Consider the following 115343-nt stretch of genomic DNA (forward strand, 5'->3'; position numbering starts at 1 on the left):
GTACTCCACTATATTTCACATACCCACAGGTGGTTACTTAATAGTTTGGAGTTGATTTACCGTTGTTCGTGGATTGTGATAGGTGCTGTCGGTTTCCTCCCCGACCTACTCGCTTACTGTGTTCGCTCCTTGAGGACGGGGCATCCACCTTGGTATTCTGGTGAAACCGCTTCTCGAGACAGTGCTGCCACTCGCGAACTGGGCGAACAGTGCGTTACAGACCGATACTATCCGATTGCGGTCTCTTTTCGGAGCAGGATAGAAGAACTGGAGCACGAAGTCCTTCGACATCGGCATCACAACAGAATTTGTCACTCACCGTCTTCGTCGGGGTGGCTCTCGCCAAGGACATTCACACCCTCTGGTGATACATTGAGGCTGATCCCCCGACGGTGAACTGGGCGGCGATGTCCCCATCTGCTGAGGCCAGCAACTTCTTGAGCGCCTCGACGTCGATGTAATCTTGATTCAGAGACACAGAGATGGTATTCGGTCGGCTGTGAGTGTAGCTTCAGGTTCCGATTGTGTCTCCCTTTCCTCTGCCTGGTCCTTCTTCACACCTACTGAGCAGGTGGTTTACTGGCAAACCAGAGAGGTGAATGATGTGTATCAAATCAATTCCCGAAGACCCTGAGTAGTTGTAACGGTGCAATCAGCCAGCCTGCTATTTCGATTTAGCATCAAAAACACCAATAGCGGCCTCCTGCGGTGCCTCGACGGACAAACCGTTGTGGGCCCGTGAACACTCCTGTCCCACCTGCGGGTTTGAGGTGGATAGGGACGCGAACGCAGCGTAGAATATCCTTTCTCGCGGTCTCGAAGACGTAGGAGTGGGACAACTCCGAATCAACGCCTGTGGAGACTGCACTCCCTGTGGATACGCCTGTATCTGCAAAGCGCGTCGTCGAAACAGGAAGCGTACCCTCGAGGAGCGAACGGCGTCAGCCGTGAGCGAGTAGGGGAGGGTAGTTCATATGGCTGAAAAATCGGTGACGTGCATAATTTAAACACCAATTATTGGAATCATTTAAGATCGGCTCCTAAATGAGAGTTGGCTACGAATGTCCGGGCCCAGCCCGTACACCGTTAGAACATCCCAGTGGGATTGCGAGCCGAGGCCGAAAATACTGGTCACCCTCGCATCTGACATCTTCGATGTTGGTCACGGCCCCACCACGAAGACCCGATTTGCTGATTCGCCTGTCGGGAGTACGGTGTAGACCAGTGCTCGACTTTTCCCGTGATCTCAACGTCTTCACAAGAGCGGTCTCCACCTAGAAGCGCAATAGTTCACACTCTCATAAGATCTTCGCCGGTGTAGAAACCAGGGGTGATTCTCGTCACACGCCATCAAAATGAGCAGATCATTTCATTTTCTCATTAACCAACACACCCCACCTCTTATCGGACCCGTGTTGGTTAATCTACGACCGGTGAAAGTTCACGGTCGTCCCAAACTCCGGAGGGAAAATCGCGATGGAACGCTCAAATCTTATGTAACAATCGTTCTATCGGGAAGGTCAATTGTTACATAAGGGTCAGTTTTGACCGCTGGGGGAGTCGCCCCGGCGTCTTGACTGCGTACGAGCGACAGGTGGGACTCTTGCCAGTCGTTGTGAGACAGATGTACCCCAGTACATCCCCGTGAAAAGCGATTTTCGCGGCGAATTCTGCACTTGCAGCCATTCGGTCGCGTCAAAAAAGACAGTACAACATCGCTGCTCCCGCAATATTGTATGCATGAGTATGTGTACATCGGAGCGATGGTGTGGGGTATCTTGAGATCGGGATGGCTCGAGACAGGAGATGGACTATTCAGATAGTATAGACGGTGATGGAAGCTATTTGCATATCTAATTGAAACAACTCAAAGTCGTGTCCGGAACCAGAGATGCAAATATGACCGTACAAGCGGTGATTCTCGGGCGGATTCAACAGAATCGTCTGGAAGTACTGGAAGGACAAGAGTAGACGGGTCTGGATGGAATTATTGGCAAATTTGGTCTCTCGAAGGTGTATTCGGGATAATTGTGGCTATGACTGAGTAGCGGTATACTCCAAGAGAAAATTGCAGATTGAAGTGATCGGACATAGCGGGGAGTACACAGGCGATCTGACCGGCGAGCAGCGTACTGAGTTACTCAGAAGGCATCCTATTATCGTCCGCAGACCCGCTCAAGTGAGCAATATCGTCGCTCCTCTGAAACCGTCTAGCCTCCCCGGTACTTTTCGTCGAATCAGACGGTTTCTGAATCAGTAGATCTCTACAGAGAGCCCGTTTTGCAGGGTGATTCTGGGCTGTACCTCGAATAGATAGCCAAACCACAGGAGTTCAGACGTAGAGAACGATCTGAGGTTCGAATGAGGCGGGCTCACTCAAGGCGGTATCTGAGATGTTTGTCTCATTTTCGGTATTGGCCCTTTAGGAGCTGGGGACTCTACGAGAACTCCGAACCGGGACAGATCCACCAGTTCAACTAGAGTCCCACAATACTGTTCCAGTAAGCTACCACGCTCTGAAGGGCGTGGCATTCAGCGTGGACTCCCGTTCTAACCTGTCAAAGGGGTAGGCGAATACTCGCCGTTCACGTTCATCATCCCGCTGTTCAAGCGCACGCCTACGGGTGCGCCTCCACGCCCAGACTTTTGCTGGTCGCGGAGATACTTTAGGCCGATATTCTTCGCGGCGTTGTAATCCGCGTGAACATCGTATCCACACTTCAGACAATCGAACTCGTCCTGACCGTTGTTGTGTGGACGATTCTCCTCGTGAGTGAATCCACACTTCGAGCACCGTTGGCTCGTGTACGCCGGATTAATCTGCTTCACCTCGAGCCCTTCAGACTCGGCCTTGTACGTGACGTACTCGACCAAGCGGTGGAATGCCCACTTGTGAACTGCTTTTGCGTGCGGCAAGCGTTCACGGATCCCGTTGAGTTGCTCGAACACGATATGTGTACAGTCGTTTTCCAACGCTTCCTCTACGAGTTCGTTCGAGATGATGTGGAGCATCTGCTCGAAGCGCCCGGTTTGCTTGCGACCGACTCGCTGGACGTTCTCGTGTGCCCACCGAGTCCCAGTCTGTTGCAGCGAGCCACGTCGCTTCTCGTATTCTCGATGCCAGTGATTGAGTTCGCCACCGCTCCAGAATCGTCCGGTTGAGGTGGTTGCGATGTTTGTGATCCCGAGGTCAACACCAAGGACGGAGACGTGCTTGGCATCGCCTGTGTCGGTCTCATCGTTCTCCACGGTGGGCTTTGTCCGCACGTGAAGGTAGAAGCAGCCCTCAACTTCGTCATAGTGGAGCGTAGCCCCTTTCACGTCATAGTTGTCGTTGAACAGGTACGCCGAATGTGGCGTATCATGCTGTTCGTCGGGAATAACGAACTCTGCGGTGACTCGACCGTCGATGGTGGCGAGTGTGGCGTGGTCGTCGTTGACAGTGACGGTTCGGGCGTCGTAGCTGGCAAATCGTGACGTAAAGTGTGGTTTCGAGGCAGTCTTGCCTTCTTTCCAGCGTTCGATGACGCCTTTGACGGCTTCTGCGGCTCGGTTTCGTGCGGCTTGCACGAGATTAGCCGGGAGTGGTGAGTCGTCTCGAACGTCGTAGTACGTGAGGTCGTGGAGTTTCTGTTTGCTGGTAATTTTCCAGTCTGGTTTCCACGCTACGTTTACGACGTAGTTGGCGGCGTCAAGGAAGTAGTCGGTTGTCTGGTGGAGAAGGTCACCAGCACTCTTGTCCACATCGAGTTTGATGGGCACGGTTCGAGTGCTTGAGTCTTCCACCATCTGTACTTCATATGTAATGGCTTGTATTTATAACAATTGGATTAGTGTCGGGGAGTCGGCCTGCCGATGCACGTAGCTTGTGTAGCAGGGTTCGGCTTCCTCCCGCGCCTAAAGACGCGGGTTTCCGCCTCGCACTCATTATGATCTTGTTCTCTGTGGCGTTCATCTAATGGCACTGTGTCAGCGAGCAACACCTCTGTCGACCCGCATCTAACTGATTTTTTACACAAACGTATAACTAAGAATACCGTCACTTTTGCTAGGCGCGTTTTAGCCTTGATTTTGGATATATTGGATGTTTCAAGCCCTAACAGTAGATTCCATAATCGGGATCCTCGCCGCTAGTATAGAGGGGGTGTTCCGATTATGGACGGACATGGGGCATCTCCATTCTAAGGAATTTTACAATTACGACGGACAGCGCAGTCACCTGTGGTTCTTACGACCATCGCGAGCGTTGCGAAGTCCAGTACATCTGGCCGAAAGTCCATCCGGTCGAGGGTCGTCTTCACGTGCGGCTCACTAGCCCTGAGAAAGCCGTCGCTCCGGACAATGACGAACCAGTGACGTCCGTGACCAGCACCTCGAGTGCCTTGCCGGTCAACAGCTCAGGAAAGTTAATATGGGAGTGCTGCCGGACAAGATCTTGGTAGATCGCGACGGTTCGGGCATCCGATGCGACGATCCGCTTTCGGCGGCCGTCGCGTTCTGTGTAGACGGGCCCCTTCTCGACGAGGTCTCCGACGGCACGAGAGAGGTAGTCTCGCTGTGGTCAAGTTTCGTCGCGAACTCGGGGATCGTATCGCCGCGTTCGGCGGTGGTGAGGACTTCGGTTCGATGCGCCGGAGCACGATGCAACATACTACGAAACTTGTACATAAAGAAGGTTCGAGTAGTGTTACAGTCAACTGATGTGGGAACCGGCGCCACCGTCTTAACCAACAAAACTATCGATTGGCGGTCCGTGTTGGTTAACACGAGAGCAGCCGATGTCCTCTGAGCCACCGACTCCACCGGCGAACCTTCCAACGGAGACCGTCAACAAGCTCAACGAGTCGACTCCGGAATGTCTCCGAGACGTTGCGATGTACGCCAAAGAGCTAGCCGAACACAAGGAACGTGAGGCTCGTCTCGAGGAGGAACCAGACCAAGACGAGGTGGAAAAGCGATCAGACGACCTTCCGGACGGCGCCCCCGCAAAAGCGACGATCACCATCAATAAAATCAACGACAATTGCTACAATTGGCAGTGGCGGGGCGGTGATCAGGTTCACTCGCAGTATAAGGGACCAGTGGAGTCCGACAACAAAAGCTGATCACGAACATTCTGCTTCGGCGCCCATCTTCAGTCCGGGAGTCGTGAGCTGCGATATCGTAGAATGAGATAGGATAGGATACCGATTGGACAGTCCCACCCCCGGGTATGTCCGCAATTGACGGAAGGCCCGCCGACTGTTTCTGTCGCCTATACTGGAAATCTGGAGAGATATACACAGACATTACGCGATTCACGCCGCCGTAAACGGCGGAGACTCTTTCACTGTGGAGGGCAGCATCTCCACACTCATTGGGTGGCTCGGTCGACGGAAATCCGAGGTGGGCGTAAGCAAACGACGGAAACGTGGGGTTCGATAGGTCCGACGAAGACGTCGGAAACGTGGAGTGGTGGATCAGTCCGCTATGACGGGTCGCTGGTGAGTCCGAATGAACTCAACGTGGTGTCTTTCAGCGTTGCGAATTCCCGCTGTATCTCCATTCGGTCCAACCCAAGCGGTGACAACACACTCGACAGCTCTGAGGAACTGGGTCTCGTAGTACGAGGCATCGCGGGTCTCGATCCCTTCATGGACGAGGGCGACCCAGTCCCGCGAGGATTTTCGTCGTCGACCACGTACTCGATATCCTGTCCAAGGCGGATAGCGACTTCCTGGTCACGAGACTGTACGGGTACCGCTACGTCCTGTGTACTTTGTATGTAGTCCTCGAGTAACTTGGAACCGCGATTCCGTTCGACAAACTGCTCCACAGCAACGTCACCAGGATGAAGTGCTGAGATATCTCTCTCAAGGAGACCGAGCACCGGTTCTGGTGACTACGTTGCATCGAGACGCTCGAGACAGTCCCGCTGGACGCCCTCAATGAACGCTGGGGTCGCCGCTGGCGAGCCTCGATTCCGCAGATCAAGGGAGTGGAGAAATGCCGCAGTGAGGTCAGTCCCGCGGCGGCAGTAGACATTACCCTCTAACAGCAGGTGTAAATGGTATGACCCCATTGCCCACTTGTATTTTGCTCACTTCTGGTGATGTTTGTCCGTTGAGTAAGGTACTGTCGTCAACCTATAGTGGGCATTAAAAATAGTGACTCACTGTCGGATGCAGTAGTTGGCGAAGAGCGGTATCGGTCGCTGCTGTTAGTTCGCCGAGCGAGTCAAAATACCGGCTGCTGAGGGCGTCTTGAAGTTGTCGCCAGCATTCTTCGATAGGGTTGAGCCCCGGCGAATACGCTGGTAACGTCATGAAGGCGAGGTCGTCACGGACCTGACGGCCCGTGACGGCCGACGCCTGGAAATGCGGCGCACCGTCTAGTACGGCGATCAAGTCTGCTCAGAATTCTTTCTATAATTTAGAAATAAAATTTTTGCGTGATCGGTGGTGACATACCTGTCGAATTGTGAGAGAAAGCACTCACCGTTTTCGGTGACCGCGCCGAACAGACACGTCCAGTTGCGTTGGCCACGGAGTTCAACGCTTTGCTGCGTGCCGCGGAGAAACCACGTAAAGACGGCTCAACTGGGCGAATTTCTTGATTTGGTCGATGCAAACTACTGCGGCGTCCATCTCCCGCCGCTTTTTGTGCGTTCGTCGTGGAACTCCTCTTGATCGGCTTCGTCGACTGTGTAGCGTGGTTTTTCACAGCTCAATCCAGCTTCTTTCAACAACCGTCGACAACTCGGGATTGAGTATTCGATGCCGTAGGCGTCTTCAAGAAATTCCTGGACGAGTGCCGGCGTCCACGGCGGCGCGTCGATCCCGACTTCCGCGGGGCGGTTCGTGAACGGTTTGTTCGATTTCATAGTGTGATTCTGATAGTTTCCGTTTTATTCCGGAACGATGAGCATCGGTCACAGCTTGCTCGAGTGGTTCGTCTGTATCGAGTCGCATACGCCAACTATAGATCGTTCTTCGACCGGTGTCGTGTCTCTCTGCAAGTTCGGTCTGCGTGATGCCGTTCTTGTATGCAATCGCCGCTAACAACCGTTGTATCGGCTTGTTTCCTCAACGTTGTCGAGGGCGTCTTGGAGTTCTTCGACAGAGATCTCGTTGAGATGGTCTATTACCGACAGCAACAAAATATGGGCAGAAAATTCTAACTGGTACTATCGATTTCAGTCACTCGTTGATAGTTATCGTTGAGCGCTTGGGCGTCCTCTTCGAGAAGAGCAATGATCAAATACTGGGCGTGCTGGTCGAAATACTCAACGAGGTCTGCAATGCGTGGCGCGTCAATCGCTTCGACAGAGTCGAGCATCATGAAGGGGATCTCCTCTTGAACGTCGTGGACCAGATAACCCGCAAGGGCGAACACGAGACCAGTCACTTCGCGCTCACTCTCGGAGAGATGATCGACGCTGTCCTCGTAGACCGACTCTGATTCGGTACTGCGGACGACGTGGAGGTCGAACCGGCCTTCCGTGATCGTCTGGCGACCCTTGCGTACCTGTTCTTCGGTCCGTTCGATCCAGATGCGTTCGAGGTTCTCATAATCGAGGATATCCAGCACCGACTCCATGTGGTCGTTGAACTGGCTAACAGCGTTCTCCTCTAGTCGTTCGACGCGAGTCCGGAGGTCCTCAATTTCGGCCTGTACGTTTTCACGGCGGGCCTCGAGATCGTCGCGGTCGCCAACACGGGCTTCCATCTGCTCGATTTCGTCGTCGAGCGATTCGAGGTCCGATTCGAGGCGGTCGATCTCGACTTCGAGGCGATTCGCTTCCTTGTGCAAGTCCAGGAGTTCGTCCTGTTCGTCGTCGGTCTGAAGGTTTTCGACGTCTTTTTCGAGTTTCTCTACCTCGTTGGTCAACTCGCCTCGTCGAGCGGTGAGGTCGTCGATCCGCGCTTCTCGGTCATCAATCTCTTCTTTGATCGTTTCGAGACGAGAGTCCATCTGTGAGCGCTGGCGCTGTTTTTCTTCGAGGGAATGACGTTCCTGGGTGAGTTCGTTTATGTCGTCCTCGAGGTCGCCGCGCTTGTCCATGTATTGATTGCGTAACTCGCGGAGGTCCTCGAGCATCGACTCGATCTGCGAGGTGTCAGTCTCGCTTCCACAGGTCCAGCAGACGAGGTCGTTGCCGTCCTCGACCAACTGGTCGGTCACGTCTCCATCATTATCGTCGTCATGGAGTTCGTTGAAGATGTCGAGATTGCCATCCAAGAGATCTTGATTGAACTGGGTAACGGTTTGGAGTTCGTCCACCGTGCTGTCGAGATCGGATTTCACGTCCCGAAGTCGCTGGATTTCGGCTTTGATCCCGTCGACACGGCCATCCGGTACTTCGTCGTAATCTTCGCGTTCAGATTCGAGCTGGTTGCGTTCGTCACGAAGCGCTTCGAGACTCTCTCGCTGACTGTCTATCTGACGGCGAACCGATTCAAGTTCGCTTCTGACGTCGTTGAGTTCGTCGATCTTTCGCTCGAACTCCTCTTTTTCTTCTCTTTTGTCGTCGACGTCCTTGTCTATCTCGTCTAGCTGATCTTCTACATCGTCGAGTTCCTCTTTTTTATCCGCTATTTTTTCCGTTAACTCAGCACGGTTGCTCTCGAGTTCGGGAAGTTGCTGACTGAGACGGCTGATTTCGTCTAACTGTGAATCGATGTCGTCTCTCTGTGATTTGAGCCGGTCTATCTGGCCCTCGATCTCGCTTGTATCGACGGGTCGCATGATGATATTCCGGAGGTCTTCGTTGCGCGAGACAGCCTGCCTGGCGTCGTTACCCTCCAGTAAAAACGCGAAGAGGTCGGCGAGCGTGGCATCTTCGAGGTACGGCTCACCGCCGGTCACAACACTCCCATTTGTGCGCTCTAAGGACCGAGTGTAGGTTGTGTCACCGACCGTAAGTTCAACGCGACCCTCGGCAGCGTCACCCTTAAGAGAAACCTGATCGCTGCCGAGGGCTGCCATGAGAGCCTGGATGAGCGATGTCCGGTTCGTGGCGTTTCGCCCGGTGAGGATGGTAACGCCGGGAGTGAATTTAACCGTCGTTTCGGTGATCCCGCCAATGTTTTCGACATCCAATTGGACTGACGAATTTACTGGGTTTTGTTGTGCCATTACAAATAGTCATTCTGTACAGGTATTAAATCATTCCATCTCAAGCACCGCCTAACACCAATATGGTTGTTACGGCGTGTCGCGTCGAGATGTCATGCCTCGCATGCACAACCCCCGTTAGTCAGTAGGTCGGTCACTGGCTGTTGCGTATCGCAATCAGAACAATGGACGCGGACAGTGACGATGACGGAGAAATCCCCGATCGTTATGCGTGAGGTGTTCGCGAGTTCACTCAAGGATTGTTCAGTAACCCTGACGAGCCGGTTTGCGAGCCGCTGGATCGTCGCCCGTTTCTGTTCGATGCGGTCCTCTTCGGAACTTTGATCATTCGGCGGTTTTACCTCCCGGTACTGTTTGAGATAGGTTCGAATCGACTGGTAAGACACGAAGTCCGCCATCAACGCGTCGACGTTGATCCCGCGATCTTCGAGCTGATTCCGGACCTGTTGTTTCACTCCACTCGTAGCTTCGTCGTCCGTGAGCAACCGGTAGTAGTTTTCGACTTCGCCATTGAGCGGCGTTGCTCCCTCGGATTCGAGTACAGTCCTGAGGAGTTCTCTGTTGAAATAGTCGGCGAGGTCGCGTAGACTTGAGCGGTTTTCAGCGCGTGTCCAACGGCGTTCGAGTTCGTTACCCATCCCTTCCAGTTCGTGTTCCTGAATTAATCGAGCGACTTTCAATTCTGGCATGTTCGAACTCATACGATTGTGGTCACTGGGACAATAAATAGTTGTTTAGATCAGTTGCTGATGGCTGATCGACATATATTACCTCCCACTCGGGATCAATGTCGGTGGATCCCTCTCCCGCTACCATTCGGTCGACGGATGTCCAGTACCGCTTCGGACGCAGTCACGCTCTCCAAAGGGCTCTGATCGTTCACAAACTGACCGAATTATCGTCGTGTTCATCCTAATTACGTAGGTAGTTTTACTATCTCTATGCGATCCGGTATCAACTAGGAGGTTTTCCTCATATCTGCTGCACGTTACTAGATACACAAATTATTCGGCGAATCTATCTAATGTCTGGTCCCCCTGGGGCAATATTATTTTAACTCAACGAAGTTCAGAATAACTAAATATTGTGCATCTTTATTTTATATCTTTTCAATAACAGTGCAATCAGCTGTAGCAATAATTCACTATTCAGTGTTACTGAATTCACCCTGAGTATTGTAGATGCGGGATATTGGATCCCAATCCAGTTGATCTAGATCTTCGTGATCATGTGTATGTAATATTTAATTCAATAACGTTAGCAGTGTCTTTCAATTTCTGGGGCAGTTCGTTTCGAAATCGTTCGCCTTGGAATCGACTCGCTGGTCCAGACAGACTAATTGCGCCCTCCACGGCCTGATCATTGTTGATGATAGGGACAGCGACACAGCGAAGACCTTTCACTCTCGCTTCGTCGTCGAATGCGACTTCCTGTTTCCGCACTTGTTCCAACCGGTCAAATAGCTCTCCGCGGTCGGTGATCGTGTTTTCAGTGGTTGCCGGGAGTCCGTGTTGGTCTACGATTTCGTTGACTCGTTCGGACGGGAGCTGTGAGAGTATCGCTAACCCGAGTGCCGTGTTGTGGAGGTGTACTCGCTGTCCGATATACGTGTCAGTTTTGACTGCGTTCTCTCCGTGGGCCGTGTAAACGTAAATTCCACGTCCGTGTTCCTCCACGAGGAGATTAGCCATTTCGCCCGTCTCCTCGGCGAGTGTTCGAACTTCGTCTCTTGCGATCTTGTACAGCGATTCTTGATGCCGAGCGTGACCAGCGAGGTCGAGAAAGCGAAGTCCAAGCCGGTATTCGTCTCCCTCACGAATAACGTACCCGTCTTCTTCGAGCGTGCATAGGTAATTGTGGATACTGGACTTTGAGAGTGAGAACTCTTTAGTCAGTTCCGTCAAGTTCGCGCTGTTCTTGTTCTTGATCGTCTCCAGTATCTCGAAAGTCGTTTTTGCTGTCTTGACCGTGTTGTTCCCTCTGGAGTTGGACATGAAAAATGAACTGTTTTCCGGTATATTAAAAGTTTCTCTGGTAATAGTGGACCGGCGTTTTGATAATCTGGACGAAACTCGTCAATGACGGCCCAAGAGAGATGAGGGGACTCTGTCTCCGAGAAGTCCTGAAACGGTAGCAAAAATGAAATACTCGATGCTATCAGTTCGACCCCCTCACAGGACCGGGGTAGGGGGAGGCGTTGCAGTTTCAGCTATATCCTCACTGCAGGTTTCCACCGCCACTTACCCGCAAGATATCACCGATCACATAGTCGGCCTTATCGCTGGCGAGATAGAGGACGGCGTGAGCGATATCCTCAGGTTGTCCGAGTCGGCCCGCGGGTCGTTCGTCCCCCCATTCGTCGAGTATGCCCTCGACGGTAGCCTCGTCCTGGTGCTCAGCTTCTTGTTTGGCTTCCCACCGGGACTGGTACGATTCGGTGAGATCAGTCGAAACCGCGTTCATCCGAATACCGTGGGGTGCTAGATCGTGAGCCATCCGCCAGGTCAAACCGTTGACGGACGTGTTGGAAATTCCATAGAGACCACGGGGCCCACTACGACGGTCGCCTGTCTGGCTTGAGTGATTGACGATGCTTCCTTCGATCCCGTTTTCGATCATGTGTTCGGCCACCAGTTTGGCTGCGTAGAATTGCGAGCGAACGTTTACGTCCATGGTGTAGTCCCAGTCCTCGAGCGACGCTGTGACCATCGACTCCTCGCGGGGCCATACTGCAGCGTTGTTCACGAGCAGGTCTATCTCGTTGAAGGCGTCGACGGATTCAGAGACCAGACGCTCGACACCCTCGGGATCCGCGATGTCGGCGGAGACGCCAATTACTCTTCCACTAGCTGTTTCGTCTAGTTCGTTAACAGCTTGCTTGACATCTTCCTCCGTCCGGGCGTTGATGGTTACGTTTGCTCCCGCATCGACCAGTCGTTCGGCGATACCGCGGCCGATCCCTTTCGTTGAACCTGTCACGATCGCGGACTCGCCAGTGAAATCGAAACGCGTCTTACCGACCATACTGGGAGCCCTCATCTCGGATACAAAAAGACATCGATCATCACTATACGCGACGTCTTCCCGGGCATTTCGGTGTAGCTATCTGTCTCTTGATCTGCGAACCGAAGTCAGGCAGGACGGGCAAATCAAGAACTAGCTGAGGCCGCCGAGCGTCTCGATACCGTCGAGTCGCGAGCGGTCGGGAGCGGTTAAGTTCAATTCGAGAGCTGCCAAGTTTTCTTCGAGCTGGTCCACGGTGCTGCAGCCAATGACGGGGATAGTGGGCGCGTCTCGCTGGACCATCCACGCGAGAGCGACCTGGTTACCGGTCGCATCCTTGCGGTCGGCGATATCCTGAACAGCCTCCATTTTCAGTCGATTCTCGGTCGTAACGTAACCGTCCGGGATCGGTCGGTCCTCGCGGCCGTAACACCCCCCGAGCAACGGCGAGTACGGGAGCATCGTCAGATCGTGTTCGTCACAGTAGGACACGAGTTCGTCGGTGGCCGGGCGCTGGGGGTCGAAATCCGCGTCCCGGTGTGGTGTGAGATATGAGTACCGCGGTTGCACGCAACTGAACGGAGTGAATCCCCGTTCGGTGGCTAGCGTGTTGGCACGGGCGAGTCGCCAGCCGTAGTAGTTGCTGGCACCGATATGACGGACTTTGCCGCTCTCGATGAGGCGGTCGAACGCGGTCAGCGTCTCCTCCAACGGCGTCTCTCGGTCATCTACGTGGGCGTACACGAGGTCGATGTAGTCGGTGTCGAGTCGATTGAGGCTCTTTTCGACCTCTCGCTTCACGAGATCGGGATCCAAAGACCGAGGAACGTCGTCGTATTCGAATCCGATCTTCGTCGCGACGAAGAGGTCGTCCCGATTCCCGCGATCTGACATCCATTCACCGAGGATCAATTCGCTCTCGGACTCGCCGGGATCACCGACCCCAGTCCCATAGATGTTGGCGGTATCGAGAAACCGGCCGCCTGCGTCGTAATATCGGTCCAGTATCGCACGGGACACTTCCAGGTTCGTACTACTCCCGAAGCGCATCGTTCCAAGACAGAGCGGACTTACCGTCTCACCAGTGGTTCCGAGTTCAATCTCGTCCATGGACAAGGTGCTGGCCCCGAACAGTTAACTTCTCTGGAGGCGGCAGCTGCCAACCCACATTGTACTGCACCGAGAATGGAGTCATCAGGCCTCGGCGGACTGGCAAACGAGCGAAGGACGGTTTCCGCCATTCAGTTCTAACGATTACCCGGAACTCAACACCTGGCGCTGCCAAGTCGATCGAGACAGTCCCGTGAGTGGGATTTCGCGTTTGAACTCGGCTATAGATGGCGATACCATTTTATACAGTGACCAAGATGCATCTGATGATGCAAGCAGCCCGATTTCACGAAGCAGCTGATACGCTGTCACTCGAAGAAATAGATCGACCAGCTGTCGGACCAACTGACGTTCTCGTTGACCTCAAAGCTGCTAGTTTCTGTGGAAGCGATCTCAATTACCTGATGGGAAAGACTGAGCCCGGTAACGTTCCGATCACCCTCGGCCACGAAGGTGCCGGAATCGTCGAAGAAACCGGCGATGCTGTCACACACGTCGAGGAAGGCGATCGGGTGGTCATCCACTACGTTCAATCGTGTGGACACTGCGACCCCTGTCTCGACGGGAACGACAATCAGTGTCGGAATCGCCAGTCTATCGGCCACCACGTCGATGGAACTTTCGCGGAGTACATCGCAATCCCCGAACGTTGTGCGTTGAAATTGCCGGAGCCGGTCTCTTTCGAGGACGGTGCGATCGCGGGTTGTGCTGTCTCGACCGCGTACCACGCGGTCGACCGTGGCGCGGTATCACCCTCCGACGATGTCGTCGTGTTCGGTATCGGAGGGGTCGGCCTCCACGCCGTGCTCTGGGCTGAATTCAACGGAGCAAATACGGTGATCGCCGTCGATCTGAGTGACCCGCAACTTGAAGCAGCGCGGGACTACGGTGCCGATGTAACCCTCAATCCTGAGCGTGACGATGTTCTAGAGCGGATCGATACCATCACTGACGGCTGGGGGGCTGACGTGGCGCTCGAGTGTTCTGGGTCAAGTACTGCCATGGAACAGGCGATCGATTCTGTCGGCGCGAAACACGGATACGAGACTGGAAACGTCGTTAGCGTCGGCATACAAACGGAGGACATCGAGGTCGGATTCGGCGACGTTCGTGAGGGCATGCTCTGTGTCTCTGGCGACCACACGCGGTCGGAACTCGGCGATGTATCCGATCTGCTGGAATCGGGCCGTGTCGACCTGTCGACGAGCATCACTCACACGCTCCAGTTGGAGAACATCAATGATGCGATCCCCCTGATGACCGATAGCGAAGAGCGGGTCGGTCGGATCATCATCGACACTTCCTGATTTGTTCTCACTGCGGCACGGAACTGTCTGTCTTCCTCGAAAGTTATTTACGAACTCTCACTGTCGGTGCCGACGATGCCCGAGCAGAACTATCCTCATCCGGAGCGACCTGTCACTGACCACCCTGAAGCTCAATGGTACCCAGATGCCGGATTCGGATTGTTCGTCCATTGGAGTATTTCCAGCGTCGCATCAGCAGATCTCTCCTGGTCGATGCTGGGCGATCCTGAGGAAAACGAGGACGTCATCCCGCCCCACGAGTATTGGGGACTGGCCGAAGAGTTCGATCCGGTGAACTACGACCCTGACGAGTGGCTCGCCGCAGCCAGCGAGGCGGGTATCGAGTACGCCGTCTTGACCACGAAACACCACGATGGGTTCGCGATGTGGCCTTCGAATCACGGCGGCTTCTCAACGGCCGAGTACCTCGATGGTCGGGATCTCGTCGGCGAGTTCGTTGACGCCTGTCGCCGACACGATATCAAAGTCGGCTTCTATTACTCGCTGGCCGACTGGCACCACCCACTCTACCCCGGCACCGACGTGCTCTGGGAGGACGGCGAACTGACCGGCGAACCGCTTCTGAGCGAGGACCTGTTCGACGCAGTCGGTCTCGCCGAGGACGCAACTGGGTTCACCCTAGGTTTCGATGTCGAGCACGTGCGTCGGTTCGAGGAGTACTATCGATTCGTCAAAGGACAGATACAGGAACTAATCACCCGCTACGGCAAAGTCGACCTCTTTCATTTCGACTGGCACCTCTGGAGCAAGAACATAGACAACCGGATGGGGGACCTCTACGGATTCATCCGATCGGAACAGCCACATATCGTCCTCTCGGGGCGCAATAACAACACGTTCCCCGAATGGGGTGACTACCGGACGGTTGAGGTCCACCCTGGCAGCGACGGCGGGCTCGACATGCCCGACCGGGGGTTAGCCGGCTGGTGGGAGGCGAACCTTATCTGGGACCCGCCGGGATGGGGATACACCGAGGAAGGCGAGTTCTACGACACGAAGTGGGTGCTGGACAAGATCGCACAGACAAACAGCAAAGGCGGCAACCTCTTATTGAATGTCGGACCGACTGCGACTGGCGAATTCCCTGACGGGGCCTACGAGGGGCTTGAAGAAATTGGTGACTGGATGGACCACAGCGAGCCCGCGATCAAGGACGCAAAACCAGACTCTCGTCCGCCCCACTGCGAGGCGCCGGTCACTCGCCGGACGGGGGTCTGGTACGTCCACGTGATGCCCGAACACGAAGGAGAGATCGAGGTAATCGACGTCCCAGAACCCAACGCTGTCCAACTCCTCCGCACGAATGAACCAGTATCCTACGAGCACGAGGGCGATAGACTCGTCTTCGAGGTCCCCGAGGAACGACGGGCCTCCGGTGACGAAGTCGTCGCCGTAACGTGGCCGCGCGCCCTCGACGAAGATTACGTCTTCAGTGAGGACGACGTTGACGACCTATTCTCGTGGGTGTAAACCAGAGGAGTAAGCTCGAAAACCTCGTAGCTCACCGTCTGAACTAGTTGATGCAATCCCTCCTACTATCGGATTATCGTAGCTGATCCGAGGTCCGAAGATCCTTGACGGCCACGGCGTCAGACCCGCATGAGCGCGAAGCCATGAATTACGAAGATACCCCACATATGCCGGTCTTGTACTGGCCAAAGACAACGAAGTGGTCTCGGTGACGCCTCTGGACGTTGGCACCCAGAGAAACGAGTCCAAGCTTGCTGGGCGGCAATTTGTCGTCCTGTCCCGAAGTCGTTCGCATCGCCGCGACCCACACATTTATTCGTCTGTCTGTGCGACTCCGATCCGTCCACGATGAAGAAAGTCGAGATCACTGGTGAGCGAGAAGCTGCGATTGTAGACGTTCCGGAACCCGAGCCTGTCGAAGACTGGGTGAAAGTCCGAGTCGAGGCGGCACCAATGTGTACGGAATACCACACCTGGGAAGCCGGTCATAGCGGGTTGATGGGTCACGAGGCCGCTGGCGAGGTAGCCGCAGTCGACCAGCCCAGCGACGTCGAAGTCGGCGATCGCGTCGTCGTCATGCCACAGACTCCGTGTGGCACCTGTGAACTCTGCCGGTCTGGAGACTACATCTACTGCGAGAACAATCACGATTACGAGGAGTTCACCGGCCAGGAGACTGGGAACGAGACGATGAGTCAGTACGTCCTCAAACAGGACTGGCTGCTCGTCCCGATTCCGGACGGCGTCTCCTACACACACGCGGGGATGGCCTGTTGTGGACTGGGGCCCACATACGGAGCGAACGAACGCATGAACGTCAGTGGCGTCGATACGGTGCTCATCTCGGGCGCCGGGCCAGTCGGATTAGGTGGCGTCATCAACACGACTCATCGCGGCGCCCAGGTCATTGTATCCGAGCCGAACGAGTTCCGTGCGGACCTGGCGCGCGAACTCGGTGCAGATGCAGTCGTCAATCCCCTTGAGGACGGCAAAGAGGAGATCAAGGCGCTGACCGACGGAGCTGGCGTCGACAAGGCCATCGAGTGCACGGGACTGGCGCCGGCCCAGCGCTTTGCAATCGACGCCCTCGGGCGGCGCGGCGAACTCACGTTCGTCGGCGAGGGTGGCGAACTCGAGATCAACGTCAGTAACGACATGCTCCGTAACGGCCTTGACCTGCACGGACAGTGGCACTACAATCGCGGACTCGCTCCGGGAGTCATGTCGGTCATTCAGGCCAACGAGGACAAACTCGAGACGTTCATTACGCACGAGTTTCCGATGGGAGACGTCAACGAGGCCTTCGAACTGCAGAGCGAGCAGGAAACCGGTAAAGTCGTCCTCCACCCCTGGGAGTAAGGCAAAATCGTCTTCCCCAGTAGGATCGGCCGCGAGCTAGAACTCACTCCGATTCAGCAACTATTATTACTCGGTCTGGCGACAGTCGATACGATTCAACACAGATGGCCGAGTACACTGCAGCGTTTATTGGGACCGGCGGCAGGGGAAGAGACCACGTTCTCGCATACGACCAGATCGAAGGCGCCAAACCGGTCGCCTGTATGGCCAGGACCGACACGCGCCGAGACGAGCTTGCCGAGGAATTCGATCTGGCGGCTTACGACGACGCCGAGGAGATGCTCGCGGAGACCGAACCTGACATTGTCCACATCAGTACGCCACCGCAAGTGCGGGTAAGCATCATGGAGTCTGTCTCTGAGGCGGGCGTGCCGCTCTGTACGGTCGAGAAACCGGTCGCCGTTGGTGTCGAAGACTGGCGTGAGCTCCGCGATCTCGAGGCGCGGTCGGACACGAAGTTTGCCGTCTGTCATCAGTTTCGCTGGCAACCACATCTCGTGCAGTGTCGGGAGGCGATTGAGTCGGGAGAACTGGGCGAAGTAGAGTTCATCGACTGTTCTGCCCGTCTCGTGCTCACAGACCAAGGAACTCACTGTCTCCACTACGGGAACTCGCTCAACGGTGACGCTCGTATCGAGGAAGTATTCGGCAACATCAGTGGGGAATACCACGACGAGCAGGCTCACCCTGGCCCTGACGCAACGGAAGCGATCGTCACCTTCGAGAACGGCGTCCGGGCCGCGTGGACAACTGGTGACGCCGGCGCGTATTCGACGGGCGCCGACCACCAGTACCAGCATGTCCGGTGTGTAGCCTATACTGACGATGGCCACGCTAAGTGGGAGGAGTTCGGTAACTGGGAAATTGTCTCACCGAGTCGTGAGGAGCGAAGTGACTTCGGGGGTGAGGAGACCTGGCGAGAGAACAACCTACGAGCGCAGGCCGAATTCCATCGAGAAATGTTCGAGTGGCTTGAGGGCGGGGACGCACCAGGAACCAACCTCGAACACTCGCTGCACGAGTGGAAGGCAGTTCTGGCGCTGTACGAGAGTGCGCTCTCGAACGAGTCAGTAACTCTCGACGAGTTCGACCCCGACGCGGACCTTATTGATCGCGTCGCCTCCGAGTTCTAAGAAGGGGCCGGGACTGACTACTCACTCGGTGTCTCTTTACAGTGTCACTCTCTCCGAGGAAGCGATGTTGAATACGGTTCACTGTAGTCCCTACTCGTAGACCCGTCGGCCAGTGGCGTTAGACTCGATGAATTCCCAGTCGTAGTTGACTCCGAGTCCGGGGGCCCTCGGGGACAGGAACGGTCCCATCGTCGATCGCGGCGTGGTTGTCAGCGTCTTCGTAGTCGTCTCGGTAGACGGGCGGTTCCGTGTTTTGACAGTCCGGGTGGACCAGCGCCATTTCGTAGTAGTTGGCGTTGCGACAGGCAGCGATGCAGTGCCGTTGGGCGGGGCTAGGTGCGTAGAATTCGACGTCAAAGCCATGGCCTCGGCGACGCGAGCAATTTTCATCGCACCAGGAATATTGGCGTCGCATTCTGGATCCGTCCGGACGAAGTCGCTCCCTTCGGCGTCGGTGAAGTCAGTGTGTGGTTCGAGTTCCCTGACGTGCTCGGTCTGCAACAGCGGCCTATCTATGAGATCACGTAGCTTCCGATGGAAGTGTTGCGAGATTCCCGCGTCACGGGAGTCCCCCGTACCAGAAGTAATTATGCTCGTCGCAGGCGCGCCCCTTTTGCGCATCCCCGAAGGTTTGATACTCACACGCGGGGCCATCATCAGGTCCATCACGGGACCGACGCGTTCATCAGCTGCGTGGACCGCTTCGACCTCTCGGATCACGTGAGGTATCGCTCCCACCCCAGCCGTGGATTTTGACTCCTGGATATCCAATCTCCAAGTACTCCTCGGCGAAGTCGGCAAACGCTTTGGAGAGTCGAGATCGCCGTTTTCGTCCCCGTGGTACGCCGAATCGTAGGTGAAGAGGTGCTCGCGGTAGATCCCCCAGTAGTTCGTGAATCGGTGCGCCGTAGTGTCTTCCGACAAGGTTCTAGAGCGCGAACTCGATGCTTTCGATCGAGGTGATTTCGGGTGTCGCGGTCGGTACTCATCGGAGCGATACACTCTATCTCGGATTTGAATTTCGAGGTCCTGTTCGCCACGAGTGGTGCGGCGAGCGAAATCGTGGTTCCGAACAGATGAAACCAGTCGAGCGGATTGTGCTCGATGCGCATCTGCCGATTGTCGGAAAGATTTTATTGGAGGGTTCTGACGGTACGGATATGTCGGAGTACGAACCGACGTGGCAGTCCCTTGAATCGTATCCGATCCCACAGTGGTTCAAAAACGCCAAATTCGGCATCTACTTCCACTGGGGACCGTACTCGGTACCTGCGTACGGGAACGAGTGGTATCCGCGAGAGATGTACCGGGAGGAGTCTGACATCCACGATCACCACGTCGAAACGTATGGCGACCCGTCTGAGCACGGCTACAAGGAGTTCATCCCCGAGTTCCACGGTGAAGAGTTCGACGCTGAAGAGTGGGTTGACCTCTGTGAGGAGGCGGGCGCCGAGTACGTCGGTGTGACCGCGATGCACCACGACGGGTTCGCGCTCTGGGATTCCGATATCACGGAGTGGAACGCAGCCGAGATGGGGCCCGAACGGGACATCCTCGGTGAACTTGCCGAGGCGGTTCGGGGCCGAGACATGAAGCTCGTCGCCGCGTTCCACCACGCATTCCGGTGGTGGTACTTCCCCCGGAAGGAGGGATACGACACCATGGACCCCGAATATGCTGGTCTATATGGCCAGCCCCATGAGGAAGACGAGAATCCGCCCGAAGAATACTACGAGGAGTGGCGCGACCTAACCAACGAGGTCGTCGACGAGTACCGGCCGGACCTCATCTGGTTCGACTTCGCGTGGGGGTTCCAGCCGTTCATCGAGCACGACGAGTACCGCCGACAGGTGGTCTCACACTACTACAATAAGGCAGAAGAGTGGGGTAAAGAGGTCGGCGTAGCGCACAAGCGCCAGCTCCCACCGGGCGTCGGTATCGTCGACTACGAGCGTTCCCGTCGGGAAGACCTCTCTATCCAGGCGTGGCTGACTGACACATCGGTCGACCGAGCGTCGTGGGGCTACGTCGAAGACTCCGATTTCAAGTCGGCGAAGACGATGGTCGACGGGTTCGTCGACCGCGTCAGTAAAAACGGGAACACGTTGATGAACGTCGGCCCGCGCCCCGATGGGACCATTCCCGACGAACCGGCGAATCTCCTTCGGGAGGTCGGCGATTGGCTCGACACGAACTCGGAGGCGGTCTACGGATCCCGACCCGGTTGGGAGTCCGGCGAGGGCCCGACCGAGGTCGTCTCGACCGAGTTCGAGGAGGCATCCAGCATCTCGTTTACCGCCGAGGACAAGCGCTTCCTGCGGAACGGCGACGAGTACTACGTCGTGCTCATGGACTGGCCGTCGAACAGAGTGGCGACTATCGAAACGCCGCTTCACAGGATCGTCGCCGAGAAGAGCCAGCGGCAACCCGAGATCGACCAGATCGACCTCTTGGGCGGTCCGAAAGACCTCGATTGGTGGCTCTCCGAGGAGGAAGACGATGGTGTGCCTCACCACGATACGCCGGAAGCGCTTCACGTCGCGCTTCCGTCCGAAGCTGACAACCTTGACCACGCATACACGCTCCGACTCTCGTTCGACGCCGGGTAGAGTGGACCCCCCTCCTGCTCGGTCGGAAGGTAATGCGGAGTGACGACGGCGACGTCAATGCCGGCGTTCGCCGCGTCCACGATCAGATCGGGAGTCTGGCGGGCACACGGTTCTCCACATTCAGCCAGAATCGGCTGGTCATCGACAGTGTCCACGGTGGTTTCGATGACGGATCAGCGTTCTGACCGCGTGAGGCTCGAAACTTCCCGGTTCGCGCCACACGGAAACAGTCCGTGGACACCGCCGTCCACGAAGGCGGCCACGAATTTACGGGTCGCCTCGATGTCGACGCCACCGTATCGCGATTCGGCGGGAACGAGCATCGGTGGGACCACTCCGCAAATGTTCATGCACTGTTGTCGGTGCGCTCGCTGAAGTCTCTTCGCGTTACGGTGCGGCTGACGGTCGCTGCTGTCCTCAGGTGGCTGCCGCTATTGGACGAGGATTCGTGCCGGACTCGTGTGCGGGGCTACACGTCGTCGGTTTCTGTTCGGATCGGACTGTGCGAGCACGAGCCGCCGAACGAGAAGAGAGGGATCGAGACTCGTCAGCAGGGCCCGGTCAAGGCTTACGCCTCGCGTTCAAAGGCGGCGACCTGTTCGTTGATCTCGCGGGACCGATCGGAGCCGAACACCGGTTCGCGGTCGCAGATGTACAGGCCGTTGGTCTCCTGATCGAGGTCGTAGAGCTTTGTGTAACTACTCGTATCCATCGTGACCTTCGTCGTACATGTACCGCGGGCACCAGCACGGCTACGCGTCCCCGCTCTCGTCAATGTGCGCGGGAACCGAGTACGACCTCCAGCAAAACCAGATGCCGAGCTTGGCATCCCTGAATTACTGCGGAATCGGATGCGCTCCAGTGATTCCCAGATTTCGTCGTAATTGTACATCTACCCGGGTATCTCCGAACTGTCTGAACGGGTCATATAGAAACAAAACCACTGCTACACCCGATTGAAGCCGTAACGAGGTTGTCAGTCCGTTTTCCGCGCTGTCAGTGGGGATCCGTCTAGTGTAAACCGCCCTGTTTCCGATGAGGGCCGTTCCCTGAACGACAGTCCGTTCAGCTGAGTTACTACGTTTGCAGCAAGTCGAAGTCCAGACCCGACACCAGGGGGCAGTTCCGAACCGTTTGAGAGTCGGGGAGATGTTTTTTCTGACGAACGCGAGGGGGTAGAACAACGGATATCGTTATGTGGCCTGACGTGGAAAGCGGTATCCGTGGTGACATCTCACCCACCGGAACGAAGCGACGATATCACGTACGAGAGCATCCACGCCGCGATAAACGGCGAGACGAGCGACCACTTCTGGGCATCCATCGACGAGAACGGAAACGAGTCCTACGGGAACGAACGGAGCTACTTCGCGAAGAACCCCACCGACGAGGAACTCACGTTCGATGTCTCTAACAATCGCGTTCTCGCGAACGTCAACCTGAACGGGACAATCAAGGACCTGACCGTATATCACGACGATCACCAGGTCGATTCGATCCCGGGCGTCTGGTTCAACAAGGAGTATACCCAGACCGGGCCGCTGTCGTTCCGGATCGAGACCGACGATCGGGAGATCGACCTATCTGACCACGGCAGCGTAGCGTTCTGCAAGACCGAACTTCTGGAGAACGCAATCCCCATGTCCGTGTTGCGGGCGGGAAATCTCGAGGTCACGCTGTTGACGTATACACCCATCTCGGCTGACGGGAGTGAGCGGCCGCCAGTCGCGTTCTACGGCGTCCATGTCGCCTCTGAGAGCCCTGTCGAGGGAACGCTCTCGATCCCATTCAGCGGCGGCCCCGAAGCGTTCAGCGGGATCCTCGAAGGCGACCACCGGACCCTTGGGGGGTCGGAAGACACGAGCACATCGGATCCCGATGCTGTGTCGTTCTCGGTGTCCCCCGACGCGAGCGCAATGGATCCTCACACGGTGTCGTTTTCTGTGTCCCCAGACGAGAGCGAGTGGTTCCCGGTCGTTATCGCCCCCGAGATCGGTCCGGAGACTATCGATCTCGTCGAGTGCCGCTCCAGCCTGGAGTGGCTCAACGAAACGCTGACGTACTTCCGACGAATGGTCGGTTCGCTCGAAACGCCCCAGGATCCGTTCCTCGGAGAATTGTTCGAGCGTCTCGTCTACCTGTGTTTCAACTCGCTTGCGATCGGGTCCGACGGTCAGTTAGTCGGCTCAAACTGGGGGAGTTACCCGGCGACGACTCCCATCTGGATGAAGGACTGTTATCACTCGCTTGTCCCCTTCGCGTTACTCGAACCCGACCTGCTGAAAAAGGGCATTGAGTGGTTCTCCTCCCGTAGCGTTCGTCCCGAGGGAGCCTACTACGAGGGGGGCATCAGCCACAGCTTGCCGAACGCGTTGAGTCCCGTGGTGCTCGCCGGACTGTACTACGGATACACCGGGGACCGGAAGTTCTTCCTCAACAACCCCGGAATCGTCGACAGTCTTGACGAGCTGGTGGACCGGATGCTCGCCACTCGGATCAACGACACGTCTCTCTTCGAATCGTACTGGCTCTCAGACGGCCCGACATACGGCGACTACAACACGTGTACCAATCTACTGGCATGGCTGTCCCTGCAGTCGATGGGGGATATCCACGAAGGGGTCTACGGAAATTCGCTGACCGCTGAGCGACTCTACGACCTCGCGGCGCGCGTCAGACGCGACATCGAAAACCACTGTGTCATCGAAAACCCCACGACTGGGGGGTCCCAGTATGTCGAGGGAACGAACGCGGACGGCACCTGCCCGAGTGTCCTCCACGACGGCGAGGAGACTGACACGGCGCTGATGCCGTTTTACGGATACACGGCCGTCGACGACCCGCGCTACAAGGAGACCATGCGTGCCGCTCTGAGTTCGGACAACCCGATCTACAACCAGACCGTCGACGCAATCGAGTGGGGTGTTCTAGACGCTGAGGAGTTCGATCGTAAGAACAACGTGAAGGCGTATCCGAACGTCTCCATCGGCGAGGTTGACGCCGTCGCGACGGCGCCGTCATATGTCACGGGGTTCGCATCGGTCACGGACGCCGACGACTTTGAGCGGGAGTTCTCGAAGCTTCGCCGACGCACCGACATCGACGGATCGTTCTGGTGGTGGCCATACCCGCTCGATGCCGACGACGAGACCGAGGTCGATCGGGCACACGATACACAGACCGGAAAGTGCGGCTGGGCTGCGGGAACCTACGTGTCCCTGTTCGTGAGCGATATACTCGGTCTGGACTATGACGCGAAGTCGCGAACGGTGACTCACAGGCCGTTCTCGCCGACAACCGACTACACGTGGTCCGCGCTCACCCTCGGTGAGGCCACTCTCGATGTCGCATTCAGGAGCGACGACGAGCGGTCGCTCGCGCGGATCCGCAACCGGAACTCGTTCCAGGTCACCGCCGATGTCGAACTCCCCCTCGAGGGTGACGACCACCGGTCGGTCAGAGTGAACGGCACCGAACTCTCTGACCCCGCCCACGGTGAGTTCTTCGAGTGGAAGACAGTCCGAGTTCAACGCGAAGTAGCGCCCTACGAGGAATTCGAACTGGTCGCCGACTATGGGTAATGTGAATCACTCTCGAATCACTGTATCGAGTCCGCGAGAACGGATAACAAGGGCAGCACTGATGTCGAGGGGAACGGTCAGAGACTGTACCACTGTCGTGGGGACGGTCGACGAAGCAGTTTCCGCAAACCTGGCGTTTTATAATCCGGCTCACGGTAAAAACCGGGTATGAGTGCAGAGGACAGCGACTCGCCAGTCGATGCGCCGGAGACGAGCGACGAGTTTCGACAAGCTGTGAATGACGCTGTCGAGCGAGCCCGAGCGGTCATCGAGAAAGGTCCCTACGATGACGAGTGGGAGTCGCTCAAGGGCCATGACGAAGCACCGACGTGGTTCCGGGACGCCAAGTTCGGCATCTACTGCCACTGGGGACTCTACTCGGTGCCGGCCCACGATACCGAGTGGTACCCGCGACTCATGCACGACGAGGAAAACGACATTCACGACCACCACGTCGAGACGTACGGGTCGCCAGACGAGGCTCCCTACCAGGAGTTCGTTCCGGAGTTCACCGCGGAGAACTTCGACGCCGAGGAGTGGGCCGACCTTTTCGAGGAGATAGGTGCCCAGTTCGCAGGTCCTATCGCGGAACACCACGACGGATGGTCGAACTGGGACTCTACGATCAATCCCTGGAACGCCGGCGACCGCGGCCCCAAACGCGACCTCGTCGGAGAGCTAGAGTCCGCGATTCGCGACCGCGACATGCGGTTCGTAACCTCGTTCCATCATGAGCGCACTCGGGAACACTACGAGTTCGCGTACGAGAACTACCCGTCGGTCATGGATGAGTACCCCGACGAGGTCATGTACGGGAACATCGACGAGGACATCTACTTCGACCACTGGCTGGCGCGCCTCGTCGAGGTCATCGACGACTACGCGCCGGACCTGATCTGGCACGATGCGAGCCTGCCGTCGATACCCGAGGGACACCACCGCCAGTATCTCACGTACTACTTCAACAGGGCCACCGAGCGCGACCAGGAGGTCGTCGTCACCGCGAAAAACGAGGAATTGCCGCTGGAAGTCGCTGTCGAGGACTACGAGCGCGGCCGGCCGAACGAACAGCTCGACCGACCGTGGCTTACCGACACGTCGATCACGACGAACGGTTGGGCGTACACCGAGGAAGAGGATCTCAAATCCCCGCAGACTGTCGTCCACGAGTTGGTCGACATCGTCAGCAAGAATGGCTGCCTGCTATTGAACTTCGGTCCGCGGCCCGATGGAACGATCCCCGAGACTCAGCAGCAGGTCCTGCGCGACGTCGGGGAGTGGCTCGACATCCACGGGGACGCGATCTATGAGACGCGACCGTGGAAGACGTTCGGCGAAGGGCCCACACGACTCGAGGATAGCGGTCATTTCCTCGACGACGTAGAGTACACGTCCGAGGACGTCCGGTATACCCAGTCCAAAGACGGTAGCACGCTGTACGCGATCGTCATGGGTTGGCCCGACGGAGAGTCGTTCACGCTCGAATCGGTCGACGTCGCAAGCGACGACGGTGCCGTGGGACTGGTCGGCGGGGACGACGACCTTGCGTACGATGTCGATGACGGTCAGGTGACGATTACTGTCCCAGACCTCGGTCCGGATGAGCGACCGAGCGACATCGCCGTCGTTTTCGAACTGTCGGGCTTCGAATTCGAGTGAGCGCGGGGGCGGTCTCCTTTCACCACGGATTGGTCGCGATCAGGTCCCACGTGTCGATCGATTCGACGGATGCGTCACCGCCGCGGGCGAACACGGACACGCCGGTACTGTCTTCTCGATCTGGGTAGAGCCGCTGTGTAACGCACTGTCGGTCATTAGCGAAGACTTCGAGGATCGACCCGTCGAGGAACAGCTGGAGTGAAAGCCGCTCTCCCTCGGTCAGCGCGAACGGGGCTTCCTGGACCCACACGTCGTTTTCAGCGCCGCTCTGTTCCATCTCCTCCTGTACGCCGACACCGGGATGTGGCCACGGGTTGGTCACCTCGTCGCTCGCGCTCGCGTTGTGCGTATCGACCCGTAACACCTCCTCCGAGGGGATGTACGAGACGGCCGTCTGTTCCTCGCCGTCGGGTGAGCGACAGACCGCGACGCCGACTTCGTCCGCCGTCTCCGGGACGATCTCGATCGACAGCTCCAGGTGACGTCCTCCGGCATCGGATGGTCGATGGTCGCGTCCGGGTCCGACTTCGATATTGCCGTCGCTGCGGTGGTTCGACCGAAGCCGTTTGAGTTCGCTCACCGGCCGGACGAGGAGCCTGCCGTCCTCGTCGAACGAAAGCGTACGGGGGAGGCTCATCACGCCGCTCCAGCCCGATTCCAGTTGTGCCTCGGGCGAGCGCGCCTCGGGTACCCAGGCCCAGAAGATACGCCGCCCGTCCTCGTCTACCAGGCTCTCCGGGGCGAAGAGCGTCCCTCCGGGCCAGTTCATCCTGTAGTGATCCTCGGGGTAGAACCGTTCGTCCTCGTATCGCCCGACGAGACACTGGGCGCCGCGGTCGTGGCTGATGAACAACAACACGTGCTTGTCCCCGAGGGAGAAGAAGTCCGGGCACGAGTAGTCCGCGCCGACGTCCCACTCCTCCGGTGAAAAGACGAACTGGTGTCGCTTCTCCCACTGTTCGAGGTCTTCGGACCGATACAGCGTCAGTTCGTCCGGTTCGTGCTCTGGGTTCGATCCCGACAGTGAGTAGTAGACGTCGTCCTCACGCCACGCTGCCGGGTCCCACGCGGGGTTCGGCATGACCGGGTTCGCGGGCGACTTTTGCCACTCGATCAGGTCCTCGTCCGCGGCGGTGGCGATGCAGTTCCCGTGGCCAACGCTGTGGTACACGAGGGCTGGCGTCCCGTTGCGAGTGATGAACGCATCACCACTGAACATGTGTTCTTCGTCCGCGTTGGGGACGAGCGCCCGGGGGTGGTGTCGCCAGTGAAGCAGGTCGGCGCTGGAGGCATGTCCCCAGCTCGTCTGTTCTTCCTCGTACGTCCCGATCAGGTAGAAGAGGTGATACCGGCCGTTCCAGTACAGTGCGCCGTTCGGGTCGAAGGGCGAACAGTGCCCCTCGGGAGCCACGAAGTGAAACCGCGGTCGATGGTGGTCCTCCTGATACGATTCTCGTAGCCGGCGAGCGTCTCTGACAATGTCAGTATCCATGGAATCTGCCTCGTGGACTGCCGTTGCGTAATCGGTATCACTGCCCTCGCTAATAAACCTGCATCCCGAGTCAGTCCACACCGAATAACCCGTGTTCCGACGGCATCGGTCTGTATCCGACCGGAAGGCGCCAGTTCCTCTCAGTCCCACTCGAAGAGAACCTTCCCCGTCTCGCCGCCGTCGGAGCGGTCGAACGCCTCAGCGCCCTGCTAGATGTCGAACCGATGTGTCACAATGTTACTGAGCGGGACTGACTCCGATTGGGCGAACTCCACCAGGTCGAAACACTCCGACATGGTGTAGACGAGGTTCCACGTGATCGTCAGCTCCTTGCTGATGAGTTCGCCGACGTCGATCTCGGGGTCAACCCCCGGCGCTCACGTACACCACCGTCCGGTGTGCCGACGCCGCGTTGATGGCTTGTCGCCGTGCCGTCGCGCTCCCGGAACACTCAAAGACGCCGGAAGCACCTGCTTTATCCGTTAACGTCTCGATGGCCGAGATGGTGCCGCCTTCGGTTGACAACGGCTGCGTCGCTCACTCGTCGAGCCACGTCGATCCGGTACGGGCCGATCATCGGGAATCTCATGGCTTCGCTCATCAGCAGCGCCGACATCCCGACCGCACCGAGGCCGAACACTGCCACGGGATGTCTCGGCTCGATGCCGCCGTTCGCACTGCTACGAGGGCCTGAACTGGTCAATCTCATGGACGCACGGCCCGGAAAACTCCGGAGGATGCAACCCTTCACCGAGACGCTCCTTGAATTGGACGCCCCGCCGGAACTGCTTGACCGTCTCGGTATTGAGGCCGACTGAGCACAGGTCTGCCTCGCGATGCTGTCTCGACCTCTCGGTCTTTCTTTCGGTGTGAATCCGTCTCTCCGGTCTGGTTTACCAGTCTGTGGCTCCTTCATTCGCGTGCGGAACCGGATGATTTTTGCCATGAACGACGAGAATCCCAACGTAATGATGGTTTCTCGTGAGGCAATACGTGACGACCGCGACGTCATCACAACCGCAGTCTTCCTCGGCGCTGTCGCCGGTGTCTTCTTTTCGGTCCTCGCTGTCGTCGGCGTCGTGGTACTCGCCGCGCACGTGTCGCTGGAGATCAGTCCGAACGCGTTTCTGTTCGGTGGACTCGTCGCAGGTCTCGTCGCCGGGTACGTGGCGGGAGGAAGGTTGGATCGTGGTATGAGGGTCGGCGGCTACGCCGGCGTCGTCAGCGTCTGCGTCTTGGCGGCCTGCTACGTCGTATACAACTTCGGAACCGCCCTCGTCGGAGGTGGAACGCTTTTCCTCTACTGGGTTCCGTTCTTCGGTGGGTTCTATCTAGTCGTCTATTCGACGGTCTTCGCAATCGGCGGTTTGGTCGGAGGCGCCCTTGGTGCTGCGGTCCGGTAGCCGTCTGCCGGATTCGACGACTTTGTGGACCCCACTCGCCTTCTCTGTGTGAAATCTGCTTTGGATCTGCCCCCGGGAGCGAACAATTAAAGGCAGGTCGTCGTGATGAGTCGCTATGGCGACGGTTATCAACGCGCACGAACACGTCTGGACGAGCGAGGACCAGCAGCCGTGGGTGAGCGACCTGACACCCCCCGGCGTCGAGAAACTCGTCTACACGGTCGATGATCTTCTGGCGGACATGGAGACGTTAGGAGTCGACCGAACAGCCCTCATCGCGACGCCCATCCATGGGCGCGGTAGCCCTTACACCATGGAGTGTCTTCGGGAATACCCAGATACGTTCTACGGCGTGATACTCCTCGATTACTTCGCAAACGACATCGGCGAGCGGGTCGACCGCGCGTTCGAACAGGAGAACCTGCTCGGAGTCCGATTCGGGGCTTGCATGGAGTACGGCACTCTGTGGGAACACCGGACGGCAAACGCAGAATGGATCACCAGCCCCGACCTCGACCCGTTCTGGGAGGCGCTCGAGCGCCAGACGGCCCCGCAAGTCCAGATCATGCTCGAGGCGAGCCAGATCGACCAGGCCGAACAGGTTATCGCGGCCCATCCCGACGTGACGTTCGTCCTCGACCACCTCGCCTGGCCGACCCCAGGCGAGCACCCGCCGGACGAGCCACCGTACACGCGCCTGGCCGACGTCGCGGAGCACTCGAACGCGTACGTCAAGGTGACACACACCCCGTCACAAGAGCCCTATCCCTTCGAGGACGTTCACGGCCACGTCCGGCAACTCGTGGACTGGTTCGGTTCCGACCGTCTCCTGTGGGGCACCGACTGGGTGTATCACTTCAAGGAGGGGACGCCCTGGGAGACGACGCATTTCCTCGACGAACTCGATTTCCTCTCGACTAGCGACCGACGCGACCTCCGCTACCGGACCTTCGAGACACTGTTGCCCTGACCGCCTGCGAGCCGCCGGGACCAACTCCATCGTTCGCTGTCTGACACCGCAGCTGTGCCACTACAATTTCAACAACGCTCTCGAACACAGCAGCCATCCCGTCCGTGAAACGAGGGTTTGCGGCTGCCGCGGGGGGAATGTGCAGTTCGCTCAGACGGTCCGAAACAATGTCCCACCCCGCTGCGTTGAGAGAAACGGAGATGCGAGTAGTTCTATCAACGACTCCGAACGGGGGGTAGACCACTGACTATAACAGCGACAATAGTCGGCCACTCCGGACGTCGACTCCGGCAAGATGCCGCTATGGGTGAGGTCTATCCCTTCGAAGCGGAGGAGTACCCCGTAACACTCGATCGGATGTGGCCAGTGTAAGTTCGGCTACCGTCCGCATACGGGAGGGATGGCGGCAGTGGTTTTTTCACCGGGCTTCGCGTGGCGGGTTCCATGCACGATTACCTCGTAGTCCACCCTCGTTTCGAACGTCACTGGCCAGGTGCTGCCGAGCGTTTCCGGGAGTTATGGCCTGACGCCGGGTTCGAACGGGTCGACCTTGACGATAACAGGGTGCTCTCGGAGGTGCTCCCCGACCCCGGGGGCGTGACTCGGCTCGTCTCGCTGGGTGTCCCCGTCTCGGATACGTGCATTGAGCGCCTCAATGCTCTGGACGAGGCTGTTGTCTACACCGACTCGGCGTACACCGCGGACGAGGATCTAGTCGAGCGCCTCGAAGCTCGGGATGTCTCGGTCTACCACCACGAGAGCGAGGGGTTCTGGGGACAATCAGTTGCCGAGTGTGCGCTCGCACTGACCCTCTGTGGCCTCCGGCGGATCCCGCAACTCCACGGGCGCATACAGGACGACCAGGAACCGTGGGACTACGAGCCCGATGGCGTCCCGGGGCCAGGGAAGCGCGCCCATCAGTTCGGCGACGATCCCCGGTTCGCGAATGGAACGGTCGCCCGCAAGCGTGTCCGGCAGGTCGGCGTCGGCAACATCGGCAGTCGGTACGCTAGTTTCGTCGACGCCCTCGGCGCAGACGTCGCTGCCTACGATCCCTACGCCGACGAGCCGTGTTTCCACCGCGCGGGCGCTCGGCGCGAACACCGCCTCGAAGACCTCCTGACCGACGCCGATATTTTCGCACCGCTGGTCCCCCCAAACGAGGAAACCGTCGGGTTGATCGACGCGGACCTCGTGAACAGGCTCCCTGAGGGTTGTCTGGTCGTGCTCGCCACACGCGCCCGGATCGTCGACGGTGATGCGCTCCGCGAGCGAGTCCTTGCCGACGAACTCGCTCTCGCGGCAGACGTCTGGGATGAGAATCCCGGTGAACCGCTACCCCTCGATGATCCGCTGCTCGGTCGACATAATGTCGTCCACACGCCACACGTCGCCGGCCGGACGAAACACGCCAACGACCGGTGGGCTGAGATGCTCGCTGCGAAGTTTAAGCGTCGCGATCACCAGTGAATCCGGTCTTCTGTCGACCGCGTGAGCGTCCTATCGCGCCCGATGGTAGGACCGATACGCGCGTTCAGTCTGTCGCGACCTGCGGACAACGAGTGAACTTTTATATCCGGTTTGAGCGATACACACTGATGATCGACCATGTCTGAGTACACCGCGGCGGTCGTCGGCTGTGGAAACAGGGGGGGTGACCATTTGGAGGCGTACGAGCACATCGACGGCGCTCGACCGGTCGCCTGCTGCGCGCGAAACGACCCACGACGAGACGAGCTGGCCGAGGAGTTCGACCTGACTGTCTACGACGACACCGAGGAGATGCTTGCCGACGAAGAGCCCGATATCGTCCACGTCGCGACGCCCCCGAATGCGCGAGTCGAGATCATGGAGACAGTCTCAGAAGCCGGCGTACCCGCGTGTACGGTCGAGAAACCGATCGCTCTCAGGGTCGACGACTGGCGGACGATCGCCGAACTCGGTGAACAGACGGACACCAGGTTTGCCGTCTGCCACCAGTTCCGGTGGCAACCGGACCTCGTTCGCTGTCGGGAGGCGGTCGAGTCCGGTCGACTGGGGGAGGTTCGATTTCTCGATTGTTCCGCCGGCCTCAGCATCACCGACCAGGGGACCCACTGTCTCCACTACGCCAACGCCCTGAACGGGGATCAGCGCATCGATACGGTATTCGGGACCGCGAGCGGCCCCTTCCACGATGAGCAGGTACATCCTGGCCCGGACGCGACCCAGGCCGCCATCGTCTTCGAGAACGGGGTACGATGCCAGTGGACGACGGGGACGTACGCGCCGTCCGTCGGCGAGGCGGAGTACCAGCACAAGCGGGCTGTCGCGTACACCGACCGCGGCCGCGTTCAATGGGAGCAGTTCGGAGAGTGGGCGATCGTCGGTCCCGAGACTGTCGAGTACGGCGATTTCGGGGGGATGGCGCGCTGGCAACAGACGAACATCGAGGCGCAGGCGCGGTTCCACGAAGCGATGTTCGAGTGGCTTGAGGCCGGACCGAAACCTGCGACGAATCTCGAACACTCGCTGCACGAGTGGAAGGCGGTCCTGGCGCTGTACGCGAGCGCGCTCTGGCGGACGCCAGTTACGGTGTCTAAGTTCGAACCCGAGTCCGCCCTCGTCGAACGGGTGAACCAGGCGCTCTGACGGTCAGGAGTACCGCGTCACCCGGCGAAACCGGGAGCAACTCGGATGCGAGTGTAGGCGAGTGACGGGCCACAGGACGTACGGGCGCAGTCGATTCGGTCGGGTGACGGCAGTAACGCTGTCGACTCGACCGGACCTACTCGGGCGGACCGTCCCACTGTTCGCCGTCGTCCTGTGGGTCGTAGCGGATCCGCGAACGGGCGTGTTCGAGGTCGAACCACCGGCGGCGGTTGTCGCTAACGCCGTAGAAGGTCCCGTACTCGACGTCGTCGTCGGTGAGACAACAGGATATCTGGTGTGCGAAGTCGCGCCGGGACTGCCACGTGCACTTCAGTCGGGCGACCGCGCGCTCGTACTCGGGACTCCCCCGTTCGAAGGAGCCGTCATCGACACCTGCCTCCGCGTTCCCGTACGGGTGGTCGTACTCCGGCATGTTGACCGTCCCGACCCGGAGCGCGTAGAAGTGCTTCGGATACTCAAACTCCTCGACGTAGTATCGGCCCAGATCCTCGCCGAAACTCTTCGAGGCGCCGTAATACGAATCCGGCCGGACCGGGTCGCTGTGGTCGATAACGAGGTCATAGTCGCGACTGTACAGTTCCGGAGCGTGCTCAGTCTCGTATTTCCCCACGACGTGGTTCGTCGAGAGGAAGACAAACGACTCGATCGCTTCCGTGCGGGCGGCCTCTAAGGCGTTGTACATTCCGACAATGTTGGGCTCGAACACGTCGGTCCAGTCCCCGTCCGTATAGGGGTATGCCGCCATGTGCACCATCGCGTCGCGCCCCTCGGACGCGGCTCGAAGTTTCTCGGCCTCGGTGACGTTCCCGACGATCGTCTCGTATCCACCGTAGGGGTGGTCGTCGGACCGATCTGACCGGTTGTAGTAGCTGAACTCGTACGCGTCGCGGTCGTGGAGATGGTCGATCAGCGCCGTCCCACAGCGGCCGTAAGCGCCGGTAACTAGTACATCCATCGCGTCCATATCCGATCCGGAAGGCGACAGATATTAAAAACGCCTGTTCAGCATCCGTAGCGTATCGCAAGAACTGAACTGTACGATAGCGCTCGACCGTTCCCTCATCGAATTTGATACTGGGTCTGGTAGCCTTCGGGACTGACAATTCTCCTCCCAGACGGGTTCGATCACGGGAACGCATCGGGAACCGGTTTCATCCGTGACGCCGATACGAAGTATCGATCTCTATTCTCATCGCGAGGTAGACGATGGATTTATCGTGGTGGGCATAGACCCGATTTCACATGGGTTCGCCTGCCGATGAGGTACGGGACCGTCTGAGAGGTGTTGCTGTCGGTCTCCTGACTCCCTTCGACGATTCGCTGGAGATTGAATACGACAAACTTGCAGACAACGCGCAATCACTGTATGAACAGGGTATCCGGACGTTTCTCGCTACCGCAAACATAAGCGAATATCACTCTCTCTCTCAGGACGAACGCATCGGTGTCGCTGAGACGAGTGTTGACGCACTCCCCGAAGACGCGTGTATCCTCGCTGGCGTCGGTGGGAGTACTGCGAACGCAATTGAATTGATCCGCGGCTATGATCAACACGGGGTCGACGCAATGATGGTCATGCCGCCGGATCACACGTACATCCACGAGCAGGGACTGCTCGACTACTACCGGGAACTCGACGCAGTAACCGAGAAACCCCTCGTCCCCTACGTACGCGGATTCGACCCGTCGATCGACTATCTGGCCGAACTCACCCAAATCGATGGCGTCGTCGGGATCAAATACGCTCTGAAAGACGCGGTGAAACTGGGAGCTGCCGTCGCAGCCGGTGCCGAGGACGTGGTCTGGGTAGACGGACTCGCGGAACCATACGCCGTTGCCTATTGGGTCGAGGGCGTCGAGGGCTTCAGCGCCGGCGTCAGCAACTTCCGTCCTGAGGTGGGGTTGGCACTGTTCGACGCCCTGGAAAATGGGGAGTGGGCCAGGGCGCGCGAACTCAGGAACGCCTGTCTTCCGTATCAGAACTTCCGGGACGGGGCGGGGCAGAACAATACGATCTCCGGTGCGATCAGCGTCCCGGCAGTCAAGCGGGGGCTCGAACTCGCCGGGCTTCACGGCGGTCAGGTGCGCGAACCGATCCGGCCGCTCTCGCCCGCCGAGCGCGAGCGTGCGGCGGAACTCTACGAGCGCCTCGACGACGACATCGAACGCCTCATCAAGTGAGGTCCCTGTCTGGCTAGAATCCCCCAAGCGGTCCTTGCACTGCTTCCAGCCTCTTTTACGCCGAGTGTCTTACTCGGGCGTGTCCCGGACGGACAGTTCTCCGCTCTCGATCATCGATTCGATCGGATCGTCACTTCTTGTCGGTGGCAGGTTCGACTCGACTGCGGCGCCGCGACGATTCCCATATTTCGAAGCTTATTTCGGTTGCATTCAGAACGTTCCGTCCGTTCAGTTCCGGTTCTCTCCCGGTTTCGACTCCCCGCAGTGCATCGTTGATCGCGCCGGTATGGCCTCTGTCTTCCTCCTCGTCAAAGTCGACAGCAGTCCATTTTCTATCACCGTTCTGGTGGTATCGGACGCTCCCGTTATTGCGTCCGACTTCGATAAGTCCATCAGTTCCCACGATCCGGTAAAAGATATTCTCACTCTCAAGAGCGTCGGCCCCCTCCTCGGTGGAAGCGATTCCGACGACGCCATCGTCGTATTCCCACATCCCGAACGCCTGTGACTCGGTATGATGTTCGTAGGCGCCGCCGTACGCGTTTTCGACCGGTTCGTTCACCTGCCCGATGATCCATTCGGCGGGTCGGTCAGTCGAGTACATCCCGTAGAGGTCGAAATAGTGTGTCCCCCAGTCCAGCAGGTCCGATGCGGTCATCTCGATCCGCACGACGTCGCCGATGACGCCCTCCTCGATCCGGTCTCTCGGCGCTCTCCACCGCGGGTGAAACCGCCGCTGGTGATTCTACGTGAGCTGAACATCGTGTCTCTCACATTCTTGAACCGCAAGCTGACACTCGGGCCAGTCCACGGCCATCGGCTTCTCGCAGTGAACGGCATCAACGACTCTCTGACGCGCACAGTCGACGATAATAGGCGTGTGGATCTGTGGCGGCGTACAGACGCTCACGATGTCGGGTTCGACTACCGCGAGCATGTCCAGATACTCCTCGTAGACGTTCCCCTCGTCGATATCGAACTCACGAGCGAATCGCCTCGCGTTCTCTGGTACGACGTCGGCACAGGCAACCAGTTCGCAGTTTTCGTGATTGCGGTGCCCGCGCCCGTGAGCGTACCCGATCGAAAAGCTCGGTGCGTCGTCCTCCGGTGGATTCCCGGTGCCGATAACCGCCGCCCGGTACGTGGACATAGCTGTTTCACTCGTCCCCAGACAATTAAAAGCACCAGTGCCCGGATACGCCTATCTTTACAATCGTTCGGCTACAGGTCAGGACAATGGTCGAAGCGACAGCTCTCGTAACACAGGGGGACCGGTCCGTATCGCTGGATTCGGTCAGTCTCCCGGAACCAACTGACGACGACGTTCTCGTCCGGACTCGGTATTCCGGGGTCAGTATCGGAACCGAACTCGACATCATCCGGGGATCGCAGGGTGGAGCCCGCTATCCCGTCTGCACCGGGTACCAGGCGACGGGGATCGTTGAGTCTACGGGCGCAAACGTCGAGTCCCTCGAAGCGGGCGACAGAGTGTATTTCCGGGACAACCGGTCGATGGAGAGCGACGACGGCGAGACGATCACGACGGGTGCAGGAAGTCACTGTTCCCAGTCGGTCGTAAACCCGGAGGAATCGATCGGGATCGCACGCCTTCCCGACGGCGTCGACGAAGCGGTCGCGAGCACGTTTGTCCTCCCCGCAGTCGGCCTGAACGGGGTCGACCGGGCGAACGTCCGCATGGGCGACACCGTCGCGGTCCAGGGCGTCGGGCTCGTCGGACTCGGCGTGGTCGCGGCCTGTGTCCACCGCGGTGCCGAAGTCGTTGCCGTCGACCCTCAGGAGAACCGACTCGAAGTGGCCGGGCAACTCGGCGCCGATCACCTCGTCGATCCCGACGAACGCGACCCGATAGCGGCCGTCGACGACGTCACCGAGGGAGAAGGTGCCGACGTCGTCTTCGAAGCTACCGGTATCCACGCGTTGCTTGACACTGCGTTCCAACTCTGCAAACCGTATGGGACGTTCGTCTTTCAGGGCGTCTACCAGGGCGAACCGGTCTCGTTCGACTATCGCGTCCCGCACAACAAACATCTAGACGCCGTCTTTCCCTGTGACGACGGCCTCGAACCCTGTCGCCGCGCCGTCCTGAAGAACATGGCGAGTGGCGCGCTCCCGTGGGAACACACGATCACCCACCGCTACGACGCCGCCGACGCCCCGGATCTATACACCGACCTACTCGCCGACGAGGCTGACGACGTCATCGGCGCTGTCATCGACTGGAGGGGACAGTGATGGGCCACGTCACCGACTGGAGGGACCGATGAATATCCTCGTCACGGGTGCGTCCGGACGTCTGGGGAGCCATCTAGCCCCGGCACTCGCCGAAGACCACGACGTGGTCTACCTGAGCCGTCACGAACCGGGCGTAACGCCCTGGGTTCGAGGGGCGTTCCATTCCTTCGAAGACCTGCGAGCGCTCGACGACCACGACTTCGACGTCGCAGTGCACCTGGCCGGTGTGCTTGGCGGATGTCGCGAGGCCAAGACGATGCGCGTGAACGTCGAGGGGTCTCGACGACTGATGCGATATCTCGTCGACAGGGGCTGTCGAAAATTTGTCCTGGCGAGCTCTATCGCAGCGATCGGTATTCGATCGACGGCGTTTCGTCCTCAGGAGTTGCCCGTCACGATCGACCATCCGATACTGGCGCGGAGTCCCTACTGTGTCTCGAAGCATCTCATGGAGGAACTCTCCCGGTACTTCAGCCGGTCGCATGATGACCTCGATGTCACGAATCTCCGGCTCGGTTCGCTGTTTTCCCCAGAGGATCCGCCCGAACCGACGGAGCCGGGTGAACTCGAAGAGTGGGCGTTCAGCGTCATCGGTTGGATCGGGATTCCCGACGCGGTCCAGGCGTTCATGCGTGCCGTTGAGGCCGACCACGATCCTGGTGAGCGGGTTTTCAACGTCGTAGGACCCGATTCCGGGACGACCGTCCCCGTCCCCGAACTGATGGAATCCTGGTATCCGGACCACATCGAGGATCTCAACCTCTCTCACTACGAGCGACTGGGATACGAGTACGCCCCCGTGTTCGCGATGGACCGGACAGAGGAGAAACTCGGGTTTGAACCCGAGTTGAGCATCCTCGACGAGTAGGTAGCGCGGGAGTTGACCGCTACACAGACGCCCGAATCTACTTCAGCGTCCCGGCCGAGTCGCCAGGCATGGCTTCACCGACTGCTGAGACGCATTCACTTCAAGATGTGACGCACTCAGTCGTCCACCGCAACCCGGACGAGTTCGCGGCCTGGCCGTTCAACGGTGGGATGTGGTTGCTCGGTGATGAAGAGGTAGCGGTCGGCTTCTTCGCTCACGACTGCGATTACGCTGTCGAGTCTCACCTGAATCACCGCCGGATCTCGACATACGGGGAAATTCGGCTGTCACGGACACATAACGGTGGTAACACCTGGGAATCTCCCGAGGTGGTCGGTCGGTTCCCGGACATCTCCGAGCAAGTGCTTCACGGCCGAACCGTCGAGGTCGATTCGGTCGACCTCTCAGATCCAGAGACGCTCCTGATGGCCTGGGCTGCCCCCGATTTCTGGGCGGAGTGGTCCGAGCCGTGGATCCGGCTCTCGGAGGACGGCGGACACACCTGGTCGGACCCGATGGGACTACCGACGTTCCATCACGAGGGTGTTCAGGGCCGCCCGTCAACCTTTGTCCGCGACGACGGGACCGTCCTCCTGTTCGGGTCGGCGATAAGCGAGACGAGTCCCTCACCTAGAGCCAGCGTCTACGCGTCGTTCGACGGGCGCGCGAACTGGACTTTTCTCTCGTATCTGACCCCGCAAGCTGAGTACGCCACTATCTGTCCGACCGCGGTGCAACGCGACGACGGGACTCTCGTGGCGACGGTGCGGTGCAATCCGGCCTGGGACGCGCTGTGGACGGAGTGTTACATCTCCGAGGACCAGGGCCAGACCTGGACGTTCCGGAGCCGCGTCACCGATCACGGTGCCCCAGGACAACTGCTCCGACTCTCCGACGGTCGACTGCTCTACGTGTATGGGTACCGACACCCGCCGTACGGCGTCCGCGCGGTAGTGAGTGACGACGGCGGGTCGACCTGGGGACCCAAATTCGTCGTCCGAGACGACGGCGGCTGTCCTGACCTCGGTTACCCCCGAGCCGTCGAAGTTGAACCGGGCCGGGTTCTCACGGCATACTACTTCACTGAGGAGGACCCCACAATCCCCATGAACGGTGGAGTCAGATACGTCGCTGCGACAGTTTTCGATGTTCCCGAATCGTGAGCCGTCGCCAGCCGAAGTTACGACCAAACACGGATCTGCTGGACGAACACAAACGTCTTCTTTTCAACGAGTGCATCCCCCGTCTTCTCGCGAACTAGGTCCCACGCATTGTGTCGGTCCAGCCTGTAGTCCTTTGAGGGGGCACGTCCCGCGGCGACCCGAAAGACCAAGCACCGCGGTAGCGATTCACGCTCATGACGGTTCCAGACCCGACTCCGCGAGTCGCCGAGTTCGAACGACGGGCCTACGGAATGTTCCTCCACTGGGGACTGTATTCCCAGCTCGGACGAGGCGAATGGATACTCCATCTGGACAACGACCTGATTCACGAGGAATACGAAGGCCTCGCGGAGACATTCACCGCTGAGGCGTTCGATGGCCGCAAGATTGCCAGCCTCGCGAAAGCAGCGGGCATGAAATACGCCGTCCTCACCGCCCGCCACCACGACGGCTTCTCGCTGTACGACACCCGGGGACTCACCGACTACGACGCTCCCAACTCGGCGGCAGGACGAGATCTCGTCCGCGAGTTCGTCGACGGTTGCCACGCTGAAGGGATCGAGCCCTTCCTCTATCACACGACGCTCGACTGGCACCGCGACTCCCACGAGTGTTCGCCCGGCGAGTTCGACGAGTACGTCGACTTTCTCCACGACTCGCTCGAGGTCCTGCTCGCCGAGTACGACCTCGGCGGCATCTGGTTCGACGGCGACTGGTCGCGCGACGACGACTGGCGCCTCGACGAGCGGTACGCGCTCGTCAGGGAACACCAGCCTGAGGCCATCGTCGTCAACAACACCGGAATCGGTAACGAAGGGGAAGTGAGCCACCCCGAGGTCGACAGTGTCACGTTCGAACAGAGGGAGCCTGACCCGGTGAACCGCGAGGGGATGGACAAGTACGTCGCCGCCGAGATGTGTCAGACGATGAACGGTCACTGGGGAATCGGCGAGCGGGACTTCGACTACAAGTCGCCGGGCGACATCATCGAGACGCTGGCGACGTGTCGCGCTCGCGGAGCGAATTACCTGCTCAACGTCGGTCCGACCGCTGAGGGGGCGATTCCAGAGTACGAGACCGCTGCGCTCAGACGGGCGGGCGAGTGGGTCGAGCTGCACGACGACGTCATCTACGACGGCCGACCGGTCGACTGCGAAACGCCCGGTCGCGACGCGGTCCTCGAAGCCGACGACGACCTCTACTACCTGGCGTTCGATCTTTCCGTCTCCGGGCACGAGGATGTGACCGTCAGGGGTGACGGCACGGGTCCCAGGACTATCGTCGGACTTGACCGGGAAGTCACAGTGGCACGCTGGGTGGATTCCGACGAAGGGATCCGTGTCCTCCAGAGTGACGACGCGGACCTGACGACGCTCGATTGTACCGGCTACCCGTACGGGACGAACACCGTCGTCAGGGTGGCCGAACTCGACGCGTAGTCCCGGAAGATCGGGCACGGAAACGGGACTCCACAACCGACAGAGTGTGAACAAACGACCGCGGACTCTCACTCGCCGGGTAGTCCCTCGTCGTCGAGGCGGTCGCCGATCGCGCGCAAAACCTCGGTGTCCTCCGGGTCGAGCGACCCGTCCGGAAGAGGACCCGTGTTCAACAGGAGGTTGTATCCCTTTCCAGTGGTTTCAGCGAGCAGATCCCAAACCTCGTCTTCGGTCTTGTGCATCCCCTCGGCCCCGGCCAGATAGCCCCAGGAGTGGCGAATCTGGTCTTCGTAGGCTTGAGCGGGCAGCATACAGGCACACACCTCGCCGGGTTTTTCGAGTTCCTCCCGGTGGGAGTCGTAGTACAGTTCGGGGGCGACGAAGTCTTCGGTCCCGGTGACGCCGTCTTTAAAAGAGACGAGCGTCTCCGGACGCCGCTCGCGGATCGTCTCATAGAGGGCCGGCAGGTCGAACGGTTCGGGGTCCCAACCTGCCTTGCCGGGCTGGGTCGAGAACACCGCCGGATCGAACCAGATGCCGGCGGGGTCGTACTCCAGTAGTTCGAGACACTGTGCCTTGACGTATTCGAGATAGCGGTCGAGGTCGTGGCCGGCGTCGGCGTATATGTTCGGCCGCTCATCGTAGTCAGGGCGCGCAGGGTCACCCCACTCCTCGCGGTTCGGGGCGTGAGGGTGGCGCCAGTCCACGCCGACGGAGTAATAACAGAAAAAGCCGAGGCCGGCATCGTGACACGCTTCGGCGAGTTCGCCGACGAGGTCCCGGCCAGCGGGCGCCTCGGTCGCGTTGAACGACGTCTGGCCGGTGTCGAACAGGCAGAACCCGTCGTGGTGTTTCGTCGTGAGATTGACGTACTCCATGCCTGCGTCCTGTGCGAACTCGACTATCGCCTCTGCATCGAACCCCTCCGCGGTGAAATACTCCTGTAACAGCGCGTACTCTTCGGGCGGGATCGCCTCGTCGTACTGTACCCACTCGTGATTCGCCAGCAGCGAGTAAAGTCCGTAGTGCAGGAACAACCCGTAGTCCGCGTCCGCGAACCACGCGGTCGCGGCCCCACGGGGGTCCTCGCTGTAGCGGTCTTCGTACTCTCGTAGATACGGCGGGACACTCATGTCACAGACATCACCAGTCGATTACAAAAAGCTACGCTTCGCACCACCCGGCGTGCCGATGGTTCCGGGATACGACTACCGCGAATTGCGGCGGATAGACGATGACGCTTGGGACGGTCGTTCGCAAGCTGTCATCGATATATCGCTAAACTATCCGGCGAGACCCGGGCATGACATACAACCAAACGTACGACGGCTGAACACCTACCACTGGTCCCCTTCCAGTTGAAAATGAGTATGAAAACTTATACTATACTATACTATGGATATAGCTGGATATGGACCGCAGAAGCGAAGCGCCGTCAACCGTTCGCGAGTCAGGCGAACTTACGGAGTTCGAACGAAATCGGCAGACGTTCACTGACGATCCCTATCGTCCGGACTACCACTTTGTACCTCCTGGCGGTCTGCTCCACGACCCGAACGGCGCACTGTACTGGAACGGACGCTATCACCTGTTTTACCAATTCTGGCCCCCAGACGTGTCTGCTGACAGGACCTGGAGCGAGGCCATGCACTGGGGGCACGCGGTCAGCGACGATCTCGTCCACTGGCAGGACTTGCCCATCGCACTGTCACCCGATGGTGGACCGGAAGACGGCTGTTTCAGCGGCCAAGCACTCGTCGAGGGCGACCGTGCGGTCCTCATGTATTTCGGCACTGAAGCAGGTAACTGCATTGCCACAGCAACGGGTCCGTTCCTCACCGAAATCGAAAAGTCGGACGCTAACCCCGTCATTCCACTCGACGAGTCCGCTCCGTACGAGGTGTTCGACCCGTGCATCTGGCGTGCGGACGGTAATTACTGCTCGCTGTCGGGGTGGAAGGTCGACCGCCGCACGACGGAGTTCCTCTTCGAGTCGTCCGACCTGACGGAGTGGGAGTACCGGGGACCGATCGTTCAGGACGGGTTTTACACTGATCCTGACGAGGACGGGGCAGTTCCCAACTTCTTTGCGCTCGATGGCAAACACGTACTCCTCTTTTTCAGCCACACGCGCGGCCCGCAATACTACGTCGGCGACTACGACAGTGACGCGGGGGTGTTCGAGATCGAAACCCATGGCCGGTTAAATTACGGTCCGATCACCCACAGTAACCTCCATGCGCCGTCGGTCCTCCGCGAGGGGGACCGACGTGTCGCTTTCTTCAACGTTGTCGAGGGGATCGACGACTGGGGAGAACAGCCTGGAGAGGGTTGGGCCGGTGTCATCAGCCTCCCCCGGGATCTCTCGGTTGTGGATGGCGAACTCAGACTTGCACCCGTAGACGAACTCGAGACGCTACGAACTGACCACTGGCGCGTCGAATCGGTGTCACTCCCGGCGAACAACGAGTGGGTCGCTCCACGTGACGGTGGGAGGAGCTTTGAACTTCGAGCCGAAATAGACGTTGGAGACGCCAGAGTTGTCGACCTATCGGTACTACGTTCACCTGATGGCGGCGATGCGACAACTGTCTCGTACTGGGCCGCGACCGACTCACTGGGGATCGACATTGGGCAGACAGACGGACGTAGCGATGCACTGGGACGCCCGCCCGAGACCGGCTCAGTCACGCTTGACGACGAGGAGCATCTAGATCTTCGGGTCTTCGTGGATAAGAGCATTGTAGAGGTATTTGCTAACGGACGAGAGACCCTGACGACACGCGTCTATCCGGATCCCGAGAATACCGGGATCGCTCTGTCAGCCCATCGGGGCACGGCCCGCCTCGAGTCACTGGACATCTGGGACATGGAGAACATCTGGGTACACTGATCTCATACGAGGCGATTCTGTCGGATCGAATCTGTCGATCTTGACCTCTCCGACGACCACGTCGAGTGCCCGGAGGAACCTAACGAACCCAAGGCTATCTCGGACAACGACTGATCTTGACTCCGCCGTCAATGATCGCGTCGGGACCGGTCACCGGTCGCGGCGGCGACCGATTTATGTGAACGGCGGATGCGCCCCCGGTATGGCACCGACAGATACGGGAGTGTCCACGGCGCCGAACGCGACGCACACGAATGTCTATCGACGACCCGACGAATTCTGTTCGTGGCCGTTCAATACCGGTCTTTGGCACGTCGGACCTGATGAGGTTCTGGTATCGTTCGTCAAACACGACTGCGACTACGCCGTCGAGAGCGAGCTCAGCCACGGGCGAGTCGAGACCTACGGCGAGATATACTCGATGCGCACGACCAACGGCGGGGAATCCTGGGAGGCCGACGGCGTGATCGCGGACAACGTCGCGACGAGCGATGCCGTACAGTACGGGCCCAAGAAGACGCTGGAGGGCCGTGATTTCACCGACCGGGAGACGATACTGACCTGCTGGTCGGCGCCCAACAGCGGTGACCCGGCGGCGACTGCCTGGATCAAGGCGTCCGACGACGGTGGCCGGACATGGAGTCCTCCCGTGAAACTTCCGGAGCGTATCTTCCCTCGGATCCAGGGTCGCCCCTCCTACGTCGTTCGCGACGACGGCGCGCTATTACTATTGCTGACCGGGAAGTCCGCGTCTGACCCACATGACCGCCCAATCGCCTACGTCTCTTTCGACGGCGGAGCGAACTGGACGTTTTTGTCCTATATCGCCGGCAGCGAGGACTACCGGATTATCTGTCCGTCACCCGTCCGACTTGACGACGGGACGCTCCTGGCGGCCGTCCGCTGCAAACCGTCGACCCGCGCCAACTGGGTCGAGGTGTACGCCTCGGGAGATGGCGGCCGGAACTGGACCTACCGCTCGCGCGTGAATGACCAGGGAGAGCCGGGCCATTTGATTCGACTTGACGACGGACGGCTCTGCTGCGTATACGGATACCGGCATCCGCCGTTCGGCGTTCGAGCCAGGTTCAGTGATGATGGCGGGCAGTCCTGGGGGCGGGAGTGGATTCTTCGAGATGACGGCGGGAACTACGACCTCGGATATCCCCGCGCGACACAACTGGCCGACGGGTCGGTCCTCGCCGTCTACTATTTCAACACTGACGAGGACGACCTCCCGGTCGAGGGCGGCGTGAGACATGTCGCCGCCACGAAGTTCGACCCCCCGGAGTGAACCCAGCCTGCTGTCAGGTGTGCCACCACCGCGGCCGGAACTATCGAACGGATCCCCTGCAGGTTCAACAGACAGGTCCGTTCGTTCCGTCGTACGGTACCCTTCACTGACCGCCCGCAGACCCCAAAATCCACAATAACACGACATATCGGACATAGCAAGACCTCCCAACAGCCCGTTCACCGGGTCGGGTTTCTCATTGGGAGCGAGCGCACGGACGAACAGCCGGCTGCACTCGCGTGACTCTGCGGGCGTGACGGTTTCGAGGGGAGCGTCCCCTTACCCACAGCTGTCGGAACAGATGGTCGACCTCTCCGAATACGGTGCACTCTGGGCACCTGGGAAGACCACTTACCGATGGCTCTGTCTCTACCGACGCAACCTACCGAATCACTCAGCGACTATGTCACTGGCAGGCTGTTCCTGAGTCGGTTCGTACTCGCTGGGTTGACGCTCTTGACTCCGACCCGTCGGGATGAAGGATCTTCACTCGATCAGTTAGCCGACCTGAATCGAATCCCCCGTCTCGAGTGACTGATTGACGGACGTCGTCAGTGCGTGGGTACGGAAGGCATCGGCAAACGGCGAGCGCAGCAGCGACTCGTCCCCTGTCCGGACAGCTTCGACGAACGCCTCGATTTCGTTGTAGTAGTCCCGACGCCACAGGAACGTGAACGGGTCGTAATAGTCCAGCTGTTCGCCTTCGAACTCCGGCTCGGGCTCGGCGTACGAGACCGGTTCCCCGTCGACGGTCCCGTTGAGCGTTCGTTCGTTGAAATCGAGGGAGAGGCGGAACTCGTCGCCGACGAGGGTCATATCTACGTGGCGGTCATCGGGCACCGTACAGGTGGAGGCCACCTGACTCACGACGCCGTTTTCGTGGTGAACGGTGGCGCCGTGACTGTCCTCGAAATCGATGGCGTCGGTGACGATTCGCTGACCGCCATGCGCCGAGACGGCTACCGCCTCGCCGCCGAAGTAGCGAGCGAGATCGTAGACGTGCGTCGTCGTCGCCACGACCTGCCCCCCGGACAGATCTCTCTGTCGCCACCAGCCAGCCTCCGGGACGCCGCTCAGCCAGTGTCCCTCGATCAGCGAGAGAGTCCGGTCTTCGATAAGTTCTTTTGCGCGTTCGACGAGCGGTGCGTACCTGAACATGTAACCGACCTGGGAGAGAACGCCGGCGTCCTCGATGGCGTCGCGGAACCTCCGCGCCTGGTCGCCGTTGAGGGGGAGCGGTTTCTCGATGAAGAGGTCGATTCCGCGCTCGGCCGCCATCGAGACCTGATTGGTGTGGGCTGTTGGGGGTATCGCAACGAAGACCGCGTCGAGGTCGGCCTCGGCCAGGAGCTTTTCGTGGTCCGTATACGTCTCCGTCTCACCGGAGCGAGCGGACGCAACTGTCTCCGCCCGCCGCTCGTCGACGTCGCAGACAGCCGTCACCGCGACGTTGTCGAACTGGTCGAGATTCTGGAGGTGGACCTGTGCGATTGAACCTGCACCGATAAAGCCAACGTCCATACCGACTGCTTGAGCGCCTCTGATTTAACCGTGGCGGGCGCCTGCCGCAGAGCTGACAATCGACTACCTCTCGAGACCGAGTTCACCTCGCATCGACGGTCAGTTCTCTGGCCGCATCTGTTCGGTCCAGGTGGGGGGTGTGTCACCCAGGAGGACCGCAGTTCGATCTGTTCAACCTCGAACGGTCGCAGTACACTTAACAAGAGCTGTCGTCTATCCTCAAATATGGATTCTGTCTCCGATATCGTGGTCGACGAAGAAATCGTCCTCGAAGCCTGTGATCACCTGGAAGTCCCCGAACTCGGCGTGATCGAACAGGTCTGGGAAACTGCTCCTATTCCGCCCACCCGGATTCCCGAGCGCGCAGGCGAAGCGGTAACCGACCTGCCGCTTGAAAAGATCCCACCGGGCGGAGAGGTGGCAGTTGGCGTGGGGAGCCGCGGGATCGCGAATCTTCCCGACATTGTCCGCGGTGTCGTCACGGAACTCACCGAACGCGGCTACGAGCCGTTCATCTTTCCGGCGATGGGGAGCCACGGTGGGGCAACGGAGAGCGGCCAGCGGGAGAAACTCGCCACGCTCGGTGTGACGCCGGAGACGGTCGGTTGCGACATCCGGGCTACGATGGAGGTTGTCCAGGTCGGCGAGACGCCAGAACGGGGGGTGCCAGTGTACACCGACGCTCACGCAGCCGAGGCCGATGCCATACTGCCAGTGAACCGTGTCAAGCCCCATACGGACTTCAGTGGCGACGTGGAGAGCGGCCTCTCCAAGATGCTCGTCATCGGGATGGGAAAACAGCGAGGCGCGAAAACGGCTCACGACTGGGCTGTCGATTGGAGTTTCCGCAACATGATACCCGAGATCACCGAGCAGTTGCTGGAGTCGCTTCCAGTCGTTGGGGGCGTCGCTATCGTCGAGGACGAACACGACGAGACGACGATACTGGAAGGCATCCCCCCGTCCGGGTTTCTCGGCCGCGAGTCCGAGCTACTGGAGACGGCCCTCGAGCGAATGCCGACGCTTCCCTACGAAGACATCGACGTGCTGGTCGTCGACCGACTCGGCAAAGACGTCAGCGGTCAGGGGATGGACACAAACGTCACCGGGCGGCGCCACTTCACTATCAGCGAACCCGAACCCGAGTCGCCCGATGTCAAACGCGTCTTCGCCCGCGGACTAACGGCGAAAACCAAGGGGAATGCGATGGGAATGGGCGCCGCCGATTTCGTTCACACCGACCTGCTCGACGAACTCGAAACCGAAAAATCGCTGATCAACGCGATCACCGCCAGTACCGTCCGCGGGGTGCGACTTCCCCCGGTGGTCGAAACCGACCGCGCAGGGCTGGTCGCGGCACTCGGCACGGTTGGTACCAGGGCCTCTCGATCGCCCCGCGTTCTCCGGGTGACAGACACGATGCACCTCAAGCGCTGTTACGCGTCTGCGCCCCTCGTCGAAGAGGCCAGGGAACGCGAGGATTTGCGCGTCGCTGAAGAACCGGCCCCCATCGAGTTCGACTCCGGACAGTTCGTCGCGCCGTCGCCCGCTGAATGAGGGGATAAGCAGGCTGTTCCCTTTCTACATCACATCCCAAACCTGTTGATCCCGATTGCGTCCAGTTCGTTTCGGCCATATGTTAACACTCGCTTTCAAAACCTTTTTACGAATAGTATTGCTGTATTCCGGTGCAGGCGTGTGACCGAACCCGAATCCAGAACTGATCCGTCTGACAGACTCGCCGGTCATGGATACGTAATATAGAGTCAACCCCTGCGTTTCGGGGCTACTGTCATCAGTCAACTGTCCCGGAGAATTCCGTCGGGGAATTCGTCTCGTAATCCCTTTCGGTCACTGCCTGTCTGTCCCATCTCGTTTCAACGGGTTTGGAACGGCTGGACCGCATATCCGTCGAGTACGATGTCGTTTGTGTCAGACTCGGGTCTCCCCTGTCAGCCCTGCATGGTCAGCCACCAGTCATACTGCTGGCTGTAACTTCGTGAAAATATTCGGCGCCCCGTGGCGCTGAAATCCTTGACGACCAATCGCTTCGAGACGCACTCCGATCAGACGGCGTCCGTCCACTCATCAGGCACCGGCTGTTCACTCACTACGACCACGCCCACAATGTACGGTTGGACAGCGATCTCTACGGGCAGCGATGGATGGCCGAAAGCGCGTTTTCGGCCATCAAACGTCGGCACGGGTCCGCTGGGCGAGGATCCGCCCGAGAAGTACTACGAGGAGTGGCGGGACCTCACCAACAGGGTGGCCGACGAGTACCGCCCGGACCTGATCTAGTTCGACTTCGCGTGGGGGTACCAGCCGTTCCTCGAGCACGACGAGCGCCGCCGCCAGGTAGTCGCCAACCAGTACAGCCGGGCCGCGGAGTGGAGCGAGGAGGTTGGGATCACTCACAAGCGCCAGCTTCCACCCTGCGTCGGCATCGCCGACGACGAGCGCTCTTGGTGGGAGGAGCTGTCGATCCAGCCGTGGCTGACCGACACCTCCGTCGATCGGCCCTCCTGGGAGTACGTCAAGGACTTTGAGTTCAAGTCCACGGAGGAGATGATCGAGGGGTTCGTCGACTCTGTCAGCAAGAACGGTAACACGCTGCTGAACGTCGGCCCCCGCCCGGACGGGACGATCCCCCACGAACCCGCCGCACTGCTCCGGGAGGTCGGCAACTGGCTCGATACGAACGCCGAAGCCGTCTACGGCTCCCGTCCCGACTGGGAGGCCGGAGAGGGCCCCACCGAGTTCACCTTCCACGGAGTTCGAGGAGGCTTCCAGCATCGCCTTCACTGCCGAGGACAAGCGTTTACTCCGGGCGGGTGACCACTACTACGTCATCCTGCTAGACTGGCCCAAGGTGGGTGAGACCGCAATCGAGACACCGCTGCACCAGATCGTCGCCGAGGGCAGCCATCGCCACCCCGAGATCGACCAGATTGACCTCGTGAGAGGCACTTCAGACCTGGACTGGCGGCTCACGGAGCAGGAGGGTGATGGCGTGCCACATCACCGGCCCGACGAGACGCTGCACGTCGAATTACCCGCCGACACCGGAGAACTCGATTACGCGTTCACGCTCCGGCTCTCGCTGGGTGGCGAGTGACAGTCTCGGCGGCGGGTGACGGAGGTCGTGTCACACTCCGATTTCGGTCCAGATGACTGTTCCCGGATTGAAGTGCCCGAGCCGTTCGACGTTACCGGTCGTATCTGGGAGAGACGTGTTGTGAGTTCATCATTAAATATAAGTAGTTCACAATATATCATGAGGTATGACCCAAGAGAACGGGTTATCCCGAAGACAGTGGCTCGTACTGACCGGACAGGTCGGTGCTGCGGCTGCCATCGCTGGTTGCCCCAGCGACGGCGGGGACGGTGGCACGACCCCAACCGACACCCCAACAACCGGCGACGGTGGTGATGGTGGTGATGGTGGCGATACCGAGACTGAGACGCAGGCCGGCCAACCCCTTGACCCCGAGTTCACCATCCCAGGTGACAACCTCGGGGGCACGTCGTTCTCGAACAAGCAATTTAACCAATACGTCGCCGGCCAGACGTTTGGCATTCCGCTGCTGTTTTGCCGATTGGCGATGCCAGTTCAGGATGGGTTCGAACCGTCGGTGGCGGAGTCGTGGTCAATTCCGTCGACCCTGGAGGAGGGAACGACAGTGACGGTGACGATTCGAGAGGACGCAAACTGGCACAACGGAGATCCGGTGACCGCCCAAGACCTCGTGACCCAGATGAGGCTCAATCGGCACGTGTACGGCGACAGCTACAACGTGTGGGCGTTCACCGACTCGGTCCAGACGACTGGGGAAAAGACGGTCGAACTGACGCTCGCCTCCGCGGTCAACCCAAAGATCTTCAAAGACAAGCTCTTACGGTCCCGACTCACTATCAAGCACGACCTCTACAGTGATTACCTGGCGCGCTTCGAGGAGGCCCAGAACGAAGAGGAGGAGAAACAGGTCCGCAGTGATATCCAGAGCGAAACCATCGAGGACCCATACGGGAATAACGCCTTCAAGTTCGACCGCAAGAGCAGCGACCGGGTGCGGTTCGTCAAGAACGAGGACTTCTGGAACGCGGACGCAGTGACCATCCCGGTCTGGGACGTCCGAGGTATCGCCTTCGAGAACCTCGACTCCGCGGTACGGTCCGATACCATCGAGTTCAAGAGTCGGACGTGGCCCATCGCCGGCTGGCTCGAATCGGATCACTGGACGTACCGCAGGGCTCCGCAGTCCTACGGTGAGGGTTGGGGATTCAACCTCAGTCACGAGTATTTCGGGCAGCGTGAGGTCCGACAGGCATTCGCGTACATCCTCGATTTCGACCCCATCTTCGTCGACTGGGCCGTCGCCGCGGCCGGTATATCGGTCAGCATGGCAGAAGACCTGCGACCGGGACAGTCGCCCCCCGTTCCCAACGCGATGACCGCTCAGCAGAACGAGGCCTGGTTCGATGATCCGACTGACATCTTCACCGCGTATGAGAAGGACGACGAGAAGGCCATGTCGCTACTCCGGGAGGCCGGGTTCTCAAAGGACGGCGGGACGGTCATGACCCCGGACGGCGACCCGTGGGAGCCGCAGGTCCCTGCTCCGAGCGGGTGGAAGCCCTGGATCGAGGGCATAGTCAATCAGATGCGTGAGTTCGGCATCAACTTCCAGATGCAGCAGACCGGCCAATTCTGGGGTCAGATCTTCCCCAACGGCTTCGAAACCAGTTGTTCGCCCTGGCTCTGGGGCGGGGGACCCGGCGGGGCAAATCCACACCCGTTCTACCAATTCCAGCCGTACGTCGGCGACGGTTACTACGGCCCGCGGCTGAGCTGGCCCGACGAGGTCGAGGTCCCGATGCCGGTGGGCGACCCCGACGGGTCGCTGGAAACGATGACCCGACAGGACATCATCAACAGAGTCGTCGAACTCCAGAAGATATCCAGTGAGGATGAGGATCAAATAAAGGAACTCACTACGGAGCTGGCCTGGATCCACAATCAGCTACTTCCAGTGATCCCGCTCCGGCAGGGCGGCAGTAACCAGCACATGTCGACCGACCACTGGGAGTGGCAACCGGAGGGTTCGAAACACGACGTCGAGAGACTCCCGTTCGACCACGTGGCGGCTGGCTGGCCGAAGGCGAAGCTGGAATAGCGGTCCCGTAAAGCTCTTTTTTTTACTTCGCTCCGCTAGTGCCTGGTAGACGATGTAATGGACAGTCGAACACCTACCGCTCCGTGAAGGGATTGTTACTTGGTATGAAGTGTTCGATTGCTTCGAAGCGATCGGTTTCACTGGACCTCTTTCAGTGCATAGCGAGTATTATGATGTGTCCATCGATGAACTGCTGGAGCTGACCCGAAACGACGTGGTCTATCTCCGTGATGTGCTCGGAAGCGCATGAGGGAAGTCACTCGTAAAGCCCTCTTCTCCCAAACCATCAGGAATTAATAGCACAAGGTGGTGGAGATGTATCGATTGTCCTATTTTACCCGATTTTAGACAAGCAGAAGAATGAAGTCAGGTCCGAGCGATTATGTCACGTCAGATGACCCTCTCTGTCGAGAGCACACAAATCGCCGTTAAGAACGTTCAGACCCGAATGCCTTTCGCGTTCGGATCAGTGACTATCCAAGCGCTTCCCCATATTTTCGTCGAACTCTCAGTGAGAGTTGATGGAAACAAAGAGGTTGGAATCGCTTCCGACCACGCAATGCCCAAATGGTTCCGAAAAGACCCAGAGAAATCGGTTACCGATGATATTGAGGATATCCTGAAGGTAGTCGAACATGCGTGTGAGGCTGCAAGCGAGATCAGCACGAAGACTGCTTTCTCGTTCTGGCGACGTGTCCATGCCGAACAGACAACGTGGGCTGAGAGGGAGGGGATTCCCCCACTACTGGCTAACTTCGGCGTTACTTTCGTTGAGCGTGCCGTTATTGATGGCGTTTGTCGACACGAGAATACAACCTTCGCGAAGGCAGTTCGAAAAAACAAACTGGGAATCAAGCCAGGACGTGTATACTCGGAGACTGAGGGGATGGAACTGAGGGAGGTACTCCCAGATAACCCTAGACGCTCGATCGCGGTACGTCATACAGTCGGAATGGAAGATCCATTGACTGAGAACGACATTGTCGATCCGATTAATGACGGATTGCCGGAGACGCTTAAGGAGTACATCAGAGTCGACGGCGTCCGGTATGTCAAGTGCAAGCTTGGAGGCGACCCGGATGCAGACTTCAACCGTCTTGAGCAGATTGCCAGGGTGCTCGACGATACCCTTGACCACTACGGTGTCACGCTCGATGCCAACGAACAGTACCACGCAATCAGCGATCTTGAGGAACTCTGGAGCCAGATGGCCGCTCAGCCTGCCCTCCAGACATTCGTCGATAATATTATTTGTATTGAACAACCTCTCGATCGAGATCTCGCACTTTCAGTGGAGGCCGGCGAAATGCTCGGTAATTGGGACGGCCCACCGATTATTGTCGATGAGGCCGATGGCGAGGTTGATTCGCTCAAGACGGCACTCGATCTCGGCTACGACGGTACGAGCGTGAAAAGCTGCAAGGGTGTCTTCAAGGGGCTCGTAAACGCATGTCTCGTAGACTACCGGAGTACTACCGACAACCGACCATACCTGCTCACCGGGGAGGATCTGACCACAATCGGCCCCGTGTCCCTTGAAGAGGACCTCGCATTAATGGCGACAATGGGATTCAGTCACATCGAGCGTAACGGACATCACTATATTCGGGGCGCTGATATTCTTTCAAGTCGCCTTGAGGATCAGCTCATCGAGAATCACGGAGGCCTCTATCACCGACACGAGAGGGGGTTTACGGCTCTCGACATCGACGACGGAGATTTACGGCTAGATAGCGTTGTTGAGGCACCTTACGGACGGAAGATCGATTTCGATCTATCCTGCTTGACTCCCCTTGAAGAATGGTCAGTCTGTTCGCTTGGGCTCGAGTCCTGACCGCACTGCTGTGTTGAATAGGGGTAGGGCGGAGCGATCAAAGTGGCTCACAAAGTTGCTCGACGTTGTGAATGGCGAACATCAAGATGATTTCTCGGAACTGGCGATACCAGGCCTGCGCTCGCACGGTGTCGCCGAGCGAGCGCTTCACCGACGAATACGACGTTTCAGCCATCCACCGCTGGGTGTAGACGCGTTCTCGAACGGCGGCGTTGTTGCTGACGGCAGGCAGCGGCGAGCCACGGTACTGAACGAGTGGCTCAACGCCGAGGGAATTGAAAGGGAAAATGGGATGCGCAAGCAAGGGGACGTTGCCGACTCACCGATACTCAACCCCGTGGTCGAGAAGGTTTGCTAGTAGGGGAAATGTTTATATACCGAAAAGAGACGTCTGACCTCCCTCCGTAGCACTGGTCGTAGACCGAGCGCGATATCGGCAGGGACTGACGTCTTCTCGGGGTTTTATTCACTGTTACCGGAATTTGGTACCATGTAAGCTGCCAAGGGGGAACAACAAACTGCCAGGATCTCCGTTCGAAATGTCGACAGGATCAACGGGGCAGAGCTCTCGCTGCAGCCGGGAGCGACTGCACTGGTCGGTCGCAACACGATCAACCGGACGTCGCTCCTCCGGGCGACCGGTATGGCGCTCGGGAGCGACCAAGTGTCGCTGAAGGGCGACGCCGACGAGGGCCGGATCGAGCTCGCCCTCGATGGAGCCCGGTACACGTGGACGCTCCGCCGAAGGTGTCGCGTTGGACGGGGACCCGTGCCTCGAGCCTTGATACACTGCTGTTTCTCAAGGAAGTGCTAACGCACTGCCGCGGTCGGCCGCTGGTACGAGTCGGTCGCGGCCCTTGGTACGATTGGCCGCTCGAACTCCTCGACTGTGGCGCCGAATGGGAACCATGGGGAAATCGGTCACTCATTGAAGCCTGGTTCGGCCTGTCCAAATACCGAACCAGACGATTCCAGCACTGATTTCCAGCCGGCAGCTCCGCTGAATCCACCAGATCGTAAGTTCGCCACACTCCATAATGCGACTCTCTAACGTTGATAATCTTCACTCTCACTGCCATTAAATATAAGTGGTGAACGATATACCGTGAAGTATGGCCCGAGAGAACGGCTTATCCCGAAGACAGTGGCTCGTACTGACCGGACAAGTCGGTGCTGCAGCTGCCATCGCTGGTTGCCCCAGCGACAGCGGCGACGGCGGCACGACCCCCACGGACACAGCAATGACCGGTGACGGTGGCGATGGCGGCGACGGTGGCGATATGGATACGCAAGCCCAGGCGGGCGAGCCCCTCGATCCCGAGTTCACCATCCCCGGTGACAACCTCGGGGGCACCTCGTTCTCAAACAAACAGTTCAATCAGTTCGTCCCCGGGCAAACGTTCGGCATCCCGCTGCTATTCGGCCGACTCGCAACGCCGGTCCGGTCCGGATTTGCCCCGGCGATGGCAGAGTCATGGTCGATTCCCTCGACTTTGGAGGAGGGAACGACGGTGACGGTAACGATTCGAGAGGATGCGAACTGGCACAACGGAGACCCGGTGACCGCCCAGGACTTCGTGACTGAGATGAAGCTCGAACGGCATGTGTACGGCGACAACTTCAACGTGTGGGCGTACACGGGGTCGGTCGAGGCGACCGGGGAGAAGACAGTCGAATTGACGCTGGATTCCCCGGTCAACCCCTCGATCTTCAAGAACCAGTTGTTGAATTCCCGGATCACGGTCAAACACGATATCTACAGCGATTACCTGGCGCGTTTCGAGGAGGCCCAGAACGAAGAGGAGGAGAAAGAGGTCCGCAGCGATATCCAGAGCGAAACCATCGAGGACCCATACGGGAATAACGCCTTCAAGTTCGACCGCAAGAGCAGCGACCGGGTGCGGTTCGTCAAGAACGAGGACTTCTGGAACGCGGACGCGGTGAACGTCCCCGCCTGGGACGTCCGGGGTATCGCCTTCGAGAACCTCGACTCCGCGGTACGGTCCGACACCATCGAGTTCAAGGCTCGGACCTGGCCTATCTCCGGCTGGACCGAGAAAGCCAACTGGGAGGTTCGCTCGCGGGTAGGGTCATTCGGCGAAGGCTGGGCGTTCAATCTCAGTCATGAGTACTTCGGCCAGCGCAAGGTCCGGCAGGCGTTCGCCCACATAATAGATTTCGCACCGATCTTCGTCGACTGGGCCGTCGCTGCGGCCAGCGTCCCGGTGGGAAAAGCCGAGGATCTCCGCGAACAGGCCATGCCGACTATTCCGAACGGCCTGTCGCTCCAGCAGACCAACCACTGGTTCGACAATCCCGAAGACACCTTCACTGCCTACGAGAAAGACGACGAGAAGGCCATGTCACTGCTCCGAGAGGCTGGGTTCTCGAAGGACGACGGGACAGTCATGACGCCGGACGGCGACCCGTGGGAGCCGCCGATCCCGGCACCAGGGGGGTGGAGACCCTTCATCGAGGGGATCGCCAATCAGTTGAAGGAGTTCGGCATCAACGCCCAGCTCCAGCAGACCGGCCAGTTCTGGAGCCAGCTCTTCCCCAACGGCGTCCCAGAGGACGGTGGTACGACACCGTGGTTGTGGGGCGGCACGCCGGACGGGTCGGCCAACCCGCACCCGTTCTACCCCTTCGAGCCGTACGTCGGCGATGGTTACTACGGCCCGCGGCTGAACTGGCCCGACGAGGTCGAGGTCCCGATGCCGGTGGGCAACCCCGACGGGTCGCTGGAAACGATGACCCGACAGGACATCGTTGACCGCGTCGTCGCTCTCCAGCAGACCTCCGACGACGAGGAGATTCAGACGCTCACGAAGGAACTGGCCTGGATCCACAACCAGCTCCTCCCGGCGATTCCGCTTCGACAGGGCATCGACAATCAGCACTTCAGTACGGATCACTGGGAGTGGCCTCCCGAAGGATCGGAGCACGACTTTGCGAACCTCGCGTTCGATCACATTGAGGCCGGATGGCCGAAGGCGAAGCTGGAATAACGACCTTGTAAACCTTTATTTACTTCGCTCCGAAACCGCGTGGTAGACGATGGTAAACAAACACCACGTGTACCGTGTCGGGCAGGCGGTTCTCACCGTCTTTGCTGTCATCACGCTGTCGTTCGGTCTCATCCGTCTTATGCCCGGCGGGCCGATGGACTTCCTCCGTGCCCGTCTCCGCCGGAATATGGTCCAGAGTGGAGGGGAGGTGGACGAGGAACGGCTCCATGCCCAGGTCGAAGCCTACACCAACGTCCAGCCTGACCGACCTATCCTCGAACAGTACGTCAACTACATGACCTCGATTCTCACCGGCGACTTCGGGCAATCCCTCTGGTACCGGGAACCCGTCGCCGGAATCCTCGTCGATGCGCTCCCCTGGACGTTCTTACTGATGAGCACGGCCATCCTCTCGATGTTCGTCATCGGCATCGTCGCCGGTGGGTTGATGGCCTGGTACGAGGGGAGTGGTTTCGACCTCTCGCTGACCGGCGTCATCATGTTTCTCACCTCGGTCCCGTACTACGTGTTCGCGGTCCTGGCGCTGCTGGTGTTCGCCTACCAGTGGGGGTGGTTCCCCATCAGCGGCCGGGTCGATCCGGCGACGACCGTCGGGTTCAACGTCCCGTACCTGACGAGTGTCCTCTACCACGCGTTCCTGCCGTACCTGTCGCTGGTCGTCACGGGGTTTGGCGGATTCGCGCTCGGAATGCGGGGCAACAGCATCAGCATCCTCGGGGAGGACTACATCCGCGTCGCCCAGCTACGCGGCCTCTCTAACAATCGCATCGCGATCCGGTACGTCGCCCGGAATGCGATCCTGCCGATGTACACGGGGCTCGTCATCTCCGTCGGAACGATGTTCGGCGGGGCGGTCATCCTCGAGCGGCTATTCAACTACCAGGGTCTCGGCTACTTCCTGGTCCAGGCCCTGGAGGCCCGCGACTACCCACTCATGATGGGTGGGTTCATTCTCATCACGACCGCCGTTGTCATCGCCCTGCTGTTCGCCGACCTCACCTACGCGTACATCGATCCGCGGATCGGGAGCGGGCAGTCCCGGGAGTCCTACGGCGGCGACGTCAGTCTCCGGTCGGTGCTGGACGGACTCTCGCGGCTCCCAACGGCCGTCAATCGAACCCTGAGTGGCGAGGTCGAAACCGATCACGCCGAGCTCAGAGCCAAGGGAGTGACCCTCCCGTCCGATCTCGAGGACGACTCCGACGCGGACAGTATCTTCCGGTCGACGACGGATACGAAGCTGACCCGTACCGAACAGCTGTACCGGTTCTTCGACACATGGATCGCCACGCCGTTCCGCATCCTCTGGAACGACTGGCGCGGCCGCGTCGGCATGATCCTCTTGGGAATCTTCGTCGTGATGGGCGTCTTCGGCCCAATCTTCATCGAGCAGCCAGGCTCCGGGGAGTACGAGCGACTCCTGCTGCCGTTCGAAAAATTGACCGTTCCGTTCGGCACCGACTACACCGGGCGGAGTCTGTTCGCGAAGGTGGTCCACGCCACGCCGGCGATGTTGAAGATGATCCTTGCCGGCTCGGTGTTCGCGACCGGCGTCGCGGTCGTTGTCGGGCTGACCTCCGGCTACATCGGCGGCACTATCGACCGCGTCACGATGACGTTCTCGGACATCATGATGACGATTCCGGGCCTGCCGCTGATCATCGTCGTCGCGGCCATCGTTGAGCCGAAGAGCCCGTACGTCGTCGGCATTCTCCTTTCGATCAACGCCTGGGCCGGCCTCGCTCGTTCACTCCGCTCGGAGGTCCTCTCAGTCCGCGAGCAGGCCAACGTGGAGGCCTCTCGCCTGAACGGCCTGTCAACCCCGACGATCATCGGCCAGGACATCCTCCCGACGGTGATGCCGTTCGTCATGGTCAGCTTCATGAACTCCGCCCGGGGGATCATCTTTAGCTCCGTTGGGCTATACTTCCTGGGGCTGCTCCCCTCGAGCGCGCCAAACTGGGGCGTGATGCTCAACAGCGCGTGGAGTCGCGGCACCATCTGGCGGCTGAACTCCGTCCACGAGTTCATCGTGCCGATGGTCGTGATAATCCTCTTCTCGTTCTCGCTCATCTTGCTCGCGCAGGCATCGGATCACCTCTTCAACCCGCAATTGCTCGCCAAGCACGGCAAGACCAAGAGCGGCGAGACCCTGGAGGGCGCCCAGCCCAGCGACGATTGACCCGTCGCGCGGAGCGTCCGTCGAACTAGCGGTCCTTCTCTGGTTGGAACGTGGTCACTCCCGAGATCTGGCGAAAGACCGAAAACGTTCCTGTTCCCGATCAGCCGACGATTGACGGATCGGCTACTCCGACGTGGGCTGCTCGGGCGTCGGCCTGTCGATGGCCGATTCGTCGGCCGCTTCGACGATGCTCTCGCTGTTCCAGTAGGGGTGGTCCTCGTCCGCTTCGAGGAAGCATGCCGTCCCGTGGTCCTCCTCGCCCAGGTCCAGCGACGGCGACCGTTCGCGGCAGACCTCCCGGGCCTCGGGACAACGCGTGTGGAACCGGCAGCCGCTCGGCGGGTCGACGGGATCTGGGATGTCGATCCCGCGGATCGGGGGCTCCTCGACGACGCCGGCCTCGTCGAGAGAGGCCGTCGACCACAGCAGCACCTTCGTGTATGGGTGCTGTGGATTCCGGATGAGTTCCTCCGCGGGGGCGATTTCGACGATCTCACCGAGGTACATCACGCCGATGCGTCCCCCGGCCTTCCCGGCGAAGTATCGGGCGTTCGAGAGATTGTGCGAGATGAACAGGTAGGAGGTGCCAAACACTTCCTGCAGTTCGAGCATTAGGTCCATCACCTCGACGCGTAGCGAGACGTCTAGTGCCGAGACGGCCTCGTCCGCGAGGATGAGGTCGGGGTTCAACAGCAGCGCCCGGATCAGCGCCACGCGCTGTTTCTCCCCGCCCGAGAGCTGGTGGGGGTAGCGCCCGGCGTAGTCCTCGGCCGGCGTCATCCCGACGTGTTCCAGCAGGTTGTGGACGTGCTCGCTCCGCTGCTCGGCGTTCATGTCCGGTCGCCACTTCTTTAGTGGTTGCACCAGCGAGGCCTTGACCGTGCGGTTTGAGTTCAGCGAGCTCCCCGGGTTCTGGTGGACCATCTGGAGGGCCGGACGAATGTACTTGTACGGAATCTCGACGTCACTCTCTCGGTCCTTCGCCGCCCAAACGTCTTGGCCGCGGTATTCGACGCTCCCGCTGGTTGGCCGCTGCGCCGCGATGAGTGTCTTGCCGAGGGTCGTCTTCCCGCAGCCGGACTCGCCGACAAGCGCGACCACGTCGTTCTCGTAAATATCCAGGTCGACGCCGTCGACCGCCTGGACCGTGTCCGGCTCGCCGAAGAGGTTCAAGAACCCGCTGTCCTCCGTGAAGTGAACCGAGAGATCCTGCGCCGAGACGATCGGCGCGTCCGACTGCTTGCCCTCGTAGCGTTCGACCTCGCTAGGGTCGAGATCGAACTCCAGGGGAATCTCCGCTTCGGCCTCCTCCCAGTGGAAGCAGGTCGTTTTGTGTGCGGCGGAGACGTCGTGGTAGCCGGGGTCGTACTCCCGACACTCCTCGGTGGCAAGCGAGCACCGGGGGTGGTACGAGCAGCCACTGGGGACGTCCACTGGATCCGGTGCCGAACCCTCGATCGGTCGCATCTCCGAGAGCGGAGCGTCCAGGTTCGGCACCGCCCGGAGCAACGACCTGGTGTAGGGGTGGGTCGGGTAGTCGACGATCTCGTCTGCCGGCCCGATCTCCGCGAACTCGAAGGCGTACATCACGGCGAGGCGATCGGCCAGCCCCGCGACCAGCGGCAGGTCGTGGGTGATGAACACGACCGTGAGATCGTAGGCCTCCTGGAGGTCGTCGAGCAGCCCGAGGATCGAGCGCTGCATCAGCAGGTCCAGCGCCGCGGTGGGCTCGTCCATGATGAGCACCTCCGGTTCGAGCAGCAGCGAGAGCGCGATGAGCGCACGCTGGCTCATCCCCCCCGACAGCTCGTGGGGATACGAGTCTAGAACCCGGTCCGGTTCCAGATAGAGGTCCTCCAGCAGCGACCGGGCGTGCTCCATCCCAGGGCCCTTCTCGTATCCGTGGGCCTTCAGCGTCTCCACGAAGTGGCCACGGATGGTCATGGTCGGGTTGAACGACGACATCGCGCCCTGGAACACCATCGAGATTTCCTCCCAGCGGACCGACTTGAGCTCCTCCTGGGGGAGTTCGAGGATCGACTTCGGTTCGCCGTCCGCCGGGTAGTACTGGACGTCGCCGCTCACGCGCCCGGGATCGACGACCGCGTCGAGCATGGCGGACGCGAACATCGACTTGCCGCTCCCGGACTCCCCGACGACGCCGAGGATCTCCTGTCGGTCGACGTCGAGGTTGACCTCGTCGAGCACGCGGGACTCTCCACGGGTCATGTCGAAGGTCACGCTCGCGCCGCGTATCTCGAGGATCGGGTCGTCGACCTCCGGGATCGAGCCCTCCTCGGAGACGAGGCTCATCTGTTATCACCCGGGGCGTCCAATACTCGGCGCACGACACGGACGGAGACGGTGGTGACCCCCTGAAAGAGGGCATCTCTACACATATTCTACTGTTATTAGGTACGAGTCCGCACTTTAATGTGGCGGTCAGGACGGTGTCCCCGTCGACGGTCACCACGGTGTCGCTGTGGGCGGCCAACATGGCGTCGCCGTAGACGGCCAGCACGATGTCGCTACGGAGTATTTCGGCTCGCTTCCCGAACCGCGGAGCCCAAGAACGGTCTGGCGTCACTTACCGGTGCGCGGCCTCGTGGATAGATGCGGAACACGCTTCGAGCGCAACCTGCTGGTCTTCGGTCAGCGTCGGTAGCAGAGCCATCAGTAGCCCCACCCCCCGTCCCGCGAGCGACGCGAGGTACTTCGTGGCGGGAATTCCTGGATCTGCCGAGATAGCCTTCACCAATCGCATGACTGGTCCGGTGAACACCGACTCGGCACGGCCACCGTCGCCAGCAGTTCGGGGAAGACGTTCGCACCGCCCGGCACGAACCCGTCGGCACCCATCTCCAGGGACTGCAGCGCGTAGGCGGTCGATACTTGGAGTATCGCGAACTCCTCGGGAGTCTTCCGGAGGAGCTGTACAAAGTATGCGATGTAGTCACCCGAGTCCTGGATGCCGACGACGGTTTCCCAGTCGGCAAGCGTTGCGACCGTCACGCGGTCGAGTCGCTTGCCGGTCAGCGTCGGGATGTCGTAGAGAACGACCGGGAGGTTCCGCCGTGGGCGACGCCGACCTCTTTGCCCCGCTCCTCGACCCACTTGTAGTAGTACGCAACGACCTCGCGGCGGTACTCGTCGTGCTTGATCAACGCTGGGAGTCCGATTCCGAAGTCGAAATAGATGAGGTCCGACCGGTACCCGTCGACGACCTCGAAGATCTTGTCACGCCAGTCCTCCAAGTACGTCTGTTCAGGCAGTTCGCCCTCCTCATATGGTGGACCGTACAGGCCCGCGTACTCCGGCTCCATCGTATCGTACCGGTCGTCACACGGATAGTGCCACCAGTTTCAGCCGTGGTGGAACGCGGCGATGAACTTCATGTCACGGTCGTGGGCGGTCTAGACGAGTTCGCCGACGACATCCCGTTTTGGGGCCCATCTCGGCGTTCCACTCGGTCACTCCGAGTCCCACAGCGCGAATCCGTCGTGGTGAATCGCCCACTCCGGAGTCCATTTGCGAGCCACAAACGACAAATCTATCCACGTGATAGCCTCGCTGAAGCATTCGAGATCGAGCATGGGCACTCAGAGATCGAACGCCTCATTCTCTAACTTAACACGACCCTCTCCCGCGACAATACACTTTTGCCTCTGTAGTCTATACCAACTGCTATGCCATGCCCCCACATGGGCGACCTGGGGCCCGAAACCTTCTCGCGTCGCGGGTTCGTGAAGGCTGCCCTCGCGATGGGTGGGACGAGCGCCCTCGCCGCTTGCGTCGATCGGGAGGGCCGCGTTGACGCACCGAGCGGCACCGAGGACCCGTCGACGCTCCCGGATCGTCAGTTCGAGTGGACCGAGTACCTCCCGCGGGGCCAGCACGGCAACCCGAAGGTGCCGAACCACCAGTTGCTGTTGTTCCTGAACTACCGGGGTCAGGGCCCACCGACGGACGCCGAACGGCAGCAGGTGGACACGGCACTGCGGGCCCTGGAGCGGGCGTACCAGTGGGGCGGGGGTGAGACGTTCAACCAGACCGCGACGACGGGACTGCTCTCGCTGATCGGATACTCGCCGGCGTACTTCGACCGCTTCGACGCGTCGCTTCCGGACGACCTCGACCTGCCACCGCCCGAGACAGTCCTCGACGAACTCGACGAGGAGGCGAGTCTCGCGGAGTCTTACGACGCCCTGGTCCTCCTGACAAGCGATCGTGTTCAGGTCCTGCTCGCCGCCGAGCAGGCGCTCCGCGGAACGTTCGATACGCTGAACGGCGTCCCGGTTGAAGCGTCGTTCGACGGCGTCTTCGAGTTCGCCGAGCGCCGGACGGGTTTTCTGGGCGTCGGCCGCCCGGCCGAGGAACTCGACGTAGACGGCGTCTCCGAGAACTCGCCGACAGCGATGGGGTTCAGGTCGAGCTTCCGGGACAACCAGGCCTCGGAGGACCGGGTCGCCATCTGGGGTGGTCCCTTCGACAACGGAACCACGATGCAAGTCTCCCGGCTGGGGCTGGGGCTGCGCGAGTGGTACGACGCCGACCGCGAGTCCCGGATCGAGAAGATGTTCAGCCCCGAGCACACCGTCGACGACGTCGGCGAGGTCGGCGAGTTGCTCGCCGGGACGAGTCGGGTCTCCGAGAACATGGCGAACGCCGCATCCGAGAACGCCCGCGAGTACGGACGTGTCGGTCACACCCAGAAGGTCGCCGCTGCGCGCGACGAGGAATTCGAACCGGTCATCCTCCGCCGGAGCGAAGGGGTCTCCATCGACCTTGACCGACCGTCGATGAACTTCCTGTCGGTCCAGCGTGATATGGCTGACTTCCTGGAAACGCGCAAGGCGATGAACGGGGAGCACCTGGACGCCGACGTTCCTCCCGAGGAGGACGGCATCCGTCAGTTCGTGGAGGTCCTCTCGCGGGCGACGTTCCTGGTCCCGCCACGACCAGCATCGGCGCTCCCGACCCCGAACGGTGGCCGATGAGTGTCATCCACCGGGACCGGGCGCTCAACGGCGAGGCGGGGTCGTTGAGTCTCCGCTTCGGCGCCGTCCACGTGGTCGCGACGGGAGCGGTGACCGTGCTCACCGGCCTCGGGCTGTTCGCCGGGGGCGCAGGCGGAGGGCTCCTCGCGCTGGTCTACCAGGTGCTTCCGCTGTACATGAGCGAGTCAGCGATGCTACATCACGGAGCGCTGATCGGGTTCCTTGCGACCGACGCCGCGTTGGTCGTCGGTGTCCTCGTCGTGGTGATCGGGCTGGTACAGGTACGTACTGGCTGGCTCACCTTGCGGGGCGGACGTGTGTCGTACGGGGTCGCTGCCGCAGTGCCGGGGCTGTTCAACCCGATGTCGCTGCCGCTGGCGGCGGTCGGCGTCACGTTGCTCGCCCTAACTCAGGTGGTGTTCAACCCGTGAACGTCCGTTCGTTCGCGATCGGCGGCTCGCGACATCGGCGTCGTATCGTCAACAGCAGTAGGGTGGGACCTGCCGGCCACACCAGTGGAGTGAGGCCATGACCGGCGCCCGTGAGGCTGTCGTCGTCGTCCTCGTTCTAGTCGTCGGGTACGCGACGTACGGCGCCCTCTATCTAGCCGCCGGGGGAGACGACGTCGTCGATACGCTCTCCGCGAGCGGGAACGCTGTCTCCGGTCAGGGGACGACCCAGGGTGAGGCGGGCGGGCCGGAGTTGGAGCCGTCGCTCGCGTACAGCAACGTTACCGGCTCCTCGGGGTTCGAGTACGGATATCGAGGCGAAGTCGACCAGCACAACGGGATGATAACGAACGCCGGTGCGTACGTGACCGACTACGACAACGACGGCTGGTCTGACGTGCTGGCGGTCGGCGGCGCCGAACCCGTCCTCTTCAAGAACACGGGCGGCGAGTTCGCCCGCTCAGGGGCACTACCAGAACTCGACCGGACGGTCCAGACGGCGGTATTCGTCGATTACGACGCCGACGGATGGGAGGACCTGATCCTCCTGACGAACGGGCGCCCACCGCTGTTGCTCGAGAACGACCAGGGCACGTTCCGCAAGCGCCCCGGCGAGTTCGAGCGGTCCATGGCGGTGCCCAGCAGCGCGACCGTGGCCGACTACAACGGCGACGGCTGCCTCGACCTCTACGTCGCCCAGTACGGCAACTGGAGCGAACGGCTGCCGCTGGGCAACCGGAACTACTCGGCGCCGATCCACGACGACAACGGCGACCCGAACTACCTGTACAGGGGGACCTGCGATGGGTTCGAGCGCGTGGACAGGGCGGGCGTGAGCACGACCCGGTGGTCGCTGGCTACGTCGTTCGTCGACCTCGATCAGGACGGTCGGCCTGACATCCACGTCGCCAACGACTTCAACCACGACATCGTCTATCTGAACCGCGGGAACGGGTCCTTCGAGGAGGTGCTGCTCCCCGAGCGGACTAACCGCAACGGCATGTCCTCAGAGGTGGTTGACCTCAACGGGGACGGTCGTCTCGACGTCTACACCACCAACATCTACTACCCCGAGTGGGCCGCTCAGAAGATCAACGCCGCGCTGAAAATCAAAGCGCGTGGTAACAACCTCCTCATCAACCGCGGGGACGGGCGCTTCGTCGAACGGGCCGAGGCGTACGGCGTCGCGGCGGGCGGCTTCGGCTGGGGAACGGTCGTCGCAGATCTAGACAACGACGGAGACCGGGACATCGTCCACGCAACCCGGTATCTCACGTTTGAAGGGCGGGACATCGCCTTGACCGACGCCGAGCAGAACCGCCTCCGGGTGCATCCGTTCTACAGCGCCCCCGCTCTGTGGGAGAACCAGAACGGGTCATTCAGGAGCCACCCCTCGCTCCGCCACGGCTTTGATCCAGCAAACAGCCGGGGCGTCGCCCAGTTCGACTACGACCGGGACGGCGACCTCGATCTGCTGGTCACGACCACGTCTTCCTTTCGTCTGTACCGCAACGACGCGGACGACGGGAACGCGATCGAGATCGCCGTCGAGACCGACCGTGGAACCTGGGCCTACGGTGCGTCGGTGTACGTGAACGGGTCCAGTTGGACGCGCTGGCGGCGCGTCCAGTCGAGTACCGACTTCAGGGCACAGGACACGCGAGTCGTTCACGTCGGCGTCGGGGACGCCACGACGGTCGACGTGCGGGTCGTCTGGCCCGACGGCACCGAACGCCGGTTCGAGGATGTCGCTGTCGATCGACGGCTCGTAGTCCGGCGGTCGGGGATCGTCGACGCGGCGCCGTTCGAGTCATCGACTGGCGCCGCGAACTGATCGAACGGTTCGAACGCGCCGCACACGAGACCGGCGTGACGCGGTGGTCAGTGGACTTCGGAACGGTCACCGGCTGCCCCCGGGTCAGTCAGCGGCCCTCTAGCGATCGTCGCTCCAGGATGAACAAGACCGGGCAACCGACTAGACAGAGGACTAAGTCCGCGTGCGCCGTCTCGTACCCTTGCTGGATGGCGACGAAGCCGACGCAGGTCGGTCCGAGGTCCCCGACTGCGGAGTAGATCGCCCGGAAGCCGCCGAAGTTTCAGCTCATCGAGTCGTTGGGAAACACGTCCATGAGGTGCACCTGTACGACGGGCGGGAATCTGAGGGCTCGATAGACGCCCTCAAAAGACTCTGGATCGAACTCAACAGACGTCCCGCCCTCGATACGTTCACAGATAACATCATTTGCATCAAGCAGCCGCTCGACCGCGACCTCTATCGTCGTCACGAGCGGGGGTTCGCGACACTCGACATCAATGACGGCTACCTGCGACTCGACAGCGTCGCTGATGCGCCTACGGTCGAACCATCAATATCGATCTCTCGGAGTTCACACCGGCCAGCGAGTGGTCAGTCGCCTCGTTTGGGCTCGATTCCTAGCGGGAATAGCCGTTTAATGCGATGCCATAGACCTGAAATACGACGCCGTGGTGCCCCGTTATACGGTCGGTTGTAACTTTTTACCGGTATTTCACGGGATTATCCAGCGAAATTTGGAGATGACTGACAACCGACTGTATCAGAGGCCCTGGTCAGTCTCGCTACGTGACGACCCCGTTAACTGCCCCGCGAAGTCGAGTGAGGGCCGTCAGTACCGGGTACGTCCAATCGCGGTTCCCGTATAGATAGAGACAGAAATCATGTCCATCGGCACGTGGCGATTCCGGTCGGCTAGAGAGAGTCTGCTGGCGGGTTCGTGCCACCTCATCGAGCGTCGCAGTGAAATCGGTGCCGAAGCGTGCTGGAACGTGCGTCCCGTTGAGGTCGCTCAACACTGCACGGAGGGCATCGTGACTGGCTTGGAGAGAATCGTGTTCATTTTTGAGGATATCTCCGACCGTTTCCCGCCGAGTGATAGCTTGCCCCGTAGCAGTCAGTAACGCCGATTTGTACAGATAGGTAAACTCCGAGTGCGCATCTTGTTGAAGTCCCGAAGCAAGTTCGTTCGATAGCTCCGCGGCGAAATGCTCGTCGAGCGATTCCCCGTAAAGAGCGTCGTAGTGGTCGACATTCATCACAGTCTCGCGGAACGCGTTGCGAATGCGCTGGATCGCCCGGGAGCACTCGTCGCGAATCCGCGTTCGCGTCGTCAGTGTGGTCACACCGTGGGCCGTCGTATCGAACGTCGCAACCCGCTGTTTGAAGCATTCGAACGCCCGCCGCTCCGCCTCGACCTCGTCGTATTCGTCCGAGACGATGTCCTCTGCAGTCTCTATCGGAGACAGCACGTACCGCTCGAGCGAATCTGCCAAGAGTGCGCTCTTCCTTTCCGCATCACTCATTAATGTGTGGTGTGATACACAGGACCAAAAACCTATTCACCGATCTAGCGTGTTTCCGGTGCGGATCGAACACACCTTAGCTTCTTGCCGATAATTGTTGGTCCGTTCTGCTGGGCGGAAGCAACTGTGATATGGCTTCGGCGTCGGAGTGATACCGGTAGTAGGCGGACGCACGGTCTCGACGAAAGAACCACGTGGCCGGTCGCGTGACGGAGTTCAGGACGGTATCGGCCTTCAACGCCCTCACAATCGGATTTCGTAGCTTCGCTCTCGCATTACCAGCTTGCTTCGAGGAGGGGGATCTGGAAGGCCCATGCGTGGTCACAGGGTAGCGGGTCGGGCAGGTCTTCGATGACTAGCGTTACGTCGCCGTCGTCCTCGTTGAAGTGCCACTCGAGGGGGTCCTCACTGCCCAGCATCGTGATTTCGGCGTCGCTGACCGGGCGTGCCCCTTCGATCTCAATGGGCGCCTCGACGCTGTCGAGTTCGAACGCGTAGAGGTATTTGTCCTTGCGAAGGAAGCGCAGCGAGCCGTCGCGCCACTCGTCCGGGCCAGTCACGTCGAACGGCGCCGGGACCGTCCCGTGGAGGCCAGGCTTGTTGATATCCATCCACTCGCCGAGCTTTTCGAGTCCCTCGACTTGAGCGTCAGGGAGTGTCCCGTCGGGCTTGGGCGCGACGCTGAAGAAAACCATCCCGTTCTTGCTGACGTTGTCGACGATGAGGTCCGTGAGTTCGTCCATGCTCTTACACCCGACACCGGGCGTGTACGCCCAGGAATCGCCCAGCGGGAAGTCCGACTGCCACTTCTGCGGGCGCGGTCCCGGGAGCGAGCCGATCTCGCGGTTGATGGGAGAGATTGCGGGCGGGAGATCTTGACGGCGATTTTCTAATAGTTTCTTGGAAGTGACGACGACGTCGCGGTCCCAGTCCTCTGCGGCGTTGAAGTAGTACGCGAGCATCTGCTGTTTGAGGTTCTCGGGTGGTTGGCCCGAGTCCATGTGTTCCCACCACGCTAGGTCGAACTGGTAGGTGTCGACCAGTTCCTCCCACTTGTTTTGGCGCTCCGCCCAGTGCGAATACGGCCAGTCGTCCCCCGGGTATTCATTGTGGGTCGGCGTGTCGTGGGTGGGTTCATGGATGGGACCATATAGACCGGTGTACTCGGGGTCATTGACGTCGACGCCGTCGGCACAGAGCCGCCGCCCCGTGTCATAGGTGATGTAAGTCCGCCAATTGTGGACGGCGATGGCGGTGCGTAGACCTTGCTCACGGATAGCGTCGATCAGCGTGCCAACGATATCGATGCCCGGGCCCTTGTCTACGGAGTTCCACTCGTTGTAATCAGTGTCCCACAGAGCGAACCCGTCGTGGTGTTCGGCGCCCGGGCCGGCGAAGTCCGCGCCGGCTGTCTTGAAAAGCTCCGCCCACCGTTCCGGATCGTAGTTTTCGGCGTCCCACAGCGGGACGAAGTCTTTGTAGCCGAACTCCGTGCCGGGCTCGCCGTACTCCTCAGCGACTAGTTCGTACGCATCAGTTCCTGGCTGGTACATCTGCCAGTATCCCGCACAGCTGACATCAGTGAACCCGGGGACTGAGTATGGTCCCCAATGGAAGTAGAATCCCAGGACGGCGTCCTGATACCACTGTGGCGTCGGGTCGTGCTGGGCGAGCGATTCCCAGTCAGCTTCATAATAGTCGTGGCTAGCGTCGTCTCTTTCCGGAGCCTGCATGACGCTGTGGATGGGTACGACCCATATATAACTTGTCGTAATGGAATATATCACACCTATCTACGTACGTCTCCGGATTTTCCGGAAAGCAAGAAGCCCCGTCGAATTCCATCACCCGGAACGTACAAACCCCAGATGGGCCGCTAGCCACGGGCCCCTCGCAGTCACTCGTGGCCGATTATCGACTTTGGCTCGTACGGTTCCTCGAGATATTCGATGTCAGATTCTGAGAGGTAGATATCGACGGCTTCGACGGCCGATTCGAGGTGTTCGATACTGGAGACGCCCACGATCGGGGCAGTCACCCAGTCCTTGTGCAAGTGCCACGAAAGTGCGATCTGGGCCATCTCCACGCCTTTTTCTTCGGCAAGTTCAGCGACCCGCTCGTTGATCTCCCGGCCACCACCGCTCCGGTGGTCCTCCCAGTCAGCGTCCTCACCGCGGGTGGTGGCGTCTGCATCGTCGTCCGCCCGCGTGAGATACCCACCGGCGAGGGGACTCCACGGAATGACCGCAACCTCTTCTTGGTCACAGAGCGGAAGCATCTCTCGCTCTTCCTCGCGATAAACCAGATTATAGTGGTTTTGCATCGTCTCGAACCGTTCGAGACCGAGACGGTCGCTTGTGTGCAGAGCCTCGGCGAACTGGTAGGCCCACATCGAAGATGTCCCGAGGTGCCGGACCTGGCCGCGTCTGACGGCGTCGTCAAGCGTCCGGAGTGTCGTCTCGACCGGCGTGTCGTAGTCCCACCGGTGGGTCTGGTACAGGTCGATAGTGTCCATGCCCAACCGCTCCAGCGAGTGCTGGAGTTCCTGCTCGATGGTCTTTCTGGAGAGGCCGACAGCATTGCGGTGTTCCTTCGCGCCGGACCACCGGACTTTGGTGGCGACGACCTGCTCGTCGCGGTCGTACTCGGAGAGGGCGTCGCCGAGGACTGACTCCGATTCGCCAGCGTTGTACACGTTCGCCGTATCGAAGAAGTTCACTCCCAGTTCGATCGCTCGGTCCACGATTTCCGTGGATGTCTCCCGATCGACGTTCCAACCCTCACCGTCCTCGCTGAAGCTCATACAGCCGAGACAGATCTCACTCACAGTCGTCCCGGTGTCACCAAGTACTGTGTAATCCATACTGAAGAGACAACAAACGGAGGACAAGTAAAGATTTCTTTCTCGGAAGCGACAGCGCGAATAACGGAGTCGTGTCGCGCGTCGGCCGGACGCGACGGCGTCGAGACCATATCACTCGATCGCCGCTACTCGAAACCCCCACGGCTACCGTCCGGCGATAGATCGGTCAGTCGTTTCCGGGTTGTCGACGGAACCACTCGACGAAATGGACAAGGGCGTCACCCGCGTCGTCGATCAGGCCCTGGCTGTCGTTGTACCGTCGATCGACGAGTGTCGCTCGCCGACCCCCGCCAAGACCTCGTCAGTTGGACCCGCGATGATACCGATCTCCGCCTCCGGGATTGTCACAAAGTAGTGCATCATCTGTGCTATCTATCCGCAGCTAACAACGCCGAATTCCACACCAGTAGTCGTGCCGGTGCCCCGAGTAAAGATTTGGGCTCAACCACCAGACAAGCCATCAGAACCGACGTATCAGTATCTTTTTCCGTTCATTTCCGATAGAGAAGGTATGGACGAAGGATTCGTCGGACGGTTCTGGAACGTCGTCTGTGGCTCCGTACAGTATCTCGTTCTGGCGTGTTCGCTGTTGTTGACGATGCTCGTCATCCTACTCGTCACGCTGCCGCTGCTCGAATCGGGAACTGGTTCGTACGTCATCGCAGTGCTCGATACCGGGATCATCGTCATCGCACTCCTCATCGGCGGAGCAATGATCGGCGTCTGTCGCTATCGCAACGCGAACGACCAGTGAAGACGTCTTCTGAAGCGAGAGCTCGAGGGTGCGGTTCAGGCCCGGTCCCGTGCTGCGGCCTCTTCGATGAACCTGTCGGGGAGCGACTCAATCTCACCGACCTGCACCCGCCAGAGGTTCGCGTACAGTCCGCGGTGCTCTAGAAGTTCGTCGTGCGTTCCCCGTTCAACGATTTCGCCGTCCTCGAGGACCAGAATGCGGTCGGCATCCCGAACGGTGGAAAGCCTGTGGGCGATGCTGAACGTCGTCCGGTCCTCGGTGAGTTTCTCCAAGGACTGCTGGATCAGCACTTCGGTCTCGTTGTCGACGTGGCTCGTCGCCTCGTCGAGAATGAGAATCTCGGGGTCGCGAAGCAGGACACGAGCGATCGCGATCCGTTGGCGCTGACCGCCTGACAGGCGGTCTCCCCGCTGCCCGACTTCCGTGTCGTACCCGTCTTCAAGGTCCGTGATGAATCCGTGAGCGTTGGCCTGTTTGGCGACATCTTCGATCTCGCGATCTGACGCGTCGAGCCCGTAGGCGATGTTCTCACGGACCGTGCCCGTAAAGAGAAACGGATCCTGTGAGACGTAGCCAATCGACGAGCGGAGACTGCGGATCGTCATGTCGCGCACGTCGTGACCGTCGATCCGGACGGCACCCTCTGACACGTCGTAGAACCGGAGTAAGAGCTTCATCGACGTCGATTTCCCGGACCCAGTCGGGCCGACGAGTCCGATAGTTTCGCCCGAGTCTGCGGTAAAGGAGACGTCAGTGAGCGCTTCTTCGCCGTCTGGATAGCTGAACGATACGTCGTCGAACTCGACTTCCCCGCGCACTGCTTCGAGTTCGGTTGCATCGCTGGACTCGGGAATGCTGACCGGATAATCGAATAGCACGAAGACCCGCTCGGCCGATGCCTTCACTCGCTCGAAGTTGTTGAGGAGCTGTCCAGCCTGTGTCAGCGGGCCCTGGATCTGGCGGGTGTACTGCAAGAACATGACGACTGTCCCGACCGTAACGGTTCCAGTGAAGACCCCCAGCGGCGGGCCGAACAGCAGCCACCAGCCACCGACAAAGAACACGAGCGAGAAGCCGAGTCCGTTGATGAGCGTGAGCATTGGACCGAAGCGGATGCCCCAGCGCCGAGCACCCCACCGGGCCTGCTTGTGCTCTTCGGACGCATCGACGACGCGCCCGGATTCGAACGGTTCGTTCGTGAACGATTTGACGACCTGTATTCCGCTGAGATTGTTCTCGAGCCGCGACGCGAGGTCGCCGAACGTCCCCCGCGCCTCCCGGTACATCGGCCGGACTTTCTTGACGAAGAAATAACTCACAAGAGTGAGTAGCGGCGCGGGGAGCAGGGCGACGAGCGCGAGTTGCCAGTTCCGGGTCAGCATGATCGCGCTGATCCCGACGACCTGCACGAAGATGTTCAGCAGTTGGCCGAGCCAGCCGTTCAGAAACCCCTCGAGACGGTTCACGTCGCTCGACAGGACGCTCATCAATTCGCCGGTCTGTCTGTCCGAGAAGAATTCCATTCCGAGTCCCTGCATCTTGTCGTACACGTCTGTCCGGAGATCATGCTGGACGTTCTCCGCGAACATCGCCCAGCCCCAGCTCCCCAGCCAGGTGAGAAGCGTCGTCAGCGCGTATACCGAAACGAACAGGGCGACAGTAAGTAACATCTTCCCTTCGACTGACCCGGGGAGCATCGAGTTGGAGATCAGCGGCAGTTCGTACGGTCTGCTTTCCGTGAACAGACCGTCGATCGCGAGCGCGAGCAGCCACGCTGGCGCGAGATTGAGCAGCGGCGAGACTGTGTTCGCGGCGAGTGCGACGAGCACAGACTCGGGATACCGCCGCCCGTACTTGCCCAGCAGACGGCTCATCGGCCGTTCTATCTCCTCCCGTTCGTCAGAGAATATATCGTCCTCGTCCTCTGGCATCCGGGATTATACCTCCGCTCCCGGAGCTGGCGCCCGTACACGGTCGGGCCGGCTGAAACTACTCTCCCTGACCATCCGTGGAGATTCGGCAACTCGTTCCGGACTATCTGTCGGTAGTGAACCCATCAGTAATGATGGGTAGTCGCGTGTGCCAGTATATGGTCATCGAACCCGGAGAAAATGAATGGTTCTCCGAAATACAATTTGGACCTGAAAGGGGGGAGGTTTATAATGTTTGAATGATTAAAATAACAATTCTATTGCCGTGAGATTCTATAGATGTCCTTCACGAAATCGATATACATCGACCAGCTGGAAAACTCAATTCCTCCGGCCGGCTCCGTGAAGTCCAATAACACTCATGATCATGCAATAATATATTTTAATTTGCTATTTTGGGGTCGGGACACCATTTGCGAGATTAAGACACCGATTGCAGGGATTCTCGTCTCTTCGGAGAGGGATCGGTGTTTTTATACTCCCGAAACGAACCTGCTTATCCATGTCACACGATAGCGGGATCCGATCCGCACCGAGGGGACCCACTGGAGGGAGAAATCGAGACGCTCTCCCCCGCTGTGACGGGTACTCTTTTTCGTTAAAAAGGTTCGACAACGATTGTCCGACAAATCGACCGTTCGCTCGGTCACTGTCACAACCAGGCCGGCAGACGAGTTGACGTGAAGGGATCAAACAATGTCTGAAACATTTGGAATGCAGTCGGCGACATCGAAATCAGAAGATGTTGTGCTTGATATTAGGGACGCCGAAGTCACGTTCGAAATGGCTCGTGGCCGAGCGCGCGTCCTCGACAACATCAACCTACAGATCGAGCGTGGTGAGACGTTCTGTATTATCGGCGAGAGCGGGTGCGGGAAGTCAATGTTCGGGTCTTCCCTGCTCAACGCTGTCGATGATCCAGGACAACTCTCGGGAGAGATTACGTACTACCCCGACGAGGGGGGGCCGATCAACCTGCTCGAATTGAATAACAGACAACTCCGGCAGGTCCGCTGGGACGAGATCTCGATCGTGTTCCAGGGTGCGATGAACGCGTTCAATCCGACACACGACATGCGGACCCACTTCACGGAAACGCTCGCCACTCACAACCGGGACCCAGACGAAGGTATGGAGCGAGCCAGAGAACTTCTAGAGGAGGTGAACCTCGATCCCGACCGAATTTTGGACTCATACCAACACGAACTCAGCGGCGGCGAACGACAGCGCACGCTCCTCGCGCTTTCACTCATCCTCGAACCCGAAGTACTCATCCTGGACGAGCCCACGGCAGCGCTCGACCTGTTGATGCAACGTAAGATACTTCGGTTACTCCACGACATCAAGGAAGAACACGACCTCACCCTCCTGTTGATCAGTCACGATATCCCTGTCATTGCGGGATTTGCAGACCGGGTGGCAGTAATGTATGCATTCCGTCACGTAGAGCGAGGCGACGCGGAGGACATCCTCCTCAATCCGGAACATCCGTACACGCGGATGCTTCTACGATCCACGCTGAGTCTGGACGTTCCCATCGAAGATATCAGTACCATCCCAGGAACGACGCCAGATCCAGTCAACGTTCCACAGGGCTGTCCATATCATCCTAGGTGTCCCGTTTCCGAGGACCGCTGTGAGGAAGAGGACCCCGTGCTCCAGGCACCCGAGGGAAGTGACCACGAACTCGCGTGTTTCTACCCCGATGCCGCGCATACGGAGATTCCGATCAGCATCACACAGGAGGGAGACCAATGAGCGACGCCGACGGCTCTGGAAGCGACGATATATTTGACTACGAAGCCGTGACCGAATCGGAATTCGACGATGAAGCGCCCGTCCTCTCCCTCCAAAACGTGGGGATCAATTTCGGGAGAGAACCGCTTCTCGGCGAAGTTCTGCCCGACACGGTGAAACAGCGCATCGGCCTCGACGGGGAAGAAACGGTTCAGGCCGTCGACGACGTGTCGCTGGACGTAGGAGAAAACGAGGTTGTCGCCCTCGTCGGCGAGAGTGGGAGCGGAAAGACGACGCTCGGAAAATTGGCAGTCGCGCTTCACGAACCGACGAACGGTTCAGTGAAGTATCGTGGATACGATGTCTGGGACGTTAAGAACGGGAACGTCGACGATAACGTCTACTTCGATGATATCCGGAAGTCCCTCCAGATTGTCCATCAGGACCCGAGCGCAGCACTCAACCCCTACCGAACCATCCAGACGAGCCTTACGGACCCGCTCAATATCTGGTTCCCGGAACTGAGCGCCGCCGACCGGCGTGCCAGGGTGCTCAATCTGCTAGATGAGTGCGGCCTCACTCCCGCAGAGGAGTTCGCAGACCGATATCCCCACGAACTGAGCGGGGGCGAGAAACAGCGCGTCGCGCTGATCCGGGCGATGCTCGTCGAACCGGACCTCATCCTAGCAGACGAGCCAGTGAGCGCTCTCGACCCGTCGCTCCGCGTCGAGATTATGGACCTCATGCTCGAGCTGATGGACATCTTCGATACGTCGTACCTGTTCATCTCTCACAACCTCGAGCACGCCCGATATCTCACTAACAAGGCCGATGGCCAGATTGCCATCATGTACATGGGTGAAATCGTTGAATACGGGCCCGCCGAAGAGGTCATTCAGAACCCCAAGCACCCGTATACGAAGGTTCTGAAGTGGTCCACTCTCCCGCCACACCCGACCGACGCACAGGAGGTCCTCGATACGGAGATTCCGCTCCGAGAGTTTGACGTCCCGGACCCGTCAGACCGGCCGACCGGGTGTCGATTCCATGACCGGTGTCCGAAGGCGAAAGAGATCTGTGCGGAAGTCAACCCGGACCTCATTCCGGAAGACGCGAACCACACCGCGGGGTGTTTCCGTGAGGATCGAACGCACGAGTACTGGGAAGACGAGTTCATCGATCCGCGTGGCGAAATCGAAATTCCGGAATAACGGTTCGTGGACGACCTTCGGGGCACGGAGCGAGAACCCGAGCGGATCTACCGCTGTCTCGCACACAGAAGGAGGAGTGTCACCGTGACGAACATCGTCATGCCGAGGAGGAGGAAATCGAGCTGCAAAATGGCAGCCGTCTGCGGATCGTGAGACACGAACAGAAACGAGAGTACCGAGAGAACGAGGAGCATGACCTGGAGAACGAACGCGGCGAGTAGGAGGGTCGTGTGACCGCAGACAATCCACAGTAACCTGTCCTTGTACGAATATGAACTCAGTTCTTCGTCCAGTTCTACCATGTAGCCCCTCTTCTGAGGAGACTGGGTTAAATATTTGGTCTCGGGAACGCCGTCTATACGGCAGCAGCGGGGGTCTCGAAGCCAAGGCAGTGTCATTGAGAGAAGTGCCGTGTTGAATAGTGCCCTCTGAACTACGGTGGGGCTATTCGACCCTTAAGATAGTCACCGACAGTTCCTCTAGAGGGTGGTTCGAAAGTAGCAATCCATGACAACACCGCTATTCAACACAGCAGAGAGAAGAACAACTGTATATGGGGTCCTCAAGTCGCTTACCTCCATCATGGGGGCAATCATGTTTTGAGAAGCCGCACGTAGACGAGTACACGAGGGTGAAACCCCTGAAAATCCAATTTCAGTCGCCTTTGAGGGGGAACGGTCAGGGACATCGGGCTAGCCTGAGTTTCGCGGTGCCGTGACGACGAGGGCCGATCGAACTACCGGCAGACGGTCATCTGTGTTGGAAAGACAGCGGTATCAGTTCCTTTATCATACACGTACGAGTACGCTCTGCCAGATGGAGATAGCAGACGTCAGTGCCTACGGACTGTCCTCTCCGATCGAACCGTCGCAAGAACGGCCGTTCCACGGCGGGGTACGCACGCTCCACAAGCGCGATTTCGTGCTCGTAGTTGTCGAGACAACCGACGGCGAACGCGGGTTTGCCCCTGCCGGCGCCAGTAGCTCTGCGATGCGGGAGTTTTTCGAGGGCGCGTCCCAGCAGGCCTTCGCCGAGACGATCGACTCAGAGATTGCCGATGCACTGGAGGGCCTCGAACTGGCCGAACCGGCGGACGTTCATGACGTCGGTCTTGACGCGTCTGTGTCGGGCGTCGTCGAGTCACAGGCGCTCTCGACAATCGACGTCGCACTCCACGACATCGCCGGTAAGCGCCGGGGTGTTCCCGTCTACGAACTTCTACGCCCCGACGACTACGAGCCTACAACGCACCTCCCGCTGTACGCCAGCGCGGGGATGTATATGGCACCAGAAGGCTTCGCCGAACAGGCCGCGCTGATCGAAGAGTGTGGGTTCTTCGGGTACAAGTACCGCCCAGGGATTGGTCCGGAGGGAGATAGAAAAACCGCCGAACTCCTAGCCGAAGCAGTCGACGAGACGGAACTGATGGCCGACGCCCACACCTGGTGGAAACTTGAGGAGCCCTACAGTGAGGAGGAGCTCGATGACATCGTCGCGGCTTACGCCGAGCACGACTTCTACTGGCTAGAAGAGCCCGTCAGCCCGGACGACTACGTTGGCTACCGGACACTCGCTGAGAAATCAGGCGTCCCCCTGGCCGGCGGCGAGAGCGAGGAGTCGCCCGACGGACTGATCACGTTGGGTGAGACCGGTGCAGTCGATTTCCTGCAAGGCGATGTCCGTCACCACCGTGGCTTCACCGGTTGTCGGGCCGCGGCCGAATGGTGTCAGGTTCGCGACGTGATGTTCGTTCCGCATAACTTCGGGACATGGCTCGGACTCGTGGCGAACGCTCATCTGGTGGCGGCCACACCCGAATCGGAACTCGTCGAGTACCCCGTCTTCGAGGGCGATCCGGTGCTAGACGCCAGTGGTGACCCCGGGATGTACCCGTTCGACTTAGCGTTCGACATCATCGAAGGCGAACCCGACGTTGCAGACGGACACCTCACGGTGCCTGACGGCCCCGGGCTCGGCGTCGACGTCGACATGGACGTCGTTGAGGAGTACCCCTTCATCGAAGGACCTTGGACCGAGTTCGATTACGACGGGTAACGCGACGGCTGCGCTCTCTGCGGGAGTCAGCTGTCTGATGGGCGATGTGGCTCTCGAAACGACCGCTCTCGGGCGGCCTACGAGAGGCCCGTAGTGGGTAGCTACTGTCCGGGTCACAGCACACGTTTTCGCGTAACCGGTCTGAAGGAGAGTCTCCCACTACGAACAGTTGCAATCAGCGATGAGGGGCAAGAGAAAAAGGTGCGAACTGAACCGACCGCTAGTTCCGGAAGACCCAGAGCAGGACGACGACGCCGAGAACGATGAGCGCCACGGCCGGGGCAGGTCGTCCGTCTCCAGCCAGCTGGAAGACACTGAATGCGAAGACATCTACGACCACGACCGCGACGGTCGTGATGCCCGTGTGGACGAGTTCGAGCCGTTCGGTACGTCCGTCTCGACCGATCTGTGCCCCGATCGAGAGGCCGTGCTGTCCGGCGTCCCAGGCGACGAACAGGGCAGAGACGCCGAGCAGCATCAGTTCCAACGGAACCGCACCGTAAGCTCCCGAGATGACGGTCCCGACGAGTCCGAGACCGACACCCAGCGACACGTATCCCCGTGAGGCGCGGAGGTACATCCCCCCCGCGACGAGAACGACGGCGCTGATGCCGAACGGGGCGGCGAGCAAGTTGAACGGCACTGTGGCACCGACTCCGATCAGCGTTGCCACCGTTGCGAGGATGCGGCTGACCTGCGGGGGCGAGTGGTCTACGCGGACCGTCTCCTTCTCTTCCGTGTCGAGTTCCCGGTCGTCGACTGGGGCCCCGGTCGTCGCTGGTTCGTCTACTTCAGCCGCCTGCCCGGCGGGTTCGTTACTCATTGGCCCCACCTCCGAGCGGCATGTTCGAGTTCGAGACGCAACGGGTTGGCGGGGTTCCAGTCGACGACTCGGATACCGTGCTCGCGCAGGCGGAGAACGCGCACTTTGCGCTCGAGCCGGGCGAGACGTTGACCGACCGTTCGCGTCGCCGTCGGGTCCGGACTGATGACCGTGATCAGGTGTCCCCCAGCGTCAAGTTGGCGCGCGACTTCGTAGACGAAGTTCTCGGTGAGCGGCGAGAACAAGAATATCTGCGTGCTCGATGGGAGCTGTCGACGGATGTGGGTCATCGGATCGACGTAACGGCCGGACTTGTCGGCGACTTCCGGTGGGAGCGGCGATATCGCCGGATGACCCGAGAACGTCTGTCGCACTTGCTCGACGTGTTTGTCACCCGTGTTCGGACCGATCCAGAGGTTCACTGTGTCGAAGGCGGCGAGGCCGACGAGGTGCCCCCCCTCGATCAGCGACGAGAAGATGTCATAAGATGCCTGAACTGACCGGTTGACTACGTGTTGTTCGCCGACACCGGGAGAGACGTACGCCCCGTCGCGAGCGTCGTACATCATGACTACCTTCGCAGCGCGCTCCTCGCGCATATCGATCGTGGTGAACTCACCTGTCGTCGCGTAATGGCGCCAGTTGATCCGGCGCAAGGGATCGCCCGGCTGATAATCTCTGATCGAGTGAAACTCGAGGCCTTCGCCGCCGACATCCGTGTTGACCTCGCCGGAGTACATCGACGTCTGCATGCGGACCGGCATCTCGAGGGCAGTCCGAAGCCGAGGGAAACACTGTAGTTCGACGTCGGCGTCGAGGAGTGCTTCACGTTCAACAGAACCTGAGGGGTCGCGACCGACTGCTTGTACTGGCCACGTGTATTCGCCGCGTTCGGCGACAAGGGTGTACTGGAACGTCGTCGTCTGCCCTGGGCGCAGTGCAGTTCCGACCCGCGCTGCACCGTCTATGACTCGCATTGTTGGTGGCACTCTGTCCACAAGTCGGACGTCGGTGAGGAAGCTCTCGCCCGTGTTCTCGACCGTGACAGTGACTTCGACTTCGTCGCCTGGTTCAGGAGACTCCTCGCTGAGCTGACGGTTGACCTCGAGCGCAGTTAGTGCTGGCGGCGACCCGAGTTTCGAGTAGCCGACGATCCCGAGTGCAGCGACGCTCGACAGGAGCAACGGCGGCTGACTCGAGAGGACTCCAGCGGCCAGTGCGACGAATGCAAAGGCGGTTACGCCCTGCCAGTGACGGGTAATGAATAGGTTCCGATAGCGGACAGTCGCCGTGACGCGTTCGCCCTGGTCGTCGTCGATGACGTCGTTCGCCCGCATCGAACGGTAGTCATCCACATCGTCTTGAGGATCTGTTGTCTCCTCGGCGAAATTTGCCCGCCGTTCGATGGCCGCAACGGTCGCACGCAGTTTCCGCTCGTACGCCGTTTCGCTGTCGGTCAGACGACGGCGGAGTTGGGTGAGGAGGCCCGGTGACTCGCCGCTTTCCAGTCCCTCGGCGAAGAAATTCGTCGCCGCGGCATCGTCTGTCCAAGACCCATCCTTGAGTCGAGAGATCGCCTCTTCTCGACTGCAGTCCGCTTCCTCCTGAATGACCGCGACGGCGACTTCGCCGACCGCTTCGCGGATCTGTTCGCGATACTCGATTGTGGACTCTCGGAGGCGGGTTAGCCGGTACACCATCTCGTCGAAGTCCGAGCCAGGCGTGGGCGTCGAGAGCGGGGATTCCACCTCTGGGATGGCCGTCATTCGTGGGACCGCGTGATAGCGGTCTCGAGCGATGTAACCACCCATGAGTAGGGCACAGAGGCTCGCCACTTGAGCAACTACCATCCCAAGCGGGATCGAGTCAGCGACGCCGGGGATGAACAGCAGGACGAATCCCGCTACCACCGCGGCGCCACCAATAACCATACCGGCTCGGTAGATCGCACTGTCGATATCCATCTATTGCTCACCTCCAGACTCGGCCCGGTCAGTATCATCTCTCATCGATCCTTCGTATTCAGCTTCGATGGCACGTAGTATCTCGATAGCACGGTCCTCTCTGCTTTCGGCGTCTTTGTGCCCATACCGGACCTCGTTGAACAACTCTGTGAGTTCGTGGACGTCGTCAGCCTCAAGCCCCGCTTCGATGGCGGCGTCGGCGAAATCCATCGGAGCGATCGATTCGGGGTCCGGGATATTCAGAAGGTTTGTCATCTCGAGCCACGCGCGATACACCGCGTTGTCGACTGACGCGTTCCCCTCCTCGATGCGGTCGGCGGCCCGCCCGGCCGCTTCTGCGAAGTCGGCCGCCTCGGGTGCCTCGAAATCCTCTTCGTCCTCAACTGGGTGGAACTGTTCGTCTCCTCGCGTGACCGAGACGATCATGAGCACGGCGAGCCCGAGCACACCGACGAGCACAGCAGCGATGAGCGCCGGGGGAATCGACGGGGCCTGTGCGAGTCCGCTACCAGCGGCGGGGTTCCCGAGCCCGCTGCTCCCGGAACCGCTCCGGAAGTTGGGACAGTTAGTCAAGAGGAAGTACGCTCCAAATATGAGCGGGCCGACAGCACTGCCGACTAGTAGTGTCGTCGCGGCGTTGAATTGGCGGTAGACCACGTAAAAAAGTGCCGTCACCGACAGAAGGATCCCGGCTATAGCCGTCGGTGAGCGGAGCTCCTCGATGCATATCTGCAGGCTGACACCACTGTCGCTTGCTCCAACGCTTTCACCAGTGTCGTTACCACCGACTCGTTCTCCGTCACGGTTCGGTCCCTGATCCGCACTTTCACCAGTATCGATGTTGAACCCGCCCATGTTTTCCGCGCCACCGACTGTCGAATTGATCGTGGCCGCCGTCATCGAGAGTGCCAACATCGCCAGGAGAATCAGCGCGAGCGAGGGATACTTGTCACGTGTACTTTCGTTCATCGGTTATTGTAGGTCGGTTAGCGTGGCTGATTACGGCGGTCACCCGTCGCGAACACACGAGGACAACGTCCCCTCGCACCCGCTCCGAGAGCGAGGCGGTCCGTTTTGGCTGCGTTCGGTAGTCGAAACATGCTCAGTTAGCGGGCGCCTCTCTCTCGATGGTCGGAACGGGGACTTCGTCGATGATGTCCTCGATAACTGCTCCCTTCTGGACGTCGTTGACCTGCGCTTCGGGCGTGAGGACGAGTCGGTGGGCGAGGACGGGTTCGGCGATGCGCTGGATGTCGCTCGGGACGACGTACTCCCGGTTATTCATTACTGCGCGTGCGCGAGCGGCCTCCATTAGGCGCTGGAGACCCCGGGGAGAGACGCCGACCTCGACGCGGTTTTCCTCATTCGAGAGGCCGACGATTTCGCTCATGTATGTGAGGAGGTCGTCGTCGACTTCTATTTGTTCGGGGACCTGCTGCAGTGCGAGGATCTCCTCGGGATCTTCGACCACGGGGTCGGCGGTCGGAATGGATGTCGTTCGGTTCAGCCGTCGACTGAGAAGTTCGACTTTTCCCTCGGTGTCGGGATGACCGAGCGAGTCCTTTACGAGGAATCGGTCGACCTGGGCCTCCGGCAGCGGGAAGGTGCCTTCTTGTTCGACCGGATTTTGCGTCGCAATGACGAAAAACGGCGGATCAAGCTTGCGGGTCTCACCCGCGACGGTCACCTGGCTCTCGGCCATCGTTTCGAGCATGGCGGCCTGTGTCTTCGGCGGAGCACGGTTGATCTCGTCACCGAGGATGACGTTGCCGAAAATCGGGCCCTGCTGGAACTCGAATTCGTTAGTCTTCTCGTTGTAGACGTTGGTACCGAAGACGTCGCTCGGGAGCAGGTCCGGCGTGAACTGGATTCGGGAGAAGTCGACGTTCAGCGCTGTCGCCAGGACGTTGGCAGTGAGCGTTTTCCCCGTCCCGGGGACGTCTTCCAGCAGCACGTGGCCCTGAGCCAAGACTGCCAGCATGATGTTCTCCAGAAAGTCCCGGTCGGTGATGACGACGGATTCCACTTCGTCGAGAATCTCGTTTATGAGGTCGTTTGCCTCCTCAACATCGTACTCAATACTCGCCATAATCAACGAGAACCTGATCCATCACAATAAATATATCGGAGATGGAGCAGACGATCCCACACCGGATCACCCGACAGTCAACTCCGTACCACTCAAAAAATCGTGTCGCCTTCTTCACTGTCCGCTACGGGCCCGGTGTCGCCCCCCTCAGTCGCCTGCTGGAGACGCTGGCGCCTATCGTAGAGGATGTAGCTACCGATACCCGCGATGGCTATCCCCACTACACCGAAGGCGTAGGCCTGCTGTCCCGCAATAATCGCACCAATGGCGAGAACTGCGCCTAATGCAACTCCAACTATCGGCCCTAGCGTCCCCCATTGAGACTTCCCGCAATGGGGACAGTTATCCAGGTCTGAGGGGAACGTTTCGTCACACCTCCGACAGACAATCGACGAACCTTGTTCGGACATACCAGAAGAATCCATACTCCAGCAAAATAAATATGCGGTTGTCTGCAAGTAGAGTCGACGGATTACTGCGACTAGAGGAACTGTTGTGTTCGGAGTATTCAGCACTCTCAGTTGCCGCGAAGTCGTCGGCAGTCGGACGTACTTCGACAGACCCAGTCCGTGAACCGCTGGTCAAACTGGCCGTTGCTGACACTGGCCGGTCGCGAGTGAGGCGCTTCAACTCGAACTCGCAGACGAACAAGTGATTTTCGGATCTGGAATCCGGTCAAGCGTCGAATTACCCGCTTCAGAACCCCGCCGTATCACCGGTGGCCGCCCACGTCGACCCGCGTGCCAGGAGTTCTTGGAACGGTTCGTTTTCGAACGTCGTCATCGTCGATCCCTTGTCCTCCTCGGGGTCACCCGGCCACACGTGACCGAGCGCATGGTGATAGACGCGCCCCTCGCCGTAGCGCAGCACAAGCACTACCGGTTCGTCCTGCCCCGTCCCCCCCGTCTCGGGGTCAGAGTGCGCGGTGGCGAGTACTTCATAATCGACGTCTTGAGGATTCGACAGTCCGTGGTACAGCTCATCCCAGATATCGAAGTCTTCCATCCCATCCGCTATCGGATGGTCGGTGTCGGTGAACTCCACGGTGAACTCGTGGTACGATCCGTGGCCTGCGTTGTCGCGCCACAGCAAGCCGACCATCTCCTCGTAGGCTTCCCAGCCGGGAAACGGGTTGTTCGCCGCGTGGAGTATCGTGACGCCGGTCCCGTTCGCGACTGCTCCCTCGAAGTTTTCCTTGGCGGAGTCGCTCCACTCTGGCCCGTTGTAATCGATGAAAAACAGGTCGTAGTCCCGCTCCTCGTCGTAGTTCGACAACACGATATCGGGGTCTTCCGTAACGTCGACGTCGAACGCTCCCGTCGACTCGAGTACCTCTCGGCAAAAAGGGGCCGAACGCTCCCAATCGTGATTGTTTGCTCCCGTCAGTAGTAGCGTCGCAATCTCGGAGTCTCGCACCATAGCAATAGATTGCTTGTTCGGTCAACTGTTAACGTTTACCCCGTGTCGCTGGTGGTACTGGGGTAAGGTGGAAAAGTGAGGCGGTCGAATTTTACTGGTGTCCATGCAGAAATTCGACCGCCACATCGAAGATAGCGCCTTCCCCGAGTTAGAATTTGTGGAGCGAGAGGTGACACCCGAACCCGCGATGAAGTTGGGTATCCGACTGCACGCGACGGGATTATCGCTGGCGGATACCACGTCAGTCCTCGCTGGCCTGGGTGTCGATCGGGCGCGTTCGACCGTGCATAATTGGGTCCAGAAAGCCGGCTTACAGCCCGACGACGGGAAAGACCCGAATCACGTTGCCGTCGACGAGACCGTGATTCAACTCAACGACCAGCGCTACTGGCTGTACGCTGTCGTCGATCCCGAAACCGGTGAATTCCTGCACGTTCGGCTCTTTCCGAGCCGAACGATCGTGATCTCGAAACAGTTCTTCGCCGAACTCGCCGAGAAACACCACGTCGCCGACAGTCTGTTTCTTGTCGATGGCGCTCCCTGGCTTCAGGCCGCATTGCACTAGCTACGACTCCGATTTCAACATATCACACATGGAAATCGGAACGCCGTCGAACGGCTCTTTAAGGAACTGAAGCGACGCACCGACCAGTTCGCCACGCATTTCCGCCACGCAACGGCTGACTCAACCGAAACATGGCTTCAAACCTTCGCCTTCACCGCAAATCAGCTAATCTGAACAATGCCGTAGGAGGCAGGGGCCAACTTTTAGATGATCGGGCGCACGCATGAGGCTGTAGCTCACCGAGCAGAGTAAAAGTTATGTCCGGTCGGGAATCAATTGTAGTGTGTTCGAATACATCGCCTCGTATATCGGGTCACGAACCGACCACCCCCTGCTGGTGAGCCTGTTCGCCCTCGCAGGGATTTTCCTCGTGTCGGGGTTCGTCGTTGAATCGATCACCGGAAACGGCGCTGCTGCCGGATTCTTGGCGATCTTCGCCATCCTTGCTACGTTTCTCGGCCTCATCGGGTATCTCTTCCTCTTCCTTGCCAGGATCGCCTCGCGGATCGTCGAGTCGCGCCTCTACTCTGACACGAATACCGGGTAGAACAGGTATTTGGCGACACCGAACGTAGCTATTCGACACTCAAGAGAAAGGAGGGTCAGGTAGACAAATTATGGGATCAAGTACAGATTGTTGCGGCAACCGGATCTGGTCCGGTCCCGATCCATTGGCAGGTTCCCCGTAACGGCTGTTTTAGTGGACGGGGACGTTGTAAGAGACGGGCGCGGATGCCGCTAACGAAACTTGAAGCCGCCGGGAACAAGAGAACCGGTGGGTCCCGCTACTGAGACGTACGGAAACGGTGCAGTCAGGCGATCCTCTGTGACACGTCTAGGCGAGGTAAAAGGAAGTCATCTGCCGCAACCTTTATATGATTCACCCGAAATCACCCTCTATGGCCTATCTTCGTGATCGGCTAATTCAGGCAGCGATCACACTATATGGAATTGTCACGCTCGGGTTCATATTCAATAAGATGATGCCGGGCAGTCCAGTTACGTATCTCTCGAATCAAGTCCGGCAGAATCCAACCAGATACGGACTTTCTAGAAACCCTACGCAACGGGAAATTAACCAGGTCGTCGAACAGATGATCAACATCGACCCGGATAAATCGCTCATTGAGGCTTACATCGGTTACATGGAGCAGGTCTTTTTGCATCTCGATTTCGGGGAATCGATATTTATTGATCCCGGAGCGAACGTTATGCAACTCATTCTGGAAGCGGCGCCGTGGACGATCTTTCTCTCCATCGTTGGGTTGCTGTACGGATTGATCGTCGGAATCCTGCTGGGATCGATAATGGCGTACTTCGAAGGGACCAAATTCGACATCGGGATGAGCGTGACCATGATTCTTAACGGTGCGATCCCATACTACGTCGCTGCAATCTTCCTACTCTACGTGTTCGGCTTCCAGTTCGGGTGGTTCCCGACGGGCGGACGAGTCAACCCTGACGCGACGGCGGGAATGAACTGGCCGTGGATAGCGTCAGTATTTAGACACGCCGCGCTCCCCTCGTTGTCGTTCATCATCGTCGGATTCGGTGGGAGCGCGCTGGGCATACGCGCGAATTCAATACGGCTCATTGGGTCCGACTATATCAAGGTGGCGCGTCTCAGGGGGCTGTCGACCTACCGGATCTCAACCTCATATCTCGCCCGAAACGCTATCCTCCCAATGTACACGGGGATCGTCATCGGCCTCGGTGGAATCCTCGGCGGATCCGTGATAATGGAGCAGATCTTCTCGTATCCCGGGATGGGGCTGCTCATGTTCAACGCCACTGTATCTCGTGACTTCCCGGTGCTGATGGGCGGGTTCACGATAACCTCGTTCCTCTTCGTGATCGGAACGTTGATAGCCGACTTCACGTACTCGATCATCGACCCGCGGGCCGACCTTAGGGGGATGGAGTAACGATGAGCGACGCTAAATCTGACTCGGTCTTCACATCAAAGGCCGATTACCAGCAGACGAAGCTGGGACACTTCCAAGAGCAACTCGATAGATGGATCGTCGCCCCCTTCAGTATCCTCATAGACGATTACCGGGGGCGGGTAGGTATCATCATCGTCACGGTGTACCTGTTGATGGGGACCATCGGTCCCATGTTCATCCCGGTTCCCACCTCCAACATGGGCCCGCGTCTGATCCAGCCGTTCGAGAATCCGAATTTCCTGCTGGGGACCGACGCACAGGGCAGGGGGCTGCTGGCACTGATGGTCCACGCGACGCCGTCGATGCTCAAGATGATGATCGCGGGCGCCCTCTTCGGTAACTTCATGGGCACCGCCCTCGGGGTCATTGCTGGATACAAGGGCGGAACCGTCGACAAGGCTATCATGACGGTCTCTGACACAATAGGGTCCATTCCGGGACTGCCATTGCTGCTTATAATCGTGGCAATCGTCGAACCCCGGAACCCGTTCGTCGTCGGAATCATCCTGAACATCCAGGGATTATTCGGCGCGTCACGCGGGCTCCGTGCACAGGTACTTCCGCTCGTCGACGAGGAACACGTGGAGGCGTCCCGCGCCATGGGGAAATCGACGTCGGGAATCCTCGTGACGGAAATCCTCCCCCACCTCCTCCCCTACATATTCATCGGGTTCCTGGGCGGCATGACAGGCATCATCACCGCCTCGGTGGGCCTGTACTTCCTTGGGGTTCTCCCCTTCACGACGCTGAACTGGGGGGTTGTCCTGAACAGCGCCTACCAGAGCGCGGGAGCGCTGTACACGCCGGAAGCCGCACATTGGTTGATTGTCCCGCTGGTGACGATTACAGGGCTCACGTTCGGTCTGACGATGCTAGCACAGGCGTTCGACCAGGTGTTCAATCCGCGAGTGCGGTCCCGTCACCTCGGCCGGAAACAGGCCGGTGAAGACGCGGCCGACGACGAAGTCGACGTCCAGACTGCTCAGGAACAGACCGGCATGCGCGTGTAAGTCGACGCGCGTTCCCCGTTCTCACTCCAGCCCAACGTATCGGATATTCGATTAAAATCGAAAGAGAAATCTCCTCAAACGGCCACGCTCTGGTATGCCGATACCGAGCCTACTCGTCGGAGCCGGGAACCGGGGCAAGTATCACGCGCTCTCGATGGACCAGAACGAACAGTTTGACCTTCTAGGAGTCTGTGATGTTGACTCCGACCGCGCTCGCGATGTTGCCGCGCTGTTCGACGTCCCGTCGGTGTTCACGGACATCAAGAACGCGATGGAGGAAGTCGGTCCGGACTTCGTCGCGACATCGCTCCCCCCGTCGGTCAACCGAGAGGTCACCGAAGCAGTGCTGTCTGCCGAACCCGAAGTCGTACTGATTGAGAAACCGATCGCGCCGACTTACGAAGACGTGGCAGCCCTCGAAAACGCCATCGGAGCGAGGGACACTGACGTCGTCGTCTGTCATGAGTACGTCTACACGAAGGAAGCGCAGGCTCTCAAGGAGTGGGTAGATAGCGGGGAGATCGGGAAGCCACTGCGGATCGTCGTCTCGACACAGGGTCGACTCCCCTCGACGGGAACGCACATCCTCCACCTCGTTGACTGGCTCGTCGGTCGGTCGCCGGAGGTAGTCAGAGCGTTCGTCGGCGGTGACGTCGAGGTAGTTTCGTATCCGGAACTTGTCGAACCCGACGACGCCGTGCTCGAACTGAACTACGGCGGTGACACGGACCTCAGGGCATTCGTGCACGCTGGCCCGGGCGGACAGACAGTCCCGGTCCACGAGGGCGCGGGCGTGCTCGAGGCCCGTATCGACGTCATCGGGACCGAGGGCCGTGCCGAGGCGGTGATATCGAGTCACGCCACCGTCATTGGAGATAACGGCCACCAGGAAACAGTTCGAGCACGCGACGCCGGAGACAACTGGTTGGAACCATATCGCGAGCTGGAACTCGATATCATCGGCACTGACCGCCCCTGGGAATGGGGATACCTCGTCGGTTACGCAACTGAACGGCTGTACGAGGACGTTCCGCCGCTGGTCACAGAAACGGACGCGACACACCCGGCGAACTACGGGAGCGCGGCCGACGCCCACCTGACGATCGACACCGCGCTGCGGTCGATGCTCGACGGACAGGAGGTGATTCCATCCCCGTCAACAACTGAGTCAACCACTGCGGAGCGTCTTCAGCGGTGGGCGGACGATCGATAACCGGCCGTCCGAGGTCGGCGGGTCAGTCGGAACCCGATCTAATGACAGACACGCGACCGGTCACGATGAAACCGCCGATATCGAGTATCCCACCAGACCGCTAGTTGCCGCTCCGAACTTATCTATGGAAATCGTCGAACCGGCATACGCTTCGGTATTCGCTGAGCAATCAGGGAAGAAGTTCGACTTCAGCGTGATTATCAGGAGCGTTCGCCGCTTCGTTCCACGCACATCCCGCCGCGGCTACGTGAAGAGCCATCTCCGCATCGATCACGGCATCGCCATCGCCACGGCAGGCGGCGATCCACTGGTCGATGTCGTATGAGTTCTCCTCTGCGCGCCGTTGTTCGCCATCGAAGGGCAACCGCTCGATTCCGTCGTCAGTATGGACGAGCACCTCGTCGCCGGGGGCCTGATATCTGACAACACCGTCGGTGCCGACGACTTCAGCTTCGATCCCGCCAACGCCCCAGTCGCCCATGTCACAGTAGGCTTCGAGTGTGCTCAACTGGCCGTTCTCGTGGCGGATGGTCGCCTTGAAATGGTCGGGCGTATCCCACTCTTCGCGCCCCTCGTCGCTGTCCCAGGCGGGCATCCGCTGGGCGTGGCCCCAGACGTCCGTGATCGGGCCGAGTACCTCAACCGCGAAGTGGAGCGGGTACCAGCCGAGGAAGTTACAGCCGTTCCCCTCTCCCGGGTCGGTGTACCACGTCCCCGAAGTCCACTCGCGACACCGGAAATGCTGGTGCATCGCTCGCAGCGAGTGGACGTCACCAGTCGTCTCTGGTCCGATCTCCGAGAACAGCGTCCGCACCGGTGGATAGCCGTGTGCGCTCCGGCCTGCGGAGAACACCGTCGACGGGGAGAGCGAGTCCTGGATCGTCCGGAGGTCGTCAACGTCGACACCGATCGGTTTGGCCGCGAATGCGTGAACGTTCTCTTCCAGCGCCCGAGACGCTACGTCCGGCATCCTCGTGTTCCGCGTGCACGTAATGATCCCCTCGGCCTGATCGATAGCCGCAGAGAGGTCGCCCACGTCTGGAACGTCGAACTCGGCCCCGAACTCCGATGGTGTCATCCCCAGATTGGCTTCGACCGCGTCTGGAGCGACGCCCAGATCGGTATAGCCGACAAGCTCGGCGTCGTCGGACTCTTGGACCGCGGGCGCGTACACGGTCGGCCAGTACATCCCGTCGATACCAGCGATTACAACGTCCATGGAGAACGATGCGAACTGTTGTCGCCCATTCGAATAAACGCTTCGGCGCCCAAGACTCACGACCGGACCACAGCTCGGCATTCGACAGCAGGAGATACACAAGACACGTTCCGATTCGACGACCGACCTCCGTCCGTAGACTCGCACCACACACCGTAGGGTATCGCCCATGCAGCACCGACGAGACGGTCGTCTGAGGATTGTGGACCCACCGACAGAAATTTGTATTTCGCCGCGGAGCAGTCTCGTATGGAAGACGACCTGTCAGTAGCGCTTATCGTCGGTGGTCACTCTTTCGATCCACTGTCGATGCTCACCATGTTCAACAAGTTACCCGGTATCGAGACGTATCCGCAGGATCTGATGACATTCGTGGAACGGTCGGACCTGCGCGACGAGTACGACGCCGCTGTGTTCTATAATTTCCACGACAACCAGGGGGTTCCTGGTCTCGTGCTCCCGCCGCATCTGTACGACCAGGTCGAAAACGCCATCCGCGACCTCGGGGAAGCCGGAACCGGCATTGTTCCGCTCCACCACGGGGTCGCCGCGTTCGTCCACTCTGAGGAGTGGCGTTCAGTGACTGGACTCGACGGTGGGAGCCTGACCGGCGCACACGTGGGTGAGACGTTCCAGGTCGACGTCGCAGACCCGGCTCATCCGGTCACCGAGGACCTCTCCTCGTTCGAGATGACTGATGAGACATATACGATGGACGAACCCGATGGTGACAGCCAGGTCCTGTTAACCACAGGTCACGAACCGGGGATGGACGCGCTCGCTTGGACGAGGCAGTACGAGAACGCCAGAGTGTTCTGCTACCAGTCGGGTCACGACAACGAGGCGTTCGGCGACCCGAACTTCCGACAGGTGCTGTCACACGGTATCTGGTGGGCGGCCGGCGTCGATGAGCTCGATGTCACCATCCAGTGATGCCGTAGCGGACGGTGAAACGACACGACGGCTTCAGGAACGCAGTGGTTGCGCTGCAGTATAGCCATCTCGACTGGCGCCCGAGAGACCCCCAAACGGGAGGCTGTATCCGGACGGTTGTCGCAGTTTCCCCATCCGACCACATAATCGCGTGGTGTCGATTCGTTAATTGGCTTCCCCTATCCGTATCAGCGGTGCTCTCGCCAGGAGTGCTGTGGCTCCCAGTCGAGCAGGTCGCGGGCTTTCTGAACGCTGATCAGGCCCTCGTGGCCGGTGAACGACCGGCGCACCTCGACGTCCGGGTAGAACGCTTTGACAACATCGGCGGTCGGAGCGTCGAGCGTCGTGTCGTCCGCGACGATCCAGAACGTCTCGTGGCCCTCGAAGTCGGCGAAGAGAGCCTGACGGAGCGAACTTGCGGCGTCCTCGATGTGAGTGTAGCTGAACAGAGGGGCGTCTGCTGGATCGCGCATTTCGAGGGCTGAGTCGAGTGAGCGGTCATTCTCGTGCCAGTCGCTGACGTCGTGTGTCACCCCTTCGAACCGGTGGGTACTGATCCGGTATGGAGGCCCGTCAAGGCGGCCGAAACCGTCGGCACTGACCTCGACAATGCGCTTGCCGAGACCGTAGGGCTCGCTCGGAGTTCCGGGATGGTCTTCGTCGACTGGTAGGTACTCGATATCCGGTTCCTGTCCAGAGAAATACTTCCCGATGGCACAGACGCTCGACGCCATCGCGACGGCTTCGATGTCCAGGTTCTTGGCCGCCTCGAGCAGATTATAGGATGTCATGACTTGATTCTCGTAGGCTACGTGCCAGGGGCTAGACGTCGCGCTGGTCAGAGTGCCCACGTGAACGATGGCGTCCGCGCCGCTCGCTCCGAGCGACCCGTGTACTTCCCCGGCATCGAGCAGATCAGTCCGACGATACTCGTCGGCGGGCGTCACCTCCATTCCTCTCCGGTTCACGACAGCGTCGCCCCCACCGAGCCGCTCGACGTCTAGATTGACCGTGCGGTAACCGTCCTCGTTCAACTGGTCGATCACCACGCTCCCGACGTTGCCACTCCCGCCCGCCACGGCTACAGTGTCGATAGCCATGACAGCAGTCCTCGGGTAACCGAGGTAAATGTAGCGAACCCGGAAGCCAGACGGTCGGCGCCACTTGCTAAGAGGGCAGGGTGGCCAGGGTTGAACGAAAAATTGCGGACCGCCCCTAAGTCGACGTCACTGAATCGGGCGCTGCCAGACTGTCATAGGTTTAGTTTCGAACGGTCCCAGGTCGGATCGATCGGGTCTTCCAGGCGCTCGAGATCGCTCTCGGAGAGGTCCACCTCTAGTGCGCCGACGTACTCGTCTACGTGGTCGGTTTCCCGAGGGCCGATGATGGGCGCGTCGACGATGTCTTTGTGGAGGAGCCACGCGACGCTCACCTGCACCGGGGTCACGTCCTCGCGCTCGGCTATCGAACGCACCTCGTCGAGCACCTCCCATCGCGATTCGGTCGCAAGGTACGACAGGTCGCGATAGGTGTCGTCACTAGCGTCCAGTTCAGCAGGCTCGCTCGAGCGTTCGTACTCGCCGGTGAGAAAGCCAGCCGCTAACGGCGCATACGTGATCACGCCGAGGGGCTGATCGCTGGCGACGGGAATGAGATTCTCTTCCTCGTGGCGGACAACGAGGTTGTACTCGGGCTGTATGGAAGCGAAACGCCGGAACCCTTCCCTGTCGCTCGCGCCGAGGGCTTTCATCAGCTGCCAACTCGCGAGGTTGCTCGCGCCGACGTAGCGGACCTTGCCCTCGTCGATTAGTTGGTCGAGCGCGTCGAGCGTCTCCTCGATCGGCGTCCGGTAATCCCAGGCGTGGATCTGGTAGAGGTCGATGTAGTCGGTATCGAGGCGGTCAAGGCTCGCGTGGGCCTGCTCGATGACGTGGCGCCGCGAGAGACCGCTCCCGTTAGGCCCATCCGACATCGTCTTGCCCACTTTGCTCGTGAGGACGACTTCATCGCGTCGGCCTTGGATGGCTCTCCCGACGACCTCCTCGCTCTCACCGCGGGAGTAGATGTTGGCCGTGTCGATAAAGTTGATACCGTGGTCGAGCGCTCGGTCGATGATCGCAAGGCTCGCCTCTTCGTCGTTGAGCGTCCACGCTCCCCCGTCGGTGTGACTGAGGGCTGCACATCCCAGACAGAGTTTCGATACCTCAAGCCCCGTGTTTCCGAGTTGTGTGTATTCCATCTGTCTCAGACTGTGTGTGGTCTGCTCAGTGAGCCGGTGTAAATATATCGGCACCATCGGAGATGTGTCCAGAACTATCCTAAAGGGGGATTCAGTGATACCGGGAGTCCGACTCCCAAGGGTCGGGATTCTCGTCGAGTGCCGCCTTCACGGAGTCGGTCGCCGCCGTGAGTCGGTCGAGCACGTCGTCTCCAAGATCGAGCTCGGCCGCTTTCGCGCTGTCTCGGACCTCATCGGGGTTTCGTCCACCGACCAAGACGTTCGAAACACCCGGTCGCGAGAGCGCCCAGGCGAGCGCGGCGTGCACCATGCTGATCTCCACCTCGCGGCAGATTTCCTGGACCCGATCCAGTGCCTCAAACACTTCCTTCTCGACACCTGCCTCGTCGTGGTCGGCCATCGGCCGGTCGCACGAGTAGAGCCGCGTTCTGGCTCGTCCGTCTGGGACTTCGTCGGGGGATGCCCACATGTCTGCGAGTAGTCCCTGCGCGAGTGGGCTGTAGCAGGTGATGCCGACGTTGTTCTCGGTACACAGGTCGAGCAGTTCATGCTCGATCGGTCGCCAGAGCAGACTGTAGGGCAGCTGGTTCGTCGCGACGGGGACGTGGTCGAGTATCTCCGTAAGGTCGCGAGACCCGAAGTTCGACACCGCCGGAACGCAGATCTTCCCCTCCTCCCGCAGGCTACGGAGTGTTTCGGCCGTGTCCTCGATCGGAACGTCGGGATTGGCGTAGTGGAGGTAGTAGACGTCCACGTAATCGGTGTCTAACCGCTCTAGACTCCCTTCGAGGGCTTCACGGAGATCATCCGGTCCGAGGTTGTTCGGACTGGCCTTCGTGGCGATGACGACATCGTCCCGGTCGTACACCTCGAGAGCTTTCCCCAGTACCTCCTCGGAGTAGCCACCGCCGTACGCCTCGGCGGTATCGAAGAAGTTTATGCCGACGTCGATGGCTGTCCGGATCGCCTCGATCGAGTTAGACTCGTCTTGTGGCCCCCACGTCTCGTCGTTGGATATCGCCCAGAGCCCCATCGACACGGTACTGACCTCGATTCCCGACTCTCCGAGTTCGGTGTATCGCATGCCTCCTAAATGACATCTAACTCATATGAGCGTTCCCCTCTCGGAAAACCGCTCTGGCGCCGGCCGTCGAACCGACCGCAGAGAAACGAGGACTCACGGATATCTGAACCGCGTGAGATAGGCACAGGCGTTCATCTAGTGGCGAGCGCTCAGCCTTTCGTGCTGGTACAGTCTCACTCGAATACGAGAAAATCGAAAGCGATGCAGGTCGGACCGGACTGATCGGAGCGATCAGTTGGGTTTGGCCTGGATGTTCCCTAGATCCATGTTTGCCGGGAGCACGGCGGTCTGGAAGTTGTACTGCCAGGCGTTCGAACTGTCCGCCGGGGCCTCCCAGTTCTCCTCGTCGAGGAGGACGAGGTCACTCGACAGCGTCAGCGGCAGTTCCGGCAGGTCCCAGTTGTACGCCCAGTAGATCTTCGAGAAGATCTCCTTTTTCTTCTCGCCAGTCAGCGTCACCGCCTCGTTCGACCACTCGGCGATCGGGAAGGGTTCGCGCTCGCCATCGGGGTCGCCGATCGGCGGGATCTCTATCGTGAACGGCTCGAGCGCCCCGTCTTCGACCTGGTTGCGCTCGATCGCGACGTTGTCGAACTCGTTACGCTGAATCTCGATCCCCTCGGTCGCTTTGATCGTCTCGACGACGTCGATTCCATGAGAGGCGAAGAATCCGTTAGGACCGCCTTCGAACACCTCCCATAGGTAGTTGCTAGCGAACCACGCGAGCTCGTTGCCGCCCCAGCCGCTGGGGATGGCCTGGTACTCGCCGTTTCGCAGACGCTGCTCGAAGTTGCTTTGCTCAACCGTCTCGATAGTCGTCGGGATACCGAAGCCAGAGAGCATGTCGGCGATCGTCGTCTCCATGACGGGCGTGCTCGAATCCGTCATGATCGAGAACGAGAACTCATCGCCATCGGGCGTCATCCACGTGCCGCCCTCTTTCGAGTAGCCCGCCTCGTTCAGCAGTTCGGTGGCGCGGGCAGTGTCGTACTCGTAGGAGACGAGCTTGTCTTGGAAGCCCTCGGTGGGGAAATCCTCCGGGAGAATCTCTGCTGGCGGTTTCGTCACTGCACGCTGCGTGTTGCGGTTGATGTTCTTGGCGATGGTGTCCGAACTCAGCACGTGCATGATCGCCGCCCGCGCCTCACGGGGTTTGAACATGTCGTGGTGGCGGTTAAGCGTGAGCGACCTTCCGCTGTTCGCAGGTGAAGAGAGACGTGTGTACTTGTCGGGGAACGAGTCCACGACGTGAGGCGGGATGTCACCTGAGACGTGCGCGCTGAGATTGCCGGACTTGAGATTCGCCCAAATCGCCCGGGGCTCGGACTGGAAGAGGAACTCCGCTCCATCGAAGTTGAGTTTGTCGGCGTGGCGGTGACCGTCGTTTATCTCGCAGACAATCTTTTTCGAGCCCTGAACTTCCACGGGAACAAACGGGCCGCTGAACTCGGCGTTCTCAATGTCCGGCTCAGTATACCCCCAGCCGAACGGGGGGATGTCCGGACGCATCTCCTTGATCTTCTGCTGGTTCTCCTCCGTCCAGGGGTCGCTCATTGCGTCAATCTCATGGAAGTACTCCTTCATGTACTTCCAGTGGTAGGCGCCGGCCTGCCAGTACCCCCAGTTTTTGATCTCGGCCGGGCTAAAGTTGCCGAACTGGCCCCGGTCGCTGTGGAAGACGAGTTCCTTGCCGTTGAACTCGAACTCCGTGACCGCGTGTACCCACGTGCTGGGGGTTTCTTCCCCGCTCTTGATCTGCGGGATAGTTACGGGAACCGAGTGCCGCCAGAGGTACAGCAGGGTACCCCAGTCCTTAGAGTCAACGGGCTTCCCGCCGCTCCAGTTTGAATTCTCATCGAACTTGACAGTGATCTTCTTCGGTTCGATCTCGAACGATTCGATGATCCCGGACTCCCACTCCCTGGTGGCCGTGTTCTTCGGCAGCGTCTTCGGCCAGAGGTAGGGGTCGATACTCCACGGGGATCCCATCTGGCCCTGGCCGTTTCTAGACCACTGGATCTTCTGGGGGTCTTCCCACATGACACCGACGAACGTCTTGTCGGTGTCGGGTAGCGGTTCCTCGGTGCCGGTTTCGGTGGGCGTACTCCCGTCACCGCCACCGCCACCGTCACCGCCATTACCGCCGCCATCGCCACCGTCACCGTCACCGCTACCCGGCGTTGGCGTGCCGTCGCTCGGCGCGTCCGTATTCGTATTGCTGCCACACCCGGCCAATCCGCCTGCACCTGCGGCAGCCAAGTACCCAAGGAATCGGCGTCGCTTTGAATTTAGGTCCTCGCTGGACGAATCGTGATCTTTCATGGAAGTCAACAGGCCTGATTGTGGATACAACGATGTATAAATGTTTTGGTACCTGTAACTTTGTAACAGGAAAAGACGGGGAAAATGCCGCTCATCAGTCCCGGATCGTCGCATGTCTCCCGATCAAATGACGACGTGTTGAAAGGCACGAACGGAGAAGGAGCGCGAGCAAAACGTGGCTGCAAAGAAATATGTCTCCGGGGGAGCAGTCCTCAGTCCGGTTTGGCCTGGATGTTCGTCAGGTCCATGTTCACTTTTATCGGATCGGCTTGGAAGTCGTACAGCCGGTTCTCGGAATCGTTTGAAGGATGAGCCCATTACTCGGAATTTATGACGTGCTGCGTGCTCGACAGTGCGAGCGGAAGCTTCGGGGGGTCCCAGTTGTAGGCCCAGAATATCTTCGACAATACTCACCGTTTCTTTTCTCCGGAGTAATTCACGATGTTTCCTGCCCACACCGCCACCAGTATCAGCTCTCGGTTCGAAGGTCGAGAAACGCATGACGGGTAACGACCTTAACGCTGGGCGGCCCATACGTTCTCGAAGTACTCGAGGGAACCGTCGACCACAAGGTATAAACGATGATTCCGGGAAAATGTACTACGATGACAGACCACAACTCCACGGAACGAGTTGCGATGCTCCAGCGCCTGGATCCTGACCATATCGACGACTACCTCGAGGCCCACGAGGACGTCCCGCAGGCAGTCTCGGACGCGATGGACCGCGGCGGCGTCCAGGAGTTCCGCCTGTTCGTCCGCGACGAGATTTCCGTCGCGTACTTCGAGGTTGACGACTACGAGGAGTTCAACGGGGTGTACATGGCCGACCCCGAGTGTCAGGAGTGGGAGGAACGCGTCGCGGCGTTCAAGCAGGAAGGCGTCGACGTCGACTCCGGCGAGATGCCGCTCATGGATGAGGTCTGGACTTTCGAGGCGGAGGAGTGAACTAATGTCACTCGATAGCCCGGAAACCCGGCGCCGCAACCTCGCGTCCGATCCCTACCGGCCGGCGTATCACTTCGTCGCCCCCTCGGGTTGGCTCAACGATCCCAACGGAGTGATACAGTTTGACGGAACCTACCATCTCCTCTACCAGTACAACCCCTACGAGGCGCGCCACCCGATCGGACTCATCAGGGGTGGTGATCGAGACCCTGACGAGTACCGCGATCGGATCCACTGGGGTCACGCAACGAGCGAAGACTTGCTTCACTGGACGGACGAGACTATCGCGCTCTCGCCGACGCCGGGCACCGCCGACGAAGATAGCTGCTATTCGGGTTGTGCGGTCGCCGACGATGGCGACCTCACGTTCGTGTACACCGGGAACCTCGAACGCGACCCCGAGACGGGCGATCGTGTCCAGCGCCAGCTGCTCGCCACCAACCCCGGCGGTGAGAACGCCACCTGGGCGAAAGACGCCGCGAACCCGGTCCTCGAAGCGCCCGAGGGGATCGACCCGCGTGACTTCAGGGACCCGTTCGTCTGGCAAGACGGCGACACGTGGTACGGTCTGGTCGGCGCACAGACCGTCGACGGCGAAGACAACCTGACTCTGTTCCGGTCGGCTGACCTCCGGGACTGGACCTACCTGGGTTCGTTCATGGAGGGCGTCGACACCGGAATGGAAGATGTCGACTCCGCCCTCGAGTGCCCGGGATACCTACCATTCGAGGACGTCGACTGTCTGTACGCCTCGGGCATGGAGCGCGGCGCCCAGTACTTCCTCGGCGAACTACAGACGGATGTCCCCGAGTTCGACATCGCCGCCAGAGGGACTCTCGCCCACGGCGATTACTACGCACCTCAGGCGTTCGTCGACGACGCCGGACGGACCGTCGTGTTTGGATGGGCGTGGGAGGCGAGGTCCTCGGCGGCGCAGGCCGAGGCCGGGTGGTCGGGAGCGATGGCGCTGCCGCAGCGCCTCTCCGTTGAGGACGGGTCGCTCCGGATCGAACCGGTCGAAGAGGTCGAGCGACTCCGCGGCCAGCACCGGGAATTCGGACCCCGTGACCTGGACTCGGGCGAGCCGTTCGTTCCATCCGATGTGCACGGTGACCGCCTGGAACTCCGCGCGACCTTCCGGGACTGGGACGACGAACCGTTCGGTCTCACGGTCTACCGACCGGAGAGCGACGCTGGGACCGGAAGTGAGTCCGGCGCCCGGGTGGTCGTCGATCCGGACGCAGCGGAGGTCCGCATCGAGCGCGACGCCCTCTCGCAGACCGAGAGCGCGACCGACGACCCCGTCGTCGCGCCCTTCGAACAATCGACCGACGAGGAGACGACGCTTCGGGTGTTCGTGGACCGCTCTGTCCTCGAGGTGTACTGCGACCGCCAGACCTGTCTCGTCGGGCGCGTCTATCCCGACAGTCACGACCACGACAGCGTCGGCGTCTCCGGGGACGGACCGGTGACGCTGGCGTCCCTCGACTGCTGGACGCTCGACCCCGTCTGGCCCGTCGCGGACTGACCCGCCTCTCCCAGCGGGACGGGTGTCGAACGTCGGCACTCGCCTCTCGTCGGAGCGGTTCCCCACGTACCTTCGGCGTCGCTCGCAGCCCTTTTTGGCGCGTCAGCGGTCACGGCTGCGGAGCGCGGTATCCAGTGTGAAACTCTCAGGGACGGAACGTGTTTACCAGCGACCTCGACCCGACCGTCGTCGTGTATACACGGGCGGCGGGACCGCACTGTGGCCCATCAAGAGAAACTCGCTTCGGGACGTCCGTGAGGCAGGAGTGACAGTAACGACGTTCTTCGCGCGATGCGGGCGCCGACTCAGTCGATCAGTCCGGCTTCGCCTGGATCAGTCCGAAATTCATGTTTGCCCACATCGGGTTGAAGAAGTTGTTCGCCCACGTGCGCGAGTCGTTCGACGGGTACTGCCAGTCCTCCTCGTTGACCATCACGAGCTGATTCGCCCGCGTCAGTGGGAGGGTCGGCAGGTCCCAGTTGTACGCCCAGTACAACTTCGCGTAGATCTCCTGTTTCTTCTCGCCCTGGAGCCCGATGGCTTTCTGCTGCCACTTGGCTGCCGAGAACGGCTCGCGCTCGCCGTCGGGGTCGCCGATCGGCGGGATCTCGAGCGTGAACGGCTCGAGTGCCTCGGCAGGGACCCGGTTGCGGGGGAGTGCGAGGTTGCCGTACTCGTTGCGCACGATCTCGATCCCCTGTTCTTTCAGCATGCTCACGAGGTCGTCATTCGAGATGCCGTGGGACGCGTAGATCCCGTTGGGATCGCCCCCGAGGACGTCGAGGAAGACAGTGGTGATCCACGCTAGTTCGTGGGTCCCCCAGTTGGCCGGGACGGCCTGATACTTCCGGTTCTGCAGGCGCTCCTCGAAGACGCTGCCGTTGACCGTGTCGATATCGACCTCGATGCCGAAGCTGGAGAGCTGGTCGGCGATCGACGACTCCATGACCGGGGTGCTCGAATCGGTCATGATCGAGAATCGGAACTGTTCGCCGTCGGGCTTCATCCACGTCCCGTTCTCTCTGGAAAAGCCTGCCTGCTCCAGCAACTCGGTCGCGCGCTGGGTGTTGTACTCGTAGGAGACGAGTTCGTCCTGGAACCCCTCGTACGGGAAGCCCTCCGGCAGGAGTTCGACCGGCGGACTCGTCACACCGACCTGCGTCTTCCGGTTGATGTTCTTGGCGACCGTTCCCGGCGCGAGCGCGTACATAAGTGCCGCCCGAACCTCGCGAGGTTCGAACATGTCGTGGTGACGGTTGAGCGTAAGCGACCGTCCGTTGGCCAGCGGGGCTTTGATACGTTCGTACTGGTCGGGGAACGAATCCACGACGTGGGGCGGGATCTCGGTCGAGACGTGACCGCTCAGGTTCCCGCTCTTCAGGTTCGCCCAGATCGCGCGGGACTCCTCTTGATAGCGGAATTCGGCCCCCTCGAAGTTCAGTTCGTCCGAGAGGTGGTGCCCCTCGTTGACCTCGCAGACGATTTTCTTCGACCCGCGCGTCTCCACTGGAGCCAAGGGGCCGCTGAACTCGGCGTTCTCGATGTCCGGTTCTACGTAGCCCCAGCCGAACGGTGGAGCATCGGGACGCATCTCCGCGATCTCCTGCTGGTTCTCCTCCGTCCACGGGTCGTCCATCGACTGGATGGTCTCGACCCAGTCTTTCATATACTTCCAGTGCCACATCCCCGCCTGGGCGTATATCCACCGCCGGATGTTCCACTCCGGCCACTGGTCGAAGAGTCCGGGTTCGCTATGGACGACGAGTTCCTTGCCGTTGAAATCGAATTCCGTGATCGCCATCAACCAGATACTGGGATCCGCCTCGCCGGCTTTGACGTCGGGGATCGTCAGACCAGCCGAATGTCGCCAGAGGTACATCATCCCTCCCCAGTCTCTGGCGTCGACGGGCTTGCCGCCACTCCAGTAGGCGTCCGGCTGGAAGTTGACTGTGACCTTCTCTGGTGCGATGTCGATCGACTCGACGTGTGGATCCTCGACGTTCCAGTCCTGCACGTGTCCTGGGTTACTGTTCCCCCAGAATGCCGGCTTCTTCCCCCAGAGAGACGGTTTCCCGCCGCCCGGAGGGGCCGCCCATTGGACCTTCTGTGGGTCCTGGGACACGACGCCGACGAACGTCTTGTCGGTGTCCGGTAGCGACGATTCCGTCTCGGTTGCGGTCGGCCTCTCGGTGTCGGTGCTGCCGCCGTTGTCCTCGTTCTCGTCTCCCCGGTCGAACGTCGGTTCGGCAGTCGGTGTTGGCGTCCCGCTGGCCGGCGGCTGGGTGTCCTCGCCATCGTTGCCACACCCAGCTAGCCCGGCTGCGCCCACCGCACCCAGGTACCTGAGGAACCGACGTCGGTCAGAATTTGCCTCTCCACCGTCCGAATTACCATTATATACCATTGGATATGCGGATTAAAGCTCATAGTGCCCCAATATAATATTATTGTTTATATGAATATATTTCCAGGCCCGAACTAAGGGATTCCGTTCGATGATTAGCCCGCCAAGACAGGGAGATACGCACACTTATCCGCGAGACGATAGCAACAGTCAGGCACTAATCAGGATAACGCGGAGACAACACAGTCGGCCACAAATAAACAAAGATCCCGAGAATCCGCACGCGCCGATGCCAGACGATGACTCCACAGAACGAGTTGTGATGCTCCAGCGGCTGGACCCGGACCACGTCAACGACTATCTCGAAGCCCACGAGGATATCTCGCAGGGGGTCTCCGACGCGATGGGCCGGGCGGAGTTCAGGAATTCCAGCTACTGGTTCGGTCGGCCGTGTTTAGACGCTAGTAAGAGCGGTTGAGAGACCTGTTTCCAGAGTCTGTGAGTCGGAATAGTCGACGAGTATCGCTAGTTTCCGAGCCGAGATCGGTCTGATCAGCCTGAATTGGTCGCAGTAGCCGGGCAATTCGGTACGGCAAAGCAATTGGACGAGCCGTACTACCAGCGTCTATTCACCCCGATCGAAGCACAAGCTCTCAACGGCCCGCATTTAGGCGTCTAAACAAGGCCGGTTCGGTCCAGAATCCCGACCGGCCACTCAAGAACGACCCCAGTGGAATCGACCTCGAGCTAACCGCCTGCACAGTCGCATTCCGTCCCCGAGCCTGCAGATAACGCCGCTGAGTAGACACCCCGATTATAGGTGCCAGCCCGCATCGCCTCGTAGCATCGGCGCGTTGCGTGACCAGACGAGAGAGTGTCACTAGATCTCCAACGAGCGGATGCCACCGAAATTAACTTATTGTTATTACGTAAACCCACACAGAGTGATGGTCACAGAACTGATCAGCGAACCGGCACCGTACCTCCACAACAAGCTACAGCAACAAACCGTCCGGATCGAAGTCATCCTCGTCCTCCTGGTGGGTGCGCTCGGGAGCTTCGGGCACTACTATCTCATCCAGCGCTTCACCTCGCTCGCCGACGTCGCGGGGTTCGCCGAGTTCCGATCGATCGGGTACGTCATCGAACCTATCGGAGGGCTGTTCGTGTTCTGGATAGGAAGCGCGATCGTCGCACACCTCATCGCGGGACAATTCAACACCCGTGGACCGATACTGCGCGTGCTGAAGATGTCCGCCTGGGCGACAGTTCCGATCGCTATCGGAAACACTGCCCGCTCGATCGCGATGTATCTCGCCTACCGGGACGTCGCGAGTGACGACGTCAACATCACTGTGAACGGTTTCGAGGAGAAGCTCGACGCGTTCCTGGCCATGCACATGGGCGACCCGGTCGTGATCGTGGCGACTGTCGTGCTTGTTCTAACTGTTGTCTGGTATTGGTATTTGTTCTCGATCGGACTCCGCATCGCGAAAGAGGGAATCTCCGAACAGGAAGCCCGTATCGCGGCCGGCATTCCTTCCGCCATCTTGGCCATCTACCTCCTCAACGCCCTGCTCGGAAACGTGGGCGTCCTGTAGACCTGGATCCCCGGGAAGTTTTTGTGGTCAGTCCCGATACCTGTCTCCATGGGACTGCTACGCCGGATCACAAGGTTGCTCCGAAAGCCGTCGATCGACCCGGAGAAACGGGAGGAGAACTACCGCTGTATCCGCTGTGGAGCCGTGTTCGAACGCAATCACAGGGTCTGTCCCGACTGCGGGACGCAGTACGTTCTACCTATCGATGAAAAGGAGCGGTGACGTCGACCGAGTCATAAATAAGCGAGTGGACAGCCTGTCACAAGTTTTCGGGAATCACTCGAGCGTGAAGTCAGGTTCGAGCCCTACCCTTTCGTAGAGGTCCCTCCGGACTGCCTGGTCGGTTTCACGCTCTGTACGAGCCGCTTCACCAACCCGTTTAGCGAATTCGAGTGGAACGACCACGACGCCGTCGCCGTCGGCGACAATCACGTCCTCAGGCCGGACCTGACAACCACCAACATTAACCGGGATCTGGGAGTCGTCGAACTCCGTCCGGCCAGGGATGATGGATTTGTTGGCCGTCTTGGAATAGGTCGGGATATTCTCCTTGATCATTTCGTCAGTATCGCGAGGCCCTCCGTTAGTGACGATCCCAACGGCGCCGTCCGCGATCCACTCAAGCGCGTTTACCGAACCGATGATTCCGCACTGGAGTCCGTGAGCCTCCAGGACGATAACGTCGTGATCGTTGATGTCAGTCGGTTCTCCGGCCAGTTCGTCGTACCAACCATCGCGCCATTCGAAGGTCTCTTCATGTCCGAGTTCATCAGGAAAGCCCCGGCGTCGGTTCGTCGGCAGGTACCGCACCGTGTGAGCGAACCCGACGATTCGATGGTCAAACGATTCCATGTCCCGGTACAACGGCCCGATATCCGACGACATTCTGTTCAGGTCGTATCCGAACCCGTAGCAATCCAACCCGTCAGCGGCGTCAGCAACTCGGACGTTCTCATATATTTCGAGGATCTCTTCACGTTCGGCTGCTGTCAATGGTGGCTCATAGTCAGCCATAACCAAACGTGTGACGCCATCAACATTAATTGTTTATGTAGCAGAGAAAATCTCGAAGGATAGTCAGCGCGAGATTGTTCGTCGTCAGCCACCACGCAGTGGTGGTCGCATGCCCCAGGTCCGACGGAATTAAAACCGACGTCGAAACGCGGCGGCAAGTAAGTCGGTGAGGGTCCCGGAACCGGTCCAGTCAGTCCGGTTTCGCCTGGATATTCCCCCCGTTCATGTTGTACATGAGGGGGTTCATCCACCAGTTGTACCTCCACTGCACCGAGTCCTTCGGTGGGTGGGACCAGTTCTCTGAGTCGATGAAGATCTGGCTCCCTGTCAGCGTGAGCATGAGTTGGGGCTGGGCCCAGTTTTTGGCCCAGTGCGCCTTCCGGATAACCTCTGTCTGCTTCTCATTGGACATCTTGGGGAACTGGTGAGCCCAGTAGGGGAGCGGGAGTTCGAGGGTCGGTTCACCGTCCACGTCGCCGATCGGAGGCACCTTGATGGTAAACGGCTTCAGTGCTTCGTTAGTGCGGAACTCGTACGGGTTTTCCTTCTCGGGCGTCAGTTCGAACCCGTCCGTCTGCTCGATCGTCTCCTTGACGTCGATCCCATTTGCGGCCCACATCCCGTAGGGGTCCCAGTTGTCCCCTTCTCCCTGGTAGAACGGCGGGCCCGCCCACTGGAGGTACCCGACGCTATTCACCTGTTGCTGGAATCCCCACTCGCGGACATTGGCCTGGAAATCAGTCTTTTGGAACCGCTGCTCGTAGACGCTGCTGTTGACTGTCTCAACGTCCACCTTGATCCCGAAGCTCGAGAGCTGGTCGGTGATCGTCGACGCTGCAGTCGGCGTGTCCGCATCGGTCATGATCGAGAAAGAGAACTCAGTGCCGTCCGGTTTGACCCACGTCCCGCCCTGCTTCGAGAAATTCGCTTGTTTCAGGAGTTGCGCGGCCCGTTGAGTGCCGTCCCCGTTCTCGTAGGTGACGTGCTTGTTTGCCCACGACTCGGAGCTGTAGCTGGGAGACGTGATCTCGGTCGGCGGGCGAGTCACACCGCTCTCGATGTCCGGATGTAGGTTCTTTGCGAGCAGGTCCGTGTTGACCACGTGTCTGAGAGCCGCTCGAACCTCTCGTTCCTTGAACATATCATGTTGCCAGTTGAGACCGAGAGCCGTCCCAAACGGCGTTTTCGAGATGACCTGTGAGTACTTATCCGGGAATGAATCGACGATGTGTCCCGGGACCGTCCCGGGACTCGCCGCACTGAGGTCACCGCTTTTGAGCTGTGCCCAGATCGCCCGTTCTTCTGGTCTATAGAAGAACTCGGCGCCCTCAAAATTGAACTTGTCGGCGTGGCGGTGGCCCTCGTTTATGTCACAGATGAGTTTCTTCGAGCCTTTGGCCTCCTTCGGCGTGAAGACGCCGGATGTTGGGACCTCTTTAGGGTCGGGTTCCTCATATCCCCAACCGAACGGAGGGATGTTCGGCTTCATCTCTTGGATCTTCTTCCGGTTCGCATCGGACCAGGGGTCATCCATCGCCTCGATTTTCTTGTAGTACTCTTTCAGATACTTCCAGTGGTACGTTCCCGCCTGGAAGAAGGCCCAGTCGTAGTACACGAGGTTTCGGAAGTGTTTGAAATACCCCGGTTCGCTGTGGAGGACGAGTTCCTTGCCGTTGAACTCGAAGTCAGTGATAGCCTCAACCCAGGTCATGGCGTTGACGTCCACGTCCTCGCTTCTGACCTGCGAGATCGACCGCTCGGCGTCGTGCCTGACGAGGTAAAGCAGCGTACCCCAGTCTTTGGAGTCAATTGGTTTCCCGTCGCTCCAGCTGTGGTCGGGATGGAACTGGTACGTTAATTTCTTATCCGTGATATCGAGGTCGGTGACGATCCCGTCCTCGAACGCGCCGGTCCTGGGGTTACGCGCCATCGTTTTCTCGTAGAAGTACCCCAGAATGCTCCAGGGAGTCTTCACTGCCCCGGACGTCTGCGCGAACTTGGTCCACTGCACCTTGCTAGGGTCGTACCGCATGACGCTGCGGTAGACCTTGTCCGTCTCGGGTACCGCTGTTTCGGTTTCGTCTGAGGTGGGGGTATCCGTCTCTTCGCCTCCACCTGGCGGCACTGTCGTCTGGGCCACAGGTGTGTCCGTCGGCATCGATGTCGACGTGTCGCCGCCCGGTGCTTCGGTTTCGTTTCCGTCACCGCTACACCCTGCCAAACCGGCTGCCAATGCACTCACGTACGCTGTGAACTGCCGCCTACTCCACTTTCTATTGCCGTTCGCTGACTGCTTTTCGGTCACTGTCGAACCCTCAACCTACATGATTAAATAGTGAGTATATAAAACTTTCCTGAATTTGGAAGTCGCGGTCGGTGACAGTAATGGTCGACCACTTCCCCAGGTTATCACTGCGGGAGGCGTGACGCGTCTAGACCTGATTGACATGCTGGACGCCGACCATTGATATCGAGCGCCAAGGAGTGCGCCTCGATATCGAATCTCCAGCTACGGTCGGCACGTCAGCGGACCGCCCGAAGCGTCGTAGCAGCTCACTGCCGGCCGCCGGAGCGGGACAAGTCGACGGTCCGGGAACAGTCGATACCCGAGTTGATCAGAATTATTATAAATTAGGTGGCCGATTTGCTCTTCATGTCCCTGGAAGCGGACGTTGAGGCAGTCTCTGGTGAGCAGCGCCGCGAATTCAAACGTATGCGCGAGGGGTTGGCAGACGACCCGTACCGCCCGCGGTATCACTTTGCGCCGCCTGCGGGACAGATGAACGATCCCAACGGAGCGCTGGTCTGGAACGGGCAATACCACCTGTTCTACCAGTTCAGGCCTCCCGGAACCGACCGCTGGCACTGGGGCCACACTGTGAGCGAGGACCTGATCAACTGGTACGACCTGCCCGTCGCGCTCGAACCGGACCCCGAGCTCGAGGAGCACTGCTTCAGCGGGCAGGCGATCGTCGAAGACGACCGGGTCGTCGTTATGTACCACGGTGTCGGGGCGGGCAACTGCATCGCCGAGAGCGACGATTCTCTGCTCATCGACTGGGAGAAACACCCCGAGAACCCCGTCATTCCCATCGACGAGGACGCACCGTACCGCATCTTCGACCCGTGTATCTGGCGAGAGGGCGAGACGTACTACTCGCTGTCGGGGAGCTGGAGCGGCCAGTCGCGCGAAGAGGGGCGAACTGCGGAGTTCCTCTTCAGTTCGACGGATCTGGTCGAATGGGAGTACCTCCATCCGCTCGTTGAGGACGGTTTCTACACTGAACCCGGAGAGGACGGCGCCGTCCCGAACTTCTTCACACTTGGAGACCGGCACGCTCTCGTCTTCTTCAGTCACAAACACGGCAGTCAGTACTACGTGGGAGACTACGACCCCGAGAACCACGAGTTTGACATCCGAACTCACGGCCGGTTGACTCACATGGTCGGCGTCCCCGGTCGGTTGCGAGGGGAAGGTGGCCACCTCAATGCTCCCTCGGTGATGCGGGACGGCGACCGACGCATCGCCTTTTTCAACGTCCTGAAAGGGAAGCCCGTCGGGGAGTGGCGGGACGTGATGACAGTGCCCCGACGGCTCACGCTCGCCGACGACGATACGATCGATGTCACGCCGGTGGAGGAGTTGACCGCGCTCAGGACGGACACTGAACGGATCGAAGACGTCACTGTTCCGGCCAACGAGACTCGGGTCCTCGACGGTATCGAAGGCGACAGCGCCGAGTTTGAGGTCGTCCTGGAACCCGAAGACGCACGGGCCTGCGGGCTCAAAGTCCTTCGGTCGCCCGACGGTGCCGAACACACCACGATCACCTACTATCCCGATACCGATTCGCTGGGACTCGACACGACTGAGTCGACGCTGCGGGGAGACACGCACGACCGGCCGCCGACTGCTGCTCCGCTCGTGCTCGGGGACGACGAACCCCTCCGGTTGCGGGTGTTCATCGACCGCAGCGTCGTCGAGGTCTTTGCCAACGGGCGTCAGGCCATAACCAGTCGTGTCTATCCGGAGCGGGACGACAGCGTCGGCGTGGCTGCGTTCGCCCGTCGAGGCGATGCCGAGCTAGTAAGTCTGGACGCCCACCAGATGGCCTCAATCTGGGTCTGACCCCACGGTTGCTCACACGTAGTTTTACGTAAGCGGGCCCGGTGTCTGGAAGCATCATGCCTGTCGACCAGCCGAACATCCTGTATCTCATGGCGGACGACCACGCCGCCAACGCCATCGGGGCCTACGGGTCTCGTCTCCACCGAGTCTCCCCGACGAACAACATCGACCGCATCGCCGACGAAGGAATCCGCGCCGACAACGGTGTGTGTACGAATGCAATCTGCACTCCCAGTAGGGCGTCTATCATGACCGGACAGTACGGTCACCGCAACGGCGTGCGTACGCTCGACGACGCGCTCGACCCCGACCGAGACAACCTCGCCAAGCGGATGCAGGACGCGGGATATCAGACGGCCGCGATCGGTAAGTGGCACTTGAAGACCGAACCCAGCGGCTTCGACTACTACAACGTCCTCCCGGGTCAGGGGGACTACCATGACCCGAAACTCAAGGAGAAGGGCGACGAGTGGCGCGACGGCGGGCGGGGCGGCCAAGAACACTCCGGATTCGTGACGGACGTGATAACCGACGAGTCCCTCGACTGGCTCGAACGGCGCGACCTGGACCAGCCGTTCTTCTTGATGACGCACTTCAAGGCACCCCACGACCCGTGGGATTACCCCGAGCGTTTCGAGGACCTCTTCGAGGACGAGACTATTCCCGAACCGACGAGCCTGTTCGAGAGCCTCGACCACCGGTCCGAGGGCTCTCGCGAGTACGGCTTCCGCGTATCCGAGGGGAATCCCCGGGGGTCGCTCATCGAGTGGTTCACGCGCGATGACTGGCCGACCGGGACGCTCGATGTCGACGGGATGACCGATGAGGAGGTGACCCGGGCGGCCTACCAGAAGTACCTCGGCGACTACCTTCGGTGTATTGCAGCCATCGACGAGAATGTCGGCCGACTGCTCGACTACCTCGACGAGGCGGGGCTCGCTGAGGACACGCTCGTCGTCTACACCTCGGACCAAGGGATGTTCCTCGGCGAGCACGACCTGTGGGACAAGCGCTGGATGTACGAGGAGTCGCTCCAGATGCCGTTCCTCGCTCGCTACCCCGGGGAGATCCCGGAAGACACCGTCGCAGACCAGCTCCTCTCCAACGTGGATTTCGCCCCGACGTTGCTCGACTATGCCGGCGTCGACGTTCCCGAGGCGATGCAAGGCGAGAGCTTCCGGAAGATTCTCGCGAGTGAGGAGCCTGACGACTGGCGCGATGACGTGTACTACCACTACTGGATGCACCGCGCACACCTCGACGTGCCGGCCCACTACGGCCTCCGCACGGACCGCTACAAGCTGATCTTTTTCTACGGTCGACCGCTCGACGCGTCCGGTGCCCGCGACACCCCGACAGAGCCCGGCTGGGAGCTGTACGACCTGCAGCGGGACCCGAACGAACTCGAGAACGTCTACGACGACTCCCGTTACGCGGACGTTCGCGAAGACCTCAAGGAGCGGCTGCTCGACCGAAAGGAAGAATTCGGCGACGAGGACGACGCCTACCCCGAGCTGATGGAGATCAGATCGGAGTACTGGTAGGCGATCGGAGCTGGAAGCGGGACTTCTAACCAATCACCGAACAGTGTCGAGGTACTCGAGGTCAAGTTCGGTCTGGTCGTAGAGCACGTCGACGTCGTCGACGTGGTACTCCCCGTGGATCGAGAGGGGGCCGTCGAAGTCCATCTGGTCTAAACACTCGAACACCTCGGGCCACGGTGCGAGCCCGCTGTCCAGGGGCATCGCCCGACTCGTCCACTCCGAGTCCCGTCGACCGATCTGTGGCTCTTGCACCAGCCCGAAGTCCTTGACCGCGACCATCTTCGTATAGTCCTGCAGGAGATCCATCCCCATCTCCCAACCCGATCCCGCGCCTTCGAGGGCCATGTGTCCTGGGTCAAGGTACGCTCCGACGTGGTCCGGGTCGTAGTCGCGGAGCAAGTCCCAGAGCACCGCTGGATTCGACGAGAGCACGTCGTGGGAGTGGATATGTACCGCAGGCGTGACGTCGTAGCGCCGACTGAGTTTGCAGACATCGTCTAGGTCGCGCCCCATCGCGTCCAGTTGCTCGGTCATCGACCCGAACCCGTCGTACCCCCAGTACCCCAGTTTGAGGAACTCGACGCCCTGTTCGGATGCGGTTTCGAAGATTGCCTCAGCGTGTTCGTCATCCGCGTTCGTGATCGATGTCGTGATCATCGGAACCGAGAGCCCGAGCGAGTCGAGCGTCTCGACCGCCTCGGGCAACCGCTCTCGCACTGCCCCGGGAGCGACGTGACCGCCGTCGCGGACCGTAAGGTCGGCCCCGTCGAATCCGAGGTCCCGAAGGTACTCCCCCGTCTCCTCGACTGAGCACCCGCCGATGCGCTTCCACATCTTGGTAAACATCACCTGCTGCATGGTGCGTCCTATGGCACGAGACATTTTAAAAGCACATATCGCGGAAGTGTGGCGGATAGTGCGAGTTGGTTCGGACTAGCCGCTGTCAATCGTGTGTTTCCCCGGTGGTCCTGACAGAATACCCCACCGGATCGCATACTCATTAGTAACGGGCGTCCGTAACAAATCTCGCTATGGCCGATACCAATACTGTTGCGATGGTCGACGGAACCGGGGAAATCGTCCTCGAGGACTGTCCGGTCCCCGAACCGGAGCCCGGAGAGCTTCTCATCGAGGTCGAGGCTTCGCTCATCAGCCCGGGATCGAACGCCGGGTACGTTCAGCACCGCCGCGAGAACCCGGACCCGGACGCCGATGCGACGCCGCTCGGCTACCAGGGGGCGGGCGACGTCGCTGCGGTCGGTGACGGCGTCGACCGATTCGAGGAAGGCGATCGAGTGGCGTGTATGGGGTCGGGATACGCAGTCCACGGCGAATACGCGACGGTCCCAACGAACCTCTGCGTCGCGATTCCCGAGGAGGTGACCTACGAGGAGGCCTCGTTCAACCACCTCGCAGCCACGGCGCTACACACCGTCCGCCGCGGCGATCTCCAGATCGGCGAACGCGCGACCGTGATGGGGCTCGGGATTGTCGGCCAACTCACTGCGCAAGTTGCCGGCGCTACCGGCGCACGTGTGGCGGGCGTCGACATGCTGCCGAACAGGGTCGAGATCGCCCGAGAAGCCGGTGTCGAACGGTCGATAGACGCCGGGGAGACGGACCCGGTCGAGGCTGTCGACAAGTTCACGGACGGCGCCGGGATCGACTGCGGATTTATCTGCTTCGGTGGGGACGGGACCGACGCGTTTCACGATCTCATCGAGATGACTAAAGAAGCGCCGGACGGACACGAGTACGGCCGGATCGTCATCGTCGGGAACGCGCATGTTGAGGCGGACTACCCGCTGTCGGTGGGCAACATGGACGTGCGCGCGGCCTCCCGTCCCGGGCCTGGCTACCACGATCCCGAGTGGGAACGCGGCGCGGACTACCCCGAGGAGCTCGTCCCGTGGACGACCAGACGGAACCTCCAGACGTCGATAGACCTACTCGACAGGGGTGAACTGGCGGTCGACAAGCTGGTCACCCACCGGTTTCCGCTCTCGGAAACCGGGGCCGGGTACGAGGCGCTGCTTGAGAGTCCGGACGAAACGCTCGGTGTCGTCATCACCGCCTGACTGCAAACCGAAGACCGGTACCCGACGGCCGAACGGCGGCGTTGCGGAAGACACCGAAACGAGAGTTGACGACTATCACCGACGCAGGGCACGGTCAGTTGAGTTTGGCCTGCACGGTGTCCCTGCGCACGTTGTACGCCAGCACGTTTGTCCGGTAGTCGTACTACCACTTCGTCGAGTCCGCCGGCGGATGGATCCACTCCTCGGAGTTGACGAAGAGCTGCTCGTCCTTGACGTCTGCCATTACAGGGCCGAGGTTGTAGATTGTCTCTCAGCGGTCCTGATGCGAACAGTGCCGTCTGCGCTGACTGTTACTCGATGGCCGGCGTAATCGAACGCGATTGAGAGCGATGTCCCGCCGGAATCACTGGAGTCGACGAGGGCTTCAAGCGCGTCCGGGTCGATCGCGTCGTACAGTGGTGGTAGCTGGTAGATGCTTCGGCCTGTGGTGGCTGCGACCCGCTGGACGATCGTGCACGTCACAGTATCAGGCGAGCTCTCGCCGGGGGTGGTGCTACTTCTCATCGTCTACCGATGGTCCAGAGAGGTCTAAATTACTATTCGAAGTTTTGTTTCCAGATAGCATAACTAGTTCTCAGTCAAAGATACCGCCCGGTTATCTGAACACGGCCCGTTTTACGGACCGAAGATGTACCTCAACGATGACGACGGCGACGTGACGCTAGTCATTGAAGACCCGTCCAACCCGCTGCCCTGCGGCCAGGTCTGGGTCTTCCAGATCCTCCGCCTCAAAGCAAGCTGGTAACTCCCCGGGATCCGCCCCTGGACCCCCGTCGATATCCAAATCTATAATAGCCGGTGGCGAGTCGGCGTGTCCGTATGCCCGACACGGAACTACTGGTTCACCGGTCGACAGACCAGGCTACCGTCGCCAATGTGACGGTTGACACGAGCAGGCGTGCCGATAACGAGGTCAACCCCTATCTGTTCGCGAAGTTCTGCGAGCATCTGGGGACCAACATCTACCACGGAATGGAGGCGCAGATCCTCTTCAACCCCGTTTTCGGGGAGTGGCACTTCGCCGGTCGTGAACGCCCCAGTGGCGGGAAGATTCAGACGGACGACCCAGAGCAGATCCGGGAGGCCGTGGAGAACCACCATGGGCCGCTAGCGTATCCCGAGTCGACGGACCCCGACGCGCTTCTGGACGCCTACAGGGATGCGCTCGCGTTCGGCTGGCTCCCGACGGACGAGGGCGTCTCGTTCAGTCCGGATACCGGGCCGAGCGGCAACCGTGCACAGCGGATCGAGACGAGCGATAGCGACCAAGGGGTAGAGCAACGTACCCACCTCCCGCTTCATCGAGTACACGATTACGAGTTCCGGTGTAAGATCCGTGCACCCGAGCCGACCACCGCACGAGTAACCGTTTCGAGCGACGACGGTGAACCTCTCGCTACGACTCCCCTCGACGTGGACACGGACTGGGAGATTGTCGAAGGAACACTGAGCCTTCCGTCGGACGTCGAGCCAGACGACGTGTATCGCACATCCCTGACGACCGATACACCCGCCGAACTCGTCGTCGAGCGGGTTCTGTTGTACCCTACTGATCACGTCGATCACGCCGACCCGGAAGTCGTCGAACTACTCCGCGAATCCGATCTCCCGCTGTTGCGTTGGCCGGGCGGGAACTTCGTATCGGGATACCATTGGCAGGACGGCATTGGACCGGTCGATGAACGGCCCACCAAACCCAACCCCGCGTGGGACGGGCTTGAGTACAACCTGTTCGGAACGGACGAGTTCATGCAGTTCTGTGAGCACGTCGGGTGTGAGCCGATGATCTGCGTCAACGCCGGAGACGGAACCCCCGAAGAAGCCGCGAAGTGGGTCGAGTACTGCAACGGCGACCCCGAAGAGACCGAAATGGGGCGACTCCGTGCCGAGCACGGACACCCGGAACCGTACGACGTCACCCACTGGGAGATCGGCAACGAACTGTGGGGACAGTGGCAGACACACTGGACGACCGCAACCGGGTACGCAGACCGCTACGAGCGCTTCCGCGAGGCCATGCTCGAGGTCGACGCCGACATCGACATCATCGCGTGTGGACTCGAAAACATGGACGTCCCCGAGATGGTCGACCCACTGGCGTCGAACGGGCGGTGGAACGACACGCTTCTCGAGCGGGTGGGTGACGACGTCCGCGTCTTCTCGGACCACATCCTCGCGTGCGGCGGTGTCGATCCGACGACCGACCCCAAAGAACTGGTGCGAGCGTACATGGGTTTCTCCGCACAACTCGGGGAAGAGATGCTCGGACTCAAGGAACGCATGCGAGCGGCCGGTATCGAGGACCCCCATTACGACATGACCGAACTGCAGATCTTCGCGGGGATCGGTGACCATGACGGCGACGAGGAGTCCGTGCAACTAACGCGCGAGACGATGCCGACACCGCTAACGATCAGCGAAGTCCTTTATGACGCCTGCATCCGTAACGAGATGATCCGGACAGGCGGATTCGCCAGGATGCTCACGCACTCGGCCAGCGTCAACCACGGCGGCGGCCTCCGAAAGGCGGGCGAGCGAGTCTGGGCAGACCCGTGCCACTACGGCCGAACGCTGATGGCGGCCTTCGCCGGTGACACCCCGATCGGTGTCGAAGTTGCCTGTGATACGATTTCGACGGGCCAATCGTTCCGGGAGATAGCGCGTGTCGAGGACGTCCCCGCCGTCGACGCGATGGCGGCCGAGGGCGAGGACGCATTGCGCATCGTACTCGTAAACCGGACGACTCACGAGAAGGCGATCGACGTGACCGTCGACCTCGGCGAATACGATGCCGGAGATGAGGCGGAACTCGCCACGCTCGGCGCGGACACGTGGTACGCGCAGAACTCCCGCGAGGATCCCGAAGCAGTGACGCCGGAGTATTCGACGTCCGATATCGAGGACGGGACGGTAGCGGTCACGCTAGAGCCGTACTCGTTCGTCCGGGTAACCGTCCCTGAGAGCTGAATCGAGCCGTCACCGGCGGTGTCATTCCCCGCTCCGTATTTTCCGATTCGACCGGCGAGCCGGAGTCGGGACGAGACGTGATCTGCCCCAGCGACGGCCCGCAGCGGTACCTGCCCGGTCGCTGTATCCGTTGACGATTTTCCTGATCGCACTCTTCGACTACGGACCGTCCTTGGCGCGCTTGCTCTCCGCTGACAGCCACGTGGCCCGAAACCTGTACGATGACCCAAAGTAACGTCGCAACAAGACAATATTTATGTGAATTATGAAATAATCGTGGGGTATGGA

87 protein-coding genes and 8 pseudogenes (1 of these 95 running past the window's edge) are annotated in these 115343 nt (G+C 59.9%); 52 read left to right on the forward strand and 43 right to left on the reverse strand.

Going from position 1 to position 115343, the window contains the following annotated elements:
• Nucleotides 1-686: 686 nt before the first annotated feature.
• Nucleotides 687-959: pseudogene (locus tag ACMGFE_RS22170) on the forward strand (zinc ribbon domain-containing protein); the annotation flags it as partial.
• A gap of 1591 nt (nucleotides 960-2550) precedes the next feature.
• Here ACMGFE_RS22170 and ACMGFE_RS22175 read toward each other — a convergent pair.
• Together ACMGFE_RS22175 and ACMGFE_RS22180 are read right to left on the reverse strand one after the other, a co-directional pair.
• Entirely contained in the window at nucleotides 2551-3789 is a 1239-nt protein-coding gene (locus ACMGFE_RS22175; RefSeq protein ID WP_436927469.1) for an RNA-guided endonuclease InsQ/TnpB family protein, read from the reverse strand.
• Between the two features lie 577 nt (nucleotides 3790-4366).
• Nucleotides 4367-4640: pseudogene (locus tag ACMGFE_RS22180) on the reverse strand (transcriptional regulator TrmB); the annotation flags it as partial.
• Nucleotides 4641-4778: 138 nt separating this feature from the next.
• On the opposite strand from ACMGFE_RS22180, the gene ACMGFE_RS22185 reads away from it, so the two are divergent.
• Nucleotides 4779-5105, forward strand: a complete 327-nt coding sequence (locus ACMGFE_RS22185; RefSeq protein WP_436927470.1) for a hypothetical protein — start codon at nucleotides 4779-4781, stop codon at nucleotides 5103-5105.
• A gap of 362 nt (nucleotides 5106-5467) precedes the next feature.
• Here ACMGFE_RS22185 and ACMGFE_RS22190 read toward each other — a convergent pair.
• From ACMGFE_RS22190 to ACMGFE_RS22220, 7 genes and pseudogenes are all read right to left on the reverse strand, one after another.
• Nucleotides 5468-5970 (reverse strand): annotated as a pseudogene (locus tag ACMGFE_RS22190) (hypothetical protein); the annotation flags it as partial.
• A gap of 167 nt (nucleotides 5971-6137) precedes the next feature.
• Nucleotides 6138-7123: pseudogene (locus tag ACMGFE_RS22195) on the reverse strand (IS630 family transposase).
• A 32-nt stretch (nucleotides 7124-7155) separates the two neighbouring features.
• Nucleotides 7156-9117 carry an archaea-specific SMC-related protein gene (locus tag ACMGFE_RS22200; protein WP_436927471.1) on the reverse strand — a complete coding sequence of 654 codons (1962 nt, stop codon included), beginning with the start codon at nucleotides 9115-9117 and terminating at the stop codon, nucleotides 7156-7158.
• A gap of 92 nt (nucleotides 9118-9209) precedes the next feature.
• Nucleotides 9210-9818 (reverse strand): rod-determining factor RdfA, encoded by a 609-nt coding sequence (rdfA, locus tag ACMGFE_RS22205; RefSeq protein WP_436927472.1) that lies wholly within the window; start codon nucleotides 9816-9818, stop codon nucleotides 9210-9212.
• 525 nt (nucleotides 9819-10343) lie between these two features.
• Nucleotides 10344-11111 (reverse strand): IclR family transcriptional regulator, encoded by a 768-nt coding sequence (locus ACMGFE_RS22210; RefSeq protein WP_436927473.1) that lies wholly within the window; start codon nucleotides 11109-11111, stop codon nucleotides 10344-10346.
• Between the two features lie 223 nt (nucleotides 11112-11334).
• Complete coding sequence (locus ACMGFE_RS22215) at nucleotides 11335-12141, reverse strand: SDR family NAD(P)-dependent oxidoreductase (protein WP_436927474.1); 807 nt, start codon at nucleotides 12139-12141, stop codon at nucleotides 11335-11337.
• Between the two features lie 132 nt (nucleotides 12142-12273).
• A complete protein-coding gene (locus ACMGFE_RS22220; protein WP_436927475.1) occupies nucleotides 12274-13230 on the reverse strand; it encodes an aldo/keto reductase in 957 nt (318 codons plus the stop codon).
• 269 nt (nucleotides 13231-13499) lie between these two features.
• Between ACMGFE_RS22220 and ACMGFE_RS22225 the strand changes: the two genes are divergently transcribed.
• The 4 genes from ACMGFE_RS22225 (at nucleotide 13500) to ACMGFE_RS22240 (ending at nucleotide 18520) form a co-directional block, all read left to right on the forward strand.
• Nucleotides 13500-14537, forward strand: coding sequence for a zinc-dependent alcohol dehydrogenase (locus ACMGFE_RS22225; protein WP_436927476.1), 1038 nt, complete (start codon nucleotides 13500-13502; stop codon nucleotides 14535-14537).
• A 75-nt stretch (nucleotides 14538-14612) separates the two neighbouring features.
• The gene (locus ACMGFE_RS22230) at nucleotides 14613-16028 is read left to right on the forward strand and encodes an alpha-L-fucosidase (protein ID WP_436927477.1); all 1416 of its coding nucleotides are present in this window, start codon (nucleotides 14613-14615) and stop codon (nucleotides 16026-16028) included.
• Nucleotides 16029-16376: 348 nt separating this feature from the next.
• Nucleotides 16377-17387 (forward strand): zinc-dependent alcohol dehydrogenase, encoded by a 1011-nt coding sequence (locus ACMGFE_RS22235; RefSeq protein ID WP_436927478.1) that lies wholly within the window; start codon nucleotides 16377-16379, stop codon nucleotides 17385-17387.
• Between the two features lie 104 nt (nucleotides 17388-17491).
• Nucleotides 17492-18520, forward strand: coding sequence for a Gfo/Idh/MocA family protein (locus ACMGFE_RS22240; RefSeq protein ID WP_436927479.1), 1029 nt, complete (start codon nucleotides 17492-17494; stop codon nucleotides 18518-18520).
• 90 nt (nucleotides 18521-18610) lie between these two features.
• Here ACMGFE_RS22240 and ACMGFE_RS22245 read toward each other — a convergent pair.
• A pseudogene (locus ACMGFE_RS22245) lies at nucleotides 18611-19448 on the reverse strand (enolase C-terminal domain-like protein); the annotation flags it as partial.
• 148 nt (nucleotides 19449-19596) lie between these two features.
• On the opposite strand from ACMGFE_RS22245, the gene ACMGFE_RS22250 reads away from it, so the two are divergent.
• The gene (locus tag ACMGFE_RS22250) at nucleotides 19597-21129 is read left to right on the forward strand and encodes an alpha-L-fucosidase (RefSeq protein ID WP_436927480.1); all 1533 of its coding nucleotides are present in this window, start codon (nucleotides 19597-19599) and stop codon (nucleotides 21127-21129) included.
• A gap of 568 nt (nucleotides 21130-21697) precedes the next feature.
• Here the strand turns inward: ACMGFE_RS22250 and ACMGFE_RS22255 are convergent.
• Nucleotides 21698-21841, reverse strand: coding sequence for a hypothetical protein (locus tag ACMGFE_RS22255; protein ID WP_436927481.1), 144 nt, complete (start codon nucleotides 21839-21841; stop codon nucleotides 21698-21700).
• A 511-nt stretch (nucleotides 21842-22352) separates the two neighbouring features.
• Here ACMGFE_RS22255 and ACMGFE_RS22260 point away from each other — a divergent pair.
• A complete protein-coding gene (locus ACMGFE_RS22260; protein WP_436927482.1) occupies nucleotides 22353-24710 on the forward strand; it encodes a glycoside hydrolase family 125 protein in 2358 nt (785 codons plus the stop codon).
• A gap of 168 nt (nucleotides 24711-24878) precedes the next feature.
• Nucleotides 24879-26369 carry an alpha-L-fucosidase gene (locus tag ACMGFE_RS22265; RefSeq protein ID WP_436927483.1) on the forward strand — a complete coding sequence of 497 codons (1491 nt, stop codon included), beginning with the start codon at nucleotides 24879-24881 and terminating at the stop codon, nucleotides 26367-26369.
• A gap of 19 nt (nucleotides 26370-26388) precedes the next feature.
• Here the strand turns inward: ACMGFE_RS22265 and ACMGFE_RS22270 are convergent, their stop codons facing one another.
• Nucleotides 26389-27861: a glycoside hydrolase family 32 protein gene (locus ACMGFE_RS22270; protein ID WP_436927484.1), complete on the reverse strand. Its 1473-nt coding sequence runs from the start codon at nucleotides 27859-27861 to the stop codon at nucleotides 26389-26391.
• 587 nt (nucleotides 27862-28448) lie between these two features.
• Here ACMGFE_RS22270 and ACMGFE_RS22275 point away from each other — a divergent pair.
• The 5 genes from ACMGFE_RS22275 (at nucleotide 28449) to ACMGFE_RS22295 (ending at nucleotide 32865) form a co-directional block, all read left to right on the forward strand.
• Entirely contained in the window at nucleotides 28449-28679 is a 231-nt protein-coding gene (locus tag ACMGFE_RS22275; protein WP_436927485.1) for a hypothetical protein, read from the forward strand.
• Nucleotides 28680-28805: 126 nt separating this feature from the next.
• Complete coding sequence (locus ACMGFE_RS22280) at nucleotides 28806-29264, forward strand: hypothetical protein (protein ID WP_436927486.1); 459 nt, start codon at nucleotides 28806-28808, stop codon at nucleotides 29262-29264.
• 115 nt (nucleotides 29265-29379) lie between these two features.
• Entirely contained in the window at nucleotides 29380-30234 is an 855-nt protein-coding gene (locus ACMGFE_RS22285; RefSeq protein WP_436927487.1) for an amidohydrolase family protein, read from the forward strand.
• 444 nt (nucleotides 30235-30678) lie between these two features.
• Complete coding sequence (locus ACMGFE_RS22290) at nucleotides 30679-31704, forward strand: NAD(P)-dependent oxidoreductase (RefSeq protein ID WP_436927488.1); 1026 nt, start codon at nucleotides 30679-30681, stop codon at nucleotides 31702-31704.
• Between the two features lie 138 nt (nucleotides 31705-31842).
• Nucleotides 31843-32865, forward strand: a complete 1023-nt coding sequence (locus ACMGFE_RS22295; RefSeq protein ID WP_436927489.1) for a Gfo/Idh/MocA family protein — start codon at nucleotides 31843-31845, stop codon at nucleotides 32863-32865.
• Nucleotides 32866-33001: 136 nt separating this feature from the next.
• On the opposite strand, the gene ACMGFE_RS22300 is transcribed toward ACMGFE_RS22295, so the two are convergent.
• Entirely contained in the window at nucleotides 33002-33841 is an 840-nt protein-coding gene (locus tag ACMGFE_RS22300; protein WP_436927573.1) for an NAD-dependent epimerase/dehydratase family protein, read from the reverse strand.
• A gap of 287 nt (nucleotides 33842-34128) precedes the next feature.
• Here ACMGFE_RS22300 and ACMGFE_RS22305 point away from each other — a divergent pair, with 287 nt between their 5' ends.
• On the forward strand, nucleotides 34129-35067 hold the full coding sequence (locus ACMGFE_RS22305) for a dihydrodipicolinate synthase family protein (protein WP_436927490.1): 939 nt from the start codon (nucleotides 34129-34131) through the stop codon (nucleotides 35065-35067).
• Between the two features lie 130 nt (nucleotides 35068-35197).
• Here ACMGFE_RS22305 and ACMGFE_RS22310 read toward each other — a convergent pair whose 3' ends face one another.
• On the reverse strand, nucleotides 35198-35725 hold the full coding sequence (locus ACMGFE_RS22310) for a Gfo/Idh/MocA family oxidoreductase (protein WP_436927491.1): 528 nt from the start codon (nucleotides 35723-35725) through the stop codon (nucleotides 35198-35200).
• 87 nt (nucleotides 35726-35812) lie between these two features.
• Nucleotides 35813-36217 (reverse strand): Gfo/Idh/MocA family protein, encoded by a 405-nt coding sequence (locus ACMGFE_RS22315; protein ID WP_436927492.1) that lies wholly within the window; start codon nucleotides 36215-36217, stop codon nucleotides 35813-35815.
• 86 nt (nucleotides 36218-36303) lie between these two features.
• Between ACMGFE_RS22315 and ACMGFE_RS22320 the strand changes: the two genes are divergently transcribed.
• The 4 genes from ACMGFE_RS22320 to ACMGFE_RS22335 all read left to right on the forward strand — a co-directional run bounded on the left by ACMGFE_RS22320 (nucleotide 36304) and on the right by ACMGFE_RS22335 (nucleotide 40790).
• On the forward strand, nucleotides 36304-37320 hold the full coding sequence (locus ACMGFE_RS22320) for a zinc-dependent alcohol dehydrogenase (protein WP_436927493.1): 1017 nt from the start codon (nucleotides 36304-36306) through the stop codon (nucleotides 37318-37320).
• Nucleotides 37321-37348: 28 nt separating this feature from the next.
• Nucleotides 37349-38188, forward strand: a complete 840-nt coding sequence (locus ACMGFE_RS22325) for an NAD-dependent epimerase/dehydratase family protein (protein ID WP_436927494.1) — start codon at nucleotides 37349-37351, stop codon at nucleotides 38186-38188.
• 68 nt (nucleotides 38189-38256) lie between these two features.
• Nucleotides 38257-39351 (forward strand): sialidase family protein, encoded by a 1095-nt coding sequence (locus tag ACMGFE_RS22330; protein WP_436927495.1) that lies wholly within the window; start codon nucleotides 38257-38259, stop codon nucleotides 39349-39351.
• Nucleotides 39352-39545: 194 nt separating this feature from the next.
• Entirely contained in the window at nucleotides 39546-40790 is a 1245-nt protein-coding gene (locus ACMGFE_RS22335; RefSeq protein ID WP_436927496.1) for an alpha-L-fucosidase, read from the forward strand.
• A 68-nt stretch (nucleotides 40791-40858) separates the two neighbouring features.
• Here ACMGFE_RS22335 and ACMGFE_RS22340 read toward each other — a convergent pair whose 3' ends face one another.
• Nucleotides 40859-41923 (reverse strand): alpha-L-fucosidase, encoded by a 1065-nt coding sequence (locus ACMGFE_RS22340; protein WP_436927497.1) that lies wholly within the window; start codon nucleotides 41921-41923, stop codon nucleotides 40859-40861.
• Between the two features lie 278 nt (nucleotides 41924-42201).
• Here ACMGFE_RS22340 and ACMGFE_RS22345 point away from each other — a divergent pair, with 278 nt between their 5' ends.
• Together ACMGFE_RS22345 and ACMGFE_RS22350 are read left to right on the forward strand one after the other, a co-directional pair.
• The gene (locus ACMGFE_RS22345) at nucleotides 42202-43683 is read left to right on the forward strand and encodes a glycoside hydrolase family 32 protein (RefSeq protein ID WP_436927498.1); all 1482 of its coding nucleotides are present in this window, start codon (nucleotides 42202-42204) and stop codon (nucleotides 43681-43683) included.
• A 40-nt stretch (nucleotides 43684-43723) separates the two neighbouring features.
• The gene (locus ACMGFE_RS22350) at nucleotides 43724-44977 is read left to right on the forward strand and encodes a sialidase family protein (protein WP_436927499.1); all 1254 of its coding nucleotides are present in this window, start codon (nucleotides 43724-43726) and stop codon (nucleotides 44975-44977) included.
• A 498-nt stretch (nucleotides 44978-45475) separates the two neighbouring features.
• Here ACMGFE_RS22350 and ACMGFE_RS22355 read toward each other — a convergent pair whose 3' ends face one another.
• Nucleotides 45476-46498 carry a Gfo/Idh/MocA family protein gene (locus ACMGFE_RS22355; protein ID WP_436927500.1) on the reverse strand — a complete coding sequence of 341 codons (1023 nt, stop codon included), beginning with the start codon at nucleotides 46496-46498 and terminating at the stop codon, nucleotides 45476-45478.
• 225 nt (nucleotides 46499-46723) lie between these two features.
• On the opposite strand from ACMGFE_RS22355, the gene ACMGFE_RS22360 reads away from it, so the two are divergent.
• From ACMGFE_RS22360 to ACMGFE_RS22385, 6 genes and pseudogenes are all read left to right on the forward strand, one after another.
• Entirely contained in the window at nucleotides 46724-48055 is a 1332-nt protein-coding gene (locus ACMGFE_RS22360) for a nickel pincer cofactor-dependent isomerase, group 22 (protein ID WP_436927574.1), read from the forward strand.
• Between the two features lie 479 nt (nucleotides 48056-48534).
• A pseudogene (locus ACMGFE_RS22365) lies at nucleotides 48535-48726 on the forward strand (IS5/IS1182 family transposase); the annotation flags it as partial.
• A 181-nt stretch (nucleotides 48727-48907) separates the two neighbouring features.
• A complete protein-coding gene (locus ACMGFE_RS22370) occupies nucleotides 48908-49336 on the forward strand; it encodes an alpha-L-fucosidase (RefSeq protein ID WP_495849306.1) in 429 nt (142 codons plus the stop codon).
• 34 nt (nucleotides 49337-49370) lie between these two features.
• Entirely contained in the window at nucleotides 49371-49616 is a 246-nt protein-coding gene (locus tag ACMGFE_RS22375; protein WP_436927501.1) for a hypothetical protein, read from the forward strand.
• 166 nt (nucleotides 49617-49782) lie between these two features.
• Nucleotides 49783-51675 (forward strand): ABC transporter substrate-binding protein, encoded by a 1893-nt coding sequence (locus ACMGFE_RS22380; RefSeq protein ID WP_436927502.1) that lies wholly within the window; start codon nucleotides 49783-49785, stop codon nucleotides 51673-51675.
• A 394-nt stretch (nucleotides 51676-52069) separates the two neighbouring features.
• Complete coding sequence (locus ACMGFE_RS22385; RefSeq protein ID WP_436927503.1) at nucleotides 52070-53509, forward strand: enolase-like domain-containing protein; 1440 nt, start codon at nucleotides 52070-52072, stop codon at nucleotides 53507-53509.
• 37 nt (nucleotides 53510-53546) lie between these two features.
• Here ACMGFE_RS22385 and ACMGFE_RS22390 read toward each other — a convergent pair.
• Nucleotides 53547-53774: pseudogene (locus ACMGFE_RS22390) on the reverse strand (IS5/IS1182 family transposase); the annotation flags it as partial.
• Nucleotides 53775-54621: 847 nt separating this feature from the next.
• On the opposite strand from ACMGFE_RS22390, the gene ACMGFE_RS22395 reads away from it, so the two are divergent.
• Together ACMGFE_RS22395 and ACMGFE_RS22400 are read left to right on the forward strand one after the other, a co-directional pair.
• Nucleotides 54622-56517 (forward strand): ABC transporter substrate-binding protein, encoded by a 1896-nt coding sequence (locus tag ACMGFE_RS22395; protein ID WP_436927504.1) that lies wholly within the window; start codon nucleotides 54622-54624, stop codon nucleotides 56515-56517.
• Nucleotides 56518-56566: 49 nt separating this feature from the next.
• The gene (locus ACMGFE_RS22400) at nucleotides 56567-58720 is read left to right on the forward strand and encodes an ABC transporter permease subunit (protein WP_436927505.1); all 2154 of its coding nucleotides are present in this window, start codon (nucleotides 56567-56569) and stop codon (nucleotides 58718-58720) included.
• A gap of 123 nt (nucleotides 58721-58843) precedes the next feature.
• Here ACMGFE_RS22400 and ACMGFE_RS22405 read toward each other — a convergent pair whose 3' ends face one another.
• The 3 genes from ACMGFE_RS22405 to ACMGFE_RS22415 all read right to left on the reverse strand — a co-directional run bounded on the left by ACMGFE_RS22405 (nucleotide 58844) and on the right by ACMGFE_RS22415 (nucleotide 62043).
• Entirely contained in the window at nucleotides 58844-61033 is a 2190-nt protein-coding gene (locus ACMGFE_RS22405) for an ABC transporter ATP-binding protein (RefSeq protein WP_436927506.1), read from the reverse strand.
• A gap of 438 nt (nucleotides 61034-61471) precedes the next feature.
• On the reverse strand, nucleotides 61472-61732 hold the full coding sequence (locus tag ACMGFE_RS22410) for a dihydrodipicolinate synthase family protein (RefSeq protein WP_436927507.1): 261 nt from the start codon (nucleotides 61730-61732) through the stop codon (nucleotides 61472-61474).
• 20 nt (nucleotides 61733-61752) lie between these two features.
• Nucleotides 61753-62043 (reverse strand): alpha-amylase family protein, encoded by a 291-nt coding sequence (locus ACMGFE_RS22415; RefSeq protein WP_436927508.1) that lies wholly within the window; start codon nucleotides 62041-62043, stop codon nucleotides 61753-61755.
• A gap of 363 nt (nucleotides 62044-62406) precedes the next feature.
• On the opposite strand from ACMGFE_RS22415, the gene ACMGFE_RS22420 reads away from it, so the two are divergent.
• From ACMGFE_RS22420 to ACMGFE_RS22430, 3 genes are all read left to right on the forward strand, one after another.
• On the forward strand, nucleotides 62407-63717 hold the full coding sequence (locus tag ACMGFE_RS22420) for a DUF7405 family protein (protein WP_436927509.1): 1311 nt from the start codon (nucleotides 62407-62409) through the stop codon (nucleotides 63715-63717).
• Complete coding sequence (locus ACMGFE_RS22425) at nucleotides 63714-64148, forward strand: hypothetical protein (protein ID WP_436927510.1); 435 nt, start codon at nucleotides 63714-63716, stop codon at nucleotides 64146-64148. The genes ACMGFE_RS22420 and ACMGFE_RS22425 overlap by 4 nt, the downstream gene beginning before the upstream one ends.
• A 97-nt stretch (nucleotides 64149-64245) precedes the next feature.
• Nucleotides 64246-66000, forward strand: coding sequence for a CRTAC1 family protein (locus ACMGFE_RS22430; RefSeq protein ID WP_436927511.1), 1755 nt, complete (start codon nucleotides 64246-64248; stop codon nucleotides 65998-66000).
• 262 nt (nucleotides 66001-66262) lie between these two features.
• On the opposite strand, the gene ACMGFE_RS22435 is transcribed toward ACMGFE_RS22430, so the two are convergent.
• From ACMGFE_RS22435 to ACMGFE_RS22450, 4 genes are all read right to left on the reverse strand, one after another.
• Entirely contained in the window at nucleotides 66263-66451 is a 189-nt protein-coding gene (locus ACMGFE_RS22435; protein WP_436927512.1) for a hypothetical protein, read from the reverse strand.
• Between the two features lie 313 nt (nucleotides 66452-66764).
• Nucleotides 66765-67505, reverse strand: coding sequence for a DUF7260 family protein (locus ACMGFE_RS22440; RefSeq protein ID WP_436927513.1), 741 nt, complete (start codon nucleotides 67503-67505; stop codon nucleotides 66765-66767).
• 275 nt (nucleotides 67506-67780) lie between these two features.
• Nucleotides 67781-69238 (reverse strand): alpha-L-fucosidase, encoded by a 1458-nt coding sequence (locus ACMGFE_RS22445; protein ID WP_436927514.1) that lies wholly within the window; start codon nucleotides 69236-69238, stop codon nucleotides 67781-67783.
• Between the two features lie 164 nt (nucleotides 69239-69402).
• Nucleotides 69403-70368: an aldo/keto reductase gene (locus ACMGFE_RS22450; protein ID WP_436927515.1), complete on the reverse strand. Its 966-nt coding sequence runs from the start codon at nucleotides 70366-70368 to the stop codon at nucleotides 69403-69405.
• A 511-nt stretch (nucleotides 70369-70879) separates the two neighbouring features.
• On the opposite strand from ACMGFE_RS22450, the gene ACMGFE_RS22455 reads away from it, so the two are divergent.
• Nucleotides 70880-71122, forward strand: coding sequence for a hypothetical protein (locus tag ACMGFE_RS22455; RefSeq protein WP_436927516.1), 243 nt, complete (start codon nucleotides 70880-70882; stop codon nucleotides 71120-71122).
• Between the two features lie 35 nt (nucleotides 71123-71157).
• Here ACMGFE_RS22455 and ACMGFE_RS22460 read toward each other — a convergent pair whose 3' ends face one another.
• On the reverse strand, nucleotides 71158-73053 hold the full coding sequence (locus ACMGFE_RS22460) for an ABC transporter ATP-binding protein (RefSeq protein WP_436927517.1): 1896 nt from the start codon (nucleotides 73051-73053) through the stop codon (nucleotides 71158-71160).
• A gap of 696 nt (nucleotides 73054-73749) precedes the next feature.
• On the opposite strand from ACMGFE_RS22460, the gene ACMGFE_RS22465 reads away from it, so the two are divergent.
• Nucleotides 73750-74811: an ABC transporter ATP-binding protein gene (locus tag ACMGFE_RS22465; protein WP_436927518.1), complete on the forward strand. Its 1062-nt coding sequence runs from the start codon at nucleotides 73750-73752 to the stop codon at nucleotides 74809-74811.
• Nucleotides 74808-76001, forward strand: a complete 1194-nt coding sequence (locus ACMGFE_RS22470) for an ABC transporter ATP-binding protein (protein ID WP_436927519.1) — start codon at nucleotides 74808-74810, stop codon at nucleotides 75999-76001. The genes ACMGFE_RS22465 and ACMGFE_RS22470 overlap by 4 nt, the downstream gene beginning before the upstream one ends.
• A 47-nt stretch (nucleotides 76002-76048) precedes the next feature.
• Here ACMGFE_RS22470 and ACMGFE_RS22475 read toward each other — a convergent pair whose 3' ends face one another.
• Nucleotides 76049-76303: a hypothetical protein gene (locus ACMGFE_RS22475; RefSeq protein WP_436927520.1), complete on the reverse strand. Its 255-nt coding sequence runs from the start codon at nucleotides 76301-76303 to the stop codon at nucleotides 76049-76051.
• A gap of 514 nt (nucleotides 76304-76817) precedes the next feature.
• On the opposite strand from ACMGFE_RS22475, the gene ACMGFE_RS22480 reads away from it, so the two are divergent.
• On the forward strand, nucleotides 76818-78056 hold the full coding sequence (locus ACMGFE_RS22480; RefSeq protein WP_436927521.1) for a mandelate racemase/muconate lactonizing enzyme family protein: 1239 nt from the start codon (nucleotides 76818-76820) through the stop codon (nucleotides 78054-78056).
• A 220-nt stretch (nucleotides 78057-78276) separates the two neighbouring features.
• Here ACMGFE_RS22480 and ACMGFE_RS22485 read toward each other — a convergent pair whose 3' ends face one another.
• From ACMGFE_RS22485 to ACMGFE_RS22510, 6 genes are all read right to left on the reverse strand, one after another.
• A complete protein-coding gene (locus ACMGFE_RS22485) occupies nucleotides 78277-78879 on the reverse strand; it encodes a DUF7519 family protein (protein WP_436927522.1) in 603 nt (200 codons plus the stop codon).
• The gene (locus tag ACMGFE_RS22490; protein WP_436927523.1) at nucleotides 78876-80843 is read right to left on the reverse strand and encodes a DUF7269 family protein; all 1968 of its coding nucleotides are present in this window, start codon (nucleotides 80841-80843) and stop codon (nucleotides 78876-78878) included. The genes ACMGFE_RS22485 and ACMGFE_RS22490 overlap by 4 nt, the downstream gene beginning before the upstream one ends.
• Nucleotides 80844-81812, reverse strand: a complete 969-nt coding sequence (locus ACMGFE_RS22495; RefSeq protein ID WP_436927524.1) for a DUF4129 domain-containing protein — start codon at nucleotides 81810-81812, stop codon at nucleotides 80844-80846.
• Nucleotides 81813-81945: 133 nt separating this feature from the next.
• Complete coding sequence (locus ACMGFE_RS22500; protein WP_436927525.1) at nucleotides 81946-82932, reverse strand: AAA family ATPase; 987 nt, start codon at nucleotides 82930-82932, stop codon at nucleotides 81946-81948.
• A gap of 92 nt (nucleotides 82933-83024) precedes the next feature.
• Nucleotides 83025-83342, reverse strand: a complete 318-nt coding sequence (locus ACMGFE_RS22505) for a hypothetical protein (protein WP_436927526.1) — start codon at nucleotides 83340-83342, stop codon at nucleotides 83025-83027.
• A gap of 286 nt (nucleotides 83343-83628) precedes the next feature.
• Complete coding sequence (locus tag ACMGFE_RS22510; protein ID WP_436927527.1) at nucleotides 83629-84351, reverse strand: ThuA domain-containing protein; 723 nt, start codon at nucleotides 84349-84351, stop codon at nucleotides 83629-83631.
• 103 nt (nucleotides 84352-84454) lie between these two features.
• Between ACMGFE_RS22510 and ACMGFE_RS22515 the strand changes: the two are divergent.
• From ACMGFE_RS22515 to ACMGFE_RS22535, 5 genes and pseudogenes are all read left to right on the forward strand, one after another.
• A pseudogene (locus tag ACMGFE_RS22515) lies at nucleotides 84455-85090 on the forward strand (IS6 family transposase).
• A 109-nt stretch (nucleotides 85091-85199) separates the two neighbouring features.
• Nucleotides 85200-85463 (forward strand): hypothetical protein, encoded by a 264-nt coding sequence (locus tag ACMGFE_RS22520; protein ID WP_436927528.1) that lies wholly within the window; start codon nucleotides 85200-85202, stop codon nucleotides 85461-85463.
• A 352-nt stretch (nucleotides 85464-85815) separates the two neighbouring features.
• Nucleotides 85816-86841, forward strand: coding sequence for an ABC transporter permease (locus tag ACMGFE_RS22525; protein ID WP_436927529.1), 1026 nt, complete (start codon nucleotides 85816-85818; stop codon nucleotides 86839-86841).
• Nucleotides 86842-86843: 2 nt separating this feature from the next.
• Nucleotides 86844-87872 carry an ABC transporter permease gene (locus ACMGFE_RS22530; RefSeq protein ID WP_436927530.1) on the forward strand — a complete coding sequence of 343 codons (1029 nt, stop codon included), beginning with the start codon at nucleotides 86844-86846 and terminating at the stop codon, nucleotides 87870-87872.
• Between the two features lie 94 nt (nucleotides 87873-87966).
• Nucleotides 87967-89085, forward strand: a complete 1119-nt coding sequence (locus ACMGFE_RS22535; RefSeq protein WP_436927531.1) for a Gfo/Idh/MocA family protein — start codon at nucleotides 87967-87969, stop codon at nucleotides 89083-89085.
• A 169-nt stretch (nucleotides 89086-89254) separates the two neighbouring features.
• Here the strand turns inward: ACMGFE_RS22535 and ACMGFE_RS22540 are convergent, their stop codons facing one another.
• Nucleotides 89255-90364, reverse strand: coding sequence for a Gfo/Idh/MocA family protein (locus ACMGFE_RS22540; protein ID WP_436927532.1), 1110 nt, complete (start codon nucleotides 90362-90364; stop codon nucleotides 89255-89257).
• Nucleotides 90365-90553: 189 nt separating this feature from the next.
• Between ACMGFE_RS22540 and ACMGFE_RS22545 the strand changes: the two genes are divergently transcribed.
• Nucleotides 90554-91237 (forward strand): ThuA domain-containing protein, encoded by a 684-nt coding sequence (locus ACMGFE_RS22545; RefSeq protein WP_436927533.1) that lies wholly within the window; start codon nucleotides 90554-90556, stop codon nucleotides 91235-91237.
• 188 nt (nucleotides 91238-91425) lie between these two features.
• On the opposite strand, the gene ACMGFE_RS22550 is transcribed toward ACMGFE_RS22545, so the two are convergent.
• The 4 genes from ACMGFE_RS22550 to ACMGFE_RS22565 all read right to left on the reverse strand — a co-directional run bounded on the left by ACMGFE_RS22550 (nucleotide 91426) and on the right by ACMGFE_RS22565 (nucleotide 96996).
• Nucleotides 91426-92337, reverse strand: coding sequence for an NAD-dependent epimerase/dehydratase family protein (locus tag ACMGFE_RS22550; RefSeq protein WP_436927534.1), 912 nt, complete (start codon nucleotides 92335-92337; stop codon nucleotides 91426-91428).
• Between the two features lie 152 nt (nucleotides 92338-92489).
• Entirely contained in the window at nucleotides 92490-93476 is a 987-nt protein-coding gene (locus ACMGFE_RS22555; RefSeq protein WP_436927575.1) for an aldo/keto reductase, read from the reverse strand.
• A 91-nt stretch (nucleotides 93477-93567) separates the two neighbouring features.
• The gene (locus ACMGFE_RS22560) at nucleotides 93568-94560 is read right to left on the reverse strand and encodes an aldo/keto reductase (RefSeq protein ID WP_436927535.1); all 993 of its coding nucleotides are present in this window, start codon (nucleotides 94558-94560) and stop codon (nucleotides 93568-93570) included.
• A 231-nt stretch (nucleotides 94561-94791) separates the two neighbouring features.
• Complete coding sequence (locus tag ACMGFE_RS22565) at nucleotides 94792-96996, reverse strand: ABC transporter substrate-binding protein (RefSeq protein WP_436927536.1); 2205 nt, start codon at nucleotides 96994-96996, stop codon at nucleotides 94792-94794.
• Nucleotides 96997-97487: 491 nt separating this feature from the next.
• On the opposite strand from ACMGFE_RS22565, the gene ACMGFE_RS22570 reads away from it, so the two are divergent.
• Both ACMGFE_RS22570 and ACMGFE_RS22575 read left to right on the forward strand, forming a co-directional pair.
• Entirely contained in the window at nucleotides 97488-97829 is a 342-nt protein-coding gene (locus ACMGFE_RS22570; RefSeq protein WP_436927537.1) for an L-rhamnose mutarotase, read from the forward strand.
• A gap of 4 nt (nucleotides 97830-97833) precedes the next feature.
• Nucleotides 97834-99357: a glycoside hydrolase family 32 protein gene (locus tag ACMGFE_RS22575; RefSeq protein WP_436927538.1), complete on the forward strand. Its 1524-nt coding sequence runs from the start codon at nucleotides 97834-97836 to the stop codon at nucleotides 99355-99357.
• A gap of 313 nt (nucleotides 99358-99670) precedes the next feature.
• Here ACMGFE_RS22575 and ACMGFE_RS22580 read toward each other — a convergent pair whose 3' ends face one another.
• Complete coding sequence (locus ACMGFE_RS22580; protein ID WP_436927539.1) at nucleotides 99671-101686, reverse strand: ABC transporter substrate-binding protein; 2016 nt, start codon at nucleotides 101684-101686, stop codon at nucleotides 99671-99673.
• A gap of 304 nt (nucleotides 101687-101990) precedes the next feature.
• Between ACMGFE_RS22580 and ACMGFE_RS22585 the strand changes: the two genes are divergently transcribed.
• The 3 genes from ACMGFE_RS22585 (at nucleotide 101991) to ACMGFE_RS22595 (ending at nucleotide 103524) form a co-directional block, all read left to right on the forward strand.
• Nucleotides 101991-102179, forward strand: coding sequence for a hypothetical protein (locus tag ACMGFE_RS22585; protein ID WP_436927540.1), 189 nt, complete (start codon nucleotides 101991-101993; stop codon nucleotides 102177-102179).
• A 469-nt stretch (nucleotides 102180-102648) separates the two neighbouring features.
• A complete protein-coding gene (locus tag ACMGFE_RS22590; RefSeq protein ID WP_436927541.1) occupies nucleotides 102649-103302 on the forward strand; it encodes a YIP1 family protein in 654 nt (217 codons plus the stop codon).
• Nucleotides 103303-103350: 48 nt separating this feature from the next.
• Nucleotides 103351-103524 carry a hypothetical protein gene (locus tag ACMGFE_RS22595; RefSeq protein WP_436927542.1) on the forward strand — a complete coding sequence of 58 codons (174 nt, stop codon included), beginning with the start codon at nucleotides 103351-103353 and terminating at the stop codon, nucleotides 103522-103524.
• A 54-nt stretch (nucleotides 103525-103578) separates the two neighbouring features.
• On the opposite strand, the gene ACMGFE_RS22600 is transcribed toward ACMGFE_RS22595, so the two are convergent.
• Together ACMGFE_RS22600 and ACMGFE_RS22605 are read right to left on the reverse strand one after the other, a co-directional pair.
• Nucleotides 103579-104316 (reverse strand): RraA family protein, encoded by a 738-nt coding sequence (locus ACMGFE_RS22600; RefSeq protein ID WP_436927543.1) that lies wholly within the window; start codon nucleotides 104314-104316, stop codon nucleotides 103579-103581.
• A gap of 190 nt (nucleotides 104317-104506) precedes the next feature.
• A complete protein-coding gene (locus ACMGFE_RS22605) occupies nucleotides 104507-106621 on the reverse strand; it encodes an ABC transporter substrate-binding protein (RefSeq protein ID WP_436927544.1) in 2115 nt (704 codons plus the stop codon).
• Nucleotides 106622-106969: 348 nt separating this feature from the next.
• On the opposite strand from ACMGFE_RS22605, the gene ACMGFE_RS22610 reads away from it, so the two are divergent.
• Together ACMGFE_RS22610 and ACMGFE_RS22615 are read left to right on the forward strand one after the other, a co-directional pair.
• Nucleotides 106970-108445: a glycoside hydrolase family 32 protein gene (locus ACMGFE_RS22610; RefSeq protein WP_436927545.1), complete on the forward strand. Its 1476-nt coding sequence runs from the start codon at nucleotides 106970-106972 to the stop codon at nucleotides 108443-108445.
• A gap of 56 nt (nucleotides 108446-108501) precedes the next feature.
• Nucleotides 108502-109989, forward strand: coding sequence for a sulfatase family protein (locus ACMGFE_RS22615; protein WP_436927546.1), 1488 nt, complete (start codon nucleotides 108502-108504; stop codon nucleotides 109987-109989).
• A gap of 33 nt (nucleotides 109990-110022) precedes the next feature.
• Here the strand turns inward: ACMGFE_RS22615 and ACMGFE_RS22620 are convergent, their stop codons facing one another.
• Nucleotides 110023-110847 carry a sugar phosphate isomerase/epimerase family protein gene (locus ACMGFE_RS22620; protein ID WP_436927547.1) on the reverse strand — a complete coding sequence of 275 codons (825 nt, stop codon included), beginning with the start codon at nucleotides 110845-110847 and terminating at the stop codon, nucleotides 110023-110025.
• 173 nt (nucleotides 110848-111020) lie between these two features.
• On the opposite strand from ACMGFE_RS22620, the gene ACMGFE_RS22625 reads away from it, so the two are divergent.
• Nucleotides 111021-112067 (forward strand): zinc-dependent alcohol dehydrogenase, encoded by a 1047-nt coding sequence (locus ACMGFE_RS22625; RefSeq protein ID WP_436927548.1) that lies wholly within the window; start codon nucleotides 111021-111023, stop codon nucleotides 112065-112067.
• Nucleotides 112068-112310: 243 nt separating this feature from the next.
• On the opposite strand, the gene ddfA is transcribed toward ACMGFE_RS22625, so the two are convergent.
• A complete protein-coding gene (gene ddfA / locus ACMGFE_RS22630) occupies nucleotides 112311-112592 on the reverse strand; it encodes a DdfA family disk-determining factor (RefSeq protein ID WP_436927549.1) in 282 nt (93 codons plus the stop codon).
• Nucleotides 112593-112907: 315 nt separating this feature from the next.
• On the opposite strand from ddfA, the gene ACMGFE_RS22635 reads away from it, so the two are divergent.
• Both ACMGFE_RS22635 and ACMGFE_RS22640 read left to right on the forward strand, forming a co-directional pair.
• Nucleotides 112908-115055: an alpha-L-arabinofuranosidase family protein gene (locus ACMGFE_RS22635; RefSeq protein ID WP_436927550.1), complete on the forward strand. Its 2148-nt coding sequence runs from the start codon at nucleotides 112908-112910 to the stop codon at nucleotides 115053-115055.
• Nucleotides 115056-115338: 283 nt separating this feature from the next.
• Nucleotides 115339-115343: the 5' end (the start) of a family 43 glycosylhydrolase gene (locus tag ACMGFE_RS22640; RefSeq protein WP_436927551.1), read on the forward strand. Its footprint extends 1363 nt past the window's final position; only the first 5 of its 1368 coding nucleotides appear in the window; its start codon is at nucleotides 115339-115341; its stop codon lies off the right edge, out of view.

Source organism: Halosimplex amylolyticum (assembly GCF_051414035.1).
Classification (GTDB): Archaea; Halobacteriota; Halobacteria; order Halobacteriales; family Haloarculaceae; genus Halosimplex; species Halosimplex amylolyticum.

Excerpts from the sequence above, each read along its gene's own strand:
- ACMGFE_RS22175 (WP_436927469.1), bottom strand. The coding sequence starts at position 3,789 with ATGGTGGAAGACTCAAGCACTCGAACCGTGCCCATCAAACTCGATGTG.
- ACMGFE_RS22185 (WP_436927470.1), top strand. The coding sequence starts at position 4,779 with ATGTCCTCTGAGCCACCGACTCCACCGGCGAACCTTCCAACGGAGACC.
- ACMGFE_RS22200 (WP_436927471.1), bottom strand. The coding sequence starts at position 9,117 with ATGGCACAACAAAACCCAGTAAATTCGTCAGTCCAATTGGATGTCGAA.
- rdfA (WP_436927472.1), bottom strand. The coding sequence starts at position 9,818 with ATGAGTTCGAACATGCCAGAATTGAAAGTCGCTCGATTAATTCAGGAA.
- ACMGFE_RS22210 (WP_436927473.1), bottom strand. The coding sequence starts at position 11,111 with ATGTCCAACTCCAGAGGGAACAACACGGTCAAGACAGCAAAAACGACT.
- ACMGFE_RS22215 (WP_436927474.1), bottom strand. The coding sequence starts at position 12,141 with ATGGTCGGTAAGACGCGTTTCGATTTCACTGGCGAGTCCGCGATCGTG.
- ACMGFE_RS22220 (WP_436927475.1), bottom strand. The coding sequence starts at position 13,230 with ATGGACGAGATTGAACTCGGAACCACTGGTGAGACGGTAAGTCCGCTC.
- ACMGFE_RS22225 (WP_436927476.1), top strand. The coding sequence starts at position 13,500 with ATGCAAGCAGCCCGATTTCACGAAGCAGCTGATACGCTGTCACTCGAA.
- ACMGFE_RS22230 (WP_436927477.1), top strand. The coding sequence starts at position 14,613 with ATGCCCGAGCAGAACTATCCTCATCCGGAGCGACCTGTCACTGACCAC.
- ACMGFE_RS22235 (WP_436927478.1), top strand. The coding sequence starts at position 16,377 with ATGAAGAAAGTCGAGATCACTGGTGAGCGAGAAGCTGCGATTGTAGAC.
- ACMGFE_RS22240 (WP_436927479.1), top strand. The coding sequence starts at position 17,492 with ATGGCCGAGTACACTGCAGCGTTTATTGGGACCGGCGGCAGGGGAAGA.
- ACMGFE_RS22250 (WP_436927480.1), top strand. The coding sequence starts at position 19,597 with ATGAAACCAGTCGAGCGGATTGTGCTCGATGCGCATCTGCCGATTGTC.
- ACMGFE_RS22255 (WP_436927481.1), bottom strand. The coding sequence starts at position 21,841 with ATGGATACGAGTAGTTACACAAAGCTCTACGACCTCGATCAGGAGACC.
- ACMGFE_RS22265 (WP_436927483.1), top strand. The coding sequence starts at position 24,879 with ATGAGTGCAGAGGACAGCGACTCGCCAGTCGATGCGCCGGAGACGAGC.
- ACMGFE_RS22270 (WP_436927484.1), bottom strand. The coding sequence starts at position 27,861 with ATGGATACTGACATTGTCAGAGACGCTCGCCGGCTACGAGAATCGTAT.
- ACMGFE_RS22275 (WP_436927485.1), top strand. The coding sequence starts at position 28,449 with ATGGCTTCGCTCATCAGCAGCGCCGACATCCCGACCGCACCGAGGCCG.
- ACMGFE_RS22280 (WP_436927486.1), top strand. The coding sequence starts at position 28,806 with ATGAACGACGAGAATCCCAACGTAATGATGGTTTCTCGTGAGGCAATA.
- ACMGFE_RS22285 (WP_436927487.1), top strand. The coding sequence starts at position 29,380 with ATGGCGACGGTTATCAACGCGCACGAACACGTCTGGACGAGCGAGGAC.
- ACMGFE_RS22290 (WP_436927488.1), top strand. The coding sequence starts at position 30,679 with ATGCACGATTACCTCGTAGTCCACCCTCGTTTCGAACGTCACTGGCCA.
- ACMGFE_RS22295 (WP_436927489.1), top strand. The coding sequence starts at position 31,843 with ATGTCTGAGTACACCGCGGCGGTCGTCGGCTGTGGAAACAGGGGGGGT.
- ACMGFE_RS22300 (WP_436927573.1), bottom strand. The coding sequence starts at position 33,841 with ATGGATGTACTAGTTACCGGCGCTTACGGCCGCTGTGGGACGGCGCTG.
- ACMGFE_RS22305 (WP_436927490.1), top strand. The coding sequence starts at position 34,129 with ATGGGTTCGCCTGCCGATGAGGTACGGGACCGTCTGAGAGGTGTTGCT.
- ACMGFE_RS22310 (WP_436927491.1), bottom strand. The coding sequence starts at position 35,725 with ATGACCGCATCGGACCTGCTGGACTGGGGGACACACTATTTCGACCTC.
- ACMGFE_RS22315 (WP_436927492.1), bottom strand. The coding sequence starts at position 36,217 with ATGTCCACGTACCGGGCGGCGGTTATCGGCACCGGGAATCCACCGGAG.
- ACMGFE_RS22320 (WP_436927493.1), top strand. The coding sequence starts at position 36,304 with ATGGTCGAAGCGACAGCTCTCGTAACACAGGGGGACCGGTCCGTATCG.
- ACMGFE_RS22325 (WP_436927494.1), top strand. The coding sequence starts at position 37,349 with ATGAATATCCTCGTCACGGGTGCGTCCGGACGTCTGGGGAGCCATCTA.
- ACMGFE_RS22330 (WP_436927495.1), top strand. The coding sequence starts at position 38,257 with ATGGCTTCACCGACTGCTGAGACGCATTCACTTCAAGATGTGACGCAC.
- ACMGFE_RS22335 (WP_436927496.1), top strand. The coding sequence starts at position 39,546 with ATGACGGTTCCAGACCCGACTCCGCGAGTCGCCGAGTTCGAACGACGG.
- ACMGFE_RS22340 (WP_436927497.1), bottom strand. The coding sequence starts at position 41,923 with ATGAGTGTCCCGCCGTATCTACGAGAGTACGAAGACCGCTACAGCGAG.
- ACMGFE_RS22345 (WP_436927498.1), top strand. The coding sequence starts at position 42,202 with ATGGACCGCAGAAGCGAAGCGCCGTCAACCGTTCGCGAGTCAGGCGAA.
- ACMGFE_RS22355 (WP_436927500.1), bottom strand. The coding sequence starts at position 46,498 with ATGGACGTTGGCTTTATCGGTGCAGGTTCAATCGCACAGGTCCACCTC.
- ACMGFE_RS22360 (WP_436927574.1), top strand. The coding sequence starts at position 46,724 with ATGGATTCTGTCTCCGATATCGTGGTCGACGAAGAAATCGTCCTCGAA.
- ACMGFE_RS22380 (WP_436927502.1), top strand. The coding sequence starts at position 49,783 with ATGACCCAAGAGAACGGGTTATCCCGAAGACAGTGGCTCGTACTGACC.
- ACMGFE_RS22385 (WP_436927503.1), top strand. The coding sequence starts at position 52,070 with ATGACCCTCTCTGTCGAGAGCACACAAATCGCCGTTAAGAACGTTCAG.
- ACMGFE_RS22395 (WP_436927504.1), top strand. The coding sequence starts at position 54,622 with ATGGCCCGAGAGAACGGCTTATCCCGAAGACAGTGGCTCGTACTGACC.
- ACMGFE_RS22400 (WP_436927505.1), top strand. The coding sequence starts at position 56,567 with ATGGTAAACAAACACCACGTGTACCGTGTCGGGCAGGCGGTTCTCACC.
- ACMGFE_RS22405 (WP_436927506.1), bottom strand. The coding sequence starts at position 61,033 with ATGAGCCTCGTCTCCGAGGAGGGCTCGATCCCGGAGGTCGACGACCCG.
- ACMGFE_RS22415 (WP_436927508.1), bottom strand. The coding sequence starts at position 62,043 with ATGGAGCCGGAGTACGCGGGCCTGTACGGTCCACCATATGAGGAGGGC.
- ACMGFE_RS22420 (WP_436927509.1), top strand. The coding sequence starts at position 62,407 with ATGCCATGCCCCCACATGGGCGACCTGGGGCCCGAAACCTTCTCGCGT.
- ACMGFE_RS22425 (WP_436927510.1), top strand. The coding sequence starts at position 63,714 with ATGAGTGTCATCCACCGGGACCGGGCGCTCAACGGCGAGGCGGGGTCG.
- ACMGFE_RS22430 (WP_436927511.1), top strand. The coding sequence starts at position 64,246 with ATGACCGGCGCCCGTGAGGCTGTCGTCGTCGTCCTCGTTCTAGTCGTC.
- ACMGFE_RS22440 (WP_436927513.1), bottom strand. The coding sequence starts at position 67,505 with ATGAGTGATGCGGAAAGGAAGAGCGCACTCTTGGCAGATTCGCTCGAG.
- ACMGFE_RS22445 (WP_436927514.1), bottom strand. The coding sequence starts at position 69,238 with ATGCAGGCTCCGGAAAGAGACGACGCTAGCCACGACTATTATGAAGCT.
- ACMGFE_RS22450 (WP_436927515.1), bottom strand. The coding sequence starts at position 70,368 with ATGGATTACACAGTACTTGGTGACACCGGGACGACTGTGAGTGAGATC.
- ACMGFE_RS22455 (WP_436927516.1), top strand. The coding sequence starts at position 70,880 with ATGGACGAAGGATTCGTCGGACGGTTCTGGAACGTCGTCTGTGGCTCC.
- ACMGFE_RS22460 (WP_436927517.1), bottom strand. The coding sequence starts at position 73,053 with ATGCCAGAGGACGAGGACGATATATTCTCTGACGAACGGGAGGAGATA.
- ACMGFE_RS22465 (WP_436927518.1), top strand. The coding sequence starts at position 73,750 with ATGTCTGAAACATTTGGAATGCAGTCGGCGACATCGAAATCAGAAGAT.
- ACMGFE_RS22470 (WP_436927519.1), top strand. The coding sequence starts at position 74,808 with ATGAGCGACGCCGACGGCTCTGGAAGCGACGATATATTTGACTACGAA.
- ACMGFE_RS22475 (WP_436927520.1), bottom strand. The coding sequence starts at position 76,303 with ATGGTAGAACTGGACGAAGAACTGAGTTCATATTCGTACAAGGACAGG.
- ACMGFE_RS22480 (WP_436927521.1), top strand. The coding sequence starts at position 76,818 with ATGGAGATAGCAGACGTCAGTGCCTACGGACTGTCCTCTCCGATCGAA.
- ACMGFE_RS22485 (WP_436927522.1), bottom strand. The coding sequence starts at position 78,879 with ATGAGTAACGAACCCGCCGGGCAGGCGGCTGAAGTAGACGAACCAGCG.
- ACMGFE_RS22490 (WP_436927523.1), bottom strand. The coding sequence starts at position 80,843 with ATGGATATCGACAGTGCGATCTACCGAGCCGGTATGGTTATTGGTGGC.
- ACMGFE_RS22495 (WP_436927524.1), bottom strand. The coding sequence starts at position 81,812 with ATGAACGAAAGTACACGTGACAAGTATCCCTCGCTCGCGCTGATTCTC.
- ACMGFE_RS22500 (WP_436927525.1), bottom strand. The coding sequence starts at position 82,932 with ATGGCGAGTATTGAGTACGATGTTGAGGAGGCAAACGACCTCATAAAC.
- ACMGFE_RS22505 (WP_436927526.1), bottom strand. The coding sequence starts at position 83,342 with ATGTCCGAACAAGGTTCGTCGATTGTCTGTCGGAGGTGTGACGAAACG.
- ACMGFE_RS22510 (WP_436927527.1), bottom strand. The coding sequence starts at position 84,351 with ATGGTGCGAGACTCCGAGATTGCGACGCTACTACTGACGGGAGCAAAC.
- ACMGFE_RS22525 (WP_436927529.1), top strand. The coding sequence starts at position 85,816 with ATGGCCTATCTTCGTGATCGGCTAATTCAGGCAGCGATCACACTATAT.
- ACMGFE_RS22530 (WP_436927530.1), top strand. The coding sequence starts at position 86,844 with ATGAGCGACGCTAAATCTGACTCGGTCTTCACATCAAAGGCCGATTAC.
- ACMGFE_RS22535 (WP_436927531.1), top strand. The coding sequence starts at position 87,967 with ATGCCGATACCGAGCCTACTCGTCGGAGCCGGGAACCGGGGCAAGTAT.
- ACMGFE_RS22545 (WP_436927533.1), top strand. The coding sequence starts at position 90,554 with ATGGAAGACGACCTGTCAGTAGCGCTTATCGTCGGTGGTCACTCTTTC.
- ACMGFE_RS22550 (WP_436927534.1), bottom strand. The coding sequence starts at position 92,337 with ATGGCTATCGACACTGTAGCCGTGGCGGGCGGGAGTGGCAACGTCGGG.
- ACMGFE_RS22555 (WP_436927575.1), bottom strand. The coding sequence starts at position 93,476 with ATGGAATACACACAACTCGGAAACACGGGGCTTGAGGTATCGAAACTC.
- ACMGFE_RS22560 (WP_436927535.1), bottom strand. The coding sequence starts at position 94,560 with ATGCGATACACCGAACTCGGAGAGTCGGGAATCGAGGTCAGTACCGTG.
- ACMGFE_RS22565 (WP_436927536.1), bottom strand. The coding sequence starts at position 96,996 with ATGCGACGATCCGGGACTGATGAGCGGCATTTTCCCCGTCTTTTCCTG.
- ACMGFE_RS22570 (WP_436927537.1), top strand. The coding sequence starts at position 97,488 with ATGACAGACCACAACTCCACGGAACGAGTTGCGATGCTCCAGCGCCTG.
- ACMGFE_RS22575 (WP_436927538.1), top strand. The coding sequence starts at position 97,834 with ATGTCACTCGATAGCCCGGAAACCCGGCGCCGCAACCTCGCGTCCGAT.
- ACMGFE_RS22585 (WP_436927540.1), top strand. The coding sequence starts at position 101,991 with ATGCCAGACGATGACTCCACAGAACGAGTTGTGATGCTCCAGCGGCTG.
- ACMGFE_RS22590 (WP_436927541.1), top strand. The coding sequence starts at position 102,649 with ATGGTCACAGAACTGATCAGCGAACCGGCACCGTACCTCCACAACAAG.
- ACMGFE_RS22595 (WP_436927542.1), top strand. The coding sequence starts at position 103,351 with ATGGGACTGCTACGCCGGATCACAAGGTTGCTCCGAAAGCCGTCGATC.
- ACMGFE_RS22600 (WP_436927543.1), bottom strand. The coding sequence starts at position 104,316 with ATGGCTGACTATGAGCCACCATTGACAGCAGCCGAACGTGAAGAGATC.
- ACMGFE_RS22610 (WP_436927545.1), top strand. The coding sequence starts at position 106,970 with ATGTCCCTGGAAGCGGACGTTGAGGCAGTCTCTGGTGAGCAGCGCCGC.
- ACMGFE_RS22615 (WP_436927546.1), top strand. The coding sequence starts at position 108,502 with ATGCCTGTCGACCAGCCGAACATCCTGTATCTCATGGCGGACGACCAC.
- ACMGFE_RS22620 (WP_436927547.1), bottom strand. The coding sequence starts at position 110,847 with ATGCAGCAGGTGATGTTTACCAAGATGTGGAAGCGCATCGGCGGGTGC.
- ACMGFE_RS22625 (WP_436927548.1), top strand. The coding sequence starts at position 111,021 with ATGGCCGATACCAATACTGTTGCGATGGTCGACGGAACCGGGGAAATC.
- ddfA (WP_436927549.1), bottom strand. The coding sequence starts at position 112,592 with ATGAGAAGTAGCACCACCCCCGGCGAGAGCTCGCCTGATACTGTGACG.
- ACMGFE_RS22635 (WP_436927550.1), top strand. The coding sequence starts at position 112,908 with ATGCCCGACACGGAACTACTGGTTCACCGGTCGACAGACCAGGCTACC.